Here is a 115,343-nt window from a genome sequence, read left to right as displayed (position 1 = left end):
CGATAGAAATGCCTTTTCCTTGAACTTTTTCTTTTACTGTTGTAAATAAGTTGCTCACGAATAAACCCTCCTACATATGTTAAAAAAACTCTATCTTTAAGAATACTGCTTTTCTTCTATATTTTAAACTTATAGCTCCCAAAAAATAGATAAAATAAAAATGATTATATTTTCATAAAATTCAGCCGTTAAATTCACCTTGCTTAAACACTTAAATGTGACAATTTTATGCGCCAAGGTTTTATATAGATGATTTTAAAACTATATATGCTATAGTTAACGTGTAAAACTATCATTAACTGAGGTGAATAGAATGAGTGAAGCAACAACAACGTTAGATGGCTGGTATTGTTTACATGATTTACGTTCTATTGATTGGGCTGCATGGAAAACATTATCTAGCGACGAACGCGGACAAGCAGTGTCTGAATTTTTAAATGTCGTTGAAAAATGGAACGAAGTAGCTACTGCGAAAAAAGGTAGTCACGCAATGTATACAGTTGTTGGCCAAAAAGCTGATATTATGCTTATGATTTTACGTCCAACAATGGAAGAGTTAAATGAAATTGAGACAGAATTGAATAAAACAACTTTAGCTGAATATATGGTTCCTGCATATTCTTACGTATCTGTTGTTGAATTAAGCAACTATCTTCCAGCTGATGAGGATCCATACCAAAACCCGCAAATTTTAGCTCGCTTATATCCTGAATTGCCGAAAGCAAATCATATTTGCTTCTATCCAATGGATAAGCGTCGCCAAGGTGATGACAACTGGTACATGCTTCCTATGGAAGAGCGTAAAAAAATGATGTACAGTCATAGTAAAATTGGCCGTCAATACGCAGGTAAAGTACGCCAAGTGATTTCAGGATCTGTTGGATTCGACGATTTCGAATGGGGCGTAACATTATTCGCTGACGATGTTCTTCAATTTAAAAAACTTATATATGAAATGCGCTTCGATGAAGTAAGTGCTCGTTATGGTGAATTTGGAACATTCTTCGTTGGAAACATTTTACCAGACGAAAAAGTAGAGAAATTTTTACACATATAAATGGTGAAAAGGAACGAAATTCGTTCCTTTTTTTATTCTTCTCTATATTTATCCTCAAAAATCCCCTTTTTTCTGCACTTTTGAAGAAAAACCGACATTTTTTCAAATTTATTGTAAAATTGTAACCTTTTTATATGTAAAGATATGCTAAAATGATACGAGCTATATGCTAAATAACGATGCGAAGGTGATAATCTATATGAAAAAAATTTTGTCTATTTTACTATTGCTTGTATTGTCAATTTCTTCCTTAGGAGTAACAACATCCCATGCGGAAGAAAAAATACATATTGAGGCAGCCGCTGCACTTTTATTTGATGCAGATACAGGAAAAATACTTCACGAGCAAAATCCCGATGAATTGCTAGCTATTGCTAGTATGTCGAAATTAATTGTTGTTTACGCTGTTTTAGAAGCAATTAAAGAAGGGAAAATCACATGGGATACGAAAGTAAATATTTCTGATTACGCTTATGAAGTCTCTCGTAATAATGAATTCTCTAATGTACCGTTCGAAAAAGGACGTCAATATACTGTAAAAGAATTATATCATTCTATTGTTATATTCTCTGCAAATGGATCTAGTATCGCTTTAGCAGAACTTCTTGCAGGAAGTGAGAAAAACTTCTTAAATCTTGCAAATGAACATGCTAAAAAGCTAGGATTAAAGAAATATAAATTTGTAAACGCTACGGGCTTAAATAACGCTGACTTAAAAGGAAAACATCCTGAGGGTACTGATCCAAATGCAGAAAACTCTATGTCAGCTCGTGATATGGGTATGCTTTCAAAAGCAATGATTACAAAGTATCCAGAAATGCTAGAGGATACAAAACAAAGATTTAGAAACTTCCCAGACAATCACCCAAAACCAATTCGTATGGAAAACTGGAATTGGATGTTACCAGGAGCTGCTTTCGCTTATGAAGGTACTGATGGTTTAAAAACTGGAAGTTCTGATACAGCTGGATACGGATTTACTATTACTGCTAAACGTGGTGATGTACGTCTTATCTCGGTTATTATTAAAACAAAATCAATGGATGAACGTTTCACAGAATCTCGTGAATTAATCGAATATGGATTTAATAACTTTGAAAAACAAAAACTAAAAGTTAATAAGAACAATACAATCTCTGTAGTAAAAGGGAAAGAAGACCAAGTAACTGTTGCACCCGAAAAAGAAATAACAGTAATTGCGAAAAAAGGTAGCAAAGAACCTTATAAAATTGGGACTGAATTAGATAAATCTCTTGCTGAAGATGGACATTTAGTTGCTCCTATTAAGAAAGATGCCAAAGTAGGCTCAATTACTTTAGAATCAACTGATAAATATGGTTTCTTAGACGGTAGTAAAAGTATGAAAGTTACTGCAAAAACGACAGAGGAAGTTGAAAAAGCAAATTGGTTTGTGTTAACAATGCGCTCTATTGGTGATTTCTTCTCAAACTTATGGTCTAAAGTTTTTTAACAAAAAAGCTGGCTCACGCTAGCTTTTTTTATTTTCCGCTCTCAATGTAAAACTTCGTTTGGTTGTCATATCTGAGCCCTTTTCCTCATACGTATGAACTAGTAATTGTTACACACTTCATCTAGAGATAAACCTCTTTCCAAAAGGTATTCCAAAAAGAGAGGTGACACATAATGGGAGTTATTGCTTATAACGAAGAAGATGTAAAGTTGTTAGCTAGACTGATGCGTGCTGAAGCCGAAGGAGAAGGACAACAAGGAATGTTAATGGTCGGAAACGTTGGGGTAAATCGTGTCCGCGGAAATTGTTTAGACTTTAAAAGCATTCGTAATTTACGTCAAATGGTTTATCAAAACCCCGGCGGTTTTGAAGCAACGCAAAAAGGATACTTTTATCAACGGGCACGTGAACAAGATATTGCCCTAGCAAGACGGACCATTCAAGGGCAACGTTTTTGGCCTGCCAACTTTGCCTTATGGTTCTTTAGACCTGAAGGGGCATGTCCACCAACTTGGTATAACCAACAAAACTCTGGTCGCTTTAAAAAGCACTGCTTCTTCCAGCCATCTGCTGGAGACTGCCCTAGCGTATATTAAGGAATAAAAATGAGGAGGGATTTTTGAATGGCACAGCAACAAAATCCGTACTATGGAACAGGTTTTTATCAACCATCTGGAACTTATGTACAACCGCAACAAATGACTCAACAACAGCAGCAAGCGATGCAACAACAAACAGCTCAAGCTGCGCAAGCTCAATATGCAATTTCTCAAGGCATGTTACCTCTAGAGCAATCCTATATTGAAAATATCCTTCGTTTAAACAAAGGTAAGCAAGCTACGGTTGTAATGACTTATGAACGTGGCAGTTCCCTTGGTACACAATCTTATACAGGTATTATTGAAGCAGCTGGCCGTGACCATATTGTTATTAGTGAACCGCAATCAGGAAAACGCTATTTACTACTAATGATCTACTTAGATTACGTAGAGTTTCCAGAAGAAATTACGTATTTACCTAGTCAACAAGCAACTTATACTCCAAGACCATAAAAAAAGCTGGCAAATGCCAGCTTTTGTTTTTTTATAATCCTTTTACAACTGCAGTCCCTACTAGAATCCACGCCACAATAAACGCTACACCACCAAGAGGTGTAATTGGACCAAAGAACTTAATGCCTGTCGTACTTAATGCATACAAACTACCTGAGAACATAATAATTCCAGCTACCATTAGCCAACCAGCAGTAGTTAAAAGTGATGATTGAACCTTATCCATCAATAAAGCAACTACGAATAGTCCACCTGCATGAAACATTTGATATGTAACGCCTGTTTTCCAAACTTCTAACATTTTTGCAGAAATTTTATTTTCTAAACCGTGTGCTCCAAAGGCCCCTAACGCAACAGATAGCCCCGCTGCAATACAACCTAGTAAAAAGAAAATTTTCATCTTAATTCCCCTTTTTTACCTTTATCATAAGCAATTTTTGCATATAAGCCAAACGATTTATCTTCTAAAAATCAAATAAAGAATTACCGTTTGCATCACTTTCTTTTATATATACTGGCTCCCCAGAAACAGGTGCAATTGGTTGCATAGTTGTTACTGGTTGTGATCCAATTACTTGCGATTGAATTTTCGGTTCTCTATATGTAGATGTTTCAACTTGTTCATCTAATAATAAGTCACATAAAGCACGCACAACTAATAAATGTTCTTTTGACTTTTGTCCTTCACTACTTTTTGCCTTCGCAATTTCATTCGCCATTTTATTTAAAATCTTGTCGCTAGATATTTGCATTCCTTATCACCTCGTACTTTGTAATTCTTTCTCGAATTGTCCCAATTTTTCTACTGAACCAAATACTATTATCATATCACGTTCTTTCAATTTTTCCTGCCCTGCCGGATTATGTATAATATTACCATTTCTTGAAATCGCTAATATTGTTACATCAAACTGATTCCTTACATTACTCTCTAGTAACGATTTACCAACTAATATTGAATCTTTTCCAACTAGAATTTCTTCAATGACAAATGACTGTTCTACTCCATACAACACTGTATCAATATAATGAACGGTTAATGGATTTGCAATACCTTTTGCGATATGAATACCCGCCATACTAGATGGATTAATAACCTTATTTGCACCAGCACGCCTTAATTTCTCTTCAGTTTCTGGCTTTTCAGATCTCGCCACAATTTTAATCGTATCGTTTAACCCTCTTGCTGTTAATGTAATAAATACATTTTCGGCATCATTTGCAACAATAGCAACTAAACCAGCTGCTTTTAAAATTCCGGCATTATGTAATACTTGATCTTCCGTTGCATCTCCATGTACAAATAAAAGCTTTTCCTGCTCCAATATACTTTCATCTTTATCAACAACGACAAATGGAATATTCTTTTCTTGCAATTCATGTACAACTTGAAGCCCCACTCTACCGCAACCACATACTATAATATGATTTTTCAACTGCGCTATTTGTTTATCCATCTTCTTCCTCCGTACTGCATGAAATAAATTCCCTTCAATAATCATAGCTGCCACTACCCCAATTGCATACGTAACAATACCTACGCCAACAGGAATAATAAGAAGCGCAAATACTTTCCCCGTTTGCGTTACAGGAACGGCATCTCCGTATCCAACAGTCAATACAGTAATCATTGTCATCCAAAATGCTTGAAACAAACTAATCTCTTCAATCGTCATAAATCCTATCGTTCCTAGAATTACAACAAAAGTCATACATATAACTGCTATCCATAATTGCTTACGTGCATTCATACTGTGTTTCAACTCTTTTCTCTATCTACAATCTTTGCCAGTGGAAATAAAATACGTATATACTAGATACGGAATCTATGAAAGAGGTTGATATAATGAAGACATTTCTTTCCGCCTTACAATGGGCACTATTTATTTTAGCTGGAAGCCTTATTGTACCAATTAGTGTCGCAACTAGTTATGGTCTTAATGGTGCTGAAGCCATCGCATTTGTACAAAGAACATTATTTGTTCTAGGTTTTGCTGGTCTCTTGCAAGCTATATTTGGGCATAAACTTCCTATTCAAGAAGGTCCTGCTGGCCTTTGGTGGGGAATTTTCTCCCTTTACGCAAGTTTAGGCGTCGTACTATTTGGATCAAATAATGAGACACTTAAAGTTCTTCAATATGCTTTCTTATTAAGTGGTATTATTTGTATTATTCTTAGCGTTTTTGGACTTATTGATAAACTCGTTCGCTATTTTACACCGACAGTCATTGGAACGTATTTATTTCTTCTTGTCGCGCAGCTTAGTGGCTCCTTCTTAAAGGGAATGTTTGGCCTTGATGGAAAACATACAGAAGTACAACCTAACGTATTTATTCTTTCACTCATTGTTATTTTACTATCCTTTTTCATCATGAAGCTACCTATTATTGGACAATATTCCGTTCTTTTCAGTATCGTATGTGGCTGGATATTATTCGCATGCTTCGGATTATCTAATCCAATAACACCAGTGACAGACATAATCCGTTTTCCATCCTTATTTGTTTTCGGAATGCCTCGTGTTGAATGGAACATGGTAATTACGGTCATTTTCGTTACGCTCTTACTTCTAACAAATATGTTAGCAAGTATTCGCGTTGTACAAAAGGTTGTCTCTAAATATGAAGAAAACGCTGCATCAGATCGTTTTAAACAAGCTGGCATTATAACAGGAATCAACCAATTGCTAGGCGGCCTATTTTCAGCTATTGGGCCTGTCGCTATTTCTGGATCAGCAGGTTTTATTGCAACGACTAATATTTATAAACGTCTCCCGTTTATATTAGGGTCAAGCTTTATTATTGTCGTTAGTATATTTCCAAAGATTACTTCATTCTTTGCAGCAATCCCTGTTGCGGTTGGTTATGCCGCTATTTATCCTGTATTCGCAAGCATGATTGGCCTCGCCTTTCGAGAATACGAAACTGTCCAGGATAAAGAACGATTATTTAAAGTAGCCGGTCTTTCAATCTTTACAGGAGTCGGAGTTATGTTTGTTCCAGCAGGAGCATATTCCACACTTCCACCATTTCTAGCATCGTTTTTAAGTAATGGTCTCGTTCTTGGATCTGTAATGGCAATCTTGCTAGAAATACTATTTTCTCGTTCCACAGCAAAACAAATATCTTAAATTGGAAAACTTCCATTATTGCACTCTACCTTTAGAGTTGTTACGATAAAATCAAACTTTAATCATTGGGGTTTTATTCATCCCCAATGATTATTAACCAATATTATGAGCAACACACTCATAATAATTTATCTACTTCTTTTCAAAGAGGTTTGATGTCTTACTATTATTCCTCAATCTCTTCATGAACATGTATTTTGATTTCAATTAAAGAAAGGAATTTTCTATATGACTTATAAAATGATTGTTTTAGATTTAGATGATACTTTATTACGTGATGACCATACTATTTCACCTCGTACGAAAGAAGCGTTAATGACTGCACAAGAGCAAGGCGTAAAGGTTGTACTTGCTTCTGGACGTCCAACGTTCGGTATGCGCAATGTAGCGAAAGAACTTCGTTTAGAAGAATACGGCAGTTTCATTTTATCTTTTAATGGTGCAAAAATTATTAACTGTAAAACAAACGAAGAAATCTTTAGTAGTACACTATCTCCTGAAATCGTTCACAACCTATTTGAAATTAGTCAAACTGAAGATGTATGGATTCATACTTATATGGGCGATGATATCGTAACGGAAGAAAATAATCCTTATACTGAAATTGAGGGCGATATTACTGGTATGCCAATTGTTGTAGTAGATGACTTTAAAGCTGCAGTTAAAGAGCCCGTAGTAAAAGTATTAATGAATAAAGAAGCTGAACGCCTTGTTGAAGTTGAAAAAAAACTACAAAAACAGCTAGAAGGCCAATTAAGCGTGATGCGTTCGAAACCATTCTTCTTAGAATTTACTGAAGCTGGTGTTACAAAAGGAACGAGCTTAAACAAACTGATCCAAAAGCTTGGCATTAAGCGTGAAGAAGTTATCGCAATGGGCGATAGCTATAACGACCAAGCGATGATTGAATTTGCTGGTCTTGGCGTTGCAATGGGCAATGCACCTGATGATATTAAAGAAATTGCAAACTACGTAACAGATACAAATATGAACGATGGTGTTGCAAAAGTTGTAGAGAAATTCGTTTTAAAAACGGATGTACTTGTTTAATATTTTCATTCACAAAACCTATTTGAAGTCAAATACTTCAAATAGGTTTTTATTTAAATTCTCATGCTTTTGTGACTATATTTTGAACTTTGCACTATTCTCGTAGTGTAAACTTTCTTTTTGTATATAATGAAACAAAATAGACTATTTTATTTTGAAAAAGAATACAAATTTACTATATACAAGCATACGTTAAAGGAGGCTACTTTATGTTATCTACGCCAATCGGACGATTAAGAGCAATTGGACTAGTTGAGGGTATTTCTTTCCTATTACTATTATTTGTAGCAATGCCATTGAAATATTTCGCAGGATTTGCAACAGCTGTTAAAATTACAGGCATGGCTCATGGTGTTCTATTTATTCTATTCATCTTTGCAGTAATTCAAGTAACAATCGTACACCGTAAATCAATTTTATGGGCACTTGGAGCATTTGTTTCATCAGTTATCCCATTTGGCACTTTTGTACTAGATGCAAAATTAAAGAACGAGCAACAATAATAATAAAAAGGTAGTTAACGACTGTTAACTACCTTTTCTATTTATAAATTTGGAATTTCCCAATCAATTTCTCTTTCGCCCATATTAGCTAAAATCGTATTTACTTTAGAATATGGCTTACTACCAAAGAAACCACGTCTTGCCGATAATGGGCTTGGATGTACAGATTCGATAATATGATGATTCGGATTCGTAATTAACTTCTTCTTCGCCTGCGCATGGCGCCCCCACAATATGAAAATAACTGGCTTTTCACGTTCATTCAACAGTTCAATTACACGATCTGTAAAGTGCTCCCATCCTTTTCCCTTATGAGAATTTGCTTCGCCTTGACGAACTGTTAATACGGTATTTAGTAATAATACTCCTTGTTCCGCCCATTTTACTAAATAACCGTTATTCGAGATTTCATAACCATATTCATCTCGAAGTTCTTTATACATATTTAACAATGACGGTGGTGTTTTAACACCAGGTTGCACAGAAAAGCTTAAACCATGCGCTTGATTCGGTCCATGATATGGATCTTGTCCTAAAATAACAACCTTTGTATTTTCATAACTTGTATACTGAAGAGCGTTAAAAATATCTTCTACCTTCGGATAAACAACATGCGTGCTGTATTCTTCTGTCAAAAAACTGGATAGAGTAAGATAATACTCTTTCTCGAATTCTGGTGCCAATAGTGGCTCCCAATCATTCTTTAAAACATTTTCCATACTGTCACTTCCTGTCTAATTAATTCACCATATCCTGTCTTGTAAATACTACGAACGAAATAACAAGAGAAACAACTGCCCAAACAGTTAAATTCATCAAAGAAAATCCCATCGATAGACCTTGTAATGCAGGTAATTTTCCTGATAAATAATCCGTTAATGATAGATTCACACTAAAAATATATTTGGCGCCTTCCCAAGATGTTGCGAACGAGCTTAAAATACCGCCTGCAATTAATGCAGCTAGCATAACGCCCATACCAGCTGGTGTATTACGAATTAAAACAGAGACCATAAATGATATAGTTCCGACAACGATAGCAACAAACCAGGCTAGTCCATACGCCATTAAGATGTATTGCCACTGCGGAATAAGATGCACAAAGTTCGTATTTAACGTTTCCTTATCAATAACGAATCCTGTTAAAACAGGTAAATTCCATCCCGAGTACCCAAATACAAGCCCTGATAATATGTAAGCAAACAAACCTACAAGAAACAGTATGAGCGAAATGAAAAATAACATCGTCACGTATTTACTAAGGAGTATTTTCCAGCGCCGAATTGGCCGCGTAAGTAACATCTTCATCGTCCCATCACTTCGTTCTCCTGAAACGATATCAATGGCTACAATCATTACGAGAAGCGGAATAAATAATGTAATTCCTTGTTCAATAAATGCTCTGACAAAAGTCGGTGCACCCGGTGCCATCGGATTAATATCATGATCTAAATAATATTGTTGTTGCTCAACTCTTACCTTTAACCAATCACGCCATTCTTCTGGCAACCTAGAATTGTTCAACCGGTTCTGAGAATCAACAATTTGCTGTTGCAATGAAACCTTCCAATCAGTTGTACCGAGTCTTTTTTGTGTCGTTTCTATTTCACGATACTGCGCATACACAAAAAGCGGGATCAAGATTGCTAAAATAAGCATGACAACAAAAATACGTTTCTTGCGGTAAATCTTTTCTGATTCATTTAAAACTAGATTCGCAAATTCACGCATGCTGCTCACCCCTTGTGAGTTCAATAAATAAATCTTCTAGCGTAAATACAAGCTCCTTAACGCTATGTACATCTATTTCATTTTCGACAAAGTGTTTATTCCAACTACTTATAGATGCAATATCCATGCGGCATAGTAATCGCTCGCCTTCTACACTCACTTCCCTTACTTCTTCGGCCGCTTCTAGCATATCTTTCGCCTTAGAAATCGGTGTAACAATCCATTCTACACGATCACTTGCTGTTTTAATTAATTCTTCAACCTTGGCAACTGTTATCATCTTTCCTTTATGAATAATAGCAACGCGATCGCATATCATTTGCACTTCACTTAGCAAGTGACTTGAAATAAACACGCTCATATTTTCTTCTTTTACAAGCTTATGTATAAATTCCCTAAGTTCTCTAATCCCTGCTGGATCTAAACCATTCGTTGGCTCATCTAATATGAGCAATTTTGGATTCCCAAGGAGCGCCTGCGCAATTCCAAGGCGTTGTTTCATACCAAGTGAGTACGTTTTTACCTTGTCATGAATTCTTTCATCTAAATGAACCATTTCAGCAATTTCAATAATACGTTCATCTGATATATCACCTAACATACGAGCAAATTGCTTTAAATTTTCCCATCCCGTTAAATATGTATACAACTCTGGGTTTTCAACGATACTCCCAATTTGACGCATCGCTTCTCTGAAATTTTCCTTAATCGAATAACCACCAATAGAAATCGTACCTTCTGTCGCCTTAATCAATCCGACTAACATTCGAATGGTAGTCGTCTTTCCAGCACCATTTGGTCCTAAGAACCCGAACACTTCTCCTTGCTTTACATCAAAGGAAATATTCTCTACAAGAGTCTTCTTTCCAATTACCTTCTTCAAATCTCGTACGGAAAGTATCGTCGTCATTTTACCCCTCCTTGTTCTAGTTTTAATTTACTTACAACATTTTGAACTAAACGTTCTGCCATATACGTATAACCTACTTCGTTCGGATGAAAATGATCAGAGTATAATAAATCTTTCCCGCGGTTTTGGAATAAATCAAATGTCGGTGTAATATATACATTTTTATCGTTTAGCGCTAACTTCTCTAAAGATGCATTCCAGTCCACAACAATGTTTGAAGACCCTTTTAAATCTTCTACATCTTCAAAAGGATTGTATAAACCAAGCCAAAAAATCGGACTATCTGTATTTAATTTACGAATTTCTTCTATAATTTTCTTTGCTTCATTTTGAAACGTTTCTGTGTCAGGACGATACGTCTCTAAATCTATTTTCCCAAGCGATTCCCAGCCTGGGAACAAATCATTCCCACCAATCGTTAACACGATTACATCTGCTTGCTTAATTGAATATTGAGCGCCATTACTTTCAATTTGTTTTAATAAATCGGGCATTTTTGCACCACTAACTGCTAAATTTGTTAATGCAATTTTTTGCTTATAATCTTTTTGTAAATCCTCTTTCATTCGCCCAACATAGCCAATTCCTTCTTTATCACCAACGCCACGCGTTAATGAATCACCTAAACTAACGATTTGTAACGTTCCCGTTTTCTTTTTCTCTTTTGCCACTACATCGGTCTTTTTAATTAAATTTGAAGCTTTCGGATTTAATACATCATTTACACCTGAAACAAAGCCATATGCAAATAAACAGAAAGATGCAATTGTAATGAGTAGAATTACTTTTACTACTTTTGATCTCATATCAAAACCCCTTTTAGCCCTCATAGATTGTCCATAATTATACCAAACGAAATTTTGAAAAGCGATTTTCACACCTTCGCAATTACGTCGTTTCTCTATTTACTAACTCTGGTAATAACTCTATATGCTTCACATCTAATTTCTCTTCATTAATCTTTTCATATAATAATTCAAACGCTTTTACTCCAACGTTTTTACTAGAATGCGAAATCGTCGTTATACCCAATATATCTGCCACCTCTTGATCATCACACCCGATAATCGTAATATCCTCTGGAATACGAATTCCTTGTTTTTTTGCTTCTGTAACCATCCCCGCTGCAATATGGTTACAAGATACAAGGAACGCCGTCGGTTTTACTGACATATGAGCCCATTCTCTAATTACATTGCGTCCATCTTCCACTGTAAAACAACCCTCAAATTTCCAGGTCTCTAACGGTGTTACGATACTCTGTTGAAGCGAATCTTCATATGCCTTCTTTCGTCTTTGGCTATTAACACTATTACTTCTTCCAATACAATATCCAATATGTGTATGACCGGCATCTATTAAGCTTTTCATCCCAAGTGAAAATACTTTGTAGTAATCGATATGGACACTTGAAATGCATTTTGAATCTATTTCTTCACACATAACAATCGGGCCGAATTTTGTATATTCTTCAAGCTTCTCCTTACTATTTGCCCGAGAACAAATAATAACCCCATCAAGCTTTTTCATTTTTAACATATTTAAAATTTCTAGTTCTCTTTCTTCGCTATAATTCGTCTGGCAAAGCATCATATTATAATTATTCTTTGCTGTCTCTTTTGATATCCCCTCGATAATAGCGCTATAATATTGATCATTTACGTGTGGCAATAAAACGCCAATTACATTCGTTTTTCCTTTCACTAAATGAATTGCATTCACATTTTGCGTGTAATTTAATTCTTCTATAATCGCTAAAATTTCTTTTCGTTTCTGTTCATTTACGTACGGATGATTATTTAGTACACGTGAAACAGTTGAAACAGATACTCCAGCAAGTTCAGCAATCTTTCTTATATTTGTCATCTCATTTTCCCCTTCTCACAAAAATTCTCCCTTGACCTGGTAAGCTTTCCACAATATATCCTTTCCTAGCAAATACATTTAGAAAGGATATACAACTATGCTTCGATTCAAATTAGAATATATATTTTTCATTGGCGGTTTACTCATTCTTGCCATCGGTATTAATATGATGACGACAATTACTTCCTTTGGACTTAGCCCTTATGATTCCTTCTTTATTGCACTATATCAAAATTTTGGCATAAGTATTGGTTTTTGGATTTTCATGATTAACTTTGCTTTTACACTTATCGTACTCTTTTGGAATAAAAAACAAATTACAATCGGTACAATTGTAACGATGGTTCTTATTTCTCTTTTTGTTGATTGGATTGGTTCCATTACAACTATTATGGACGCTATCCGCTCTCTTCCAAAATATATAACACTTATTTGCGGAAATCTATTCGTTGGAGCTGGAATTGGTCTTTACGTCTCTACAAACCTTTGCGCAGCGCCTCAAGAAGCTTTCGTTTTAACGGTTGCTGAGAAGAAAAAATGGACGTTTAGAAGAACAGAGATTTCATTAGCCTTTTTATTTTTAACGTTAAGCTTTTTATTAGACGGACCTATCTATTTTGGAACAATCATCTTATCCTTTACAACAGGCTGGATTATCCAAGCATTTATTCAAGTTGGTACGCAGATTTTAAATAGAAAAGAGCCTATTAAGCAAGCTGCTTAATAGGCTCTTTCTGTTTTATGGTAAGGATACTACTTAGCATCCCCTTCAATTCGATAGTTCGCTTTCAAACAATCTATTTCTTCATACCCTTGCAACGTATGTAGAATATAATCATAATCAGCAAGAGACGCACGATGCGTTACAATTACAATTTCAGCCTTTCCTTTCTCTTCAAGCGGCATTTGAATAATTTTCTCAAAGCTAACTCCGCGCTCAGAGAACAATGAAGTAATTTTTGCAAATACACCAATTTCGTCTTTTACATGCAGTCTTAAAAACTTTTTCACGACAATTTCGTCTGGCTCTTTTAATACTTTTTGATATTGTGGGACTACAGCACTATTTCCTGTTACCCCTAATCTAATATTTTGCATTACAGCAACTAAATCCGAAACAACAGCTGTCGCTGTTGGTAAACTTCCTGCGCCTGGTCCATAAAACATCGTTTCCCCAACTGCTTCACCATACACATACACAGCGTTATATTCATTTTGTACTGCCGCAAGAGGATGTGTATTTGGAAGTAAAGTTGGTTCAACTGTAACCTCCAATTTTTCACCATCTCGTTTTGCAAGACCGATTAATTTAATTGTATAACCTAAGCTCTTACTATATTCAATATCTTCCTCTGTAATAGAGGTAATCCCTTTTACTTTCACGTCTCCAAGCTCTACATTTGTAGAGAAACCGAGAGTAGCTAAAATCGTCATTTTTCTTGCTGCATCTAAACCTTCTACATCTGATGTTGGATCTGCTTCTGCAAATCCAAGTTGTTGGGCTTCTTTTAACACGTCGTTATATGCTCTCCCTTCGTCTGACATTTTCGTCAAAATAAAATTTGTCGTTCCATTTACAATTCCCATTACTTTCGTAATAAGATCTGAGGAAAGTCCTTCTACGATACTGCGTAAAATTGGAATTCCCCCTGCCACACTCGCCTCATAGAATAAATCAGCCTTATTATCTTTTGCTGTCGCTAATAATTCAGCTCCATGTAATGCCATTAAGTCTTTATTTGCAGTTACAATATGCTTTCCGCTTTTTAAAGCTTGTAAAATATATGATTTTGCATCATCAATGCCACCCATCACTTCAATGACAACATCAATATTTGGATTATCTAAAATTTCATTTGCATCTTGTGTTAATAGAGTAGAAGGTACCTCTACCTCTCTCTCTTTCTCAATGTTTTGCACTAATACTTTCGTTACCTTCACTGGACAACCTACTTGGTGTATGAGTCGTTCTTGATGATCCGTAATAATACGAACCACACCACTGCCAACTGTCCCAAGACCTAATAACCCAACTTGAATTTCTTTCATAGTACTGTCCACCCCTCAAAAATTGTGTTTAGATGAAATTATATGAGTAAAAAATCTGAAAAACAATGTATTTTGAACATTCGGAAAAATAAAGGTTAATCTTTACAAGGAAAACGTTGCCACGTGTTACACAATCCTTCTTTACAATATATAAGGGGTTTCTTGATACACGTAATAATTCAACCAATTAGAAAACAATAAATTACCATGACTCCTCCACCTAACAAGCGGCTTTTCATCTGGATTATTATGTTTAAAATAGTTTTTTGGCACATCAATATTTAATCCCTTGTCACGATCTCGTTCGTATTCTTGTTTTAACGTCTCACAACTATATTCGCTATGTCCAAGGGCAAACACTTGCCTTCCTTCTGGCCCAATAACAAGGTGAACACCTGCTTCTTCAGAGTTTGCTAACAATGTTAAGTCTTTCACTCCTCTAATATCATTCTCTCGTACTTCTGTATGACGAGAATGCGGAGCAAAAAACAATTCATCAAATCCTTGTAACAATTTCACATGTTGCTCGCAAACTTCATGTTCAAATACACCGAACATTTTTTCCTTAAGGGGATACTTTGGAACACCATAATGATAGTACAAGCCAGCCTGTGCTCCCCAGCAAATATGGAGCGTAGATGTTACATTCGTTTTTGAATACTCCATAATATGTTTAAGCTCTTCCCAATAATCTACCTCTTCAAAAGCAAGGGTCTCCACTGGCGCTCCTGTAATAATGAGCCCATCAAACTTTTCATTTTCAATATCACGAAACGTTTTATAAAAGCTTGTTAAATGTTCTTGCGTTACATTACGAGATAGATGTGATTCCATATGAAGCAAATGAACATCTAATTGTAACGGTGTGTTTCCAATTAAGCGAAGTAATTGTGCCTCTGTGTCTTGCTTCGTTGGCATTAAATTTAATATAGCAATTTTCAAAGCGCGTATATCTTGTGTTTCCGCTCGCTCCTTCGTCATTACAAAAATATTTTCTTTTTGTAACACTTTGCGAGCCGGTAAATCTTTATCAATTATGATCGGCATGTGTTTTGCCCCCAACTAGAGCTGCTTCCAAATCTGCAATAATATCAGAAACATCTTCTATACCAACTGATAAACGAATTAAATCAGATGTAACACCAGCTAAACGCTGATCTTCAGCATTTAATTGTCTATGCGTCGTACTAGCAGGATGTATAACACAAGTTCGTGCATCAGCTACGTGTGTTACAAGAGTTGCTAGTTTTACATTTGCGATAAATTCTTTTGCTGCTTCTAATCCGCCTTTAATACCGAAAGTTAAAACACCACTAGCACCTTTTTTCAAGTACTGTTGTGCCAATGAGTAATTTTCATTACTATCTAAGCCCGGATAATTCACCCATTCAATACGTTCATGATTAGCAAGCCACTTAGCAACTGCAAGAGCATTTTCACTATGACGTTCCATTCGTAAATGCAATGTTTCTAAGCCAATATTGCTAATATATGCATTGAATGGGCTCATACAATTTCCATAATCTCTTAATAGCTGAACACGTGCTTTCACAATATACGCTGCTGCACCAAAGTTTTGAACGTAACTTACACCGTGATAACTTGGATCTGGTTCAACAAGTTCAGGATACTTTCCATTTGTCCAATCAAAGTTTCCACCGTCAATTACAATACCGCCTAAGGAGCTCGCATGCCCATCGATATACTTCGTCGTAGAATGAACAATAATATTTGCCCCATGTTCAAACGCCTGGCATAAATAAGGAGTTGCTAATGTATTATCAACGATAAAAGGTACCTCTAATTCTTTAGCAGCAGCTGAAAATTCTTTAAAATTTAAAACATTCATCGCTGGATTTCCTAACGATTCTGCATAGATAAGTTTCGTCTTGTCATTAGCAAGCGCCGTAATTTCATCTGCCGTTAAATTTGGATTAAAGAACGTAACATCAATGCCCAGTTTACGCAAACTCACTCCAAATAAATTAAACGTTCCCCCGTAAACCGTTGAAGAACAAAGTAAATGATCCCCACTACTACAAATATTTAAAACTGCGAGCATAATAGCTGCTTGCCCAGAAGCCGTTGCAACAGCTCCTACACCGCCTTCTAAATCTGATAACTTCTGCTCAAATGCGGCTAGAGTAGGGTTTCCAATACGTGTATAAATATATCCTTCTGCCTCTAAGTTAAATAGGGCTGCTAAATCATCTGAAGTATCGTATTTATATGTTGTACTTTGATAAAGTGGTAAAACACGTGGTTCACCATTTTTTGGCGTATAGCCACCTTGCACACAAATTGTTCCTTTTCCCCATGATTCTCCCATCTCTCATTCTCCTTTCTTTTATACAAAATAAAAAACTGCCCCTTTCCTGAAAACAAGAAAGGAGCAGTTTGAAAACACGCTCTAAAGGCTCTTTCTTATCTCTCAGGATTACTACCTGCAGGATTTGGCACAATTCCGTTATACGGCTGTTGCCAAGGTTTCATCGGGCCTGTCCCTCCACCTTTTCTTGATAAGACTATGCAATTACCGTTGATTTTATAGCAATAATTTCCTAATGTCAAACGGTTTTTCTGAATGTTCTAAAATAAATGTTAACAGTTTCATATAAAGCAACAAAAGAAATATATTCTAGTCTATTTCAAAAAAGACCTTTAAAAACCTCAAATCAGTCTATAAAATTAAATAAGTAATTTAACCTATAAATTCAAATTCCCCTAAAGTTAGCCTATATGTTGAATAGGCCATCTTCTCAAAAAGATACTATATATATTCAATCCATTTTTCACTAGTATATTTCACTTTTTTACCTACTAAGATTTACATAACGGAGGTATAACATGACAAATAAAAAAGATATGCAGTACATACTTGCTCTATATGGCATTCTTCTAGGATCTATAGTAGGAGCTACAGTCTGGTTATTTTTAGTCACAATAAATATTGGAATCCACTTTATTTGGGGATACTTGCCTGAAGTTCTCTCTTTTCCCTCTTATTACACCCTTTGCGTAACAATAATTGGCGGGGTCCTTGTTGGTCTATCACAAAAACATTTCGGTACATACCCACGCCTTATGCCTGAAGTGATGGCTGAATATAAAAAAACTGGTCGAATCGAATATCGCTTTGTCCATCAGGCTACTTTAACAGCGATTATTGTTTTAATTTTCGGTGCTAGTCTTGGTCCAGAAGCCGCACTAGTTGGAATTATAGGCGGACTGTGCACATGGGTAGGGGATCGCTTTAAATTTGCCTTAAAGGGTATGAATGAGCTAACCGAGATCGGAATTGGAGCTACTTTAAGTGTCATTTTTAACGCACCATTATTCGGTTATTTAGCACCAAATGAAAATGAGGGGGAACAAATTGCTGCTTTTTCTAAAGGAAAAAAGGCGATTGTATACTTAGCTACTACTTTCGCAGGTTTTTCTGTTTATTTACTACTGAGTAAACTCGATAATCGTGGATCCTTTATTGTTGATTTCGGGGAAGGTGCACTTTCTTTCAATGAATGGATCGCATTTCTTCCACTTGCTAGTATCGGTGCTATAGTTGGTTTCTTTTATTTCAAGTTAGAATTCACATTAGAGAAGTTAATTCACCCTTTTAGGGAATACAAACTGACACTCGGAATTATCGGTGGTATTTTATTAGGAATTGCGGGAACTTTTCTTCCGTACACATTATTTTCAGGGGAACATCAATTAAAAGAATTAGTTGTTGAATGGAGCCATTTATCTTTTTGGATACTACTTCTTTCAGGGATTTTAAAGTTGTGCATTACTGCCGTTTGTTTGAACACAGGGTGGCGAGGTGGACATATCTTCCCAATTATATTTTCCGGGTCAAGTATCGGATACGCTGTAGCATCTATTCTTCCTATAGATCCAGTAGCATCTGTTGCCATCGTAACGACAGCAATTTCAAGCTATGCGTTACGAAAGCCAATAGCTATAACATTACTATTACTTATGTTTTTCCCGCTTAATTTACTATTGCCCATGCTTGGTGCAGCTGCTATCGGGAATGCCTTTCCGCTGCCAAAACATAACGAAAATAAAAATTAATAAAAATAGGCAGTGGGGATGAAAGCTCCACTGCCTATTTTTTTATTACACATGCTGCTTTAATAACGCTTCTAACTCCTCAAAATTATGCACTTCATATGTCGGTATAATCCCACAATCATTTAATTTCCTTTCTGGATTAAACCAACAAGTATCAATTCCCGCTACATATCCACCTTTAATATCCGCGCTTAATGAATCTCCAATAATCAGCCCTTCTTCAGGTGCAAAGTTAGGAATCCGTTCAAAAACATAATCAAAATACTCTTTCATCGGCTTTTGAAAACCTGTATCTTCCGAAACAAAAACATCTTTAAACAATGAATGTAACCCTGCATTACGCAAACGTTTATCTTGCGTCTTAGAAACACCATTTGTCACTATATACAACTCATACTCCCCTTGAATTTGATTTATAAATTTAAACGCACCTTGCATGAGTTGATTTCCTTCTTCTAAGTAGTTACGGTAATTATTTTCGAATAATATTCCGTCTACTTCTTCTCCATACTCTTTAAACAACAGAGAGAATCGTGTATTTACAACTTCATTGCGTGATAGTTCACCTTTTTCAAAAGCATCCCAAAGACCTTTATTTATTTTTTTATAACGAGCCTCTATCTCGTCTGTTAAAGGGATTCCCTTCTCTTCAAAAAGCACCCGTAAAGCCACTTTTTCAGCCTTTTGGAAATCTAATAATGTATCATCTACATCAAATAGCAATGTTTTATATTTTTTCATAAACTCATCACACTCTCTTTTCTACAAAAACAAATTTACATAAATCGTATCATTCCTTCTTGTAAAGATAATAGGAGATATCTCATACTATACATAGGGGTGAAAATATGAAAATCAGCAAAAATGAGGAAGAAATTTATCAATACATGCAAATCCATCAATTCCATACCCTATTTTCATTTCATGTCTTGCCATATGTAGAGCTACATTCTTTTCAAACGAAAGAGATGATATGTAGCGAAGGAAATACTCTCCCTTATCTCTATTACTTAATTTCTGGGAAGGCAAAAATATATATGAGTCATAAAAACGGGAAGGTTTCATTAATTAATTTTATTCAAGCACCATCTTTTATCGGGGAATTAGGATTAATAGGAGTAGAAAATATTACTAAGTCCGTTGAAGTACTAGAAGATTGTGTGTGTTTGGCACTTCCTCTTAAAGATTGTCAGCAACTTTTATTACAAGATGCAACGTTTTTACAGCACTTATGTAAATTTATTGGAGAAAAGACAATTACTCGCACTGAAAATTACGCAAAAAACTATAGTTATCCTTTTGAAAATCGATTAGCTGCTTTTATTTTATTAACAGAGCAAAATAATTGTTATATAGAAAAGCATACCGAGGCCTCGGAATATTTAAATGTCAGCTACCGTCATCTTTTATATGTATTAAATCAGTTTTGCCAACAAAATTATTTAAGAAAAGAAGGCCGAACATATTATATACAAGATCGAAATACATTAGAAAAACTTGCTGATGAACTAAAAATATAAAAAAACAGCATTAACGTTTACATGTTAATGCTGTTTTTTCGAGTGACGATTATACTTTTAATTAAAATTTACTTGCTACTTTAGCTGCTTCTTCAAGACCTGCAGCAATGATTTCTTCTGCTTTATCTGGGAATTGGTTATGCCCTTCAATAACTACTGTTTCCATGTTTGTTGCGCCGAAGAAGCCCATCATACTTGCTACATATTTAACAGCCATTTCTACCTCAGCTGCTGGACCTTCTGAATATACGCCGCCTCTTGCATTTAATAATGCAATCTTCTTATCTCCGATTAGGCCAACTGGACCCTCTGGCGTATATTTGAACGTTTTACCAGCACGGTTTAAATAATCAATATATGTGTGCAATACTGCTGGAATCGTTAAGTTCCATAATGGGAAGCCGAAAACAACTTTATCAGCTTCTAGGAATTGATTTAAATACTTATCAGCAACTGCTACTGCTTTTGCCTCTTCTTCTGTTAAATCAAATCCTTTACCTACCTTGAATGTACCATTAATCATATCTACGCCTACATATGGTAATTCTTCTTTATATAAATCAAGTTCTACTACTGTATCATTTGGGTGTGCTTCTTTATAGTTTGCTAAAAATGCCTCATATAATTTTACACTAACTGCTTGTTCCGCTGGACGGTTATTTGCTTTAACGAATAAAACTGTTGCCATTATTTATTCCTCCTAGTACTCACTCTTATGTTGTTATATGCTTTCAAAAAAGGTATCCCTTGTAATTGTTGTTTTGTTGCTTACAAACATATTTTATCTTTATATAATGACAATTTCGTCCTCACATAGACGTATTTTTCCATAAAAAAAGTCCACCTTCCAAAGGCGAACTTGGTCTTACGACTTTCGTCTTATACAATTCCATTTTTCACTGCATATAATGCCGCTTGCGTACGATCAGATAAATTCAACTTACTCAAAATGCTACTTACATGCGCCTTAACCGTCTTTTCTGTAATAACTAAAACAGATGCAACTTCCTTATTGCTCATCCCTTTCGCTAATAGCTGCAATACTTCATTTTCTCTCGCTGTTAGCACATCCACTTGAATAGAAGGTTCTTCTTCCTTTTCTTCTACAGGTAATGTTTGAGAGAGAAGAGCATTTGCTATATCCGGATGTAATTGAATATTACCTTTATATGCGCTTCGAATAGCCTCAACAAGCTGATCTGGTTCTACATCTTTTAAAATATACCCACTTGCTCCAGCCCTTAATGCAGGTAACACATGCGCCTGATCAGAAAAGCTAGTTAATACAATTACTTTCACATTTGGATACTCTTTTTTAATATATGCCGTCGCCTCAACACCATCCATTTCAGGCATGTATAAATCCATTAATATAACATCGGGAGTTGTTTCTCCTACTTTCACTAACGCTTCTTTCCCATTATTCGCTTCTCCAACTAACTCTAAATCTTCCTGTGTACTTAAGAAAAATGCTAATCCTTTTAAAACGACTGTATGATCATCAACTAACAATACTTTTATTTTCACAAACTTCCCTCATTTTCACATCATAATGGTACATTTACTTTTACGCTCGTTCGTTTATTACTACTTACAATTTTAATTGTTCCACCAACTAATTCTACTCTTTCACGCATCGTAATCATACCTAGTGATTTCTTTTCTTTTATATTCTTTTCCACAAATCCCTTTCCTTGATCAACTATTTCTAATGATACATTTTTCTCATTCACTGTAAAATAAATCGTCGCTTCTTTTATACCTGCATGCTTACTTACATTGTTCAGTGCTTCTTGGCCTATGCGCCACAAAGCTTCTTCTACTACACGAGGTAAATCACGAACACCCGTAACTTGCTCCCTAATTTTCAGTCCCAAATTTTCACCGTACTGCTTTAGAGCTGGCAATAATCCTTTTTCTAATCCCGCCGGACGAAGCTGCCAAATTAATGTCCTCATTTCTTTCAAAGCTCCTTGCGCAAGTTCACGCATCTCATGCAAAGATTGATCTACCTTTTCATTTTTACCTTTTAAAACTGCCTCGGCGCCTTTTGTCATGAAGGTTAATGAAAATAATTTTTGCGAAACAGAATCATGTAAATCTCTTGCTAACCGATTTCTTTCTTCCATTCGCACAAGTTCACGGCGCTGCTCATTTAACCTCAAATTCTCTATTATTAACGAAACATGGTTCGATAATGCTTGAATTACGTCTATTGTATTAGCATCAAACTCTCCATTATTCAGGCTAACACATAAAACACCAAATATATGGTTTTGAATATGTATTGGTGTAGCAATAACAGCTCGATTTAGATGTACATTATGTCCTATTTGATGTTTTATTAGAACTGGTTCATCTTGTTCTAACGCCCTCTTGGCCGCCTCTTTTATATCCTCTTTTAACTCTTCCTGAACGTAAGACGCTCGCAGAGATAATTCTTTTTCCTCCCTAATAAAAAGCGCTACTTGATTCCATTGAAATACTTCACCTACGTGATTTACCACTTTTTCAGGTAGTACATTAAACTTATGAATCGTTTTTAAATCTTGAATGAAACGCTCTAATTTCACATAATAATGTGCTCTTCTCTTTTCATTTTCATATAATTTTGTTCGCTTTAAAGCCGTACCAATTTGGAAGGCAACCGATTGGAGTAATACTAATTCTTCTTCTGAAAAATGTGTTTTACCCGGACTTGCAACATTTAACAACCCAAATTTTTCTCCCCCAGCTTTTAAAGGAACCGTAGCATGATGAAGAATGCCCTCCGTATCCCCCCAATTATATTCAATTGCATTATTAATTCTTTTACATTCAATAATATTAACGGCTCTCTCTAATTTTCCATCTACAAAACCTCGTAAACACCAACATTCACCTTCGCACATCGGGCGTTTATTTTCATATGTAAGTGCCTCTGGTAATTGATAATCAATTAACTTCGTATACTTCCCATTTTCATCCGCAAGAAAAATCCATCCTGTCGTTAAACCTGTTACACTTAGTAATTTCTCTAGGACAGCTTGCAATACATGATATGTATCATTTGATGTATTTAATGTTTCTGCAATTTCCTTTAATATAACTAATTCATTTGTACGATTATCTCGAAACATACTCAGTCTCCTGCATACAAGATTTTAAATAGCTCTTAAAATAAATCATCTACTTTTCACTTTGTACTTATTCGTAACATTGATATAATGGTGAGAACATAGTTTTCATTATATCACTCGAGGGGGCTTTCATAATGACATTAAATAAAGCACTTACTATCGCTGGTTCTGACACAAGTGGCGGTGCTGGTATACAAGCAGATTTAAAAACATTCCAAGAACTGGGCGTATACGGAATGACATCTCTTACAACAATCGTAACGATGGATCCACATAACGGTTGGGCACATAACGTATTTCCAATCCCAGCTTCTACATTAAAACCACAATTAGAAACAACAATTGAAGGTGTTGGCGTAGACGCTTTAAAAACAGGTATGCTTGGATCAGTAGAAATTATTGAAATGGTTGCAGAAACAATCGAAAAGCACAATTTCAAAAATGTAGTAGTTGACCCTGTTATGGTATGTAAAGGTGCTGATGAAGCATTACATCCTGAAACGAATGATTGCTTACGTGACGTTCTTGTTCCAAAGGCATTAGTTGTAACACCAAACTTATTTGAAGCTTACCAATTAAGTGGCGTAAAGATTAATTCTCTTGAAGACATGAAAGAAGCAGCGAAAAAGATCCATGCTTTAGGTGCGAAATACGTCCTAATTAAAGGCGGTAGCAAACTTGGTACGGAAACTGCAATCGACGTCCTATATGATGGAGAAACATTCGACCTTCTAGAATCAGAAAAAATTGATACGACAAATACACACGGCGCAGGTTGCACATATTCTGCTGCAATTACAGCAGAACTTGCAAAAGGAAAACCTGTGAAAGAAGCAGTAAAAACTGCTAAAGAATTCATCACAGCTGCTATTCGTTACTCATTCAAAATTAACGAATACGTAGGTCCAACTCACCATGGTGCATATCGTAAATTTGTTGTATCAAAAGAACTTGTCTAATATATAAATAAAAAACACTCACAAAGTTCATACATTGCCTCTGTGAGTGTTTTTTATAAGCTTTATGTCTTCTGGTCATCTTATCTTTAAGATACAGAGCTGACCTTATTTCTACCATTTCGTTTCGAGTAGTATAACGCATCATCTGCCGCTTGAATAAATTGCTCCGGTGATCCTTCATATTCTGAAACCCCCACCGAAACTGTAATTTTTATTTTCGTTTCATCTAACAATTGAAATGAGTGACTTTCAACAGCTGTACGAATTTGCTCGCCCGTAAGAATTCCGTAAGCTAATCCCTTATTCGGTATCAAAAGCGCAAACTCCTCTCCACCCTTTCGAAAAGCCAAATCTGGAAATTGTGAAGTTTCTCGTAAAATACATCCTACTTGTTTTAGCACTTCGTCCCCTGCAGGATGCCCGTACGTATCATTTACATACTTAAAGTGGTCAATATCTATAAGTAGTAAACAAAACGAATCATTTTTCATGTTCTTATTACTAATATGACGATTCATCTCTAAATCAAACTGTCTTACGTTTCCTAAACCTGTCAATGCATCTATCGTTGCGTATTGTTTCATCTTTTGAAATAACTCATTGGATTGTAAAACATAATTTGCACTTATGAATGTTATGTAACCTGTAATAATACTAGAAATTAAATATAATCCCACTATGTGGATCTCTTTAATTAACCATATATATAACGCTGGGATTAGAATAGATAAAATATATGTGTGTAACCATACCCACTTTCCCCCTAAAGAAAGCTTCATGCGCGAAATAAAGATACTCCCTATTCCTATCGCAATGATTGTATAAAAAGCCACTTGAGAAGCTAATGAATAATCCATAAACAACAGCCTAGTTACTAAAATCATACCAATTGTTATGGTACTCGCTATCGGTCCTCCAATAATAACAGCTAGAATAACAGCTAAGTAGCGTAAATCCAATAGAATGGTACCAACACGAACACTGAAATACATTAATACTATACCTAGTATCCCAGTAAAAATGCCTACTACACATTTCTGCCCAAAAGAGAATCCTTCTTTTAACGGCTTATCCCTTAAAAGCTGACCTCCAATAAAAATAAAGGAAAGAATAATTGTTGTATTTACAAATAAGTCCCTTAACATAAAATAATCTCCCTACTTTTCCATCTATCCCCTTCCTCACCTTATTGTATACGAAATACCTTTAATTCCCAAATATTTTGTTTATTTTTGCTGTTCCACGTGAAACAGCAAAAAAATAAAAAGGGCGAAAACTCGCCCTTTTTCATTAACAACAGCGTGATATTTTTCCACCCTTTGCATTAAATCTTGCTTCTTGTGCCTCAGCAAAAAATTGCTTTTGACATACAACCTCTTCTTCAGGATGATGCTTTTTCATATGCTCCACATATACTTCATAACTTGGTACCCCAACGAGCAAACTAATAAAGCGTTTTCTTTCACCCCATACTTGCCACAACTTTTTAAGCATAGTTCCTCGACTCACTTTCATCTCTAGGAATATATGGTGCCTCTTTTAACGGCATTGGCTTATTTCTTAATACTTGGATCCAAATTCGAAGTGCTGAAATTAACACAGCGATTACAACTATCATAAAAATTCCGCAAAGCGCTGCATCGATATAATCATTGAAAATAATTTGCTTCATTTGAGCAACATTTTTTGCTGGCGCTAACACTTTTCCCTCATCTAATGCTCCCTGAAATACCTTTGCATGCGATAGAAATCCAATTTTAGGATTTTCATGAAATAGCTTTTGATATCCCGCCGTCATCGTTACAATCAGCAACCCGACAGTTGGAATCAGTGTTACCCAAACGTACGCCTTTTTTCCCATTTTGAACAAAATTGTCGTTCCAAGTAATAATGCAATACCTGCTAGCATTTGATTTGCAATACCGAAAAGTGGCCATAATGTATTAATTCCACCGAGCGGATCTATTACCCCTTGGTATAAGAAATATCCCCACCCTAATACACATAATGTTGTAGCGATTACATTCGCTAATGTAGAATCCGTTTTCCCAAATGGCTTATATACATGCCCTAAAATATCTTGAATCATAAATCGGCCGACACGCGTTCCGGCATCAATTGTTGTTAAAATGAATAGAGCTTCAAAGAGAATCGCAAAATGATACCAAAATGCCATCATGGCCGTTCCACCTATTACTTGTGAGAAAATATATGCCATACCTATCGCTAATGTTGGCGCACCACCTGTACGTGATAAAATTGTTTGCTCTCCAACATTTACAGCGAGATCTTTTAGTTCATTTGGTGTAATAGCAAATCCCCATGAGGAAATAACTTGAGCTGCCTGCGAAACATCTGTACCGATAAGTGCTGCGGGACTATTAATTGCAAAATACGTTCCCGGTGTTAATACACAAGCCGCAATCATCGCCATCGCTGCTACAAACGACTCCATTAACATTGCTCCATAACCGATTGCCTGTGCGTGTCCCTCTTGCTCGATCATCTTCGGCGTCGTACCTGATGAAACGAGAGCATGGAATCCAGACACTGCACCACAAGCAATAGTAATAAATAAGAACGGGAATAAGTTTCCAGAAAACACAGGACCAGTTCCATCAATAAATTTCGAAACTGCTGGCATTTGTAAATCTGGTGCTACAATTAAGATACCGATTGCTAACCCTACAATTGTTCCGACTTTTAAAAATGTACTTAAATAATCACGTGGTGCTAAAAGCATCCAAACTGGTAATGCCGATGCGATAAATCCATATACAATAAGCATAATAGCAATTGTTTCACCACTAAATGTGAACATACTTGCAAGTGTTGGATTTTCTGCTACATACTGTCCTCCAACAAGAGATAAAATAAGTAGGATAATACCAATTACTGATCCTTCTCCAACACGACCAGGCCTAATATAGCGCATATAAACTCCCATTAAAATAGCGATAGGAATCGTTGCTGCTATCGTAAACATTCCCCAAGGACTTCCGATTAGTGCCTTTACTACGACTAACGCTAATACTGCTAATAAAATAATCATAATTCCTAAAATACCTATCATTGCAATTAGTCCTGTAACAGGTCCAATCTCATCCTTAATCATTTCTCCTAACGATTTACCATTACGTCTCATCGAAGCAAATAAAATGACAAAATCTTGGACAGCCCCCGCAACAACTACCCCAACAATAATCCAAATGGTTCCTGGTAAATATCCCATTTGTGCTGCTAAAATCGGTCCTACTAAAGGTCCCGCCCCAGCAATCGCTGCAAAGTGATGTCCAAACAATACCCACTTATTTGTTGGAACATAGTCTTTCCCATCGTTTAATGTATGGGCTGGTGTTTGCCGATTATCATCTAAATTAAAAACCTTTCTCGCTATAAATCTACTATAAAAGCGATAAGCAACTGCATATACACATACGGCAGCTACTAAGAGCCATACAGCATTAATGGTTTCACCTTGTGATAAAGCTACTACCCCAAAAGCGCCTGCTCCTACTGCTGTAATAATGCCCCAAAGTAAGATCGATTTCAATGTCTTCACATACAATTCCCCCAATACTATTTCTTAGTGGAGATTGTACTAAATTTTCTGAATATTTAACTTGAATCCTCCCTATCATGAAGGATTTTCAGTTTATCATGTTAAAATACTCTCATTACCTACTATAATTCAATGTTATTTCGAAGGCGTTTTACATAATTACGACTGACTGGAATCGGTTGCTCATCATACCTATCTAAATATAAATTATACGTGCCATTATAATAAGGTTTCAGTTCTTTTACATATGACATATTAATTAAATAGCTTTTATGTACACGTAAAAAATCATATGCATTTAGCTTATTTTCTAATTCCTGAAGTGTATATGTTGAAATATACTGATTATTCGTTGTGTAAATTGAAACAGTTTTATTTTCTTTATTTTTACTTACATATACAATATCTTCTGGGAGAATATATCGTATACCCTCTTGACTTTCTATCGGTAGTTTCCGCAAATAACTCTTTGCTTTCTCACCTTGTTCTTTATCTATTTTATATAAAAGAAATTGTAAATCTTCTTCACGAAATGGTCGCAATAAATAATAAAATGCTTGGAAACGAAAAGCTGTAATAGATTCTTCTATGTTTTCACCTACAAAAATAAATTTTGTATAGCAATTTATTTCTCGTAATAAACTTGCATATTCAAAACCAGTACCATCTAGTAATTTGGAACTTAAAAAAACAAAGTCTGGTATATGTTTTTTCATCATAAATAAAGATTCTGTTCCTGTCTTTGCTTCAAAACATTCTACATTTCTCATATTTTCAGTGAAATTTTCAGCTAACTCTCTTCTCTCTTCTGCCTCTTCCATAATCAGTAAAATTTTCATTTCTTCAACCACCTAATTCTTTGTCCATATGTCCTGTTGTATACATTCGCTTTTATAAGAAATAATCCCTTTTTCTTACTATACCATTATTTATCTAAAAAAACAGAAAAAAGGAAACCACTTCGGTTTCCTCTCCCCTTTTATCCCGCACTAACTGCCTATAAAGATCCGAGTAGTGTAGGATAATAAACGGTCAGGGATACGTTCAAATTTTCACTTTATACTAATTCTCGTTGCTTCGTTTCCTGTCCAAGTATTATTACAGCGAATACACCAATTAAAATTGATCCACAAAAAATCGTAAATATTAATGATAGTGAAGCTTCTGAGGCAACTAAATATCCCACTAATAGTGGCCCAAGAATACCACCAATACGACCAAATGCCGCTGCCATTCCTGCACCTGTACCACGAATAACCGTTGGATACTGCTCAGGTGTATAGGCGTATAATGCTCCCCAAGCACCTAAGTTAAAGAAGGATAGTAACATACCTGCCACGATTAATACTGTTAATGAATCCGCAACCCCAAACAAATAAGCACTGCAAGCTGTCCCGATTAAATACGTAACCAAAACAAATTTACGACCGAGACGTTCAATAAACCAAGCAGCTGTGAAATATCCTGGAAGTTGAGCTAATGTCATAATAAGTACGTATTGGAAACTTTTTATTAAACTAAATCCTTTTAGCACCATTACACTCGGTAACCAAAGGAACATTCCATAATAGGAAAAAACAACACAAAACCATAGAATCCATAGCATAATTGTTGCTTTACGATATTCCCCAGACCAAACTGATTTTATATTTTCAATAACAGATGGCCTTTTTTCAACTTTTTGGAACCTTGGGGAATCCGGTAAATTCCATCTTAAATATAAAGCATATAATGCTGGAACTGCACTCAATACCATCGCAACTTCCCAACCATATTTAGGAATAACAAAATACGAGATAAGAGCTGCAATTAGCCATCCACCTGCCCAAAAACTTTCTAATAACACAACAATTTTCCCACGTTCATGCGCTTCAACACTCTCTGATACTAGTGTAGAGGCAACCGGAAGCTCTCCGCCAAGCCCCATACCAATTAAAAAGCGTAAAACGAGAAACATCGCAAGTGTTGTTGTTAATGCAGTTAAACCACTACCGATAGAAAATAATAATAATGTAATAATAAAGACTGATTTTCGCCCTATTTTATCTGATAGTATCCCAAAAATAAGCGCTCCTACTGCCATACCGATTGAGTTAATACTGCCTATCCAGCCCATTTCTTGCGTACTTAATCCCCAATCCTTTTGCAAGGCTACCATTACAAATGAAAGCATTCCAACATCCATTGCATCAAATAGCCATCCAAGCCCAGCTATACCTAGTAGTTTGCGCTTCGAAATTTCTTTAACCTTGCCCACTAGAAGTCCTCCTCACACAGGTGTCTTTACACATCATTTTACATGTGTGAATTGTATAAGTAAAATACTTTTGTGTAAAAAATTCTCCTTCATCATTCCCAAAAAGTAAAACGTCTATCCCGATTGGTGAGAGCTAATAATCTGTGGGGATGCCTCACTGATTAAAGTTTCAATTTATTAAAAATGAACAAATAAAAAAAGCAGCGATATTTCGCTACTTTTTCGAACGCATTACTTCTTTTAAAAATTCCGCTAATACTAACTGACGACGCCAGCGTGTTGGATTACTGCATAATCTATAAAACCACTCTAAATGAATCGCTTGAATCCATTTTGGTGCACGTTTTACCTCTCCAGCCCATACGTCTAAACTTCCACCTACTCCAACAGCCATTTTCGTTTCTAAACGATGCTTATTGTTTTGGATAAAGTTCTCTTGTCTCGGGAAACCAAGTGCAACAAGTAATAAATCTGGTTTTGCTTCTTGAATGCGAGAAATAATATTCTCTTCGTCTTCTTGTTTAAAATAACCATCTTGTATACCGGCGATGGATACAGCTGAATATGTCTTTGTTAAATGATCTGCTGCAGCTTGTACAACATGCGGCTTTGCACCTAATAAGAAAACAGATACCGGCTTACTATCTTCTGATAACTTCGCAAGTAAATTACACATTAAATCAAAACCTGCTACACGTTCTTTTAAAGGTGTACCAAGCATCCCGCTTGCCTTTACAACCCCAATACCATCAGGTGTAATTAAATCTGTATTCAATAATGTTTGATAGAACTTTTCATCCTTTTTTGCGCACATAACAATTTCAGGGTTTGCTGTTACTACCTGAAACGTATGAGTTCGCTCCGCTTCTAGTTGTTCTTTTAAATATTGGACCGTTTCATCCATTGTCATTGTAGAAAAAGGAACGCCTAGAATATCAACTGTTTGTACTGCCATAGTTAACTATCCTCTCTATCATTACAAGTTTTTCGCTATTAATTGCTTATATGTTTCCTTTGTATCTTCATATAGTTTTTGAAGTGAGAAGTTCATAGTAGCATGCTCATAAATATGTTTACCCATTGCTGCTAACTCTCCAGTTTTCCACTTATCATACGCTTCTTCTAAAGCTAATGCTAATGCCTTTCCATCACCTGTTGGCACAATCCATCCGTAAGTTTCATCTACGATTAATGGTTCAATTTCTCCAGCCCTAGTCACAATTGATGGTACGCGTTGATTTGCCGCTTCTAATAAAACTAGTGGGAACCCTTCACTATGGGAAGTTAATAAATTTATATGTGACGACGCAAATAATTGTTTTACATCTTGACGATGTCCTAAAAACTCTACTTTATCGTTAATCCCTTTTTCAGTAGCTAATGACTTTAGATTTTCTTCTAATGGGCCATCGCCAACTAATAATACTTTAATTTTCTCTAATTTTGTTTGTTGTAACGCATCGAATAAAACTTCATGTCCTTTGACAGGATGTAATCGTGCTACTTGGATTGCCGTAAATACATCTTCATCAATATTGAACATTTCTTTTTTATTATAGCCTTCTGCTTTTTCCTTATCGTATTCAATTCCATTATAAATAACATGCATCTTTTCATTTGAAATACCTAATGCTGCCAGGCTTTTTTTCAATCTATTTGTTACAACGAAAAATAAGTCTATATTTTTTAAGGCTTTCAAATTTAATTTCGTAAAAATCCAACCTTTTAAGCCCTGTTTAGTAAAGTCTTGAAATGGATCACTATGAATAGTCGTTACCCATTTTGCCTTTATTCTCTTTTTCATTAAAGAAACATAGAAATTAGCCCTAGGGCCATGTGTATGGACTACATCAAATTTTTCTTTATTAATAAATTCACTTATATTCTTTAAAATGGATAAATCATAGCGCGATTTTTGTGAAAACACATGGACTTTTATCCCTAACTCCCTTGCTTCCTTCGCAACAATTCCATCTTCAAATACTGCTAATTCTACTTCACCAGTTGGAAACTGATCGAGAAGTGAAATAATATGTGTTTTCCCTCCTCCATCTTCTGCTCCTGCATTCATATGCAATATTTTCATATTTTTTCCTCCTTTAAATCCTCGCTACGTTTCCATCTATTTTTATTTTACTGTACTAAAAAATAAAAGCTAACAAAAGTTAGCTTTTATTTTTATCATTCAATTTCTAGGTCTACTATTAGATAAGCTAACACCACTACAAAGTAAATCCCAACTCCTGGTGCTGTTAAAATATGTCCTGCAATATAAGCAATACCTAACGCTAACAATAAGCTTGCTGAAATCATTCCATATTTTATATTAAATATGTCCTTAAATCTCGTAGCAAATGCTAGTAGAATTCTTAGCCCGTAATAAATAAATGGAATCATTAGTAATACAAAGCCAATAATCCCGAAATCATAAAACCAATCATGGAAGTCCATTTCAATTAGTTTTGGATCTGGCTGCTTTTGTTCATTGTATTTAAAGTTACCTGCATAACCCATTCCTAATAACTTTTGTGACATTGGCGCTTCTTTAAAGAACTGTTTATGTCTTTCTTCATATACTTGACGTCCACTGAAAATAAGATTTTCTTGATTTTCTTTCTTTTGCTCTTTCTCAAGCTCTTTCTTAACTTCCTCTTCTATCTTCGCCTTTTCTTCTGGCTTTTCAACTTTATGATGATTTTCTTCTTTTGCTTTAAGTTCTTGCTCTTTTTTCAGCTTCTCTTTAATTTCTTTTTCTTTTTGACCTTGCTGCGCCACATTTTGCTCTGATAAATAATTATTGTGAATACCCATATTTTGTGCTAATGGCGTTTGTTTAAACGTTCCGACTACACCAGCTAATAGGACAATAGCAATTACTGCATTAAGTGCAAGGGATTTTTTGTTCGGATTTTTTCTATCAAATAATAATTGTAGTAAAATAATCCCGATTGCTGCCACTAACGTAGCACCAATTGAGCCCATTCCTACTTTTGTACCAACTTGAATTAGCGAATAAATCATTAAAAGTGATGGAATCCAATATAGAATGTGTTTCCAGCTCTTTGTTTTTTGAATAGAATATAGTACTACAATAGGGAAAATAATAGCTAAGATTGAACCTAGTTCATTCCCTGCATAGAACCAACCTCGAGAACCAACCTTCATCCATTCATAACTACCAAAGTCAGTAGATGTTGAAATAGAAATAACCATAATTGCGTTAATGATTAATGTAGAATATACAATACTATTTCGAACCTTATCACTAATATTAACTGTCTTTTTCAATGATTTTAAAGCTAAAATGTATGATCCCAGCATGATATATATATATAATGCTTTCGCAACGAATTTAACCTCTTCACTAAGTACAATAGGATCCTTAACTAGTTTGTTATTAATAAATCCTATCCCTAAAACTCCGGCTAACAATATAAGATAAATTAAAAACTTTCTATTTTCCTTCTCTTTTGCCTGAATTAAAATGTAAATACCACCAACAGCCATAATAAGGAATCTTACTAAAATTCCAACGGTAGCATTTGACTTTAATAAAGTGATGCTAAGAGACGTTAATAAATCTAAAACAGGCTGTAAAATAATAAAAAAGAGCAAAAAATGCTCAAATCTAACCCTAGCTTGATTTGCTAACATTCCAAGACCTCCATACAAAATCTTAACATTATCTTTTAATCATAATTTTTTATCATTCAAACACACCTAGCAATTATAACATAACTCATATTCAAATCGAGAACTATTTTTCCAGCTAAAACTAGCCAGGACAAGTATTAATCAGTAATAGAAATTATCGTCCTTTAGCTATACTCCCCTATTTTTATAAAATCTATCTAACAACCACCCCCTTATTTTTGTCAGTATATAAATATTTTTTTATCATTTTATACAAATATAAATAACCTACCTATAATTGTAATGTTTTAACAAATAAACAACATCAAAAAATGTAAAATTAATCTTTTCATATCTTTTTCAAATTACTTTATGGCTATTTTCCAAACATTTTCAAACGCTTTCTTTATGAATTTTATCCGTTTTTCTACATGTAGCGAAAAGTAATTGTTATTTCCAATACTTTAGTGTATATTTTTTCTCTGGAACATCTTTAAGAGGAAGGGATTAAGGCCATGTTATTAATCGATATATTTACGTTTCTTGGCATTATCGCCGCTGCCATTTCTGGTACATTAGTTGGTTTAAAAAAAGATTTAGATTTATTTGGTGTCCTTTGTTTAGCTGTAGCTACTGCGCTCGGCGGCGGTATTATTCGTGATATCATGATTGGTAACCTGCCCCCTGTCGCATTTGTAAAACCCATTTACTTTTTCGTAAGTGTATTATCAGCATTATTTACTTGTATGTTTTTTGAGCGCATCAATAAACTTCAAGTCGTTATTATGCTTTCTGATGCTGTTGGCTTAGGTGTTTTTACAGCTATTGGTGCAAATGCGGCAATGTCACATCATGTTGACGCCTCATTTCTAGTTGTTTCAATGGGAGTCATTACAGGTATTGGAGGCGGTATTTTGCGTGACATTTGTGCTCAAGATATCCCTTACGTATTCCGAAAAGAGATTTACGCAATCGCTTCTATCTTAGGAGCAATTAGCTTCCTAATCACACACGCTATGGGGGCGCACGTGTTAGCTTTCTATGTTTGTTTATTAGTAACATTCATTATTCGTGTCGTCACTGTAATATATAATGTTCATTTCCCTGTTTTCTTTAAAACACATGCTAAAATTAATAAAGGCCATTAAGAGAATTCTAGATAGAATTCTCTTAATTTATATACTATTCAACGAACTAATATAGAGTAATTATATATAAGCATATATAATTACTCTATATTAGTTTTAAAATTGAAAACGTTTTATATACAGGGGGAAGAATGATGCTTGGGGTTTTCAAAAAAAATATTAATAAAACAAATGCCAGTATAATCGAATTAAGTAAGGACCAACAAATAACTTTTAATGTCCCTACTAATTCTGAATTAAAAATTCAAATGGATATGCTACATATTTCAAAAGAAGATTTACAAGTTGTAAAAGTACTACAGCCTTTTATTTATGCAGAAATTGATTGGATTACTGAAAAATTCTATGCCAACATTACAAAACAACCTAATTTAATTACTATTATTGAACGTTACAGCTCTATTCCAAAACTAAAACAAACTTTAAAAACACATATTAAAGAATTATTCAGCGGCAATATGCATGAAGATTTTATTGAACAGCGTGTTAGGATTGCCAAAAGGCATGTACAAATTGGTTTACATCGAAAATGGTATACTGCTGCTTATCAAGAATTGTTCCGCTCTATCATGAAGATTTTGCAAACAAAAATAACAACAATCGATGATTTTTCCTATTCTATAAATGTTATAAATAAATTATTTACTCTTGAACAAGAACTTGTTCTTGCAGCTTATGAATCTGAATATGAAAGAATGCAAAAAGAGCATGAGAAAGAAAAAGAACTAACTGCTATGACAATTACGCATATCGCAACAGAACTAGCTGCTGTATCTGAAAAAACAAGCTCTTCTATTCAAAAACTAACCGCCAAATCTGAAACTATTGTAGAGATTGCTAAAACAGGTACATCATTAGCTACAACATCTGAAGAAAAAGCCAATAAAGGGAAAGAACAATTAAACCAGCAAAACAAACGAATGGGATCTATTCAAATGAATATGGAAACGATTATTACAGATACTCATGAACTCCTTAATATTTCTAACAAAATTAATGAAATCATAGATATTGTTAAATCGATTGCGGAGCAAACCAATTTACTCGCACTAAATGCAGCTATCGAGTCTGCACGTGCTGGAGAATTTGGGAAGGGGTTTTCTGTTGTTGCTGGTGAAATTCGAAAATTATCAGAGCAAACGAAAGAATCTATATTTAACGTTACAAAGCTCGTTGAAAAAACAAATGAACAAATTACCCGTGTCTCGTCTTCCGTGAAACAAATTAGCTCTCTCGTATCGGAAGGAACGGATAGTATGTCAGCAACAGATCGATACTTCCAAGAAATTGTAAAAGATATGTCTAACTCAAAAGAACAGAATAAGAAAATTGAACACGAGCTACAAGCTATTTCACAAGTAATGAAAGGAATTCAAGATGATTCCTCACAAATGGCTCTAACAGCCGATAATTTACAACTAGAACTAAATCGATAAGATAAAGTGAAACTTTAATCAACGGGGGTTTTGTTCATCCCCCGTTGATTATCAGCCCTCACCAATCGGGCTTTTACGGGCAGCCCGCCCCCCACCTAACTTCTTTGCTTTCGCTGATTTTGAGGTGGGGGTCTTACTGCCTGGAAAATAGCGGGATCAAATTCAAGTCAGGCATACTTTTCATCTGCACTGACTACTAAATTTCATCTTCCATCAAAAAAAGAATCCAGAATGGATTCTTTTTATTTTCTGAAAAATATTTTTTGACAATACACATAACTCATATAAACACCAAAGCTCTGCAAAATGAACAATGCCGGCATAATTACATTGTAATATGCCATATCTACTTGAAAGAGCTTTAACAATACGTAGCCACTAATTAAAAATAAGAACAACATATATCCCTCATTTTGTTGTTTCTTAATAAGGAAGTGTAATAGAGCTATAGTCATAAACAATGTTACGGCTATATATATCAGTTTTTCACATTTGAAAAGAATAGAATTTACCCCTTCATCTGAAAACTGATTTATCATCGGCTCTAAAAGTTTAAATCTTTCTCCCTCAATCTCTTTTAACTTTTGATCAATATGCTCTGTTACACTTTGATTTTTCGATATTTTTTCTTCATGTTGCGTCTTTCCAATTAAAACAGATTGAACATACGTCTCATTTGAAATCGTATATTGTGACAATCCCATTGCCTTAATTCCATAATTCACACTAAAATGGGCACTATAAAATAGAATAAGTATCCCTATCATTTTTAGTAACACCTTTTGTTTCGTTGCTGATTGAAATACTTCGATTAATAATACATATACCGTAATAAAAATAGGAAGAAATAATCCCATTGGGAAAACCATATTACTAAATGCAAATAAAATCGCTGAAAACACCCACATATAAGGATGATCTAATCCTTTATATAAAAGTATGTAACAAGCAAAATAAAATAAAAATATTGCAAGTGATTCAGGAGTTAATACGGAACTCATGAATATATTTGGAATATACAGAGCATAAAAGATAGAAGCAATACGACCGCATTCTTCTCCAAAAACCATTCCCGCAATACGATAAATAAATAATGCTGTTCCTGTGCAAAATAGCACATTAAATAGTTGTAAAGCGAATAATGAATCACCAAATATACGAATAATTACCGACTCATATATAATAAAAGGTAAATGAGTTACAGTCCCTATATTATTACCAATTGCAATCTGCTTTGCAGACTCATACATCACTTTCATATCACCAATTATTGGAGCATCTACAAATAACAGCATACTAACCCTCACAACTATAGATATACTTATAAGAAAAATAAGAAATTGTTTATCTGTAAAACGATATTGTAGAATTGATGCCACTAACAAAATAAGTATGACGAAAATTGCTAATATGATTGTTACACTTGTTGTACTTCCTCCAAAAAATTGCTTACTTGTCTCAAATGCTGCCCAACAACTATAAACAAAAAATGCGAGCATCGCACCGATTGTAATTTTATTGAAGAAAGATGAAAAATTTGTTTGTATATGATTCATATGTCCATTGCACCTCTATTTCCATTCATAACAAAACGATTCTATCATGAATGGGGACACGGCTGATAGGGAATTTCTATGACAAATACATAGTCATTACTTTTTACTTGCAATGTAAGCGAATCCTCTTTTACACTACATTTTAGATAAAATAAATTTTCTTTCAGTTACATGAATACAAATACAGAAGTTTAAATAATCCTCTTTTGGAATACACTTTACTTCATTAAATATCTAATATGAGTAATCTGCTTACACATATTATTCTGATTGAAAACAGACTATAGGGGCTGAATATATGGAAAAGAAATTCATGCGAGAATCTAAAGCAATTAAGACAACACGTGTTTTTCCTAACGATTTAAATAATCACCAAACACTTTTTGGAGGGAAATTATTAGCAGAAATTGATAGTATTGCTTCAATTGCGGCTGCAAGACATAGTCGTAAACATTGCGTAACAGCATCTATTGATTCAGTTGATTTTTTAACTCCAATTCACCAAGCTGATTCTGTTTGTTATGAAGCATTTGTATGTTATACAGGGAAATCTTCAATGGAAGTTTTCGTAAAAGTAATCGCAGAAAACTTATTAGCAGGCGAGCGTAGAATTGCTGCTACTTGCTTCATTACATTTGTGGCAATAAAAGATGGAAAACCTTCATCCGTACCACAAGTACTTCCTGAAACTGAAGAAGAACATTGGTTACACACAACCGGTTTAGAACGCGCGGAAAACCGAAAAAAGGGACGTTTAAAAAGTAAAGAGATGGCTGAAGTTTTAACTTTAAGTAAGCCATGGAATATATAATACGATACTCTCACTTCATACATGCACAGGTTTATTTCATCCTTGCATGTATTTTTTATTGTAAAAAATTCCACCTCTTATCTTTTATTTACTGTTTGTCTCCTAAAATAATCCACCAGTTTTTCCTTTATTTTGCTATACTATTAATGGTATATTAGATAAGGTTCGTTTAAAAATAACTATAATATAATTAAGTATATAAGGGATGGTGCGATAATGTCTATTGAGGTACCAATTTCAATACCAAAAACGTTAATTATTATTCCTGCGTATAACGAGGAAGAAGCAATTGCAGATACATTAACAAGATTATTAAAACTAAAACAGCATTTTACAGAATTAAGCATTTGCGTTATTAATGATGGATCACATGATAAAACAGCTCAAATCGTAAATGATTTTCCTGTTCACCTTGTGAACTTACCATATAACCTAGGTATTGGCTCAGCTGTACAAACTGGTTATAAATACGCTTATGAGAATGGATATGATATTGCGATTCAGTTCGATGCTGATGGGCAACATAATCCTGATGATTTGTACAAAATTATAAAACCTATTGCTGAAGACCAATGCGATATGGTGCTAGGTTCACGTTTTACAGAGAAAACAGCCTATAAAGGTAGTATTTCTAGAAGAATTGGTATTTTTTATTTTACTGCTCTACTGAAAGTACTAACAAAACAAACCTTTATGGATCCAACTTCTGGGTATCGTGCTATCAATAGAGAAGTAATTAAGATTTTTGCACATAATTATCCAAAAGATTATCCAGAACCAGAAGTCCTTATTCATTTAAAAAAGAAAAAATTACGCATTAATGAAATATCCGTAAATATGCAAGAGCGTCAAGGGGGACAATCTTCTATCACACCTCTTAAATCTGCATATTACATGATTAAAGTAAGCCTTGCTATATTGATGCAAAAAATTGTGAAAGGTTGATAATAAATGCCTATAATTACCTTTTCATTTATCTTCATTCTATTATTATTTTTATTAATTATTAATTCCATTCGTCGTGGAGCTTTAGAAACTAAATATGCTATTTTATGGATTTTCGTTTGTGTTGCAATGGCTATTTTAAGTTCTACTGAAAAAATTATAAATTGGATTGGCCAACTATTACACGTAGAATATCCTCCATCTGTTTTATTCTTATTTGGACTATTATTCTGTTTCATATTAATTTTTGACTTAACAAGAAAAATTTCTAAATTACATCATCAACTTGTAACGTTAACGCAAGATTATGCGTTATTAAAGCAAAAATTAAAAGTAACGCAACCTGAAACCGATAAAGAATAGTTTTCTATTTAAATATGAATATATACAAAAAAACATCTTAATTTTTTAAAAAAATTAAGATGTTTTTTATTGCAAACTATTTTTTTCTAATTAATAATTTACTAATTTTCATAACAGTTGCCACGGTCCCAACTCCAATTATAATAAATAAGAATGGTATTAACGGTAATGCATATCGTTCATATGCAACATAAAAACATGTTAAAGCTGTTTGCAATAAAAGGATTGACCATAAAAATGTAGTCTCTCTCCACCTTTTTAAAAGGAAAATAAATGAAAGTACTGTACATATTAAAAACGTCGTCTTAATAAAATTATATATTTCATTCATATCCTTTGCAGAAACATTGAATACTTCAATATTATGCTCTATAGAATAATACGGTTTTTTCCAAAGAATTTCTGGCTTCAAAACTAAATAACTCTCTATCATAGATTCCTTATCAGTTTTCCACCATTCCTTCATTTTATCAATCGCTATTTTTTCTTCTAATTCCATAAATTCATGTGCTTCAAGATTAGGGTATTTTGCATGTAACTCTATTTCAAGTTCCCCCATATCCTTACCTTCTGGGTAACCTTTCCCTTGATACGTTCCAAGTAATAACGGATTCCCTGCCCCAGCAGTTAGTGGGATAAATTTATCAAATTGAATGTAATTGCGAGCCCACCATGGTCCAAGTACGATAAGTCCTATTCCTATGCTTATAATCGCTTGCTTCATCATAATACGGAATGGGTAGCGTTTCATTAAAAGATACCCAAATAGTAAGATTGGATATAAGGCAATTTGTACACGGAGGTACAGTGCTAAAAAGTAGAAAATTAATACAATCAGAAGATGTTTCGTTTTATGAGTATCAGCTAATTTTAAACTCCAATATACTAATCCTAATGAAAGGAATAGAAACGGTCCTTCTGTTAAAGTTAAGTTTTCCATAACAATCTCTGGAGGATACACAGCTAATAAGAAAGCACCTATTAATCCTGCAGCAGAATTCAATAAATAAGTACCAATCTTATAAGTTAGCAAAATACTAAGTACCCCTAATAGGATAATAATTAATTTTGCTACAAAAAGACCTTCACTGCCATTTCCAAAAAAATAAAATACAACAGCTAATAAAGCTGGAAAACCCGGCATAATATGAATCGTTGGTTTATCTGGTTCATGATATGTTAACATCCCTGTTTCCAATAAAATATTTGCCGTTTTTTGATAACCTATATCATCGCTAGCTATAGATAGATCTGCACCATGTGTTTGTAAAGTTGCAAAACGAAGTGCAAAACCGACTATCATAATAATCCCTAAAAGGATTATATTAGATTTGCGAGTAAATCGCCCTAACATCTCATCTTCTCCCTTCAGATACATAATTTTCAAAATATATTTCTATATTTTTACAACACAATACGTTCTATAATAAATACTTTTTATACAAAGTACAACAATAGAAAGTTGATTTACAAAGTTTATATGCGTTAAACTTATACAGATGTTCTTGTAATCTTCTTCCTTCCAAAAGGCTTGTATATATGATGCAAGACATAAAAAACTTGAGGAGATAAAAATTCTATGATGGAACAAAAGCAACTTGTTTCTGTTGTCATACCCCTGTATAACACGGAAAAATATATTGAAGAAACGATGCAGTCAATACTAGATCAAACATATAAAAACATTGAAATTGTAATTGTAGATGATGGAAGTAAAGATCAATCACCTTCTATTGTGAAAAACCTTGCTGAAAAATACCCAGGGCAAGTAAAATACGTTCATCAAAAAAACCAAGGTGTTTCGGTAGCCCGTAATACAGGTATCGAAAATGCTAGCGGAGAATATATCGCTTTCCTTGATAGTGACGACTTATGGCATCCAACTAAAATTGAGAAACAAATCGAGAGTATGCATAAAAACAACATGGACGCGTGCTATTGTGGTTATATGAATTTCTACGAAGAAACAGGCGAAAAGCTTGAGCATACAACAAACTTTATTAAAGGTGATATGGCAAAAGCATTCCTAACACATCAAGTTGTTGCTCAAACAAGTACTTGGATTTTCAAACGATCCATCGTAATGGATCATAACATTCGTTTTACACCAGGATGTAGTTGGGGAGAAGATTTAGAGTTTTTATTTAAACTTATGAGTTTGACAAATGTATGTTATGTCGATGAATACTTAACTTATTATAGAATCTTATCAGAAGGAAATCTTTCTTCTAAGTATAAAGATTATGAATTAAAAACAACAAAAGAGCTAGAAGTATTCAATCGTATGAAAGATTGGGTACATAATAAATCTCAAGACTTCATTACGAAAGACCCTCAGTCACTGATTGAGATTCTTGAGACTTATTTATTCCCTTATACAGTCATCAATAACGCTTGTATATATATTAAAGAAAACTCTCGATTAGATAAATCACAAGTTCAATTAATCAAAAAAGATATAAGGAAATATTGCCGTAAAATCTATTCAAAGAATGGAAAGCGTAGTAAAAAACTATATGCAATGCTTTGGTTTGTACGAATTAAATTTCTGTTTTCTTAAACTGAAAATATAACGATACTCTCTCTTTCTGTGAACAAATTAAATTTACAAATAGGACAAACTAACCGGGTCCTAAAGAATAGAAAGGTCTTTTCTCATGAAAACAAATAAAATTCTAAAAAACGCATCCTACCTCTTTGTAGGAAACATTACTGTCCGCTTTGTACTGGCTATTGCAACAATTTTCTTTGCAAGATATGTTTCTCCAAGTGATTACGGTATGTTTACAACTGCGTTAGCAGTTTCAGCTGTTATTTGTTACTTTACAGATGCAGGTTTAACACATACGTTTATGCGTGAAGGAACGAGAAGCGATGCTAATATTAGTGTGCTAATAAGTAGTTATTTACGTATTCGTTTAATATTAGCTATCGTAATTTCTGTACTTTTCGCTATTTTTGCCCAGTTCTTCTATCCCGATGCTTACTTACGTGCGATGGTATATTGGGTTGTCCTACCAACAATGTTCGGAGCAACCTTACAAGGTGTTGGTATGGCTTACTTCCAAGTAACAGAACGCATGCAATTTACAGCTATTATTTCTGTACTACAAGGTGTAACAGCTGCTGCTGCCCTATTACTAGGGATGTCTTTCCAATGGTCACTTATGATGGTTGCTGCCATGTACGGGGTATCTAGTCTTGTAACAGGTGTTATCGCCTTTATAATGACAATACGTTACACGAAAGTCCATAAGGGTTGGGATAAAGGCATTTTAGATCAACTACTTATTTTCACGATCAACGGAATCATTATTATGCTCTTACCACAATTGGGCCCTATTATATTAGAAAAGGTTTCAACATATAAGCAAGTTGGATTCTTTGGTGCTGCATCTAAAATACCTGCTGTACTATATCAAATACCTGGAGTAATTGCAGCTGCTTTTTATCCAAGACTTTTTGCTTTTGGTAATGAGAAAAATATTGAAGAACATAGAAAATTATCAAGTTTTGAATTAAAACTTATGTCTTTTTTAGGAATGGGAATTTCTATCCCCTTTATTGCTGATCCAAGTTTCTGGATTGTTAGTTTATTAGGAGAAAAATACGCTCCCGCTGGTGACGCTCTTGCTATTCTAGCGTTTATGGTTATTTTACAATCAATTAACTATCCACTAGCCGATAATTTAACAACGATTGGCCAGCAATGGAAACGTGCAACAACAATGACTATTGGATTAGTTGTTGCCATCATAGGTTATATTGTATTAGGTAGTAAATATGGAATGATGGGGGCAGCTGCCGCAGCCATCATTACCGAAATTACACTATTAATTGGATTTACCCTCTTTATTCGTAAAGGCATGCAATTATTAGTTAAAGGAATTATATTTAATTCCTTAGCCTTTATTATTAGTTACGGTATATACCGAATTGCATTAATCAACTTACCACCATTAGTTGCTTTAACTCTTACTGGTATACTATACGGTATAATCGGAATTGTAATTGATCCTCAAATACGTGGATTCGTTTTAGGATTTATAAAACAAAAGCTTATTCGCAAACATGCTTAAAAGCAAAAAGCTTTTCCTATTTAAAAATGGAAAAGCTTTTTGCTTTTTTATATACCATCATTTTTCTTCAGTAAAAAAATGCTATATATTCCAGCTCAAATTGACTTACTTTCTGAAAATGCCTTATACTAAATTACATGTAAACTATGAACTTCAACGCTTGTAAAAATATATATGCTTCAACAAAAATATATATTTTCTCATGTTAAAACTAAAGAACACACCTTTAAAAATTGGTGTGTTTTTATATGCTACCTAAAAACTAGTTGCTACATGTAACGACTTTCAAAGGAGGATTATCAATTTTTATGAGCATAAAGCCGAATAATAAATTCTTTTCCAAGAAAACAATAATAATTATGCCAATATTATTATTGTGCGCTTTTGCTTTTCATTATTTCTTTTTAACATCTAATCAAGCCTTTTCTGGTACAGGGGATGCGTTACGTCAATTTGGTTTTTTTACGTTTCTTCTACAACATGCCTTTAAAGATGGCAACCTTTTTTGGTCTTTTGATTATGGATTAGGTGGAGATTTATTTGGAGAGTTTAGTTATTATTACAGCACATCACCGTTTTTCTGGATTACACTGTTACTACCTAAACTAAGTCTTGAGCAAGTATATGACGTGAAATTATACATGAGTATTTTAAAAAACTTTTTAGCTATGGTATTCATGTATGGTTCTTTACGTTACCATAATAAAACAGCATTCTCATCTTTTGTTGCTGCTATTATATATGGTGGTTGTATTACTTTCATCCGCCACTCTTTACTATGGGATTTCATGGCTGATGCCATTGTATTTTTACCATTAGTAATATGGGGACTTGATAAATATATTATTGAAAAGAAGCGCGGACTTTTCCTAATCGCTGCTACTTTAATGTTAGCATCAAACTTTTATTTTGCTTTTATCACAAGTATTTTCATATTTATTTATGCATTATTCCAATACTTTGCGACACAACAAAATAAAACGATTGTCTCTTTTCTAACTTATTATATTAGAATCGGTTTATTGTATGGATTATCACTCGGTTTAGCCGCCGTTTGCTTCCTCCCATCAGTTAATGCCGTATTTAGTGCTGATCGACTATCAAAAAAGTTTGAGATACCATTATTATTTGAAGATAAATTTTATAAAGATTTAATGGAAAATATTTTCTTCATGTATAATGCTGAAAATCATCAATTAGCTTTACCAGCTTTAATTTTATTCTTAATCGTATTTGGAATGTTTATACGTGATAAACTCGTTAAAAATAAAGTATTCTTTACGTTATTCATGTTCATTCTGTTTATGCTTCCATATACATATTCTGTGTTTAATGGTTTTTCAGCAATGCAATCTAGATGGTTCTATTTATTTGTATTTGTAATTGCCCAAACAATTGCATACATTCTAGATTGGATGATTATTCATAAGAAAGACTACAAATTACCTTATTTAATAAGTTTATTAGTGTCTATTGGATTATTCATTTATGCATTTTATAGAAAAGCAAATATAAATGTAACTGATAAACCTTTACAAGACGTTGATAACATTTTACTCGGAACTGTCGTTCTTTCTGTTATTACAGTATGTTTATGGCGTTATATTTCCAAACCTTTCATACAATTTTTAGTTGTATTGAATGTACTCGTTAGCACAATTTCTATGAATTATATGTATGCGAATAATATACTTAGCACCGTTTACGGACAGAGCCAGATTTCAACTGAAAAGTTACACGAACCAGGCTATGATAATAAAGAAGAAATTGCTGCAATTCGCTACATACAAGAAAATGATAAAGACTTTTATCGTATTCTTAATCCATATAGCGAATATAACACACCGATGCTACAAGGATATCATGGCGTAAGTACGTATCAAAGCTTAGTTAATTATTATGTCCATGACTTTATGAAAAATAAATATGGTGTATTCCAAATGTACGATACACCTTCAATGTTTTATCAAGCTGATAGTCGACTACTACTCGAAAATATGCTTGGTATAAAATATCGCGTATTAAGTGCTGATACAGATTCAAAGAATGTACCTTATGGATATAAACTATTACAGCAAGTAGGACCATATAATATTTACAAAAATGACTATGCTTTACCGTTAGGATATGTATATGATTCGGCTATAAGTGAAGAAGAATTTTCTAAATTAAACTTCGCTCAGCGTGATCAATTATTATTACATGCTGTTGTCGTTAATAATACAAAAGAATTTTCATTAAACCATTTTAATAAACAAGACCTCAAATCAAAGGCAGTATCTATTAAAACGGAAAAAGCAAAATTCGAAAACATGGAAAAACAAGAAAATAAACTAATTGTTCATGGCTTTGGAAATATGATTGTACCTATCAATTATCCTGATACACCTGGTGATCTACTGATAGAATTAAAATTAAAAAATGCAGGCACATTCAATGCAACTGTTAATGGAAAAACGATAGGAAAAGGGGACGATGCTGGTGCATACTCTTATCCGTTAGAAAGGTTTGTTTACAATTTGGGCAATGAGCGTCCAGAAAACCTAACTATCTCTATTGATATGGCAGGTGAGTATGAATTAGGTGACTTGCAAGCAAATATTGTAAACTATGAAAGTGTACAAAAAGAAACAAAAAAACTAACTGAAAATAGGCTTGAAAATATTTATTATAAGAACAATTATTTAAAAGGGGATATCAAATCAAATAAAGACGGGCTCTTATATTTATCTGTCCCATATAGTAAAGGCTGGACTATAAAAATTGATGGAAAAGAAACAGAATTTACGAAAGCGAATTCTGCCTTTATCGGTGTTCCCATTACAAAAGGTTCACATGTAATCGAAATGACTTACGTTACACCTTACTTCAAATTAGGTATGATTATATCAATCATCTCACTAATTATCTGTATAGCTTTACTAATTTTCAAAAATCCAAAAGCACGACGAAAATTTTCTTTTAAAAAGCAATAATAAGCAATCAATGAATCATGAATCTATCCAATTGGATAGATTCATATAAAAACGCATAACATTGTTTTAACCCACTACAAACAAGGAGTGTCAAAAATGACTCTTTCAATCGTTGTACCATGCTACAATGAAGAAAAGGTGCTTCGAGCCTTTTATTCAGAGACTTCTCTTGAAATTCATAAATTAACTACCGATTATGAATTTGTTTTTGTTAATGATGGTAGTAAAGATGATACTTTAAATATTTTACGTGATTTAGCTAGTTCAGATTCGTCAGTACACTACATATCATTTAGTCGAAACTTCGGAAAAGAAGCTGCAATGTTAGCTGGTTTAAAATATGCTACAGGCGATGCAATTGTTATTATGGATGCTGACTTACAACACCCTCCTACGTTAATAAAAGAACTGTTAGAAGGATATAACGACGGCTACGACCAAGTCATTGCAAAAAGAACAAGAACTGGTGATTCACCCGTTCGCTCTTTCGTCTCTCGTCTTTACTATAAAGTGATGAATAAATTTGTAGATATTGAATTAGTAGACGGTATTGGTGACTTTAGACTTTTAAGTCGAAGAGCAGTAGATTCTTTATTATCTTTAAGTGAATACAACCGATTTTCAAAAGGCTTATTTTCTTGGATCGGTTATAACGAATTAATCATTGAATATGAAAATGTATTACGTTCTGATGGAGAAAGTAAATGGACCTTCTCGAAATTATTAAATTACGGAATTGATGGTGTAATTTCATTTAATAATAAACCGTTACGTCTATCTATATATCTCGGATTACTAACAACCATTTTAGGACTTTTATACGTAATCACTACGTTCGTTCAAATCATCCTTGGTGGTGTGGAAGTTCCTGGTTACTTTACTCTCATTTCCGCTATACTATTTATTGGCGGTATTCAACTCATATTCCTAGGTGTTATTGGTGAATATATCGGTCGTATTTATTATGAAACAAAACGTAGACCGCATTTTATTGTAGCTGAAAAGAAAGTTAGTGAAGTTAAACAAAAGGCATAACCAAAAAGTTACTTCTGTAGGTAGAAGTAACTTTTTTATATACTAACATTTACAAACACTTCTTTTGAAAAAATATACATTTTGAAATGATGGCATTATATGAAAGAATTTAGTATCATGATTCAAGGTACTATTTCAAGTTGGACGGAGGATACTATGAGCTTATTAACAGTTGAAAAATTAGGACATACATTTGGTGATCGTACATTATTTAAAGATGTATCTATGCGATTATTAGCAGGTGAGCACGTTGGATTAGTTGGTGCAAACGGTGTTGGTAAATCAACATTCATGAATATCATTACTGGTCAGCTTATTCATGACCAAGGTCGTGTAGAATGGACACCGGGCACACATTACGGCTACTTAGATCAGCATACTGTTTTAACGCCTGGACGTACGATCCGTGACGTACTAGCGGATGCATTTTTACCGTTATTCGAAAAGGAAAAAGCTTTAAATGAAGTTACAGAAAAAATGGGAACTGCTACACCAGAAGAACTAGAAGAACTTCTTGAACAAATGGCTGAAATACAAGATGCACTTGAAGCAGGTGGTTTCTATTTACTAGATATGAAAATTGAAGAGGCTGCACGTGGTCTTGGAATTGATGCTATTGGTTTAGATCGTGATGTTTCAGCACTAAGTGGTGGACAACGTACAAAGGTATTGCTTGCAAAGCTATTACTTGAACAGCCAGAAGTATTATTGCTTGATGAACCTACTAACTATTTAGACGTTGAACATATTCATTGGTTAACAAATTATTTAAAAGAATACCCACATGCATTCTTATTAATTTCTCATGATACAGAATTTATGAACAAATGTGTTGATGTTATTTTCCATCTAGAATTCACAAAAATGACACGCTATACAGCGACATATGAAAAATTCCTAGAACTAGCAGAAATCAATAAAAACCAACATATAAACGCTTATGAAAAGCAGCGCGAGTTTATCAAAAAGCAAGAAGACTTCATTGCAAAAAACAAGGCTCGTTATTCAACGACAGGTCGTGCAAAGAGTCGTCAAAAGCAACTTGATCGCATGGAACTTATTGATCGCCCAGAAACAGCAATTAAACCTGAATTCTCATTTAAAGAAAGTCGCGCAAGTAGTCGCTTCGTCTTTGAAGGTGAAAATGTAGAAATCGGATATACACATCCGCTACTACCAAAGCTATCAATGACGATCGAACGTGGTGAAAAAATTGCTATTGTTGGATGTAACGGTGTTGGTAAATCAACGTTACTAAAAACAATCTTAGGTAAAATTAAGCCTTTAAGCGGTAAAACAAGCCTTGGTGACTTCTTAGAGCCTGCATACTTTGAGCAAGAAGTTAAAGCTGACAATATAACACCAATTGATGATGTATGGAATACATTCCCTGGTTTAGACCAGCATCAAATTCGTGCGATGTTAGCAAAATGCGGATTAAAAAATGAACATATTTCTCGCCCATTAAGTCAATTAAGTGGTGGAGAACAAGCAAAAGTTCGTTTATGTAAGCTAATGGGTGAGGAAAGTAACTGGCTACTATTTGATGAGCCGACAAACCATCTTGATGTTACAGCAAAAGCGGAACTTAAGAAGGCTATGAAAGCATATAAAGGAACAATCCTCCTTGTATGTCACGAACCGGACTTCTATGAAGATTGGATTACAAAAGTTTGGGATGTTGAAGAATGGTCTCAAAATAGTAAATAGTCTTTAAGAAAAAACTCCTTGTGTAGACAAGGAGTTTTTTACTTATTTTTATTAAGAATTTTTTATATTGTAGTATCCTATAAGTCGTAATCGAAATTCTTTTAATTCCGGATACGCCTCTAAATTTGCTAACATACCTCTAATTACTGGAATTCTTGGATTAAGCAATCGTATTTCCGCCTCTAAAACATCTAACGTTACTAACAACTCATCATCCTCTAATTGATCAGCTAAACTACGCTTAAATACAATAATTTCTTTTAAAAAATGCTCTTTAACTTGTTCCTTAATAAGCTCTGATTTACAAAGGAATTCTCCAAGCTTTTCTTCATGTAAAATAGGTTCTTCCGAAGATTCTACCAAACCATCTACTAAATGATCTACTCTTTTTAAAATAAAAGCAGCGACATACGATAAATCAATTTCTGGTGCTTGTAAAATAATTAATTCTAAATAACCACGGCATATGCCTTCTACTATAATTACTAAATCCAATAAATATGGCATAACCTTTTCACCATAAATGGACAATAAACTATTCCGATAAAATGCATGAGACTCTAACTTCATCCGCATCATAAATTCTTCTACTTCTTTATTAAACGGAATTGCATTTTCTCTCGCATGCATAATAATAAATTCTTTATGCTTTTGTATATCATTAAACTGACAATGTAATTGTTTTGCAAATTTTTCACGCGGTAATAAAGACTCTTGTTCAATATCCAGCATTTTCTTTTGGATTTTGTCATAATAATATCGAAGTGTCGCTAATAAAAGCTCATCTTTCGATTTAAAATATAAGTAAAAAGCTCCCTTAGATATACCACTAGCTGTCACAATTTCCTGCACTGATGTCGCATTTACACCCTTAGTAGCAAATAACTTCATAGCCGATTCTATAATCAAACGCTCTTTTTCTTTCATATCTTCTCTCCTAAATTTAATCTCGCATCTTATTATAAATGTATTATACCATCTCTTTTTATTGACGATTGACCGAACGGTCAGTTATATTATGTATTAGACTGACCAGTTGGTCAATATAATAAAAAGGGAGCGCAAACATGAACAAAATCATCAATTTCTCGTTAAAAAATAAGTTCGCAGTTTGGCTACTAACCATTATTGTTACTATTGCCGGGATCTACTCTGGACTCAATATGAAGCTGGAAACAATTCCTGATATTACAACACCGATTGTGACAGTAACTACGGTCTATCCTGGTGCTACACCAGAAGAAGTAGCTGATAAAGTTTCAAAGCCGATGGAAGAACAACTACAAAATTTAAGTGGTGTTAACGTTGTGAGCTCATCATCTTTTCAAAACGCATCTTCTATTCAAGTAGAATACGATTTTGATAAAAATATGGAAAAAGCAGAGTCAGAAATTAAAGAAGCTCTCACAAATGTAAAGCTCCCAGAAGGTGTTAAAGATCCTAAAGTTTCACGAGTAAACTTCAATGCCTTTCCTGTTATTTCGTTAAGCGTAGCAAGCAAGAATGAATCTTTAGCTACCTTAACTGAAAATGTAGAAAAGAATGTTGTACCAGGATTAAAAGGACTTGATGGTGTTGCATCTGTCCAAATTGCTGGCCAACAAGTAGATGAAGTACAGCTTGTCTTCAAGAAAGATAAAATGAAAGAACTAGGACTAAGTGAAGATACTGTAAAAAATGTTATTAAGGGATCGGATGTATCTTTACCACTTGGCTTATACACATTTAAAGACACGGAAAAATCAGTTGTTGTAGATGGCAATATTACAACGATTAAAGCATTAAAAGAACTTAAAATCCCAGCTATACCTTCCTCACCTAACGGTCAAGGTAGTCAAAATGCTGGCGCTGGTGCACAAACGCCGCAAATGAATCCAGCTGCTATGAACGGGATTCCAACAGTTACATTAGAAGAAATTGCTGACATTAAAGAAGTTGGGAAAGCAGAATCTATTTCTCGAACAAATGGAAAAGAAGCAATTGGAATTCAAATTGTGAAGGCCTCTGATGCAAATACAGTTGATGTTGTAAATGCAGTAAAAGATAAAGTAAAAGATCTTGAGAAAAAATATAAAGATTTAGAGATCATTTCAACATTCGACCAAGGTGCACCTATTGAAAAATCAGTTGAAACAATGCTAAGCAAAGCAATTTTCGGTGCTATCTTTGCGATCGTTATTATTATGCTGTTCCTACGAAATATTCGAACAACGTTAATCTCTGTCGTTTCCATACCACTTTCTTTATTAATTGCTGTTTTAGTCATAAAGCAAATGGATATTACGCTTAACATTATGACACTTGGAGCAATGACCGTTGCTATAGGCCGCGTTGTCGATGACTCAATTGTTGTTATTGAAAATATTTACCGACGTATGTCATTATCAGAAGAGAAATTGCGCGGAAAAGATTTAATTCGTGAAGCTACGAAAGAAATGTTTATCCCAATTATGTCTTCTACCATCGTAACAATTGCTGTATTTTTACCACTTGGACTAGTAAAAGGTATGATTGGTGAAATGTTCTTACCATTCGCCTTAACTATCGTCTTCGCTTTATTAGCATCATTACTAGTAGCAGTTACAATCGTACCGATGCTAGCTCATTCCTTATTTAAGAAAGAGAGCATGAGGGAAAAAGAAGTACATCATGAAGAAAAACCAAGTAAATTAGCAAATGGGTATAAACGCATACTTGCATGGGCTTTAAATCACAAAATTATTACATCAAGTATCGCTGTCCTTCTATTAGTTGGTAGTCTTGCACTTGTACCAGTTATCGGTGTAAGTTTCTTACCTTCTGAAGAAGAAAAAATGATTATCGCAACATACAACCCTGAACCAGGTCAAACGTTAGAAGACGTTGAAAAAATTGCAACAAAAGCTGAGAAGCACTTCCAAAATAATAAAGACGTCAAAACAATTCAATTCTCATTAGGTGGCGAAAACCCAATGAGTCCTGGTCGATCAAACCAAGCAATGTTCTTCGTGCAATATGATAACGACACGAAAAACTTTGAAAAAGAGAAAGAACAAGTCGTTAAAGATTTACAGAAGATGTCTGGCAAAGGCGAATGGAAAAACCAAGACTTCGGAGCAAGTGGCGGTAGTAACGAAATTAAACTATACGTTTACGGAGATAGCTCAGAAGACATTAAGCCTGTCGTAAAAGATATTCAAAATATCATGAAGAAAAATAAAGACTTAAAGGATATTGACTCTAGTATTGCAAAAACGTATGCAGAGTACACTTTAGTCGCAGATCAGGAAAAGCTGAGTAAAATGGGCTTAACGGCTGCTCAAATTGGAATGGGACTTTCTAATCAACATGATCGCCCTGTTCTGACAACAATTAAAAAAGACGGTAAAGATATCAATGTATATGTAGAAGCTGAAAAACAAAATTATGAAACAATCGATGACTTAACAAATCGTAAAATTACAACACCACTTGGTACTGAAGTGGCTGTGAAAGATGTTATGACTGTAAAAGAAGGTGAAACTTCGAATACAGTGAAACACCGCGATGGCCGTGTTTATGCAGAAGTAAGTGCAAAACTAACATCTGATGACGTTTCAAAAGCATCTGCCGCTGTTCAAAAAGAAGTAGATAAAATGGATCTTCCTTCTGGCGTAGATGTTTCTATGGGCGGCGTTACAAAAGATATTGAAGAATCATTTAAGCAACTTGGCTTAGCGATGTTAGCTGCGATTGCCATTGTATACTTCGTTCTTGTCGTTACATTTGGCGGTGCCCTTGCACCATTCGCAATTTTATTCTCGCTACCATTTACGATTATCGGAGCTCTTGTTGCCTTATTAATCTCCGGTGAAACATTAAGTGTGTCTGCAATGATTGGGGCGCTTATGTTAATCGGTATCGTTGTAACAAACGCAATCGTGCTTATCGACCGCGTTATTCATAAAGAAAATGAAGGACTATCAACACGTGAAGCTTTATTAGAAGCTGGTGCAACACGCCTTCGTCCAATTTTAATGACTGCAATTGCAACAATTGGTGCTCTTATCCCGCTTGCATTAGGATTTGAAGGTAGTGGCTTAATTTCTAAAGGACTTGGTGTAACGGTAATTGGTGGATTAACAAGTTCAACGTTATTAACACTTCTTATTGTTCCAATCGTTTATGAAGTATTAAGCAAATTTAAAAAGAAAAAAACAAAATAACAAAAAATAACCTCGCTAACTGCGAGGTTATTTTTTATTTCCAAACAAGACTAGAAAATCACCATAGCCTTCTTTCTCTAATTCCTCTTTTGGAATAAATCGAAGGGCTGCAGAATTAATGCAGTAACGAAGGCCATTTGGTCCTGGACCGTCTGGAAATACATGCCCAAGATGTGAATCTCCTTCCTTACTTCTCACTTCTGTACGCGTCATATTATGACTCACATCCATCTTTTCTTTCACACTTGCTGACATAACTGGTTTTGTAAAACTAGGCCATCCACATCCACTATCAAATTTGTCTAGAGAAGTAAATAGCGGCTCACCTGAAACGATGTCTACATAAAGACCTTCCTCTTTATGGTTCCAATACTCATTTCGAAATGGTGGTTCTGTACCATTTTCCTGCGTTACATAAAACTGCATCTCATTGAGTTTTTCTTTTAAATGAGCATTATCCTTTGGCCAATGTTGCTTAATAAAAGCATCTCGTCCTGAGCCTTTACGATATAACTCATAGCGGAATGTGTTTTTCTTATGATATCCTTGGTGATATTCTTCAGCTGGATAAAATGTAGCTGCTGGTAGTATTTTTGTCGCAATTGGTTTTGAAAAGCGCCCACTCTGCTCAAGTTCTTCTTTTGAGGCTTCTGCTTTTTTATGTTGTTCTTCATTATGATAAAAAATCACTGTTTCATAAGACTGTCCGCGGTCGTGGAATTGTCCTCCAATATCGGTCGGATCAATTTGTCTCCAATATATATTTAACAATTCCTCATACGACATTTTATTTGCATCAAATGTAATTTGTACCGCTTCATAATGTCCTGTTGTTTCTGAGCACACTTCTTTATACGTTGGGTCCTCTTTATGACCGCCTGTATAACCTGAAATAACCTGTATAATGCCCTCCATCTCTTCAAATGGAGAAACCATACACCAGAAACACCCTCCAGCAAATGTAGCTAACTCTACCTTTTCATTTACAGCCATTACTTCACCCCTATTCTATATTCTCCTTACAGTATGGCATAAGAAACATAATGTTATAAAAGAAAAAGCATCGAACATCGATGCTTTTTCTTACTTCACTTTATTTTTTCCAACATCCTTCTCCATTTCATCACTTGTCACGTCTAAAACATCTAGTAAGAAAATGAAGATTGGAATACCGATAATCAGTCCCCATACACCTAAGAAGTGCTCTGAGAAAATTAATACCATAAAAGTATAGAAAATCGGTAAATTTGTTTTTTGCGACATAAACTTCGGATTTAATACGTAACTTTCAAGCGCATGAATCACTGTTACGATAACTAAAATATAAACAACGTACATAATACCGCCAATATTGTAAGCAATCATACAAAGTGGGAATAACGAAATGATAACCCCCGCTACTGGAATTAATCCAAGCAAGAAAATCATTAATGCTAAACCTAATAATTGCGGGAATCCTAATATCCATAATGCGATAACTGAAAGAACACAGTTAACAACAGCAATTAAAAATTGTGCTTCGATTACCTTTCCAAATGAACGTGCAAATTTCTTTCCGAAGTACTCAATTTCAGTATAGAAAATTGCAAGCCTGCTTTCTTTAAACTTTGCAGTAAAACCAACAATACGAGATTTTTCTAATAAGAAAAACAAACTCAAAATTAAAGAAAGTAAAACCTGAAGGCCAAATTTACCAACATTCGTAATCGATTTATACAAAATGTCTACGCCTTGTCCTACATATTTAGAAAGCTCCATATGATTGACAGCATTAACTGCATACTTAATTAGTTCACTATCTGGTGGGTTTCTTAAAAATACATTGAATTGGTAAATCAGTTGTGAAATTTGTATCGTCAATACTGGTAAATATTTAAATAGCGTAATAGCAATTCCACCAATTAACATTACATATAGAAATGCTATAATAATTTTTCGATTAATAGGCATGAAATGATCTAATTTGCGGGAAATAAACTTTTGGAATCGATCCATTAAATACGTGAGAATAAACGTAATTAATATTAAATTCAACATACTTTGCAGCCCGTATAACACGAGAGCAAGTATTACTAATACGAGTAACCTCTGAAATCCTTTACTTTGAAACAGGTTTTTTATTTGCATAATCGACGAATACTCTCTCCTGTCCTATAAACTAAAACGTTAATAAGTAGATTTCTCTCTCTTTTCTACTTTTAATTATTCATTCATATTAAGATTTTTATAAACTCATTATATGCCTACCTTAACAGGTATATAGTAGCTTACTTCTTATTTTACAATACAATGACCTAATTCAAAACGTATTCTACATAGTATTAATGAAGATTTAAGGAAACTTATATTTTTTTAAATAGGTCTTACCACTACTGTAACATAAAAAGCAAGCTATCAGTAGAAATCTGTCCTACAAATAGCTTGCTTTTCTTGTTTTTTAAGTAAGTTTTACTATCCAATGAATGGTATGAACATTGGGATGACAACTACTGTTACAACCCCAACTACTGTTACAGCAATACTTGCCATCGCTGCCTCTACCTCACCCATTTCAATTCCTACCGCAACTCCTAATGCATGACCCGCTGTTCCAAGTGCTAAACCTTTTGCAATCGGATGTTTCACTCTAAATGTTTTTAAGAATAATGCTCCTAATGCGTATACGATAACTGCGTTGAAAATAACTGCAAACGATGTAATTGCTGGAATACCACCAATACTTTCTGAAATTGGTAACGCAATTGCTGTTGTTGCTGCTTGTGGTAGCATTGAATTCATTACTGCTGTATCTAAACCGATTGCTTTTGCAACAATGAACACGACAATTACTGAGCAAATAGATCCAACCACGATAGCTGATAAAATTTGCCACCAATATTTTTTCAACTTATCAACTTGTTTATAGAGTGGGATAGCAAATGCAATTGTTGCTGGCTCTAAGAAGAAACTAATCATTTTTCCGCCAGTATTATATTCTTCAAAAGTAAAGTTACCTACCTTTAGAAAGACAATCCCTAATACCATCGCTACGAATAATGGTGTAAATAGGAAGAACCCTTTTGAATGCTTGAATAATAATGTTCCGATTCCGTATGCGATTAATGAAACGACGATTCCGAAATATGGAGTCATTGTGCTTGCCATGTTCATTACCTCCTAACAATATATAAATGCAATGGTTACGCAACCTTTCCGTGCTTGCGTCCTTTATTTACTACTTTCAATTCTTTTGTATCTTCTGTTTCTTTTTCATCTTTTCCTAAAATAAATTGTGCAAATAACCCTGTTACAGCAAGTAAAATAACTGTTGCTACAACAATTACAGTTAAAATTTGTACAAAGTATTGCCCCATTACACCAAGAGAATTAATAACTGAAATACCTGATGGGACGAATAAGAATCCAATAATACCTGTTAAAGCTGTTCCGAGTGATTCAACTTGCTCCAATTTAATAACTTTTAAACATAATAGACTAAATAAAATAACTAACCCGATTACCGATGAAGGCATTGGAATTGGTAAATGTGTTGCAATAATATTAGAAATTAACATAATAGCTGAGAATATGAATGCTTGTGATAAGAAACTATATACTTTTTTCGTACTCATTTTGGCCACCTCTTTCGATTTGGTACCTTTATTGTATAGGATACAAACGTATAAGTAAGCGTTTACATAACAGAACGTCAAATATACAGAATCAGTTACAAATATAAAAGGATGAAATACAAAAGCTGCTTCTTAAATACGAAGCAGCTTCTTGAGTTCTTTTGCATATGTACGGCTAACAGGTACTTTCGATCCTTCTTTCATGATTAAATTATAAGTAGAATTAAACCATGGCTGAATTTCAGTAATATGATTAATATTCGCAATAAAGCTACGGTGTACGCGCATGAAGCTTGCTTGTGGTAACTTCTTCTCTAAAATTACAAGTGTATCATGTGTTACATACGTTTCCCTCGTTGTTTTTACTGTTACTTTCCCATCTACAAGCCCTACATATATAATATCTTCAATATTCACAAGTACGATTGATTCTTCAATTGGTAATGCTAATTTATGCATCTCTGCTGTTACATCTGTCCCCTTTATTTCGTGCTTCGTTTCTATTTGCGCTTGTTTTTGTTTTTTATACTTCTTTAATGTCTGCACAATACGCTCTTCATCAAATGGTTTTAAAATGTAGTCTAACGCATCTACTTCAAATGCTTGCAGCGCATATTGATCATAGGCAGTAGCAAATACAATTGCAGGTGGATTTTTCATCTTCTTTAATATATTCGCGATTTCAAATCCGTTATCATCGGATAATTGAATATCTAAAAACACAATATCTGGTCTACTTTGCATTAGTTCTTCTAATGCGTCTTCCACACAATCAGCCTCACCAATTATCTCAACTTCTTTCGTTCTCTCTAATAAATACTTTAGTTCATCACGTGCTAACATTTCATCGTCAACTACTAATACTTTTAACACCCGGCTCTTCCTCCCCTACTTTTTTTGGAATAATAAAGGTAATCTCCGTCCCTTTATTTAATTCACTTTCAATATGAAGCATCGTTTCTTTCCCAAATAACCCAATAAGACGTTCATTAATATTATATAAAGCTGTTCCAGTCCCTTTCTTTGACGAAACTACCATCTTTCCTAATTGTTCTAAACGTTCTTCCTCAATTCCCTGTCCATTATCTTTTACTTCAAAGTGAACCATACCCTCTTTTTCAAAAACATGCACTTCCACTTCGCATACTGGTTGCTTCTTCGGAAAAGCATGTCGCAATGCATTTTCAACCAATAGTTGAAGAACAAATGGTGGTACTAAAGTTGTCTTTAGCTCATCTTCAATATACATCTTTACCTCATACTTATTTGGGAACCTTGCTTGTTCTAGTGATAAGTATGCCTGTACATGGTTTAATTCTTGTTCTAGTGGAATCAATAACTGACGTGCCCCTTGCAAATTACAACGGAAATATACGCTAAGCTGTAATAATAACTTCCTTGCTTTTTCTACATCTGTTCGACATAAAGCTGATACTGTATTAATCGCATTAAATAAAAAGTGTGGGTTAATTTGCGCTTGTAATGCTTTTATCTCCGCATCTTGAAGTAATTTACTTTGCAACTCAGCTTCTCCTAACTCTAACTGCGTGGAGAATATTTTTGCTAACCCTTCTGCTAATTCCTCTTCCACACGACTTAACTGGTTAGGATTTTTGAAATAGAGTTTTAATGTCCCTATCGTATTTCCATGCGAAGTTAGTGGAATTACAATCGCCGCTTGCAAAGGGCACCCTTCATGTTGACAATTAATAACCTCACGTGATTTCGCTTTCATTATTTTCCCTGTGTTTAACACTTCTTTCGACAAACCGGTTATTAAACTATGTGAAGGAATATGGTGATCTGATGCTAATCCAACATGAGCTAATATTTTCTCTGTATCTGTTAAGGATACCGCATCTGTTCCTGTAAAACGGTGAATAATTTGTGCCACATGCTTACATGATTCTTCTGTTAAGCCTTGGCGGAAATACGGTAACGTTTTATCTGCAATACGTAATACTTTATGGGTCTGAAGTGCCTTTGCATTCTCCTCCTGACGCAAAATAGCTTGTATCATAGAAAGTAAAATAAAACTTCCAAAACTATTTACAAGAATCATTGGTATCGCTATTGTTTTCACAACGCTAATTCCATCCTCTATAATTAATAAAATCATTAGCATTTCTAAAGATACGATAAAAACACTTAAAACTGCTGAAAACTTAGGAGTAATTGTACGATTATATTTTTTGAAAATATATCCAATATAACCAGTTATAATCCCCGCTAAAATAGAAGAGATTGCGCAGCTTAGCGCTGTCGTACCACCAAGCATATAACGATGAATACCAGCAATAAATCCTACTCCAACCCCTACGATAGGGCCACCAAGTAAGCCGCTAATACCGACACCCATAATACGCGTATTCGCAATTGTACTTGACGAAGAAACACCTTGTAACCAGTTTTCATTCATAATCGTATTTCCTGCTATTTCAATCCCAGTGTAATTGCTTACAATTGTAAATACCGAAAAAATACAAATAAGCTTCAGCTTATCTACATAGCCATCCTGTTTATGAAGGAGGCGTCTGAAAGTTTTAATATGAGAGAGTAAAAATCCTAAAATAACTATAAGTCCGACTCGTTCAATCATCATGAGTACTAAATTTAGCATCTTTGATTCATTCCTTTTTATTTAGTTAGTTTTATTATGGGAAAATAATGAAGTCGGCGTCAAGAAGAACGAAATATTTTTTGAAATATTTTACACATAATAACTTCCTCTTTATTTGACAATACAATAGAAGAGTGCTAAAAATAAAGTAATATAATACAGTCCTTTAACCCAACCCCGTGAGGTTGAGAAGGAAGTCGGAATATAATATACGTATGTTCTTTTTGGGGGATACGTATGCTTTTTTGGCCTTCTCATCATATCAGGTGAGAAGGCCTTTTGTTATTCTTCCATAGCGACTGTAGAAAATAAGGAGGAGTAATAATGAACGTCACTACTGATGTACAACAAACAACAGAGGAGACGAAAGCGAAAAGATATAAAACATTATTTGGTTCTGCGCTAGGATATGCAGCAGAAGGTTTAGATATGTTGCTATTATCTTTCGTACTTGTCTATATTTTAAAAGAGTTTCACTTAAGTCCTGTTGAAGGTGGAAACTTAACATTAGCTACCACAATAGGGATGTTAATTGGTTCTTATTTATTTGGATTTATTGCTGATTTATTTGGCCGTATTCGTACAATGGCCTTCACAATCTTACTGTTTTCACTAGCAACCGCACTCATTTATTTCGCAACAGACTACTGGCAATTATTAATTCTGCGCTTTTTAGTTGGAATGGGAGTTGGTGGTGAATTCGGAATCGGAATGGCCATCGTAACAGAAACCTGGTTTAAAGAAATGCGAGCTAAAGCGCCATCCGTTGTTGCACTTGGATGGCAATTTGGTGTACTGATTGCTTCACTCCTTCCAGCATTTATTGTCCCACACTTTGGATGGAGAGCCGTTTTCTTATTTGGATTAATTCCAGCTTTACTAGCTGTCTATGTCCGTAAAAGTTTAAGTGAACCGAAAATATGGGAGCAAAAACAACGCTACAAAAAGGAACTGTTGCAAAAAGAAGCTACAGGTAAATTAACAACTACTGAAGCAGAACAACTAAAACATATAAAAAAATTCCCACTTCGAAAGTTATTTGCCAATAAAAAAGTAACAATTACAACAATTGGTCTTATTATTATGTCGTTTATCCAAAACTTCGGATATTACGGAATCTTCACATGGATGCCCACTATTTTAGCAAATAAATATAACTATACATTAGCAAAAGCAAGTGGCTGGATGTTCATTTCTACCATCGGTATGCTAATTGGAATTGCAATCTTTGGTATTCTAGCTGATAAAATTGGTCGCCGTAAAACTTTTGCAATCTATTATATTGGCGGTACAGTATACTGTCTCATTTACTTCTTCTTATTCACAGATTCAACATTATTATTATGGGGAAGTGCATTGCTTGGATTCTTTGCAAATGGAATGATGGGAGGATTTGGGGCAATTTTAGCTGAAAACTATCCTGCTGAAGCTCGCTCTACCGCTGAAAACTTTATTTTCGGTACAGGACGTGGGTTAGCTGGATTTGGGCCTGTTATTATTGGCTTACTCGCTACAGGTGGCAACCTACTTGGAGCATTGTCCTTGATTTTTATCATCTACCCAATCGGGTTAATTACAATGCTACTATGTGTACCAGAAACAAAGGGAAAAGTATTAGATTAAACGTAAAAGAGGAAGCATCTCATTTAAGATGCTTCCTCTTTTACGTTTTTATTTATTTTGATTTACTAGCCTTCTGAAATAAGAATGCAGTTTTATCTTCTTCTTTTACAATACCTTGTTTTAATGCTAATTCTCCCGCAACTTTAGGCGCTAACCATAGCATTGGGAATAACAAAATTGATACCGGAACTGCCGTCACCACGATAAACGATTGTAGCGCATTAATACTTCCTTCACCCATATATAAAAGAATTGCTGCAACTGCGCCCATAATAAGCGACCAAAAAATTCGCAAACTAATTCTAGGATCTCCGTCTCCAGTCACTGCCATTGAAATGGAATACGCCATTGAATCCCCTGTTGTCACTACAAATAAAATTGTTAATAAAAGAAATGCTGGTCCAATAATATTAGAAAGTGGCAATTGTCCTGTAATTGCAATCATAGCTGCCGGCATACCAGATTCACTTAATGCGTCCGAGATAGACCCAGGATTCATCAACTCATAAAACACGCCTGATCCACCTAATATAGTAAACCAAAACGTTGTAATAATAGGTGCGATAATTCCAATTGCAACGATGATTTCTCGAATCGTTCTCCCTCTTGAAATTCGACTCACTAAAATTGCCATCATTGGTCCGTATCCAATAAACCATCCCCAGAAAAAGATTGTCCAAGATCCTAACCAACTTGCATCACCACGATATGTGCTCATCGGTATAAATTCATTTACATAAAATCCAAACGAAGAAACAAACGAATCAATAATAAATCCACCTGGCCCAAATAGTAATATGAATGCCATTAATACAATTGCTAATCTAACATTTAAATTACTTATAATTTGAATCCCTTTATCAATACCTGTTACTGCCGATATGGTAGACACGGCCACCACACAAACAATAATTGCTAATTGAGTAGTAAACACATCAGAAATTCCAAATAATTCTTGTAATCCATAACTTGCTTGTAAACCTAAAAATCCAATTGGGCCAATTGTACCTGCAGCTACTGCAATAATTGCAGCTGCATCAATTATCGTTCCAAGCAGGCTCTTTCTTAATTTTTCCCCAAAAATAGGATATAAAAGCGTTCGAGGTTTTAGCGGCATATCTTTATGATAATGTCCATACATCATAACTACCGCACTAATTGTACCTAAAATCGTCCATGCTAAAAATCCCCAATGCATATAACTTTGTGCTAAAGCAGGCATGACTGCTTCTTTCGTTCCAGCAGATATACCATCATGTATTGGTGGCACCGTCATCAAATGATACATTGGCTCTGCTGCTGCCCAAAAAACGCCACCTCCGGCAAGTAATGTAGACATAATAATAGCAAGCCATTTTGCCGTACTAATCTCAGGTTTTTCTAATCCTCCAAGCTTAACTCTCCCATATTTGGAGAACGCCATACACATCGCAACAATAAATGTACCTAATAATAAAATTTGCCAGAAGGCACCGAAATATTTAATTGAAAAAGCGAAACTTTTATTAATCGCACTCTCTACATAATCCTTGTTCAAAAAAACTGCAATTACAAATAATAAAAGTGAACCACCACTAATAATAAATACAGGCCAATCAGTTTTTCGACTCTTCATCCTCATTTACACTTCCTCCTTCCTCAGCAATCTAAAAAAACAACTTTATTATGTTTTATTGTTTAAAACCAAAACACAATAATTATATATGCATAACATTTTATCGACTTCCCACATACTTATGTTGTCCCTAAAAATATGCCAAATCCCTTATTAAAAAGAAAGAATCTCTTCCTCTTACATAAAAAAGCAAAACAAAAGACCTTATATTTCTATAAGGTCTTCGAAACAGAAATTTGATTATAACATAAGGAACTCCTTGGTTCAAAAAGCCTCTTCCAAAAATAACCGAGAGTAAAGGCTTCCATTTGCTACATAACAGTAATTTTAAAAAATTATATTTCACAGAAAAAACCTACACTAAATATCATTTATGAAAGAAATTTGGCTTCAAAATTTCATTCGGATACGGTTTATGATAAATGTGGGTGGTAGCTGGAGATAATGGTGGAATAAGCCATACCCAATTACCTGTTACAACACGACCACAAGCAGCTTCTTGCTTCTCAAATTGCTGAAATTGTTGTGCAGCAGTATGGTGATCAACAATACTAACTCCTTGTTTTTTAAAGGAGTGTAGTACGGCAATATTTAACTCAATTAGCGCCTTATCTTTCCATAAGGTACCGTTTCTCGATGTATCTAAATCCATCATCTCCGCAACAGCCGGAAGTAAATTATAACGATCATGATCTGCTAAGTTGCGCGCCCCAATTTCTGTTCCCATATACCATCCATTGAACGGAGCGGCTGTATAAGAAATACCGCCAATTTCTAAACGCATATCTGAAATCATTGGAACACCATACCATTTTACTCCAAGTGATGAAATAGGGTATTCCGGGTGTTCAATTGGCACTTCTTTTACTTCTTCTCTCGGAATTTCTTTATATATAGGCGCTTTTCCATCTATAGAAAACACAAGTGGCAATACATCGTAATTCGTACCTTCTCCTTGCCAACCAAGCTCCTGACAAAAGTCCGTAAATGTAGCGGAATGAGAATCACCAATCACTCCCGTTTCTGTTTTATATCCTGCATATCGAATCAATTGGTGATTATAAATTCTTATATTATTTTCTTCACCTTGATATTGCTTAAAAATCGTAATGGTTGGTTTAACTTTTCCGTCGTTCGTTGCATATTTAATATGATGAATTAATGCATTATATACACCCTCTTCATCATTTACTTCGCGCGCATCTAATATGTGCATCTTACTCCAAAATAGTCTTCCAATACATCTATTACTGTTACGCCATGCCATTCGTGAACCATGAACAAGTTCTTCAAATGTATGCTCATATGTCCCTGTCTTCTCTATCTCAATTTGAATTTCTTTTATACGTTCTTCTATCAATTGTTCTTTATGAAGCTCCTTATAACAAATCGTAATAAAATTACTTGCTTCCTCTATTAATTGTTTCGTTTTACTCATAAACAATCTCCTTCTATTTCAACAAAACCCTGCTACTTTACAGTATAAGCAAAAAGGATAGGAGTCACAAATGAAAGTGAGAGTGTTACTTTTATTGTAATATTTTTCAGAAAATTAATGGAATTACTATTGACTTATATGGAAAACGGGTGTATTTTTGACTCAGGTAAAGTATTTTTACCTAGACCAACTTTTTAAGTCGAAAGGAGGGAATGTTATGTCTTCATTTCAATTGCCAAAGCTTTCATATGACTATGATGAACTAGAGCCACATATTGATAGCAATACACTTGCCATTCATCATGGAAAGCACCATGCGACATACGTAAACAATTTAAATGCTACTTTAGAAAATTATACTGAATTACATAATAAATCTTTAGAAGAATTGCTATGTAATTTAGATGCTTTACCGAAGGAAATTGTTACAGCTGTACGAAATAACGGTGGTGGTCACTATTGTCATAGTCTTTTTTGGGAAGTGATGAGCCCACGAGGTGGCGGTGAGCCTAATGGAGACGTTGCAAAAGTAATTGATTATTATTTCAATACCTTTGACAACTTAAAAGATCAACTTTCCAAAGCAGCTATTAGTCGTTTTGGAAGTGGCTATGGATGGCTTGTTCTTGACGGTGAGGAACTCTCTGTTATGAGTACACCAAATCAAGATACACCTTTGCAAGAAGGGAAAATCCCCTTACTCGTAATTGATGTATGGGAACATGCTTATTATTTAAAGTATCAAAATAGGCGCCCAGAGTTTGTTACCAACTGGTGGCATACAGTAAACTGGGACCAAGTAAACGAGAAGTATTTACAAGCAATTCAATCACAAAAACATTAGTCGTACGTATAAGGTAAATTTGGTAATGTAAAATCAGTATTGTCGAAATCCTCCAGAATCCCCCGGATTGCCACCGGGGGATTTATGATTACTTCATTGTATTTATATAATGTTTTAAAATATTTTTTATTTCTAGTTTCAGCTCTCGGAACAAAAATCCGAATTCACGAGCCTTTCCATTATGTAACGTACAGTTAGTTACCTCATTATAAGGAGCTATATTTCCCCCAGCTTTCTGAATGAGTGCTTTTATTCCTGTCTTCTCTTCTATGAAATGAATAATTTCTTCCATAGAAACTACTCCGTTACTACAGGCGTTAATTGGTCCTCTCACATTTGCCATTTCGCACCAAGCTAGAAACTCTCCTGCCTCTTTTTCATGTATAAATGACAAAGTTCCATCTACATGATCCACAACGATAGGTTTTTGGTTCACAATACATTCAACGTAAAATTGTAACCTTTTCGTATAATCATTTTCTCCAATAACAACTGGAAAACGCACTGCAACGACTGGGAATGTTGTATGTTGAAATACAACGGCTTCAGCTAATCTCTTTCCTTCACCATAATTGAAGTCATTCCTATCTCCATACGCGATTGCATACTCGTACGGATTAAAGTCTTCTTCTGATAAGCTTAGGGCAGGTTCATAGACGGCCATTGAAGATGTCATAACATATTTCTTCGTTTTCCCTCGTAACACTTCACATATTACCTTCGCTGCATTCGAGCTATAGCATAAATTATCGTATACAATATCATAACTTTTATCTCCTAGACGCTCTGCTAGTTGTTTTTCATCTTCCCTATCTACAATAAGTCTTTTTACTCTACTGCCAAAAGAATCTTCCGTAATTCCTCTCGTCGCAATCGTTACATCGTGCCCCTCTTGCAAAAGTGCTTCTACTAAATGTTTACCAAAAAATCTTGTTCCCCCTAGCACCAATACTTTTTTCAACTTCATCATCCCCACTTTAGCAAATTGTAAAATACTACCTCTCTATTATAAGTGCTAACATATAAAAAGCATGGAATTCGTTTAACGATTCCATGCCTTTATACAGATAATATATTAACGTACTCGATATTTATAAATACAATAACAGAAGTATAAAATAGAAATTACAGATACATAAACCCATAATTCATATACGAATCCCTCTCCCCACACTCCCATAAAATAAAAGAGTGAAGGTAAAGTCAATGTTACCCATGATTGTACGAAGGCAATCCTTCCAAGATATTGATTAATGTTCTTCTTTTGTGTATTTAATACAAAGAATAAATACCAAAGTAACGCCCACATAAACCACGTTAACGCATTAACAACATCATGGAATTGAACAAATGAAACAACCATATAGAATAAGGCTATAATTGCTACCCAAATACAAAACCATCCTAGACCACTACTATCCATTCCTTTTATAAAAGTAACACCTACATATAAATAAGTTAATCCAAATAAGAAAGTAGCCGCATATGAATACACTGTCCAATTGCTTTGGTCAGAAATCATAATCAAATAAAACGGAATAATAATTTGTAGTGCACCCACAAATAAATTAAAAACACCCGCACTTTTCATCTCTGCTTTCCCTAATATAACAAGACTATTTAAAAATAAAGCTGCCCCTGAAAGTAATAATCCTACATAACCCATATATATTCGTGTGAAAATCTTTACCTTTCACACTTTTAACCTCCCCACACTATAAAATGATACTTATATTATTTTTCTTCCCATTTAAAACTACATACATAATTTTTCACCTAAATAAGTCAGACCTCCTACCTCAAAAAAAGGAGTGAATTTAAAACGCTTTCAATAATAAATACTCCTATCAAAACATGAACTAGGATTCCTTGATTATAAACGTACTCTAGCAATGATACAAGTGTTGGAATACATTTCAATAATACGCTTTCAATTCCCATAAAAAATTAATAAAATAATACATTACTCTATCTCATTCTACTACCTTCTAGCATAAGATATTGTAAAATCATATCATTTAAAACAGCGAACGTTCTTTTCTAGGTTCGCTAATAAACTTAGTAGAAAATGAATATAAAAAATGACCTCTTGCTTTTATGCAAAGGTCATTTTTTATATTCATCATTAAACTTCTAAATAGCCATTTTTATTATTTGATTGCCATTTCCAAGAGTCAGCACACATTTCTTCTAATCCGCGTGTTGCCTCCCAGCCTAATTCACGCTTTGCTTTCGATGCATCAGCAAAACATACTGCCACATCACCTGGGCGACGCTCTGTAATTTTATAAGGAACTTTCTTGCCCGAAACTTTTTCAAACGCTTCAACCATCTCTAGTACACTATAGCCCATGCCTGTGCCCAGGTTATAAGCATCTACTCCTGTTGTACTCAGTACTTTCTCAAGCGCCTTTACGTGACCATTTGCTAAGTCCACAACATGGATGTAATCACGGACTCCTGTTCCATCTTTCGTTGGATAGTCATTTCCGAATACGCTTAATTCTTTTAACTTACCTACCGCTACTTGCGTTACATATGGCATTAAGTTATTTGGGATTCCATTTGGATCTTCTCCGATACGCCCACTTTCGTGTGCACCAAATGGATTGAAATAGCGAAGTAATGCGATACTCCATTCTGCATCTGCAAATGCTACATCACGCATAATTTGCTCAATCATTAATTTCGTTTGACCATATGGATTTGTTGCACTTAATGGAAACTCCTCCGTAATCGGTGACGTTTCCGGGATACCATATACAGTTGCAGATGAACTAAAGATTATCTTCTTTACATTATGTTTCTGCATTACTTCACATAGCACTAACGTGCTTGTAATGTTGTTATGATAATATGTTAATGGAATCGCTACTGACTCCCCTACAGCTTTAAATCCTGCAAAGTGAATAACTGCTTCAATTGAATTTTCTTCAAAAATTGCGTCAAGCGCTTCGCGATTTAAAACATCTTCTTTATAAAACTTAAATTGTTTTCCTGTTATTTCTTTTACTCGATTTATAGATTCTACCGAGCTATTCGAAAGATTATCCACTACTATAACTTCGTAACCGCTATTTAGTAATTCTACACATGTATGACTACCAATATATCCTGCTCCACCTGTTACAAGTATTGCCATAATTATAGTCCTCCATATTTCATTCATTATAAACTTCTCAAAGTATATCACATATTTCTTATCCTATGTTTAACATGCGAACACAGAAACTTACATTTTATCCCATAATAATTTTATAACATATACGATTCTAATCAGGTAATAAAAAAATGCCACATAATAAAAATTATGTGACGTTTTTTTATTAAATTACGTAACAATATACACTTAGAAAATGCGCAAGACTACCTAATAATACAAAAACATGAAAAATTTCATGATGCCCCATGTATTTAAACTCTAACCATTTTGGCTTTGTTCCATAAATAAATCCACCAATTGTATAAAAAATGCCCCCAAGTACTAAGAAAATAATGCCTCCTGTACTTAAATTCTCAGCTAACGGTGCAAAGAATAAAACAATTAACCAACCCATCGTAATATAAATTGCTGTCGATAACCACCTTGGACAATTAAACCAAAACATTTTAAATACAATGCCACAAATCGCAGTTGCATAGACTAAACAAAATAATAGCAAACCACTTGCTGAATTTAATGTAATTAAGCAAAAGGGTGCATATGTACCTGCAATTAATATAAAAATCATAGAATGATCTAGCTTCCTAAAGAAGTATATAACACGTTCATTGGCCACAACACTATGATATACAGCTGACGCCGTATAAAGGACCATCATTCCAATACCAAACAAAATAACAGCTGTAATTGCAGCAAATGATGGCATCTTGATAGAAACTTTCACAAGCATAGCTAATAACGCAATAAATGATAATATCGCTCCACCTAAGTGAGTAAATGCATTAACTGGTTCCCTTACATAAGTATTCATAATAACACCCCTCATATAATTACATGTAGTTTCAATAACTACATGTAATTATATACATATTTCTTTTTAAGGTCAACATTTACAATTCATTTGTTTCGTAATACCATATTTAAAGATATATTAAACATTAAGTTCCACTAAGTTATAAAAGTGAGGGATTCTACGTGGAAAATATAAATGAATTACTTAAGACATTACATTTAGAAAAAAACATTAAACTTGAGGATATTCCAAATGTTGACTTATATGTAGACCAAGTTGTCCAACTATTTGAGAATACTTATGCAGATACAACGAGAACTGATGATGAAAAAGTATTAACAAAAACGATGATTAATAATTACGCAAAAGGGAAACTATTCATCCCTATCAAAAATAAAAAGTATTCAAAAGAGCATATGATTTTAATTAGCCTAATTTATCAATTAAAGGGAGCTCTCTCCATTAACGACATAAAAAGTTCATTAGAAACTATAAATGACTCCTTATTAAATGATGATTCATTCGAATTAAATACGTTATACAAAAATTATCTTGCTCTTACTGAAAGCAATGTCGAAAGCTTTAAACAAGACGTAAATAACCGTGTTACAGAAGTAAATGAGATTTCTTCCTTAGAAGATACAAAGCTAGAAAAATTTCTACTACTAACATCCTTCGTCACTATGAGTAATATGTATAGACGTTTAGCGGAGCAACTAGTGGATGATTTAAAAGAATCATAAATAAAAAACTATCCACCTATTAAAGTGGATAGTTTTTTATTTACTTAATTGCTTCATGAACTTTTAGTTGTTTCCCTTTAATCGTTGTAGTCTTCATGACTTTCAAGACAAGTGGTCCTTTTCCATTTAATATTTCAACGTAAGAAACATTATCTTGTATCGTAATAATACCTATATCTTCTGCTGTAACACCTTTAATTTTAGCAATTGTACCGACGAAATCTACCGCCCTAATTTTCTTTTTCTTCCCGCCATTAAAGTACAGCTTCATAATGCCTTTGTTGATATCTGCATTTTTATCTTTCTTTATAATTGGTTTAGCATGTATCTTTTCTTCAAATGCAGCTTTCTCTTTCATAACTTCTTCTTTTGAAGGTCCAATTGCCTTTGGAATTTCAAATCCAATATACTCCTCAATCTCTTCTAAAAATCTATTTTCATATGGTGTTATAAATGTAATAGCTTTTCCACTATTTCCAGCTCGTCCCGTTCTTCCAGTACGATGTACGTAGCTTTCTTTTTCAAGTGGAATATCATAATTAATAACATGTGTAATATTATCAATATCAATTCCTCTCGCAGCTACATCTGTTGCTACTAAATAACGGAATTTTCCTTTTCTAAAATCATCCATGACTTCAAAACGATCTTCTTGTACCATACCACCATGTATTTTGTCACAAGGATAGTTAGCTCGTTTTAATTGTCTATATACATGATCTACATTTTCTTGTGTACGACAGAAAATAATACAGCTATCAGGATTCTCAATCGTTGTTACATCTTTAAGTAGTGAAAGCTTCTCGTCTTCTATCACCTCAAAAAGAGTATGTTCAATTTTATCCGTCGTAATCCCAGCTGCTTTAATTTCAATATGAATTGGTGAATTCATATATGTACGAGACAATTTCTCAACATCTTCTGGAAGTGTTGCTGAAAATAACATCGTCATTCTTTTTGTAGGTAATTCATCAATAATTGCCTCCACTTGATCGATAAAGCCCATATTTAGCATCTCATCTGCTTCATCAATAACTAAATACTTCAAACACTCTAAAGAAAGGGTACCCTTCTCAATATGATCCAACACACGACCAGGAGTACCAACTACAATATGTGTCTTTTGCTTTAATTCTAATTTTTGACGTGCAAATGGAGATTTCCCATAAACTGCCGCAGCCTTAATCCTTTTGAATCGACCTATATTTGTAATATCTTCTTTTACCTGTACCGCAAGCTCTCTCGTTGGTGTTAAAACTAATGCTTGTGGTTTATTCTCTTCCCACTCCACCATTTCACAAAGTGGAATACCAAATGAAGCTGTTTTTCCACTTCCAGTCTGGGACTTCACAACAAGATCCTTCTTTTCTAATGCAACTGGAATAACCTCACCTTGTACTTCTGTTGGATGATTATATCCTAACCCAGTAAGTGCCCTTACGATTTCCGTACTTAGTTTATAATCAGAAAAACTTTTTTTACTCATATATTAACCTCATTTTATTTTGTATTATTTTCTTTTTTATCTTTTGTATACATTACTATCACCCTACTTATTATACTTGAAACCTCACATAAAAAGGTGGATCATGCCAGATTCATCTTTTTATATAGAAATAAACCTTATCATTTCATATAATGTTCAACTACTTGATAACATCTTTTGCTCGTATTGTTAGCATTAACCTTTTCATAGTATCCTACATCCACTCAAAAAAGATAAAAAGAATACATACAACCTTGTATAATTATCTTAATTTTTCAACCCTTCTCATAAACGAACAATACAAATGAAAAAACGTTTTAAATTCGTTTTTAACGTTCTTTTTCAGATATAAAATCTACTTTTTCAAAAAACGTTAAGAAATCCTTTGACTTCTTAATAAAAATAATGTAAATTATCCTATGGACGAACATTTTTGATTAATAAAAATAAAATATTCGTATTTTAGGGGTGTAAATGATGGAAAACGTATTCGACTATGAAGATATTCAATTAATTCCTGCAAAATGTATTGTAAATAGCCGCTCTGAATGTGATACAACTGTCACTTTAGGAAAACATAAATTTAAATTACCTGTCGTACCTGCAAATATGCAAACGATTATTGATGAAAGAATTGCAACTTATTTAGCTGAGAACAACTACTTTTATATCATGCATCGTTTCCAACCAGAGAAACGAATCTCATTCATTAGAGATATGCAATCACGTGGATTAATCGCTTCTATCAGCGTTGGTGTAAAAGAGGACGAATATGAATTCGTACAACAATTAGCTGCTGAGCAACTGACACCTGAATATATCACGATTGATATCGCACACGGTCATTCTAATGCTGTGATCAACATGATTCAACATATTAAAAAACATTTACCAGAGAGCTTCGTTATCGCTGGAAACGTTGGAACTCCAGAAGCGGTAAGAGAATTAGAAAATGCTGGTGCCGATGCAACAAAAGTTGGTATTGGACCTGGTAAAGTTTGTATTACTAAAATTAAAACAGGCTTCGGAACTGGTGGTTGGCAGCTAGCTGCACTTCGCTGGTGTGCAAAAGCTGCAAGTAAGCCAATTATCGCTGATGGTGGTATTCGTACACACGGCGACGTAGCTAAATCTATACGATTTGGGGCAACTATGGTCATGATCGGTTCTCTATTCGCTGGTCACGAAGAGTCTCCAGGGGAAACAATTGAAAGAGATGGCAAACTTTATAAAGAATACTTCGGTTCTGCTTCTGAATTCCAAAAGGGTGAGAAGAAAAACGTTGAAGGTAAGAAAATGTTCGTTGAGCATAAAGGTTCTTTAGAAGATACGTTAATCGAAATGGAACAAGATCTTCAATCTTCTATCTCTTACGCTGGTGGAACAAAATTAGATGCTATTCGTACTGTAGATTATGTTGTCGTGAAAAACTCGATTTTCAATGGTGACAAAGTATATTAATTCTTAAATTAACTTGAAGGACAAGCATTTTCATGCTTGTCCTTCTTTTTTGTATATAAAAATGAAAAATATTTTAATTTAACCGAATTTTCTATTATTATATTTTTAGATAGTCTTAATAAGGAGGATATACGACTTGAAAAATGTAATAGAAAATCGTCTTAATTGCGCAGAGGTACCTGCTGAACTAACATGGGATTTATCCGATTTGTATAATTCTGATGCCGAATAGCATACTGCATTAAACGCATTGGAAAATGATATACAGAAACTTGATTCATTTAAAGGACATTTACATACTAGCTCCCACACTTTATTAAATTGCCTACTTTTAGAAGAAGAACTTTTAATGACGTTAACAAAACTGTACTCATATGCAAATTTAAAAGAATCTACTGATCGTACAAATCCAAGTATTCAAGCGAACTCTTCCAAAATTTCTGCTTTATGGACGAAAGTACATACTGCACTATCCTTTATTCATAATGAAATCCTCATATTCGGCGAAGGAACAATTGAAAAATATTTAACTGAAGAAACAAAACTTGAACCTTTCCGTAAATCGTTACTAGAAATACTACAAAAAAGGCAGCACACACTGCATCCACTGCAGTAGCTCAAATGATTAAAGAGGAAGGACAACCTGCTATTGATCGCTGGTGGTACAATGAAACATGCCGGAGTAGATATGTCAAAACCAGACGCAATCCGTAAAGCTGTTTCTTACGTTGGTTCATTAATTGATAAATTAGAGCATTCTTATCAAGTATAAAAAATAAGCCCTCGCTTTATGAGGGCTTATTTCATATTTACTTCCCAAACCGTTTGCGATATCCACATTTCCTGCAAAGTTCTTCAACCGCAACTCTTTTCGAAAATCCATCGACAATGTTTGTTGCTCTTTCACCTTCGATAATGTTAGAAAATGAATCATTATTAATATTCCCAAGGTTAATAATCCCTTCACCATCTAAACAACAAGGAATAACTGTTCCATTCGCTAAAATACCCGCTTGATTACGAAGTCCATGACAGAATCCTTTCCCATCATCCTCTTCTTCATGTAATGCTGGCCACTGGAATTCATAGTCTTGATTAATAAAGACACGTTCTGCAATTTTTATACCTTTTCCTGGTGTAAGCTTCTCTTCAATTTGATAAGATAGATCAAATTCATTTTCAATTATAGATAATAACTCTCTATTTTTCTGGATTTCAGCATTCGTTTTATTATCCTGAGTTAAATTCCATAACCTTAACGATACAATTAAATCTGATTGACTTGTCGCTTCCCTAATGAAGGAAAGTATACTCCTTACATAGCCCTCTTTATCTTGCGAACCTGGATGTCCATCAAAACTATGCAGTGAAAAATTCATTTGTCTTAACGCAGGCTTATTTAACAGCCTATGTCTTCTCTTATTAATTAACGTTCCGTTCGTTGTAATATTAACTTTAAACCCTTTTTCATGACTTAAGTCTAATAGTTGATCTATTTTCGGGTGGAGCAACGGCTCACCCTTCACGTGCAAATAAATGTAGTCTGTGTGAGGTTTAATTTGGTCTAATCTTTTAGCAAAATCCTCCACAGAAATGAATTGCTTCTGCCTTTCCGTCGGCGGACAAAAGCTACACGCAAGATTACATACACTCGTAATCTCCAAGTAAAACTTCTTAAACTTCTTCACCTTTAATTCCTCACTTCTCTAACTACTTATACTTTTTCCTCTTCATATTACAGCATATTTTTATGGAAATAGAAACATACTTATTTTAGGAAATCTACATACCATCTAATAATATTTAAAAGACCATCGGTAATTTTTGTCCAATGGTCTTTTTATCCTTTTATATGCAAAGAATAAATTTATTTATGATACGGTTCATCGTAACTATTCTAAATAAGGTTATTTTTTATTATTTTCATAATTAAATTTAACAAAAAAGGTAGTGCCTTCCGATCCTGTTTGAATTTCTATTTTTGCATTATGGCGGGCAGCAATGGCATAACATACACCTAACCCCAATCCAGTTCCATTATCTTTGGTCGTGTAAAACGGCGTACCCAGTTTCTCTAATACTTCAGGCCTGATACCTTTTCCTTGATCCCGCACTGCAAGCACCACACAATTTTGACCTTCCTTGTAAGTGCTAATGGTTAGAGCTTTCCCTGTATTCATCGCTTCTAAGCCATTACGATATAGATTCATTAATAATTGCCGTATTTCATTACGATTTAAAAGTAATTCTGGAATGTCATTTGTATCGACTTGAATATATTTATTTTGATTGTACGTATCAATCTTTATTAAAGGAATAATATCGCGGATAATTGAATTTAAATCTAACATCTGCAAATCCGATTTCCTTGTATTACCCATTGAGAGAAATTCAGTAATAATAGAATTGGCACGGTTAAGTTCTTCAATCATTAAATGAAAGTACTTATTATGTTTCTCATAGGTATTCTCTTCTTTTAATAACTGTAAAAATCCTAGTACTGTTGTCATTGGATTTCTAATTTCATGGCTGATACCTGCTGCCATTTGCCCTATTAAATCTATGTTGGATAATCTTTTCAATTCCTGTTCATATTTCTTTTTTTCCGTTATGTTTTTAAAAATACAACAAATACCATCATCATACGGGTATGCAATAACTTCGTGCCAATATTCATCTGCAGTAGAAAGAAATTCGAAATGAACTGTAGTTCGCTCTGACATCGCACGATGAAATTCCTTATACATAACTGTGTCGATTTCACTCGGGAAAACATCCCATATATTCTTTCCTAATACATCTTTTGCTGTTTTTCTTTGCGGAAAATATTGGTGCTTATTTACGTACGTAAATTCCCATTTATTATTTAAAATAAAAAATCCATCCGTAATACATTCAATCACACTTGTAACTTTTTCATTAGCAGCAGCTAGCTCTCTCGTTCGCTCTTCCACTATGCTTTCTAGTTGATCCATATATGACAAATTCGAAAACGTAGGGGCTGTGGCATCAACGATAGATTTTGCTAGTTGAAGTTGAGAATGATCATAATTGTGAGCTTTTCCTTCTTTGCCAACGACGATTACCCCTAATACTTCTCCAATTGAAACCAATGGAATCATCAATAGACCCTTACTATCTATATTTTTTGTTTGAATAACTTCTTGAATCTTGGCTTCATAGCTTTTCTCTGTCCAATCCGCTTCTGTCCAATGACAGCCCTTACTTAATTTCGTTGTTTTAATTGTTGTTTTATCTAGCGGATCTAGAAGATGAGCAGTCATATTTTTACTCTCTAAAATCTGTTCTAGGTAAAAAAAGCATTTATCAAAACTCTCCTGTATCGAGGAACACATTGATAAATCACGTGTAACATTTAGTAACAGCTGCTTCTCAGCAATAAGGTTTTCCTTTTGTTTTAAATTATTTGTGTTTTGAATTGCAACCGCAACCATATTTACATAAGCTTCAACACTTTGAATTTCTGAATCTGTTAAGTTCATCGGAATTCCATAATCAAATAAAAAAACTAGACCAAATAACTCTTGCCCAAATGAGATAGGCAAAGCTAATAAGGACTTAATTTTGAATGCATTAACCGGTCTCGGATCTGGTCGATGATCCTTTGAGGTATCAGGAATATAGATGGTTTTTTTCGTTTCAATAACCTCTTTTGCCAGTAAGTCTATTTCAGGATCAATTACTTGAGTATCGAGCGTTACGCCATTTATAGTCTCTGGTTTTCCTGCAAACCCTCTAAATGTTCCATCTTCCTGGGGTAAATAAATTCCAACAGCATCGCACCTAACAATTTCCTCTGATATCGCCATTGTCACACGCTGCAATACGTCACGTAGTTCTAATTTCGTATTTATTATTTTTGTTATATTTGCGAGTCTAGAATATCTCGTCTGATCACTTACCATTCACATAGCCTCCAATTATAGGCATAATAAAATAAATATGATAATATCAGTGTTTTACATAGAATACATTACTTATGATACGGTTCTCCACGATTAATCCGAAACGCTCTATACACTTGCTCAAGCAACACTAATCGCATTAATTGGTGTGGTAATGTCATCTTTGAAAAAGAAAGTGATTCATTTGAACGCTTCATCACTCCTGAGCTTAGTCCAAGTGATCCACCAATTACAAATGCGACTTTACTCTTTCCGTATGTAGCAAGGCGATCTAGACTTACCGCAAATTCTTCTGATGACTTTTGCTTTCCTTCTATAGCTAATGCAATCACATGCGTGTCATCAGAAATTTTATCGAGTATACGTATACCTTCTTTTTCCTTTACAATTAACATTTCTGCTTCACTTAAATTTTCTGGCGCCTTTTCATCAGGTAATTCAATTACTTCTACTTTTGCGTATGCAGATAATCGTTTTAAGTATTCTGCTATACCTTGTTTCAAATATTTTTCTTTTAATTTCCCAATTGAAATAATCGAGATATTCACACGTATCCTCCACCTTACAAACATGTTATCCACAAAACTTATCCACATATCCACAAATACTACCCACATATTGTGTGGGAATCTGTGTTCGATACAACATATGTCGCCTCATTTTGACAAAATTCACATGTTTTTTTCTCTTTTCCCGAGTTATCCACATTGTTGATAACTGGTGCAACTTCACACTCATCCACAATAATATCTAACGCTAATTCAACATGTTCTAAACAACAAGGTAAATTCATTTTCTACACCTCACTTTTCTACAATAGAAAACAGGAGGTAGGCCCTCCTGTTTTTAATACTTTTGAATGCCTAATTTCACTGTTGTTGTTACTCTTTTTGTACCACGATAAAACGTAAGGGTCATTTTATCATTAATTTCCTTATCATATAAGGCCGTACGGAATCCAATAATATCGCGAATCGGTTTTCCATCTACTGCCACAATAACATCATGTTCTCTTAAACCAGCATCCGCACCTGGCGAAGGACTTTTCACATCCAAAATACAAACGCCCTCTGTTACAGTACCTGGTAAATGTAATGTTTTTGACCAATAATAGTTTGGGATTTCATTTAATGACCTAAGTTCAATCCCAACATACGGTCTTCTTACTTTTCCATACTTCTCAAGTTCATTCATAATCGGAACAGCTCTAGTCACCGGAATAGCAAGGCCGATTCCTTCTACTTCTTTTGCAGCAATTTTCATTGAATTAATACCAATTAATTGTCCTGCTGCATTTACAAGCGCACCACCACTATTCCCCGGATTAATCGCTGCATCTGTTTGTAACACTTCTACTTGCCAATCATAATGTCCATCTTGATCTAAATCTACAGGGACAATACGTTCATTAGCTGAAATAATACCTTGTGTAACTGTTCCAGAAAATTGCAGTCCAAGTGGGTTTCCAATCGCAATAACTGGTTCTCCTCTGCGAACAGTATTAGAATCGCCAATTTCAATTATTTTTTTCACATGCTTTGCATCTATTTCTAATACAGCTAAATCTGTGACTACATCGGTTCCTAATACTTTTCCAGGAACCTTCTTACCATCACTTAGACTTACTTCAATACGATTCGCTCCAGCTACAACATGATTATTCGTTACAATATAAGCTTGACCATCTGTCTTTTTATAAATTACTCCTGATCCTGTACCGGCCTCTGAATCTGCCTCTGAAAAATTATCTCGTTGAATGTTAATAACACCCACAACAGCTTCAGATGCACGATCAACAGCATCTACAAAGCTAATCTGTTTAATCCCTTGAGCTTCAGCCATATTACTTCCGCTTGCTTCAGCTTGCGGAAGCGTATCAGCAGAATTCGAAAATAAAGGCGCTCCAAACGCAAATAAAGAAGCTCCTACAATTGTTCCCGCTATACTCGAAAGAACTATACCTTTGTGCTTCTTTTTTCCTGCACGTTTCATACGATAACTTTCTTCATCAATAAAGGACATATTTGTTCACCTATCTTCCTGAAAACAACTATATTCACCTTTATTGTTTACTAAAATGAAGAATTATACGTATTGAATTTTTGTAGGCATTTTTGGATCTGTATCGTGAATTTCAAAGGATTCACCCACTCCAAATCCTTTTTCCTCTAGTACTTGTGATACTGACATACGCGCTAGTTCTTTCATGTTATTATCTAAGCTTAAATGGGCTAAATAAATATGCTTTGTCTCATCTGTAATTACATCTGCCATCGCTAATGCAGCATCCTCATTACAAACATGCCCAACGTCACTTAAAATACGTCGTTTAATGCTCCATGGATAACGTCCCATACGAAGCATTTCTACATCATGATTACTTTCAAATACAAAAGCATTAGCTCCCTTAATAACGCCCTTCATACGGTCACTTACGTATCCCGTATCTGTAATAAGCGCTAATTTCCTATTATTGTTATGGAAAGCATAAAACATCGGTTCTGCCGCATCATGAGAAACTCCAAATGACTCGACTTCAATATCACCAAATGTTTTCACATCACCAACTGAGAAAATAAACTTTTGTTCAGTTGGGATATTTCCTATTAAATGTTCCATTGCATTCCATGTTTTCTCATTCGCATAAACAGGTAAATCATATTTACGTGCCAATACACCTAATCCTTTAATATGATCACTATGCTCATGCGTTACAAGAATACCTGATACATCATTTATATTTAGTTCTGCTTGTTTAAATAAAGCCTCTGTTGCTTTACCACTTAAACCTGCGTCGACTAGTAATTTTTTTTCATCGGTTCCTACGTATAGCATATTTCCTGTACTTCCACTTGCAAGTACGCTAAAATGCAACCCCATTCTTTCTCACTCCAGTATGTTCATCAACCACTTGATTTTCCTTTTCTCCTAATTCCATAACTTGTCCTTCAATTGCATTCACAAAGAAGTCCTGCTTCTGCTCCGTTTTTAAATTCCACGTTGGAGCAAGTACTTGGTTATTAGAAGTAGATGCGGTAAGAGTGGCATAACCAATTTGCGCTTCTTTAACATGCGTATTTCCATGAATTTTATTTTTTAAATACAAATTTTCTAAAGCTGTTTGAGCCGTAATAATTTCTTGCTCTTTCGTTTTTTCACCTTCGCCCATTTCCTTTAAATCAGTTAGCATTGTCTGCGTATATGAAACAAGTTCATTTTTTTCATTTAATTCCACAACAATCATCGCCTGATTATTATAGAAAATAGGCTTATCTTTATATTTTTGGAAGAAATAAATTTTAGAGTCTTTCACCGCTCCAAATTCATACTTTTGTCCATCCAATACATAGTTCTTCAAAAATTCATTATACTTATCTTTTGATAATGATTTCGTATTTAAAAAAGGCTCTTTTAGCTTACTTTCTATCTTGTACATATTTTGTATATGCACCGTTTGATTTTTCAAAGACTGTATATCTTCTTCTTTAAAGGCTTTATTTTCCGCTCTAATAAATGACTCTTTTTTCGGTTCTTTAGGGATATTTCCCATCGTAATTTTATTTGCTTTTAATTCTTGATCTATCTTTGTTTCTGCAATAAGCTCCAATTGATTACTATCTTGCTTTTGAATGAATTGGAAAATGAGAAAGAGGTCCAAAACAAAAAAGGTCACAATAAATATGGTTTTAATCCGATCCCAATCCATTTAGTCCTCCCTCACTCCACTCATAGATTTTCTGTTTACCTGTTTCATCTTCAACAAGCTTTACATACCAAATTGGTTGTAGTCGAACCACTTGCCCATCTAGTGATAACTTGTATCCAATGCCAATATCCTTAATTAATTGTTTCTTTATCTCTGGATTATTTTCTAGGGATGCTATTACAACATGCCCTGACGGAAGAGTAACCTTCTGTTCTATACCTTTAGTATTTAAAGACAGCAACGGTCTTTCATATTCCATTACTTCTTCTGATCCCCATACTTGTCTTAATTCCGCTAATCCATCTGCATTGAATACTGAATATCCATCTTCATTTAAGCGAAATACTGTCTCTCCTTTATTCATATAGTCCAAACGATATGAATCCAAACTCCCACTGTGACCACTTACAAATTCAAAGCTTTTTTGTAAAAGCATTAAATTATCTATCGTTTTCTCAGTTAAAACAGAAGAGTTTTTATACTTTAGCATGTGACGATCGTTTTCAATTTCCATGGATCTAATACCATCTGTAAATGTTTCTTTCGACATCTCGGTAATCGGACTTAAATAACGAGGATCACTAAACAGAGTATTCTTAAACGTATCAACTGCTAAATTAGATGAAATATATGTTATATTGCTTAACTCTGTCGTTCCATCTGGTAAAAATAATTTTTTCATATCATTAAGTTGATAATCAAAATAAGGTTTTGCTGATACTATAAATTGATTTTGGGCATTTACAATATCTTTTAAATACAAGCCACTTAATTTTGCCTCGTATATTTTAAAGTTATCACCATCAGAAACAAAGTTAATTTTAATTTCTTGATCCTTACTTCTAGAAGGATCAAGGAGAATACGATTAAAATGTTTAGGCTTATCTGTACTTTTCTCTTTCATGTTGAACATGGATTTAACTGCATCAAATGGGATATCGGTAGGGAAAACAAGTTCAACTTTCCCTTCACCATGCACATATGAAAGGAAATCCCCCTTAGTGATTGATATCTCTCTAAAACCATGTAGTTCCCCTACTTCTAGAGGCTTATAGATTGATTCTATATCTGCCTCTCTTCTGCTCCCATAATGATTTTTATCTTTATGCACGATGATAGAAGTAGGACGGACAACATCGGAAATTTTAGTTTGGTTCATTCCTTCATTCCCCTGTACAAATTTCGCGTTTTGCATGGATGTAGAATCTGGCACATACGTCCATAGATTAAAAGTAAGAAATAGGCTAATTACAACTAGGTTAATTAAAACTATTGTTTTAAAGTTTTCCATACTCATTCCCAATCGTCCTCTTCATCTGCTGCCATTGGTAACGTGAAATAAATAGTTGTCCCTTTTCCTTCTTCACTCTTCGCCCAAATAGAGCCACCATGTGCCTCAATCATTTCTTTTGCAATTGCTAATCCAAGTCCCGTACCACCCATTTGTCTTGAACGAGCTTTATCTACGCGATAAAAACGTTCAAAGATTTTATCAACGTTTTCTTTTGGAATACCCATTCCTTGGTCACTTACACTAATTTCTAATAAATCACCGCGATCACGTAAACGATATGTTACTGTTCCACCTTCTGGTGAATACTTTAATGCGTTAGAAATAATGTTATACAGCACTTGAGTAATTTTGTCAGTATCCATATCAATAAATCTAGATTTCTTAGAGAAAGATCGTTTGAAACTTACATTTTGCTCTTTAGACATTTCAAAGCGATCAATAATATTATTAAAGAAATCAGTAAAGTCGACCCATTCTTTCATTAAACGATGCTCTGTACTATCCAGTTTAGATAGCTGTAACAACGCATTTACAAGTCTAATCATTCTTTCTGTTTCTTCTTGTGTAACCGTTAAAAATTGTGGTGCAATATTTGGATCCTGCCATGCTCCATCTGTAAGTGCCTCTAAATAACTGCGCATCGTCGTTAATGGCGTCCTTAATTCATGAGAGACATTTGCCACAAACTCACGGCGTTCCCGTTCTATACGTTCCTGCTCTGTTACATCATATAGTACAGCAATTAAGCCGTTTGCCTTCCCTGTTTCTTTTTGAATAACAGAGAAACTAGCACGTAAAATATATGGTTCGTTTCTCGTACTAAAATCTAATAAAACAGAATCTGGCTCTTCATATAAATGATCGAGCGTAAATTCTTCCTGTATCCCTAATACCTCTAAAACAGATTGATCGAGCGCTGTTTCACGAGAAACATTTAACATCTTTTCCGCAGGGTCATTTAGTAAAATAATATCCCCTTTTCGATCAGTAGCAATTACTCCATCTGTCATATGTGATAAAACAGATGATAATTTACGCCTTTCACTTTCTGTAGAAGAACGAGCTTGTTGTAATTTTTTCGATAAATTATTGAAGGATAATGCCAGTTGTCCAATTTCATCATGGCTATGCACTTTTACTTTTCTGGAATAATTTCCTTTTGCCATTTCGATTGCTTGTCTCCGCATATCTGAAATTGGTCTTGTAATTGTTTGAGCCAATAAAATCCCAAGTACGGCCGTTACTAATAAAGCAATTACTGTTCCCGTAGCAAAAATTTGATTTATATCCTTCATTTGTTTATATACATCTTCCATAGATGCCACAATGTAAATAACACCAAGCGCATCCTTACCGTTATCATCTAGAATCGGAGTAAGCATAACTTGAACACGATGACCTGTACTACCATCCTTCTCAATTTTCACTTCCGGCTTTTTTTGTACTAATACTCGCTGAACAGCTATATCAGTTGATGTTCGATTCACCTTATTCTGCTTTGATTCATCTGAAATAGCCAGTAACTTTCTGTGCGAATCAAATACACTTACCTCTTGTATAACTTTCTTCTGATCAGAGGCAAATTTTCGAATTGAAGTTTTAATCGTTTCATCTGTTGACTCTGTTTCTGCTTTTGTATAACTTTTTTTAAACTCTTGCTTCAAATTATATGATAATAAGTTTGTTTGCTGCGTTAAAGAATCCCTAAAACCTTGTACTAAGCTCTTCTCTAATTCCCTTACGAAATATACTCCAATAACTTGCATCGCTATTAATATTAATAGCATATATATAAGCACAAATTTTAAATGAATAGATTGAAAAAAACCAACTTTCTTCATATACTATTCCTGCTCTGGGTCACGCAAGTAATACCCTACTCCACGTCTAGTTACAATTAAAGTAGGATGGCTTGGATTATCTTCAATTTTTTCACGCAAACGACGTACTGTAACGTCTACTGTGCGCACATCTCCAAAATAGTCATAACCCCAAACTGTTTGTAATAAATGTTCGCGTGTCATAACTTGTCCTAAATGTTTCGCTAAATAATGTAGCAACTCAAATTCACGATGTGTAAGCTCGATATTTTCCTCGCGCTTCGTTACACTATATGCATTTGGATTAATCACAATTGGTCCAATAACCATTTCTGTATTTTCTTCTTTTTCCGCAGCACCACCTTGTTGATGGCGGCGTAAATTCGCCTTCACACGAGCAAGTAATTCCCTTGTACTAAATGGCTTCGTTACATAATCATCTGCCCCAAGCTCAAGCCCTAATACTTTATCAATCTCAGAGTCCTTTGCTGTAAGCATAATAATCGGCATTTCTGAGCTTTTACGTATTTCACGGCAAACCTCTAAGCCGTCTTTACCTGGTAGCATAATATCTAATAAAACCATATCTGGTTGCTCTTCATTAGCCTTTTCAATTGCTTCATCACCATCATGCGCCATTACTATTTCAAAACCTTCTTTTTCTAAGTTAAACTTCAAAATATCTGCAATCGGCTTTTCATCATCAACTACTAAAATTTTCTTTCCCATCATCGTCTATTTCCTCCTTATAAAAATATGGTCAATAATCCCTAAACATATTGATGTTTACATAGTATGTCCTATATGACCGCATCCTTTGTTTAAGTATTTTCTCCTCTATTCTCATAGACTCATGTATGATCCACTTTTACACGGCATCTTATACGATCTATAGAAAAACCTCTAGCTTCAACTGCTAGAGGCTCCTCGTTCTATTTTAAAATAACTACTCAGTTTTGTAAAATTACATAAATAAAAAGGATATTAAGTGGGCCCACTTAATATCCTGAGAGTGGCTCGGGACGGAATCGAACCGCCGACACGAGGATTTTCAGTCCTCTGCTCTACCGACTGAGCTACCGAGCCAAAACTATATATAAAACCACTAATGGTGGTATAAACAAAAGTGGCGGTCCCGACCGGGGTCGAACCGGCGATCTCCTGCGTGACAGGCAGGCATGTTAACCACTACACCACGGGACCAAAAATACGCAAAAAAAAACATGACCCGTACGGGATTCGAACCCGTGTTACCGCCGTGAAAGGGCGGTGTCTTAACCACTTGACCAACGGGCCACGAAAAATAAAATGGTGAGCCATGAAGGACTCGAACCTTCGACCCTCTGATTAAAAGTCAGATGCTCTACCAACTGAGCTAATGGCTCATACTCACCAACGTCATATTTTCGTGACGACAAGATGTATCATAACATGTATTCTGTATTTATTGCAATACTTTTTTCGTTTTTTTATAAAAGAATAAGAAAAAACTCATGCGGACATGAGTTTTTTCTAAACACTATTAATTAAGCTTCGTATACGTTACGAACAATATTTGTTTGGTTACGATCTGGTCCAACTGAGAACATAGATATTTGAATTCCTGTTAACTCAGAAACACGTTCTACGTATTTTCGTGCATTTTCAGGAAGTTCATCTAATGATTTTACACCAGTAATATCTTCTTCCCAACCTGGAAGCTCTTCATATACAGGCTCACATTTTGCTAAAATGTTTAAGTTAGCTGGAACTTCATCAATAACTTCACCATTGTATTTGTAAGCAACACAAATTTTAAGAGTTGGAATACCTGTTAAAACGTCGATAGAATTTAATGATAGATCCGTTAAACCACTAACACGACGTGCATGTCTTACAACAACGCTATCGAACCAACCTACGCGGCGTGGACGACCAGTTGTCGTTCCATACTCGCGACCAACTTCACGAATTTGATGACCAATTTCATCATGAAGCTCAGTAGGGAATGGACCATCACCAACGCGGCTTGTATATGCTTTACATACACCTACAACGCGAGTAACTTTCGCAGGACCAACTCCAGTTCCAACTGTTACACCACCAGCAATTGGGTTAGAAGATGTAACGAACGGGTACGTACCGTGGTCAATATCAAGCATAACACCTTGCGCACCTTCAAATAATACACGGTGATTATTATCTAATGCATCATTTAATACAACAGATGTATCACATACATATTGCGCGATTTGTTGCCCGTACTCGAAGTACTCTTCGAAAATTTCTTCTACAGTGAAACCTTCTGTATCGTACATTTTTTCAAATAAACGATTTTTTTCTACTAAATTGCGCTCAAGCTTCTCTTTAAATGCTTCACGGTCTAAAAGATCAGCCATACGAATACCAATACGAGCAGCTTTATCCATATATGCAGGACCGATACCTTTTTTCGTTGTACCGATTTTGTTATCACCTTTACTTGCTTCTTCTAACTCATCTTGCTTTAAGTGGTAAGGTAAAATAACATGTGCACGGTTACTTACACGTAAATTATCAGTACTTACACCACGATCGTGTAAGTATTTTAACTCTTCAAGTAATGCTTTTGGATCTACTACTAATCCGTTTCCGATTACACAAATTTTCTCTTTATAGAAAATACCAGATGGAATTAAGTGTAATTTATATTTAACTCCGCCGAAAACAATTGTATGTCCCGCGTTATTTCCACCTTGATATCTTGCAACTACTTCCGCATGCTCAGAAAGAAAATCAGTGATTTTACCTTTTCCTTCATCGCCCCATTGTGTTCCTACAACTACTACTGAAGACATTATTAAAGCACCTCCGCAATTTTCAAACGATCTATTCAAACAATATAATTGTACCAAAACCGAAAGAGAAGTCAACCGAAAAGCGAACATTTTTTCACAAAAAAACATTTTCGTTCGTAAGAATTATATATTTAACTTATGAAAGCCTTATCTTTCTTATAAAAAAAAAGAAACACATCTTATTATAAGAAATGTGTTTCTTTTTTATACTGCCTTTATGCCGGTGGAGCATGTCCATCCTCAAAACGACGTTCTAAGTTAACGAACTTATTGAACTCTTTGACGAATGCAAGTTCCACTGAACCTACTGGACCGTTACGTTGTTTTGCAATAATAATTTCAATTGTATTTTTGTTTTCCGTTTCTCGATCATAGTAGTCTTCACGATATAGGAAAGCTACAATATCAGCATCCTGCTCAATACTTCCAGATTCACGAATATCAGACATCATCGGGCGTTTATCTTGACGAGATTCTACACCACGAGATAACTGTGATAAAGCAATAACAGGCACTTGCAATTCACGTGCAATCCCTTTTAAGGTACGAGAAATCTCAGATACTTCCTGCTGACGGTTTTCTCCTGATTTCCCACTTCCTTGAATAAGCTGCAAATAGTCAATCAAAATCATACCAAGACCTTGTTCTTGCTTTAATCTACGACATTTTGCTCGAATCTCATTTACTTTAATACCTGGCGTATCATCAATATATATACCAGCATTTGAGAGACTCCCCATTGCCATTGTTAATTTTGCCCAATCATCGGAAGTTAATGAACCAGTACGAAGTCTTTGTGCATCAATATTCCCTTCTGCACAAAGCATACGCATAACAAGCTGATCAGCACCCATCTCCAAACTAAAAATCGCTACATTTTCATCCGTTTTCGTCGCTACGTTTTGTGCAATATTTAATGAAAATGCCGTTTTCCCTACTGATGGACGTGCTGCCACGATAATTAAATCATTTCGTTGGAAACCTGCTGTCATCTTATCTAATTCAGTAAACCCAGTTGGTATCCCAGTAACTTCACCCTTTTGATTATGCAAAAGTTCAATTTTGTCATAAGCATCTACAAGAACATCTTTAATGTTTTGGAATGCTTTTGCATTCGTTTGATGGGATACTTCTAATATTTTTTTCTCAGCCTCATTTAAAAGACCATCCACATCATCTTCTCTCTCGTATCCATCCGATACAATATGAGTCGCCGTGCGAATTAAACGACGTAAAAGCGCCTTTTCAGCGATGATGCGTGCGTAATATTCTACGTTAGCTGCAGTTGGCACAACTTCTGCTAACTCTGCTAAGTAAGAAACCCCACCAACTTCTTCTAGTAATCCTTGATCAGCCATTGCTGATGTCATCATTACTAAGTCGATCGGCTCTCCCTTATCAGATAGCCCAAGCATGACTTCAAAAATCTTTTGATGTTTCGTTCGATAGAACGAATCAGGTACCAATAACTCTGATGCTGAAGTTAACGCATCTTGATCAATCAATATGGCCCCTAAAACCGCCTGCTCAGCCTCTATATTATGCGGAGGGGTACGATCAGCAAGTACATCACTCATACGCAATCCTCCTTGCTTAATTTATTTTTATTGTTCACTAACATGAACTTTTACTGTTGCTGTTACTTGTGGATGCAATTTCACAGTAACGTTTGTATAACCTAACGCGCGGATTGCATCGTCCATTTCAAATTTACGTTTATCAAGCTTAATCTTGTGTGATTTTTGCATTGCATCTACGATTTGTTTGCTTGTGATAGAACCAAATAAACGGCCACCTTCTCCAGATTTCGCCTTTAATTCTACAGTTAATTTCTCTAAAGTCTCTTTTAACTCTTTTGCATTTTCAAGCTCTGCTGCTGCATCTTTTTCTTCTTTACGCTTTTGAGCTTCTAAAGTTTTCATACTGCTATTTGTTGCTTCAGCAGCTAATCCTTGTTTTAATAAGAAGTTATTTGCATAGCCATCTGGTACGTTTTTTACTTCTCCTTTTTTACCTTTACCTTTTACGTCTTTTAGAAAAATTACTTTCATGATTGTGTGCCTCCCTGTAAATAGTCATCAATAACAAATCGAAGCTTCTCCTCAGCTTCATCTACTGTAACATTTTTCATCTGTGTGGCTGCATTCGTCAAATGCCCGCCCCCGCCTAAGTTTTCCATAATTAGCTGCACATTCACTTCACCTAAAGACCTGCTGCTAATTCCAATGAGATTCTCGCCACGTTTCGCAACAACAAATGATGCAATAATCCCTGTCATCGTTAATAACGTGTCTGCCGATTGCGCAATAAGCACTTGATCGTAGTAATCATCACTATCAACTTTAGCAATCGCAATTCCATTTTTATAAATGTACGCATTTTTTATAGCTTTTGCAACCCGTAAATACTGATCCATATCTTCCTTTAAAAGTTCTTGTACAAGTACAGTATCTGCACCATGTGAGCGTAAATAAGAAGCAGCATCAAATGTACGAGCCCCTGTCCGGAATGTGAAACTTTTCGTGTCGACAATAATACCCGCTAACAATGCCGTCGCTTCTAACATTGTCATCTTTAAATTTTTAGGTTGATACTCAAGTAATTCTGTAACCAATTCTGCTGTTGAAGAAGCATATGGTTCCATATAAACTAGCAATGGATCTTCAATAAAATCTTCTCCACGGCGATGATGATCAATAACTACTACATTTTCAATTTTATGTAACAGTTTTTGCTCCATCACCATAGAAGGTTTATGCGTATCGACAACAACAAGTAACGACTCATCATTTGCAAATTCCATCGCTTGCTCTGGAGTAATAAAACGAGACCATAACTCCTCATTTTGTTTCACTTTGTCCATCAAACGCTTAATTCCTTTATCGGAATCATTTTCATCTAACACAATATATCCTTTACGCTCATTTAATTGAGCCACTTTTAAAATACCAATCGCAGCACCAATTGCGTCCATATCGGGAGCCCTATGCCCCATAATAATGACATTACTACTTTCTAATACTAAATCCTTTAACGCATGCGAAATGACCCTAGCGCGTACACGGGTACGTTTTTCAACCGGATTTGTCTTACCTCCATAGAACTTAACTTTACCTGTCGCTTGTTTAATAGCTACTTGGTCTCCCCCACGCCCAAGCGCAAGATCTAAACCAGATTGAGCCATTGCTCCAAGCTCTGATAAAGGTAAATCACCTGATCCGACACCCACACTTAATGTAAGTGGTATATTCCTTTTAGATGTTTCTTCACGCACCTGATCTAAAATGCTAAATTTCCCTTTTTCCATCTGCGTCAAAATACTTTCATTTAGCACAACGAAGAATCTTTCTGAAGATGCACGTTTTAAATACGCCCCATACTTAAGTGCCCATTCATTTAGTCGCGATGTCACAAGACTTGTTATATTCGTACGTAATTGATCATCTAATCCTTGTGTAACTTCATCATAATTATCCAAATAGATGACAGCTAAAACAGTCCTTTGATCCTCGTACATCTTTTCGATTTCTGTTTGTTCCGTTACATCAAAGAAATAAATTAACTTTTCTTCTTTCCTTACAAAAACGCGAAACTTTCGATTATTTAAAGAGACTATATCATCAGAAGTTTCTCCTTTAATGAAAAGAAGTAATGTTTCTGATACATCGTAAAGGTGCCATCCAGCTAATGCATGCTGTCCCAGACATGAAGATAAATAAGGATTTGCCCAATCAATCCCATAATCCTTATTGTATAACAAAATACCAATCGGCATTTGGTTAAATGCTTCATTACTTACTTTCTTTACTCTTGTAATCATATCTGTCGTATGCTTTTCGAAATTCCTTTGAAAATTAAGTTCAAATCGTATAACGATAAAGAATACGATACAAAAAATGACAAAAGCAGCTATCCCCATAATTAAATGAAAATAACAGAGAATTGAAATGAGCACAAACACAAAAAATGCCAATACATAAACAGGATATAAAAACCACTGTTTCTTATCAAATTCAGGCATGTATACAACTCCTATAAAGTAAAACTAACTCACCTTCCAGTTAGTTAAACAGATTAAAATAGTATAAGGAATATTATTTTATCCCCCTATTTTAGAACGCAATGAAATCCCTAAGTCAATTATACCTAAGATTGTCACAAGAGGAAACAGCATCGGAATAAACATGCATGCAATAAAACTAATAATAGGAACCCCTTTAGTAAAACCTTTTCTATACGCTAAAAAGGCGATAAATGTCAGACCTTGCAGTACAAGCAATAGTGCAAATATGACATTTAGGTTAGAAAATACCATATGTAAATATGATGTTGGTTCTACTTTTATAAAAGTTGCTAACAAAATAAATATAACGTAATACCAAATGATACTCTTTGGTAATTGTATATCTTTAAATTTAGGCCAAGATATAACGTCATGTTTTAACTTTTTCAAAACACTACCTGATATTATCACTGTAATCCAAGAAAAACATACTGAAACTAGCACAAGTATACTCGGAAGTAACGATTGTAATATATCATTCATTTGTGCAAGTAACTCTTTTTGTTCCTTACTAATCGGCATACCTGTAGCACTTACTATCTTTTCGCTTTTCGCCATACTTTCACTAAATATACTTTGCATTTGCTTCATTATATCTATGTTGAAAAACTTTATACTCGCAACATAAATAAGTACAAAACCAATTAAGTATGCAAGCGTCCCAGCTATTAAGATTTCCACTGGCTTTTTTCTTGTTTTATACATATATCCTAAAACAATCCCTATCAATCCAAACATAATTGTCTTCACTAAATTCATCGGTTGACTCACAATAACAGTAACAAAAAGTGCCGCTACAAAAACCACGAGCACATTAGATAGTTTATGTCTTATCATTAATAGTATAAATGGTAACGGCAACGCAAAAGTTACAACTGTACCCAAAATCGGAACATACATAGATATAAGCAATAACATTGCATATATAGCCAACAACGCGGCGCCTTCAGTAATAAATCTTGCTTGTTTCACATTTTAACCTCTCTTTCAAAAAAGAAAAGCATAGCAAAATGCACAGTAGAGTCCGACTCTACTGTGCATTTCATACGCTATTATTCACCAACATATGGTAAAAGTGCCATTTGACGAGCACGTTTAATTGCAACTGTAAGTTTGCGTTGGTATTTCGCGCTTGTTCCTGTTACACGACGAGGTAAAATTTTACCACGCTCAGAAACGAAACGTTTTAATAAATCAACATCTTTATAGTCAATGCGAGTGATGCCGTTAGCTGTGAAGAAACACACCTTACGACGTTTCGCACGTCCACCTTTGCGTCCTGCCATGTCTATTTCCCTCCATTCTTTGTTAAAACTAACAAATTTACTGTATTAGAACGGTAAATCGTCGTCGGAAATGTCGATCGGTTGACCTACATTTGAAAATGGATCGTCATTCTTCGTAAATCCAGAGTTACCTTGGTTACCTGAATTACTAGATTGACCAAATGGGTTAGAGCCTTGGTTACCGAAACCAGCTCCTGATGGTTGCTGATTAAATGAACCACGTTGCTCCCCACCGCCATTACGCGGCTCTAAAAATTGCACGCTTTCCGCAAGAACTTCTGTTACGTATACACGTTTACCATCTTGTCCCTCGTAATTACGAGTTTGAAGACGTCCATCTACGCCTGCTAAGCTACCTTTTTTCAAATAATTTGCTACGTTTTCTGCTTGTTTACGCCATATTACACAATTAATAAAGTCAGCTTCACGCTCACCTTGTTGATTGGCAAATGCGCGATTCACAGCTAACGTAAAAGTAGCTACTGCAACACCATTGGGCGTGTAACGTAAGTCAGGGTCCTTAGTTAAACGACCAACGAGGATAACACGATTCATCAATCGAACCACTCTCCCTTATATATCAATTATTTTTCTTCTTCTTTAACAACGATATGACGAAGGATGTCTTCGTTGATCTTAGCTAAACGGTCGAATTCGTTAATCGCTTCTGCGTTAGATTTCACGTTTAAGATCATGTAGAAACCTTCACGTAAGTCGTTGATTTCGTAAGCTAAACGACGCTTACCCCACTCTTTCGTGTTAATGATTTCTGCACCATTGTTTGTTAAAACACCTGCAAAACGTTCAACTAAAGCTTTTTGAGCTTCTTCTTCAACGCCAGGACGAATGATGTACATAATTTCGTACTTTCTCATTACACTTTCACCTCCTTTTGGTCTAAACGGCCCGTAATGGGCAAGGAGCAATTAATTTATAGTAATTACTCACGAGTTTAGATTATATCATAGTAAGTTATATGAATCAACTCACCAATACATAAAAAACTTGGCAAACATATAATATATTTGCCAAGCTCATATCTTTATTTTTCCTAGGAAATATTAAATTAAACGTTAAAACGGAAGTGCATAACATCTCCGTCTTTTACGATATATTCTTTTCCTTCTAAACGTACTTTTCCAGCTTCTTTTGCAGCTGTCATAGAACCGTTTGTCATTAAGTCATCGTAAGAAACTGTTTCTGCACGAATAAATCCACGCTCAAAGTCTGTATGAATAACACCAGCACATTGCGGTGCCTTCATTCCTTGTTTAAATGTCCAAGCACGTACTTCTTGAACGCCAGCTGTAAAGTAAGTAGCAAGTCCTAATAGGTCATATGCTGCACGAATTAATTGATCTAAACCAGACTCTTCAATTCCTAATTCTTCAAGGAATACTTTTTTCTCTTCTTCGTCTAATTCAGCGATTTCTGATTCGATTTTTGCACATACAACGATTACTTGAGAATTTTCATTTGCTGCAAATTCTTTTACCATTTGTACGTATTTATTTTCCGAAGGATCGATAACATCGTCTTCACTTACATTCGCTACGTATAACATTTCTTTTGTTGTAAGTAAATGAAGGCCTTTAACAACCTTCATCTGCTCTTCTGTAAATTCAACAGTACGAGCTGGTTTTCCCTCTTCAAAAGCTTCTTTTAAACGAACTAAAATTTCATGCTCATATACCGCTTCTTTATCTTTTTGTCTTGCTAATTTCGCAACACGCTCGATACGCTTATCAACAGACTCTAAGTCCGCTAAAATTAGCTCTAAATTGATTGTTTCAATATCATCAATTGGATCTACTTTCCCTGAAACGTGCGTAATATTTTCGTCTTCAAAACAACGAACAACTTGGCAAATTGCATCTACTTGACGAATGTGAGATAAGAATTTATTTCCTAAACCTTCACCTTTACTAGCACCTTTTACAATACCTGCAATATCAGTAAACTCGAATACAGTCGGAACAGTCTTTTTCGGTTCTACTAATTCCGTTAATTTATTTAAACGCTCATCTGGTACTTCTACAATCCCTACGTTTGGATCAATTGTACAGAATGGATAGTTCGCAGATTCTGCTCCTGCTTGTGTAATTGCATTAAATAAAGTGGACTTCCCTACGTTAGGTAATCCAACAATCCCAGCCGTTAATCCCATATTTTTCACTCCTATGTCTCAATCTTTCATCATTATAGATAGTAACGAAAAAAATGACAAGTTTCCGCCAAACGAAAAAAAGTAACAGTTACCTACTGTAACTGTTACTCTCCCTCTATTCTTCGTGCTTCACAAGTATTTTTTTCACCTTACGATCAAACTCTCTTCGAGGAATCATTACTGAATGGTCACACCCCTCGCACTTAATGCGGATATCCATTCCCATACGAATAATTTTCCAACGATTCTCGCCACATGGATGGGCTTTCTTCATTTCCACAACATCATACAAGTTATATTCCTTTTGCTCCACTCTCCAAACTCCTCTCCATACTAAATTGCTTTTCCACTAACTAATTCTTCACGATTATATAAAACCATACGTGGATATGGAATTTCAATTCCATGTAAATCAAGACGATTTTTAATCTCTTTACGAAGTGCCCTTGCAATAACTGCATGTTGCATCGGTTCTACTTCAGCAATAACACGTAATATAACTTCTGATGCAGCTAATGTTTGCACACCTAATAATTGAGGTGTTGTTACCATTTTTTCGTACTTTGAAGGTAATTCTACTAATAAATCTTCAATAACTTGCTCTGCTTTCGCAATATCAGCCTCATATGAAATAGATACATCAACAAACGCTACACTATTACTAACTGAGTAGTTAGTAACTTGAACAATACTTCCATTTGGTAAAGTATGAATTTCACCTGTCCAACTCTTTACTTTCGTTGTACGAAGTCCAATTTCTAAAACGACTCCTTCAAATTGACCGATTTTAACATAATCGCCAACCGAAAACTGATCTTCTAACAAAATAAATAAACCTGTAATAACATCTTTCACTAAACTTTGAGCACCAAATCCGACTGCTAAACCAATTACCCCAGCACCCGCTAATAAACCTGATGCATTAATATCAAACACACCTAAAATCGCAATTAGCATAATGAACATAACAACGTACGCTACAATATTTTCAAGTAATTTCGCTACTGTAACTGTACGACGTTCTGAAATTTGAATTGGAGAACGACTTCCCATGCGAAACGCATTTCGTACAACCGCTCTTGCAATTCGCACAACAACTGCACCAATTGTTAAAATAATACATATTTTTAATGTCGCAACTCCAATATGAGCCCAACGATCAGCATCTAATAAATACTGTTTCATAGAATTAAACCACTTCGCTAATAAATCCATGTACCTCTACCTCTCTAGCTAAAATTTCTTTTTAGTTACCCTTATTATTGTATCAGAAGTCCCCTAATTGCTGAAAAAATTTTATGATTTTAATCCTATTTTATCCCCGACATCCAGGTATAAAATGGAACGAATATATATATACTAGTACTATTATTTCCGTTTTCATTCACATTTTGCAAAAATTACGCACTTATAACTTTCCATTTTCCTCACCATATAACATATATTGAAAATTTATTAAAAGGATGGGTGCTTCATGAATATTGGAAGTTTTCGCTTACCATTTTTTGAGAAAGAAACTCAAAACGTTATGCACCAAGATCTAGAAGCCTCCGAGATAATCAGTAATTTCTTACTTACCCATATTCCTATTAAAACTAATATACCACTCATTCTCGTTTGTATCGGCACAGATCGCTCTACAGGTGACGCACTCGGCCCATTAGTTGGTACAAAACTTGAACAAATAGACATCCAAAACCTCCAAGTATTCGGTACACTAGATGAGCCAGTACATGCGCTAAATTTAGAAGAGAAAATTCAGAATATACAGAAAGAATATCCTACTGCATTTATAATTGCTGTTGATGCATGTTTAGGAAAGTCCCAAAATATCGGATCAATCACTACTGGAAAGGGACCTAGTAAACCTGGAGCTGCTATGAATAAGAAATTACCTGCAGTTGGTGATTTGCACATACACGGTATCGTCAATCTAAATGGGTTTATGGAGTTTTTTGTTCTTCAAAATACAAGATTAAGTTTAGTCATGAAAATGGCTGATGTAATCGCACAAAGTATAAAAGAGACGGATCAAAAATTATCCGCATTAAAAAAAGCAAACCATCTATAAATAATAAGATGGTTTGCTTTTTAATTTTTCTGTGCTAATAGTTCTAAAATACGATTTAAATCTTCTTTATTAAAAAATTCAATTTCGATTTTACCTTTTTCTTTTTTCGTCTCTTTAATTTTCACATCTGTGCCAAACTTTTCTCTTAAGAACGTTTCACGTTCTACGAAAAATATATTTCGCTCTTTTTTCACTTTTTTTGTTTCACGTGAAACGTGTTGATTAATCTCTTGGACGATTTTCTCTAATTGACGAACATTTAATCCTTCTTTTTCAATGCGTTTCAATAAGGACTTCAATTGTTCTTCATCTTTTATCGTAAGTAAAGTTCTCCCATGAGCCATTGAAAGTTGACCATTTGCAATCATATCTTGTACGAAAGAAGGTAGGCTTAATAACCTAGTATAATTTGCAATGTAAGGTCTGCTTTTACCAAGACGTTTCGCTAATTGTTCTTGCGTTACATTTAGCTCATTCATTAACATCTGGTATGCCATTGCCTCTTCCATAGGATTTAAATCTTCTCGTTGTAAGTTTTCTAACAAAGCAAATTCCATCATTTGCTGTTCATTTAATTGTCTTACAACCGCAGGTACTTTTTCTAAACCAGCCTCTTTCGCAGCACGAAATCGTCTTTCACCTGCAACAATTTCATATCCTTTAATGCTCTTCCTAGCAATTAATGGTTGTAGAATACCGTGTTCCTTAATCGAAATTGCTAATTCCTGAATCGCCTCTTTATTAAAGTGTTTACGCGGTTGATATGGATTCGGCCTTAATTCAGTTACAAGAATCTCCTGAATTGTTTCCTCTTCTTTCACATCTAAATCAGGAAAAAACACATTAATTCCTCTTCCTAATCCTTTAGCCACCTGCAATCACTTCCTCTGCTAAATCTATATATACTTCTGCTCCTCTTGATTTAGCGTCATACTGCATAATAGGTTTCCCATGACTTGGAGCCTCGCTCAAGCGTACATTACGCGGAATAATCGAGCGATATACTTTATCCCTAAAATACTTTTTCACTTCATCTATAACTTGGATTCCTAAATTTGTACGGGCATCCAACATTGTTAACAATACACCTTGAATTGCTAAATTTTTATTTAAATGTTTTTGTACAAGTCGAACTGTATTTAATAGCTGACTTAACCCTTCTAGTGCGTAATATTCACACTGTACAGGAATAATAACAGAATCTGCTGCTGTTAATGCATTAATCGTTAATAACCCTAAAGATGGGGGACAGTCGATAATAATATAGTCATATTCATCACGAACTGGCTGTAATGCTCTTTGCAAACGTACTTCCCGGGAAATAGTCGGTACCAATTCAATTTCAGCACCAGCTAATTGAATTGTAGCGGGTAGAACATCTAAGTTTTCAGTTGCGGTTTTCTGTATAACCCCTTGAACATCTGCATCTTCCACAAGAACGTTGTAAATACATTGATCTAATTCAGATTTTTCAATTCCCACACCAGTCGTTGCATTTCCTTGAGCATCAATATCTACAAGAAGGACTTTTTTACCTACTTGCGCCAATCCAGCCCCTAAATTAACAGATGTTGTTGTTTTTCCAACACCGCCTTTTTGATTAGCAATAGCAATGATTTTTCCCATGATGTCACCTACTTTCAACCTTTCTATCTTATTCTAGTAACAATTACGTTTATTGTAACATGAAATAAAACTTTTTCTTTTACGTCCTTTATTAAACTTCAAAATTTATTTCTAAACTCCTTCTTCATTTAACAAGAAAATATAGTAAAAGAGACCTCTCCAATAGGATAAGGTCTCTAGCACGTCATTATTATTTTTTCTTTGGAATTTTAATTGTAATTTGATAGTACTCATCAAATTCTTCTTCCTCAGAATTAACATTCAAACCACTTTCAGTAACCATTTGTAAAGATTGTCTAATTGTATTCATAGCAATCCTCGTATCTCGACTTACTGCTTTTTGCTTTGCCTTACGCTTCGGTTTCGCTTCCTCTAGTAACTTCGCAATTCGTTCTTCTGTTTGCTTTACATTTAGTTGTTTCTCCACAATTTCCTGTAAAACTTTCAGTTGTAATTCCTCATTTTTTAAAGGAATGAGAGCGCGGGCATGACGTTCTGTAATGCTTTTTTCTAATAATGCACTTTTTATTTCTTCAGGCAACTTTAACAATCGCAACTTATTTGCGATTGTAGATTGTCCTTTTCCAAGTCGTTGTGCCAATGCTTCTTGTGTTAAATTATGTAACTCAATCAGCTTTTGATATGCCACAGCTTCCTCGATTGCCGTTAGTTCCTCACGTTGCAAGTTTTCAATTAAAGCTACAGAAGCTGTCTCTGTATCATTTAAGTTCTTTATAATTGCAGGAACCTTTTCCCAACCTAACTTTGTTGCCGCGCGAAAACGTCTTTCTCCAGCAATAATCTCGTACTTATCATCCTCATATTGCCTTACAACAATCGGCTGAATAAGTCCATGTGTACGAATTGTTAATGCTAGCTCATCAATACGCGCATCATCAAAAACTGTTCTTGGTTGATAACGGTTAGGGGTAATATTTACTATCGGAATTTCTTGTATTTCTTCATATACCTTTTTATCTATCTCTTCATGGCTTTCGTCTTGTAATTCGAATTCGCTCTCTTTATCTCCAAAGCCAAATAAACGAGAAAACGTATTTTTCATACATATTCCACCACCTTTTAGGCCTATTGACTATTCTCCATAAAATGTTTCCTATGAAACATTTACGTTTTCATTTATATAATTTAATCTTACGTCTAATAAGATTTATTTTTCAATAGGTAATTTATTGGGTGTTCCCGGTTTGCGTGGATATTTCTTTGGTGTCTTGCGCTTTTTCTCGATTAATAAAATATTACGTTCACTCTCTTCAAACGGTAATTGGAACGTAGACATCTCTTTTAACTCTCCGCCTAGCACCTCTAAAGCATACTTGCCATTTTCAATTTCTTCGTTTGCTGCTGCACCTTTCATTGCAATGAATGTTCCTCCAACTTTTACAAGCGGTAAACATAGCTCACTTAATACAGAAAGACGCGCAACTGCACGTGCCATTACAATATCGTATGATTCACGTACACCTTCTTTTTTCCCAAACGTTTCAGCACGATCGTGACAAAATGCAACATCACTTAATTCTAACTTTTGTGCTAAGTGATTTAAGAAATTAATACGTTTTTGCAACGAATCTACAATTGTTACTTTTAAATGCGGGAAACAAATTTTTAAAGGAATACTTGGGAATCCAGCCCCTGCACCAACATCGCAAATTGAGAATGGTTTTGAAAAATCATAATAAAAAGCAGCTGTAATGGAATCAAAAAAGTGTTTTAAATATACTTCTTCTTTTTCTGTAATAGCCGTTAAGTTCATTTTTTCATTCCACTCTACTAATGTTTCAAAGTAGATTTTGAACTGCTCTAACTGTCTAGAAGAGAGGGTGATTCCCTTCTCTTCTAGCATAGATTGAAATTGTTCTATGTTCATCTAGCAATATCTCCTTACTATTTATTGGTTCGATACGCGTGCAATTTTTCCTTGTTCTATATACACAAGTAAAATGGAAATATCCGCTGGATTTACGCCAGAAATACGTGAAGCCTGCCCCATTGAAAGTGGACGAACATCTTTCAATTTCTGTCTAGCTTCTGAAGCAATGCTAGAAATCGCATCATAATCAATATCTACAGGGATTTTTTTATTCTCCATTTTCTTCATACGCTCTACTTGCTGTAAAGATTTTTCAATATATCCTTCATACTTAATCTGAATTTCAACTTGTTCTTTAACTTCATCACTTAATTCTACTTCACTTGGTACTAAAAGATGAATATGCTCATATGTCATCTCTGGACGACGTAATAAGTCACTTGCACGTATTCCATCTTTCAATTCACTTCCGCCAATATTGCGAATTAATTCTTGAACTTCAGGACGTGGTTTAATAATAATGCTGCTTAAACGTTCCTTTTCCTGTTCAATTTGTAATTTTTTATTTGTAAATCGCTCATAGCGCTCTTCTTTAATTAATCCAATTTTACGACCAACTTCAGTTAAACGAAGATCAGCATTATCGTGGCGTAATAATAGACGGTATTCTGCACGAGACGTTAATAAACGATATGGTTCATTTGTACCTTTCGTTACAAGATCATCAATTAAGACGCCAATATAAGCATCCTCGCGACCTAAAACAACTTCTTCTTTACCTAAAGAACGGCATGCTGCATTAATTCCAGCCATAAGCCCTTGTCCGGCCGCCTCTTCGTAACCAGAAGTTCCATTAATTTGTCCTGCTGTATATAAATTTTTAATCTTTTTCGTTTCAAGTGTTGGCCATAGTTGTGTTGGCACAATTGCATCATATTCAATTGCATAACCTGTACGCATCATTTCAACATTTTCTAGGCCTGGAATTGTTCTAAGCATGTCACGTTGTACATCTTCTGGTAAGCTTGTGGATAAACCTTGTACATATACTTCTTGTGTATTACGCCCTTCTGGCTCTAAGAAAATTTGATGACGTGGTTTATCATTAAATCTTACTACTTTGTCTTCAATAGAAGGACAGTATCTAGGACCTGTTCCTTTAATCATACCAGAATACATAGCTGAACGATGTAAATTTTCATCTATTAAACGGTGTGTTTCTGTACTTGTATATGTCAACCAACATGGAATTTGATCCATAATAAATTTCGTTGTTTCAAAAGAGAATGCACGTGGCTTATCATCACCTGGTTGAATTTCTGTTTTACTGTAGTCAATTGTATTACTGTTTACACGAGGAGGTGTCCCTGTTTTAAATCTCACAAGATCAAATCCAAGCTCCTCTAAATGCTCAGATAATGTAATAGACGGTTGCTGGTTATTTGGACCACTTGAATATTTTAAGTCGCCCATGATAATCTCGCCGCGTAAAAATGTTCCAGTTGTAATTACAACTGTTTTTGCTGTATATTCTGCACCAGCTTGTGTAACTACCCCTTTACATACACCTTCTTCAACGATTAAACGCTCTACCATTCCTTGGAACAACGTTAAGTTTGGTGTTTCTTCAATTGTTTTCTTTAATTCATGTTGGTAAGAGAATTTATCAGCTTGCGCTCGAAGTGCACGTACGGCTGGTCCCTTACCTGTATTTAGCATACGCATTTGAATATGAGTTTTATCAATATTACGTCCCATTTCTCCGCCTAATGCATCAATTTCACGAACAACAATCCCTTTTGCTGGTCCACCAACAGAAGGGTTACATGGCATGAATGCTACCATATCCAAGTTAATTGTTAACATTAATGTTTTTGAGCCCATTCGTGCTGCCGCAAGACCAGCTTCACATCCTGCATGACCTGCACCGATTACTATGACATCGTATGAACCGGCATTGTATCCCATTGTTTATTCCTCCTAATAATCTCTATCTTTCTACAACTTCACTATATTATTTTCCTAAACAAAATTGAGAGAACAACTGGTCAATTAAGCTTTCATGCACTGTGTCCCCAGTAATTTCACCAAGTATTTCCCACGTTCTTGTTAAATCAATTTGTACCATATCAATTGGTACACCATTTTCAATCGCCTCAACTGCATCACCGATTGTTTTTCCTGCTTGTGTTAATAATCCAATATGTCTCGCATTAGAAACATATGTCATATCTGCAGAATCGATTGTTCCTTCAAAGAATAAATCAGCTATTGCCTTTTCGAGTTCATCTATTCCTTGTTCCTCAATTAAGGATGTTGTAATAACACGATTTCCCGCGGCTAACTCTGTAACACGTTCCATATCAATCGCTTGCGGTAAATCAGTCTTATTCACAATAACAATAAAGTCTTTTCCTTGTACCGCACGGAATAGATCTTCATCCTCATTTGTTAAAGCCTCGCTATAGTTGACAACAACTAATACTAAATCCGCTTGGCTCATCATTTCTTTTGAACGTTCCACACCAATTCGTTCAACAACATCTTCTGTCTCCCGAATACCGGCTGTATCTATAAGTTTAAGAGGTACACCACGCACGTTAACGTACTCTTCAATAACATCACGAGTTGTTCCTGCAATATCAGTTACAATTGCCTTTTTCTCCTGAACAAGACTATTTAATAACGATGATTTCCCAACGTTGGGTCTACCGATAATTGCTGTAGCAATACCCTCACGTAAAATTTTCCCTTGTTTTGATGTTTCTAATATTTTTTCGATTTCCGAACGAACATGCGTCGCTTTCTCAATTAAAATATTATGTGTCATCTCTTCTACATCATCGTATTCTGGATAATCTATATTTACCTCAACATGAGCTAATGTTTCTAATATTTCTTGACGCAAAAGACCAATTAATTTAGATAATCGCCCTTCCATTTGATTAATTGCTACATTCATCGCACGATCTGTTTTTGCTCGAATCAAATCCATAACAGCTTCTGCTTGTGATAAATCGATACGTCCATTTAAAAAAGCACGTTTTGTAAATTCGCCCGGTTCTGCCAATCGTACTCCTTGTGCTAGAATAAGTTGCAATACTTTATTTACTGAAACAAGTCCACCGTGACAGTTAATTTCCACTATATTTTCACGTGTAAAAGTCCTTGGTGCGCGCATAATAGACACCATAACTTCTTCAATAACTTGATTTGTATCTAAATCAACAATATGACCATAATGAATAGTGTGAGAAGGAACCTCTGTTAAATCCTTCCCCTTAAAAATACGATTAACTTTCTCAACCGCATCATCCCCACTTACTCGAACAATGGCAATTGCACCCTCTCCAAGCGCTGTGGAAATCGCAGCAATTGTATCAAATTCCATGTCCTTTCACCTCACTTGCTTATTTATCTCTATTTCAACATGATTATTTCTTTCACTAAATTATTAGGATACCATAACGAACCTATCTACAAAAGAAGAATAACTCATTTTATTATATCCCCATGTAAAAAACACTAAACTTATTCACAGTGGATAAGTTTAGTGTTTTTTAGTTATCCACATCTATTTTCCGCTCAAAAAAACCGGCACTCATTTGAGCAACCGGTCATTTAGGAGATATTACAACATGCCGATGTGGTTCATTTCCTTCAGAAGTTGTATTGATACCTTGATGATTTGATAATGCCTGATGAATAATTTTTCGTTCAAAAGATGGCATCGGTTCTAAAATAACTCTTTTTTTCGTATTAAATACTTGTTTCGCTAATCGATAAGAAAGTGATTCTAACGTACTTTTTCTTTTACTACGATAATTTTCAGCATCTAGTGTAATACCGATATACTGCTTCGTGTTACGATTCGCGACAAGTTTTGTTAAATACTGTAAAGAGTTCAATGTATTACCTCTTTTCCCAATTAAAACACCTACATTATCACCAGAAATTGTAAATTCAATTTCGCGTCCTTTTACAATTTTACTAATCTCAACTTCCACACCCATATCGTGAATAACATTTCTTAAATATTCTTCACATTCTTGAATTGGATCTTTCTTCAATACAACTTCTACTACTGCAGGACGATTCCCAAATAAACCTAAGAATCCTCTTTTACCCTCATCGACAATATTTATATCTACTCGATCTTTTGATGTATTTAATTGCCTTAAAGCATCCTCTACTGCCAGCTCGACTGTTTGTCCTTTAGCAGTAATTACACTCACTTGCTTGAGCCTCCAGCTTTGCTAGCCTTAATTTCTGGCCCTTTGATAAAGTACATTTGAGCAATACCAAAGATATTACCAACAACCCAGTAAAGTGATAATGCGGCTGGGAAGTTAATTGCAAAGATTAAAATCATAATCGGCATAAGCCAAAGCATCATTGCCATTTGCGGATTTTGACCAGCTGTTCCTGCCATTGCAAGCTTTTGCTGAATAAATGTCGTAATTGCTGCAACGACCGGTAAGATATAGAACGGGTCTGCATGTCCTAAATCGAACCATAAGAAACTATGTTGTTTAATTTCAGCTGTTCTCATAATTGCATGATAAAAAGCGAACAGAATTGGCATTTGAATAAAGATTGGTAAACAACCAGCTAATGGATTTACACCATTTTTTTGATATAACTGCATCATTTCTTGCTGCAGTTTTTGCTGTGTCGCTTGATCTTTAGAGCTATATTTCTCTTTTAACTTCACCATTTCCGGTTGTAACGCTTGCATCGCTTTCGTACTCTTCGTTTGTTTAATCATTAGTGGTAATAATGCAAAACGAATGATAAGAGTTGTAATAACAATTGCTAAACCGTAATTACTGTTAAATAAGTCGGCAAAATACGTGATTAACTGAGAAAGCGGATATACGAAATATTCATTCCAAATCCCAGTACTTTTCGATGTAATCGGCTGACCCGTTTCACTACAACCGGTGGCAATCGCCATTAATGCAACGACCATGGCTAGTAAACCTAATTTCTTTTTCAAAGCCTACTCCTCCTTGTATCGGTATGTATATAGTGTAATTCATTTCCTTACGCTACTTTTTTATTCTTTTCATACCAGAGCGTTTAAAGACATGAATTAAGCTTTTCTTTACTTCTTCATATGTCATCTCTGCACAAGGCTTCCTTGCTATTATAACAAAATCTTTCCCAGAATCTATCTCATCTTTTAACTCTGTAATAGCCTGACGGACCATGCGCTTAATTCGATTACGAACTACTGCATTTCCAATTTTCTTGCTAACAGAAAGGCCGATGCGAAAGTTTGGCTGTTCTTCTTTATCTAATTGGTATACAACAAACTGACGATTCGCATTTGATTTTCCTTTTTGAAAAACCGCCTGGAATTCATCATTCTTCTTTATACGATGTTTTTTCTTCATATCAATTGACACTCCTGTATTTCATCAGCGGAAATTCACTATTATTAGAAAAAAAGACCACTGAACGATCAGTGGTCTACGCAGATAATACTTTTCTTCCTTTACGACGACGAGCTGCTAGCACTTTACGTCCGTTCGCTGTGCTCATACGGCTGCGGAAACCATGTACTTTGCTGCGCTTACGTTTATTTGGTTGGTAAGTTCTTTTCATTATATGACACCTCCCTGAGGAATATCTGTTAAAGACAGTCCTATAAATTATAGTTAATCAACTAGGAAAATGTCAATGGTTCTAGAAATTTTCATCAAATATTCATTTTGAACCTATTCACATACTTTTACACAGCATCTATATTTCCTTGTGGATAAATGTTTTTTCACGTTTTTTATATCCACAAACTTTTTTCGCACTTTTACACAGTATATCGTGTTGTGGACAAGTTTATTCCACAAGGTATTGATTTTGTGGATAACTTTCTTAAATTCATTGCTATAGCCACTTTTTTTTGATATTATAGTTGTGTTTTCACTTTGAATAAGTTTTCCACACCTTTATTTTATCCACAGTTTGTGTATAACATGTGGACAGTTTTAATCACATGTGGGTAAATAGTTGTCCACATTTGCTTTTTTTGTCGAAAACCCTATCTCATATACAAACGACGTTTTTAGGTTTTAAAATACGTTTCGTATAAATATACATTTTATATTTATTGGGTTGTACATTTGTTGCGCAACCTTATTCTTTTACCATCTTAGTAAAGGAGGGACACCTTTGGAAAATATCTCTGATTTATGGAATAGTGCCTTAAAAGAATTAGAAAAAAAGGTAAGCAAGCCTAGTTATGAGACATGGTTAAAATCAACAACGGCTCATAACTTGAAGAAAGACGTATTAACGATTACAGCTCCAAATGAATTTGCTCGTGACTGGCTAGAATCTCATTACTCCGAACTAATTTCAGAAACACTATACGATTTAACAGGGGCAAAATTAGCAATTCGCTTTATTATTCCTCAAAGTCAAGCTGAAGAGGATATTGATCTGCCTCCAGTTAAGCCGAATCCAGCACAAGATGATTCAGCTCATTTACCACAGAGCATGTTAAATCCAAAATATACATTTGATACATTTGTTATCGGCTCTGGTAACCGTTTTGCCCATGCAGCTTCATTAGCTGTAGCCGAGGCGCCAGCTAAAGCGTATAACCCACTCTTTATTTACGGGGGAGTTGGGCTTGGAAAGACGCATTTAATGCACGCAATTGGTCATTATGTAATTGAACATAATCCAAATGCAAAAGTTGTATATTTATCATCAGAAAAATTTACAAATGAATTTATTAACTCTATTCGTGATAATAAGGCTGTTGATTTTCGTAATAAATATCGCAACGTAGATGTTTTATTGATAGATGATATTCAATTTCTTGCTGGAAAAGAACAAACTCAAGAAGAGTTTTTCCATACATTTAATGCATTACACGAAGAAAGTAAACAAATTGTAATTTCTAGTGATCGACCACCAAAAGAAATTCCGACTTTAGAAGATCGTCTTCGTTCCCGCTTTGAATGGGGGCTTATTACAGATATTACGCCGCCAGATTTAGAGACACGAATTGCGATTTTACGCAAAAAAGCAAAAGCTGAAGGGCTTGATATACCAAATGAAGTTATGCTTTATATCGCAAATCAAATTGATTCAAATATTCGTGAATTAGAAGGTGCACTTATCCGAGTTGTAGCTTATTCATCTTTAATTAATAAAGATATTAATGCTGATTTAGCAGCTGAAGCACTTAAAGATATTATTCCAAATTCTAAGCCAAAAATTATCTCTATTTATGATATTCAAAAAGCTGTCGGGGATGTTTATCAAGTGAAATTAGAAGATTTTAAAGCGAAAAAACGTACCAAATCAGTTGCGTTTCCTCGCCAAATTGCAATGTATTTATCGCGCGAGCTTACAGATTCCTCTTTACCAAAAATAGGTGAAGAATTTGGTGGACGTGATCATACAACAGTTATCCATGCCCATGAAAAAATCTCTAAACTACTAAAAACCGATACGCAATTACAAAAGCAAGTTGAAGAAATTAATGGTATTTTAAAGTAGTAGCTGAATAGTGTGAATAACTTACCTTGTTTTACGCACAGTCTATCCACATGTAGATAGACTGTTTTTACATCCTTTATAGGGGTTATCCACATATCCACAAGCCCTATTACTATTACTACTATTTTTTTATCTTTATTAATTAAATAAAATCTTATACTTACCGGAGGTTTTTCTTTATGCGTTTTACAATACAAAAAGACTATCTTGTAAGAGGTGTACAAGATGTAATGAAGGCAGTTTCTTCTCGTACAACAATCCCCATCCTTACGGGAATTAAAGTTGTAGCTACTGAAGAAGGGGTTACATTAACAGGAAGCGATGCTGATATTTCTATTGAATCGTTTATTCCAGTCGAAGAAGATGGAAAAGAAATCGTAGAAATTGCTCAATCAGGAAGCATTGTTTTACAGGCAAAATATTTTAGTGAGATTGTAAAAAAACTACCTAAAGACACTGTCGAAATTTCTGTAGAAAATCATTTTATGACAAAAATAAAATCTGGAAAATCAGAGTTTAACTTAAATGGTTTAGATTCTGCAGAATATCCGTTATTGCCACAGATTGAAGAACATCATGTATTTAAGATACCAACAGATTTACTTAAGCATATGATCAGACAAACTGTATTTGCAGTTTCTACTTCTGAAACAAGACCGATCTTGACAGGTGTAAACTGGAAGGTATATAACAGCGAGTTAACTTGTATTGCAACAGATAGTCATAGACTGGCACTTCGAAAAGCAAAAATTGAAGGACATAACATTGCAGATGAATTCCAAGCTAATGTTGTTATTCCAGGTAAGAGCTTAAATGAATTAAGTAAAATTTTAGATGAGTCTGAAGAAATGGTAGATATCGTTATTACGGAGTATCAAGTATTATTCCGTACAAAACATTTATTATTCTTCTCAAGATTGTTAGAAGGAAATTATCCTGATACGACACGTTTAATTCCAGCAGAGAGTAAAACGGATATTTTTGTAAATACAAAAGAATTCCTACAAGCAATTGATCGTGCTTCACTATTAGCAAGAGATGGCCGCAATAACGTTGTTAAATTATCAACTTTAGAGCAAGAAATGCTAGAGATTTCTTCGAATTCACCAGAAATCGGAAAAGTTGTCGAAGAAGTACAATGCGAAAAAGTAGATGGAGAAGAGTTAAAAATATCTTTTAGTGCAAAATATATGATGGATGCATTAAAAGCTTTGGATAGTACAGAGATTAAAGTTAGCTTTACTGGAGCAATGAGACCGTTCTTAATTCGTACAGTAAATGATGATTCAATTATTCAATTAATTTTACCGGTTCGTACTTACTAGGTAAGGAATAAGGGTTGCTAGTTTAAAGATGCTAGTGGCCCTTATTTGATTTTTGGGTATTACTTTCCTAATGCTAGTTTATTTAGTACAATGAAAGAATGAACACTTTCAGAAAGTGAGCGATTTTATGAAACGTATTAAAATTTCAACAGAGTATATTACACTAGGACAATTTTTAAAGTTAGCTGATGTAATTGATACAGGTGGCGCTGTAAAATGGTTTTTACAAGAATATGAAGTGTACGTGAACAACGAACTTGAAAATAGAAGAGGTCGCAAACTATATGCGAATGATGTTATTGAAATTCCAGGAAGCGGAACTTTCCAAGTTCAGGCATAAAGGGGGAGCCCTTTGTTTATTTCAGAAATACAATTAAAAAACTATCGCAATTATGAAAAATTAGAGCTTTCCTTTGAAGATAAGGTAAATGTAATTATCGGCGAAAATGCACAAGGGAAAACAAATTTGATGGAAGCTATTTATGTTTTAGCGATGGCGAAATCTCATAGAACCTCTAATGATCGCGAACTTATCCGCTGGGATGAAGATTTTGGTCAAATAAAGGGGAAATTACAAAAAAGAAACAGTTCTTTGTCTTTGGAATTAAATATTTCGAAAAAAGGTAAAAAGGCAAAATTAAATCAACTTGAACAACAAAAGTTAAGTCAATATATTGGCGTGATGAACGTTGTCATGTTTGCCCCAGAAGATTTAAATCTTGTAAAAGGAAGCCCTCAAGTAAGAAGACGCTTTTTAGATATGGAATTAGGACAAATAGCTCCTGTATATTTGTATGAATTAAGTCAATATCAAAAGGTGCTCACGCAACGAAATCACTTGTTGAAAAAAATGCAAGGGAATAGTAAGAATGAGGAAACGATGTTGGATGTATTTACACTTCAACTAATTGAGCATGGTGCGAAAATACTGCAAAAACGTTTTGAATTTTTGCATTTGCTACAGGAATGGGCAGCTCCAATTCATCGAGGTATAAGCCGTGGATTAGAAGAGTTAGAAATTGTCTATAAACCAAGTGTAGATGTATCAGAATCAATGGATTTGTCGAAAATAAAAGAAGTATACTATGAAAGTTTTCAATCTGTGAAACAACGTGAAATTTTCCGTGGTACGACTTTAATTGGTCCTCATCGTGACGATTTACAATTCTTCGTTAATAGTAAAAATGTTCAAGTCTTTGGTTCGCAAGGACAACAACGAACGACCGCACTATCCCTAAAATTAGCTGAAATTGAATTGATTTATTCAGAGGTTAAAGAATATCCAATCCTTTTGTTGGATGATGTTTTATCAGAATTAGATGATTATCGTCAATCACATCTTTTAAATACAATTCAAGGAAAAGTGCAAACATTTGTTACAACGACGAGTGTCGACGGAATTGAACACGAAACATTAAAAGAAGCGAAAACAATTCATGTAACGAACGGCACTGTAGATTGTGAAATAGATAGGGAATAACCCCTGTTTAAATGGAAAAGTAGGTGATCTTTGTGTCAATGGAACAAAAGCAAATGCAAGAAAATGCATATGATGAAAGTCAGATACAGGTGCTTGAAGGACTAGAGGCAGTTCGGAAACGCCCTGGTATGTATATTGGATCTACAAGTGGAAAAGGGCTTCACCATCTTGTGTGGGAAATCGTAGATAATAGTATTGATGAAGCACTTGCAGGTTATTGTGATGAAATTAATGTTAGTATCGAAGAAGATAATAGTATTCGTGTAACGGATAATGGGCGTGGTATTCCGGTTGGTATACAAGAAAAAATGGGACGTCCAGCTGTAGAAGTTATTATGACTGTTCTCCACGCCGGTGGTAAATTTGGCGGTGGCGGTTATAAAGTTTCTGGTGGTTTACATGGTGTTGGGGCATCGGTTGTAAATGCTCTATCAACAGAATTAGAAGTATTTGTACATCGTGAAGGTAAAATCCATTACCAAAAATACGAAAGAGGTATTCCGGTTGCGGATTTAAAAGTCATTGGTGACACAGATCAAACAGGAACAATAACTCGATTTAAACCAGATCCGGAAATTTTCCAAGAAACAACAGTATACGATTTTGATACACTAGCAACTCGTATGCGTGAATTAGCGTTTTTAAATCGTAATATTAAATTAACAATTGAAGATAAACGTGAACATAAGCAAAAGAAAGAATTCCATTACGAAGGTGGAATTAAATCATACGTTGAGCATTTAAATCGCTCAAAACAACCGATTCATGAAGAGCCTGTGTACGTAGAAGGTTCAAAAGATGGTATTCAGGTTGAGGTTTCTCTTCAATATAACGAGGGATACACAAATAATATTTACTCATTTACGAATAACATCCATACGTATGAAGGTGGTACACATGAGGTAGGTTTTAAAACAGCTTTAACTCGTGTAATCAACGACTATGGTCGTAAAAATAGCATTTTAAAAGATGCGGACAGTAATTTAACTGGTGAGGATGTTCGTGAAGGTTTAACAGCAATTGTATCAATCAAGCATCCAAATCCACAATTTGAAGGACAAACGAAGACAAAACTTGGGAATAGTGAAGCGAGAACAATTACAGAGTCTGTATTCTCAGAGGCGTTTGAAAAGTTCTTACTAGAAAATCCTAATGTAGCGCGAAAAATTGTAGAAAAAGGTACGATGGCTGCACGTGCACGTGTAGCTGCGAAAAAAGCGCGTGAATTGACACGTCGAAAGAGTGCGTTAGAAGTTTCAAGTTTACCTGGTAAATTAGCTGATTGCTCTTCGAAAGATCCAGCAATTAGTGAAATTTACATCGTAGAGGGTGACTCTGCGGGTGGATCTGCAAAACAAGGACGCGATCGTCATTTCCAAGCAATTTTACCGCTGAAGGGTAAAATTATTAATGTGGAAAAGGCACGCTTAGATAAGATTTTATCAAATGATGAAGTTCGTACAATTATTACGGCGATTGGTACAAATATTGGTGGAGACTTCGATATTGAAAAAGCACGCTATCATAAGGTTATTATTATGACCGATGCCGATGTTGATGGTGCACATATTCGTACCCTATTATTAACGTTCTTCTATCGTTATATGCGTCAAATAATTGAGTGTGGTTATATCTATATTGCACAGCCGCCGTTGTTTAAAATACAACAAGGTAAAAAAATTCAATATGCTTACAACGATAAGGAACTTGAAAAAATCTTAGCAGAATTACCGGCCCAACCTAAGCCAGGGATTCAGCGTTATAAAGGTCTAGGGGAAATGAATCCAACTCAGCTATGGGAGACGACAATGGATCCAGAAGTACGTTCATTACTTCAAGTTTCCCTTCAAGATGCAATTGAAGCAGACGAAACATTTGAAATTTTAATGGGAGATAAAGTAGAGCCACGTCGTAACTTTATCCAAGAGAATGCAAAATACGTGAAGAACCTTGATATTTAAATGAGTAATGACAGGAATCTAAGTATTCCTGTCTTCTACATATAAATCAATGTATGTGTAACGGAAATGTAAGAGGAGGTGCTCGTTGATGTCAGACAATCAACAACAAGCACGAATTCGAGAAATTAATATTAGTCATGAAATGCGTACCTCATTTTTAGATTACGCAATGAGTGTTATCGTATCTCGTGCATTACCAGATGTTCGTGATGGATTAAAACCTGTGCATCGTAGGGTTTTATATGCGATGAATGATTTAGGAATTACAGCTGATAAAGCGTATAAGAAATCAGCACGTATTGTCGGTGAAGTAATCGGTAAGTATCACCCTCATGGTGATTCAGCCGTTTATGAAACAATGGTACGTATGGCGCAAGATTTTAGTCAACGTTATATGCTTGTAGATGGGCATGGTAACTTCGGTTCTGTAGATGGAGATTCAGCAGCTGCAATGCGTTATACAGAGGCAAGAATGTCTAAGATTTCTATGGAATTAATACGTGATATTTCAAAAAATACAATTGATTATCAAGATAACTATGATGGTTCCGAAAGAGAACCGATAGTACTACCAGCGCGTTTCCCTAATTTATTAGTAAACGGTACAACAGGTATTGCTGTTGGTATGGCAACAAATATACCGCCGCATCAGCTTGGCGAAGTAATTGATGGTGTGCTGGCATTAAGTCATAATCCTGATATTACTATCGCGGAATTAATGGAATACATTCCCGGTCCAGACTTTCCGACGGCAGGTTTAATTTTAGGAAGAAGTGGAATTCGAAGAGCTTATGAAACAGGTCGCGGTTCCATTATGCTTCGTGCTAAGGTTGAAATTGAAGAGAAGTCAAACGGTAAACAATCTATTATCGTAACTGAACTACCTTATCAAGTTAATAAGGCACGATTAATTGAAAAAATCGCAGAATTAGTTCGCGATAAGAAAATTGAAGGTATTACAGATTTACGTGATGAATCAGATCGTAATGGTATGCGTATTGTCATGGAAGTACGTCGTGATGCTAATGCAAACGTACTATTAAACAATCTATATAAACATACAGCGCTTCAAACAAGTTTCGGTATTAATATGTTGTCTCTTGTAAATGGGGAGCCACAAGTACTAAATTTAAAACAAAATCTATATCATTATTTAGAGCATCAGAAGGTAGTAATTCGTAGACGTACTGCTTATGAATTAGAAAAAGCAGAAGCACGTGCTCATATTTTAGAAGGATTACGAATTGCTTTAGATCATCTTGATGAAGTTATTACGTTAATTCGTAGTTCAAAAACGGCAGATATTGCCAAGCAAGGCTTAATGGAACGTTTTGGTTTAAGTGAGAAACAAGCGCAAGCGATTTTAGATATGCGTCTGCAACGCTTAACTGGATTAGAACGTGAAAAAATTGAGCAAGAATATCAAGACTTAATGAAGTTAATTGCTGAATTAAAAGCGATTTTAGCAGATGAAGAAAAAGTTCTTGAGATTATTCGTGAAGAATTAACAGAAGTAAAAGAGCGTTTCAATGATAAGAGACGAACAGAAATTACAATTGGCGGTATGGAATTTATTGAAGATGAAGATTTAATTCCTGAACAAAACATTGCGATTACGTTAACTCATAACGGTTATATTAAGAGGTTACCAGCTTCTACGTACAAAACACAGAACCGTGGGGGACGTGGTGTGCAAGGAATGGGTACGAATGATGATGACTTTGTTGAACATTTATTAACAACGTCTACTCATGATCATATTTTATTCTTTACAAACAAGGGTAAAGTATACCGTACGAAAGGATATGAAATTCCAGAGTATAGTCGTACTGCAAAAGGACTACCAATTATTAACCTATTAGGGGTAGATAAGGGTGAGTGGATTAACGCTATTATTCCGATTCGTGAATTTGGTGACGATCAGTTCTTATTCTTTACGACAAAACAAGGGGTTTCTAAGAGAACGCCACTTTCATCATTTGCAAATATACGTACAAATGGTTTAATTGCAATTTCTCTTCGTGAAGAGGATGAGGTAATATCTGTACGTTTAACATCGGGTGATAAGGATATTATTGTCGGGACAAGTAACGGTATGCTAATTCGTTTCAATGAACAAGATGTTCGTTCTATGGGACGTAATGCTGCAGGTGTTAAAGCTATTACGTTGGGCGATGAAGACCAAGTTGTAGGTATGGAAATTGTCGAAGAGGATGTAAATGTTCTAATTGTAACGAAAAATGGTTACGGAAAGCGTACACCGATTGATGAATACCGTCTGCAAAGCCGCGGTGGTAAAGGTCTGAAAACTTGTAACATTACAGATAAGAACGGTAAATTAGTAGCTGTTAAATCTGTTACAGGTGAAGAAGATATTATGTTAATTACAGCGGCAGGCGTTATTATTCGTATGCCAGTTGATCAAATCTCTCAAATGGGACGTAATACACAAGGTGTTCGTCTAATTCGATTAGAGGAAGACCAAGAGGTAGCGACGGTAGCAAAAGCACAAAAAGATGAAGAGGAAGAAACGAGTGAAGAGGTTTCTTCAGAAGAATAAGAGAGGGGATTTTCCCTCTCTTTATTTTTTTATAATAATACTTGCATAGGGAAGAGAAAGCCTATATAATAGGCAGAGTCAGCAAATGAGAGATACAACTTATCGAAAAAACTTGTTGACGAAAATAATATACTATGATATATTATAAAAGTCGCTGAAACGCGATATTGAACTTTGAAAACTAAACGAAACAAACAACGTGAAACGTCAATTTTTATTTTAGATGCTAGACAAACTAACTTTATTGGAGAGTTTGATCCTGGCTCAGGATGAACGCTGGCGGCGTGCCTAATACATGCAAGTCGAGCGAA

Annotated in this window: 105 protein-coding genes, 4 tRNA genes, 1 rRNA gene, 2 pseudogenes and 1 riboswitch (1 of these 113 running past the window's edge); of the genes and pseudogenes, 37 read left to right on the top strand and 75 right to left on the bottom strand. The window is 34.8% G+C overall.

Annotated features, from left to right (window positions below; genetic code table 11):
• Positions 1-58: the start of a phosphate acetyltransferase gene (gene pta, locus D1166_RS17160; protein ID WP_000067225.1), read on the bottom strand. The gene continues 914 nt to the left of window position 1, outside the view; 58 of the gene's 972 nt are visible here — the first part of the coding sequence; its start codon is at positions 56-58; its stop codon lies off the left edge, out of view.
• A 255-nt stretch (positions 59-313) separates the two neighbouring features.
• Between pta and hemQ the strand changes: the two genes are divergently transcribed.
• From hemQ to gerQ, 4 genes are all read left to right on the top strand, one after another.
• Positions 314-1,057, top strand: coding sequence for a hydrogen peroxide-dependent heme synthase (hemQ, locus tag D1166_RS17155; RefSeq protein WP_001287595.1), 744 nt, complete (start codon positions 314-316; stop codon positions 1,055-1,057).
• 199 nt (positions 1,058-1,256) lie between these two features.
• The gene (locus D1166_RS17150; protein ID WP_000722867.1) at positions 1,257-2,528 is read left to right on the top strand and encodes a serine hydrolase; all 1,272 of its coding nucleotides are present in this window, start codon (positions 1,257-1,259) and stop codon (positions 2,526-2,528) included.
• Between the two features lie 173 nt (positions 2,529-2,701).
• Entirely contained in the window at positions 2,702-3,124 is a 423-nt protein-coding gene (cwlJ, locus tag D1166_RS17145; protein WP_000538167.1) for a cell wall hydrolase CwlJ, read from the top strand.
• Between the two features lie 27 nt (positions 3,125-3,151).
• Positions 3,152-3,580, top strand: a complete 429-nt coding sequence (gene gerQ, locus D1166_RS17140) for a spore coat protein GerQ (protein WP_000068652.1) — start codon at positions 3,152-3,154, stop codon at positions 3,578-3,580.
• A gap of 31 nt (positions 3,581-3,611) precedes the next feature.
• Here gerQ and D1166_RS17135 read toward each other — a convergent pair whose 3' ends face one another.
• The 3 genes from D1166_RS17135 to D1166_RS17125 form a co-directional block, all read right to left on the bottom strand.
• Entirely contained in the window at positions 3,612-3,980 is a 369-nt protein-coding gene (locus D1166_RS17135) for a DUF423 domain-containing protein (RefSeq protein ID WP_000688315.1), read from the bottom strand.
• Positions 3,981-4,044: 64 nt separating this feature from the next.
• The gene (locus D1166_RS17130; RefSeq protein WP_001167349.1) at positions 4,045-4,332 is read right to left on the bottom strand and encodes a YwdI family protein; all 288 of its coding nucleotides are present in this window, start codon (positions 4,330-4,332) and stop codon (positions 4,045-4,047) included.
• Positions 4,333-4,338: 6 nt separating this feature from the next.
• Entirely contained in the window at positions 4,339-5,331 is a 993-nt protein-coding gene (locus D1166_RS17125; RefSeq protein ID WP_000993988.1) for a potassium channel family protein, read from the bottom strand.
• Between the two features lie 95 nt (positions 5,332-5,426).
• Between D1166_RS17125 and D1166_RS17120 the strand changes: the two genes are divergently transcribed.
• The 3 genes from D1166_RS17120 (at position 5,427) to D1166_RS17110 (ending at position 8,263) form a co-directional block, all read left to right on the top strand.
• Positions 5,427-6,710, top strand: a complete 1,284-nt coding sequence (locus tag D1166_RS17120; protein WP_000847044.1) for a purine/pyrimidine permease — start codon at positions 5,427-5,429, stop codon at positions 6,708-6,710.
• Positions 6,711-6,938: 228 nt separating this feature from the next.
• Complete coding sequence (locus D1166_RS17115) at positions 6,939-7,760, top strand: Cof-type HAD-IIB family hydrolase (RefSeq protein ID WP_000221395.1); 822 nt, start codon at positions 6,939-6,941, stop codon at positions 7,758-7,760.
• Between the two features lie 209 nt (positions 7,761-7,969).
• A complete protein-coding gene (locus D1166_RS17110) occupies positions 7,970-8,263 on the top strand; it encodes a DUF3817 domain-containing protein (protein ID WP_000953396.1) in 294 nt (97 codons plus the stop codon).
• Positions 8,264-8,304: 41 nt separating this feature from the next.
• Here the strand turns inward: D1166_RS17110 and D1166_RS17105 are convergent, their stop codons facing one another.
• The 5 genes from D1166_RS17105 to D1166_RS17085 are packed head-to-tail and all read right to left on the bottom strand — an operon-like array spanning position 8,305 to position 12,770.
• Positions 8,305-8,982, bottom strand: a complete 678-nt coding sequence (locus D1166_RS17105; protein ID WP_097855691.1) for a uracil-DNA glycosylase — start codon at positions 8,980-8,982, stop codon at positions 8,305-8,307.
• Positions 8,983-9,001: 19 nt separating this feature from the next.
• On the bottom strand, positions 9,002-9,994 hold the full coding sequence (locus D1166_RS17100) for an ABC transporter permease subunit (protein ID WP_001206477.1): 993 nt from the start codon (positions 9,992-9,994) through the stop codon (positions 9,002-9,004).
• Complete coding sequence (locus D1166_RS17095) at positions 9,987-10,904, bottom strand: ABC transporter ATP-binding protein (protein ID WP_000207720.1); 918 nt, start codon at positions 10,902-10,904, stop codon at positions 9,987-9,989. Before D1166_RS17095 ends, D1166_RS17100 begins: the two co-directional genes overlap by 8 nt.
• Positions 10,901-11,782 (bottom strand): SGNH/GDSL hydrolase family protein, encoded by an 882-nt coding sequence (locus tag D1166_RS17090; protein ID WP_002022849.1) that lies wholly within the window; start codon positions 11,780-11,782, stop codon positions 10,901-10,903. Before D1166_RS17090 ends, D1166_RS17095 begins: the two co-directional genes overlap by 4 nt.
• A gap of 10 nt (positions 11,783-11,792) precedes the next feature.
• Positions 11,793-12,770, bottom strand: a complete 978-nt coding sequence (locus tag D1166_RS17085; RefSeq protein ID WP_000181959.1) for a LacI family DNA-binding transcriptional regulator — start codon at positions 12,768-12,770, stop codon at positions 11,793-11,795.
• A gap of 97 nt (positions 12,771-12,867) precedes the next feature.
• On the opposite strand from D1166_RS17085, the gene D1166_RS17080 reads away from it, so the two are divergent.
• Complete coding sequence (locus D1166_RS17080) at positions 12,868-13,494, top strand: YczE/YyaS/YitT family protein (protein ID WP_000943411.1); 627 nt, start codon at positions 12,868-12,870, stop codon at positions 13,492-13,494.
• Between the two features lie 29 nt (positions 13,495-13,523).
• Here the strand turns inward: D1166_RS17080 and D1166_RS17075 are convergent, their stop codons facing one another.
• The 3 genes from D1166_RS17075 to D1166_RS17065 all read right to left on the bottom strand — a co-directional run bounded on the left by D1166_RS17075 (position 13,524) and on the right by D1166_RS17065 (position 17,148).
• The gene (locus tag D1166_RS17075) at positions 13,524-14,819 is read right to left on the bottom strand and encodes a homoserine dehydrogenase (protein ID WP_000659107.1); all 1,296 of its coding nucleotides are present in this window, start codon (positions 14,817-14,819) and stop codon (positions 13,524-13,526) included.
• A 141-nt stretch (positions 14,820-14,960) separates the two neighbouring features.
• Positions 14,961-15,866, bottom strand: coding sequence for a homoserine O-acetyltransferase MetA (gene metA / locus D1166_RS17070; protein ID WP_001121538.1), 906 nt, complete (start codon positions 15,864-15,866; stop codon positions 14,961-14,963).
• On the bottom strand, positions 15,850-17,148 hold the full coding sequence (locus D1166_RS17065; protein WP_000504780.1) for a bifunctional O-acetylhomoserine aminocarboxypropyltransferase/cysteine synthase: 1,299 nt from the start codon (positions 17,146-17,148) through the stop codon (positions 15,850-15,852). Before D1166_RS17065 ends, metA begins: the two co-directional genes overlap by 17 nt.
• A gap of 92 nt (positions 17,149-17,240) precedes the next feature.
• Positions 17,241-17,345: riboswitch (SAM riboswitch) on the bottom strand.
• Positions 17,346-17,666: 321 nt separating this feature from the next.
• Between D1166_RS17065 and D1166_RS17060 the strand changes: the two genes are divergently transcribed.
• Positions 17,667-18,896, top strand: coding sequence for a chloride channel protein (locus D1166_RS17060; RefSeq protein WP_000182464.1), 1,230 nt, complete (start codon positions 17,667-17,669; stop codon positions 18,894-18,896).
• A 45-nt stretch (positions 18,897-18,941) separates the two neighbouring features.
• Here the strand turns inward: D1166_RS17060 and D1166_RS17055 are convergent, their stop codons facing one another.
• Positions 18,942-19,637, bottom strand: a complete 696-nt coding sequence (locus D1166_RS17055; protein WP_097855692.1) for a YjjG family noncanonical pyrimidine nucleotidase — start codon at positions 19,635-19,637, stop codon at positions 18,942-18,944.
• A gap of 107 nt (positions 19,638-19,744) precedes the next feature.
• On the opposite strand from D1166_RS17055, the gene D1166_RS17050 reads away from it, so the two are divergent.
• Complete coding sequence (locus tag D1166_RS17050; protein ID WP_000703312.1) at positions 19,745-20,416, top strand: transcriptional regulator YeiL; 672 nt, start codon at positions 19,745-19,747, stop codon at positions 20,414-20,416.
• A 61-nt stretch (positions 20,417-20,477) separates the two neighbouring features.
• On the opposite strand, the gene D1166_RS17045 is transcribed toward D1166_RS17050, so the two are convergent.
• The 3 genes from D1166_RS17045 to D1166_RS17035 form a co-directional block, all read right to left on the bottom strand.
• Positions 20,478-21,104: an FMN-dependent NADH-azoreductase gene (locus D1166_RS17045; protein ID WP_000246735.1), complete on the bottom strand. Its 627-nt coding sequence runs from the start codon at positions 21,102-21,104 to the stop codon at positions 20,478-20,480.
• 191 nt (positions 21,105-21,295) lie between these two features.
• Complete coding sequence (locus tag D1166_RS17040; RefSeq protein WP_000695813.1) at positions 21,296-21,943, bottom strand: response regulator; 648 nt, start codon at positions 21,941-21,943, stop codon at positions 21,296-21,298.
• A 20-nt stretch (positions 21,944-21,963) separates the two neighbouring features.
• The gene (locus D1166_RS17035) at positions 21,964-23,535 is read right to left on the bottom strand and encodes a GAF domain-containing sensor histidine kinase (RefSeq protein WP_000488129.1); all 1,572 of its coding nucleotides are present in this window, start codon (positions 23,533-23,535) and stop codon (positions 21,964-21,966) included.
• Between the two features lie 134 nt (positions 23,536-23,669).
• On the opposite strand from D1166_RS17035, the gene pdxK reads away from it, so the two are divergent.
• Positions 23,670-24,494: a pyridoxine/pyridoxal/pyridoxamine kinase gene (pdxK, locus tag D1166_RS17030; protein WP_000174252.1), complete on the top strand. Its 825-nt coding sequence runs from the start codon at positions 23,670-23,672 to the stop codon at positions 24,492-24,494.
• Between the two features lie 86 nt (positions 24,495-24,580).
• Here pdxK and D1166_RS17025 read toward each other — a convergent pair whose 3' ends face one another.
• The 8 genes from D1166_RS17025 to D1166_RS16985 all read right to left on the bottom strand — a co-directional run bounded on the left by D1166_RS17025 (position 24,581) and on the right by D1166_RS16985 (position 33,967).
• Positions 24,581-25,639, bottom strand: a complete 1,059-nt coding sequence (locus D1166_RS17025; protein WP_000942901.1) for a GGDEF domain-containing protein — start codon at positions 25,637-25,639, stop codon at positions 24,581-24,583.
• 145 nt (positions 25,640-25,784) lie between these two features.
• Positions 25,785-25,988, bottom strand: a complete 204-nt coding sequence (locus D1166_RS17020) for a YbdD/YjiX family protein (RefSeq protein ID WP_000914504.1) — start codon at positions 25,986-25,988, stop codon at positions 25,785-25,787.
• The gene (gene cstA, locus D1166_RS17015; protein ID WP_097855693.1) at positions 25,981-28,056 is read right to left on the bottom strand and encodes a carbon starvation protein CstA; all 2,076 of its coding nucleotides are present in this window, start codon (positions 28,054-28,056) and stop codon (positions 25,981-25,983) included. Before cstA ends, D1166_RS17020 begins: the two co-directional genes overlap by 8 nt.
• Before the next feature lie 122 nt (positions 28,057-28,178).
• Positions 28,179-28,895 carry a LytR/AlgR family response regulator transcription factor gene (locus D1166_RS17010; protein ID WP_097855694.1) on the bottom strand — a complete coding sequence of 239 codons (717 nt, stop codon included), beginning with the start codon at positions 28,893-28,895 and terminating at the stop codon, positions 28,179-28,181.
• 218 nt (positions 28,896-29,113) lie between these two features.
• Positions 29,114-30,313 (bottom strand): MFS transporter, encoded by a 1,200-nt coding sequence (locus D1166_RS17005; RefSeq protein WP_000521077.1) that lies wholly within the window; start codon positions 30,311-30,313, stop codon positions 29,114-29,116.
• Positions 30,314-30,527: 214 nt separating this feature from the next.
• On the bottom strand, positions 30,528-31,268 hold the full coding sequence (locus D1166_RS16995) for a WecB/TagA/CpsF family glycosyltransferase (protein WP_000290748.1): 741 nt from the start codon (positions 31,266-31,268) through the stop codon (positions 30,528-30,530).
• A 21-nt stretch (positions 31,269-31,289) separates the two neighbouring features.
• Positions 31,290-32,399 carry a glycosyltransferase family 4 protein gene (locus tag D1166_RS16990; protein WP_061655692.1) on the bottom strand — a complete coding sequence of 370 codons (1,110 nt, stop codon included), beginning with the start codon at positions 32,397-32,399 and terminating at the stop codon, positions 31,290-31,292.
• Between the two features lie 95 nt (positions 32,400-32,494).
• Positions 32,495-33,967: an O-antigen ligase family protein gene (locus D1166_RS16985; protein WP_061655693.1), complete on the bottom strand. Its 1,473-nt coding sequence runs from the start codon at positions 33,965-33,967 to the stop codon at positions 32,495-32,497.
• Positions 33,968-34,461: 494 nt separating this feature from the next.
• Here D1166_RS16985 and D1166_RS16980 point away from each other — a divergent pair, with 494 nt between their 5' ends.
• From D1166_RS16980 to D1166_RS32370, 3 genes and pseudogenes are all read left to right on the top strand, one after another.
• On the top strand, positions 34,462-35,094 hold the full coding sequence (locus tag D1166_RS16980) for a trimeric intracellular cation channel family protein (RefSeq protein WP_000924369.1): 633 nt from the start codon (positions 34,462-34,464) through the stop codon (positions 35,092-35,094).
• 131 nt (positions 35,095-35,225) lie between these two features.
• Positions 35,226-35,774: pseudogene (locus D1166_RS32375) on the top strand (protoglobin family protein); the annotation flags it as partial.
• A 15-nt stretch (positions 35,775-35,789) separates the two neighbouring features.
• Positions 35,790-36,530: a methyl-accepting chemotaxis protein gene (locus D1166_RS32370; RefSeq protein WP_370512974.1), complete on the top strand. Its 741-nt coding sequence runs from the start codon at positions 35,790-35,792 to the stop codon at positions 36,528-36,530.
• 242 nt (positions 36,531-36,772) lie between these two features.
• On the opposite strand, the gene D1166_RS16970 is transcribed toward D1166_RS32370, so the two are convergent.
• Positions 36,773-38,086: an ArnT family glycosyltransferase gene (locus D1166_RS16970; RefSeq protein ID WP_061655694.1), complete on the bottom strand. Its 1,314-nt coding sequence runs from the start codon at positions 38,084-38,086 to the stop codon at positions 36,773-36,775.
• Positions 38,087-38,384: 298 nt separating this feature from the next.
• On the opposite strand from D1166_RS16970, the gene D1166_RS16965 reads away from it, so the two are divergent.
• The 3 genes from D1166_RS16965 (at position 38,385) to D1166_RS16955 (ending at position 40,205) form a co-directional block, all read left to right on the top strand.
• A complete protein-coding gene (locus D1166_RS16965) occupies positions 38,385-38,897 on the top strand; it encodes an acyl-CoA thioesterase (protein ID WP_000412120.1) in 513 nt (170 codons plus the stop codon).
• 216 nt (positions 38,898-39,113) lie between these two features.
• Positions 39,114-39,842, top strand: coding sequence for a glycosyltransferase family 2 protein (locus D1166_RS16960; RefSeq protein ID WP_000021476.1), 729 nt, complete (start codon positions 39,114-39,116; stop codon positions 39,840-39,842).
• A gap of 6 nt (positions 39,843-39,848) precedes the next feature.
• Positions 39,849-40,205 carry a DUF2304 domain-containing protein gene (locus tag D1166_RS16955; RefSeq protein WP_001121767.1) on the top strand — a complete coding sequence of 119 codons (357 nt, stop codon included), beginning with the start codon at positions 39,849-39,851 and terminating at the stop codon, positions 40,203-40,205.
• Positions 40,206-40,281: 76 nt separating this feature from the next.
• On the opposite strand, the gene D1166_RS16950 is transcribed toward D1166_RS16955, so the two are convergent.
• Entirely contained in the window at positions 40,282-41,559 is a 1,278-nt protein-coding gene (locus D1166_RS16950) for a glycosyltransferase family 39 protein (RefSeq protein ID WP_000901470.1), read from the bottom strand.
• Between the two features lie 225 nt (positions 41,560-41,784).
• Between D1166_RS16950 and D1166_RS16945 the strand changes: the two genes are divergently transcribed.
• From D1166_RS16945 to D1166_RS16925, 5 genes are all read left to right on the top strand, one after another.
• Positions 41,785-42,765: a glycosyltransferase family 2 protein gene (locus D1166_RS16945; protein ID WP_000970519.1), complete on the top strand. Its 981-nt coding sequence runs from the start codon at positions 41,785-41,787 to the stop codon at positions 42,763-42,765.
• Between the two features lie 97 nt (positions 42,766-42,862).
• Positions 42,863-44,284, top strand: coding sequence for an oligosaccharide flippase family protein (locus tag D1166_RS16940; protein ID WP_000856129.1), 1,422 nt, complete (start codon positions 42,863-42,865; stop codon positions 44,282-44,284).
• Between the two features lie 308 nt (positions 44,285-44,592).
• A complete protein-coding gene (locus D1166_RS16935) occupies positions 44,593-47,259 on the top strand; it encodes a YfhO family protein (RefSeq protein ID WP_053513758.1) in 2,667 nt (888 codons plus the stop codon).
• 96 nt (positions 47,260-47,355) lie between these two features.
• Complete coding sequence (locus D1166_RS16930) at positions 47,356-48,294, top strand: glycosyltransferase family 2 protein (protein ID WP_000175827.1); 939 nt, start codon at positions 47,356-47,358, stop codon at positions 48,292-48,294.
• 156 nt (positions 48,295-48,450) lie between these two features.
• Complete coding sequence (locus D1166_RS16925) at positions 48,451-50,004, top strand: ABC-F family ATP-binding cassette domain-containing protein (protein ID WP_000055410.1); 1,554 nt, start codon at positions 48,451-48,453, stop codon at positions 50,002-50,004.
• Between the two features lie 51 nt (positions 50,005-50,055).
• Here D1166_RS16925 and D1166_RS16920 read toward each other — a convergent pair whose 3' ends face one another.
• Positions 50,056-50,931 (bottom strand): TetR/AcrR family transcriptional regulator, encoded by an 876-nt coding sequence (locus D1166_RS16920; RefSeq protein WP_000659645.1) that lies wholly within the window; start codon positions 50,929-50,931, stop codon positions 50,056-50,058.
• 140 nt (positions 50,932-51,071) lie between these two features.
• Here D1166_RS16920 and D1166_RS16915 point away from each other — a divergent pair, with 140 nt between their 5' ends.
• Entirely contained in the window at positions 51,072-54,188 is a 3,117-nt protein-coding gene (locus D1166_RS16915) for an efflux RND transporter permease subunit (protein ID WP_097855695.1), read from the top strand.
• A gap of 27 nt (positions 54,189-54,215) precedes the next feature.
• Here D1166_RS16915 and msrB read toward each other — a convergent pair whose 3' ends face one another.
• The 6 genes from msrB to lytS form a co-directional block, all read right to left on the bottom strand.
• On the bottom strand, positions 54,216-55,181 hold the full coding sequence (msrB, locus tag D1166_RS16910) for a peptide-methionine (R)-S-oxide reductase MsrB (RefSeq protein WP_000290175.1): 966 nt from the start codon (positions 55,179-55,181) through the stop codon (positions 54,216-54,218).
• A gap of 90 nt (positions 55,182-55,271) precedes the next feature.
• On the bottom strand, positions 55,272-56,315 hold the full coding sequence (locus D1166_RS16905) for an AI-2E family transporter (RefSeq protein ID WP_001166010.1): 1,044 nt from the start codon (positions 56,313-56,315) through the stop codon (positions 55,272-55,274).
• Positions 56,316-56,639: 324 nt separating this feature from the next.
• Positions 56,640-57,332 (bottom strand): antiholin-like protein LrgB, encoded by a 693-nt coding sequence (lrgB, locus tag D1166_RS16900; protein WP_000168868.1) that lies wholly within the window; start codon positions 57,330-57,332, stop codon positions 56,640-56,642.
• Positions 57,333-57,367: 35 nt separating this feature from the next.
• Positions 57,368-57,799: an antiholin-like murein hydrolase modulator LrgA gene (gene lrgA / locus D1166_RS16895; protein ID WP_000104901.1), complete on the bottom strand. Its 432-nt coding sequence runs from the start codon at positions 57,797-57,799 to the stop codon at positions 57,368-57,370.
• Positions 57,800-57,931: 132 nt separating this feature from the next.
• Positions 57,932-58,672 carry a LytR/AlgR family response regulator transcription factor gene (locus tag D1166_RS16890; protein ID WP_000921841.1) on the bottom strand — a complete coding sequence of 247 codons (741 nt, stop codon included), beginning with the start codon at positions 58,670-58,672 and terminating at the stop codon, positions 57,932-57,934.
• Entirely contained in the window at positions 58,650-60,419 is a 1,770-nt protein-coding gene (gene lytS / locus D1166_RS16885; RefSeq protein WP_000933590.1) for a two-component system sensor histidine kinase LytS, read from the bottom strand. The genes D1166_RS16890 and lytS overlap by 23 nt, the downstream gene beginning before the upstream one ends.
• Positions 60,420-60,743: 324 nt before the next feature.
• Between lytS and D1166_RS16880 the strand changes: the two genes are divergently transcribed.
• Positions 60,744-62,042, top strand: a complete 1,299-nt coding sequence (locus D1166_RS16880; RefSeq protein WP_118043360.1) for an MFS transporter — start codon at positions 60,744-60,746, stop codon at positions 62,040-62,042.
• 52 nt (positions 62,043-62,094) lie between these two features.
• Here the strand turns inward: D1166_RS16880 and D1166_RS16875 are convergent, their stop codons facing one another.
• Positions 62,095-63,663, bottom strand: coding sequence for a BCCT family transporter (locus tag D1166_RS16875; RefSeq protein ID WP_001242440.1), 1,569 nt, complete (start codon positions 63,661-63,663; stop codon positions 62,095-62,097).
• Positions 63,664-64,024: 361 nt separating this feature from the next.
• Positions 64,025-65,095 (bottom strand): nitric oxide synthase oxygenase, encoded by a 1,071-nt coding sequence (locus tag D1166_RS16870; RefSeq protein WP_000047625.1) that lies wholly within the window; start codon positions 65,093-65,095, stop codon positions 64,025-64,027.
• 217 nt (positions 65,096-65,312) lie between these two features.
• On the opposite strand from D1166_RS16870, the gene sodA reads away from it, so the two are divergent.
• Positions 65,313-65,939, top strand: coding sequence for a superoxide dismutase [Mn] (gene sodA / locus D1166_RS16860; RefSeq protein WP_000094035.1), 627 nt, complete (start codon positions 65,313-65,315; stop codon positions 65,937-65,939).
• An 88-nt stretch (positions 65,940-66,027) separates the two neighbouring features.
• Here sodA and D1166_RS16855 read toward each other — a convergent pair whose 3' ends face one another.
• The 4 genes from D1166_RS16855 to trhA all read right to left on the bottom strand — a co-directional run bounded on the left by D1166_RS16855 (position 66,028) and on the right by trhA (position 69,913).
• Positions 66,028-66,909, bottom strand: coding sequence for an NAD-dependent epimerase/dehydratase family protein (locus tag D1166_RS16855; protein WP_097862086.1), 882 nt, complete (start codon positions 66,907-66,909; stop codon positions 66,028-66,030).
• Between the two features lie 105 nt (positions 66,910-67,014).
• Entirely contained in the window at positions 67,015-67,605 is a 591-nt protein-coding gene (locus D1166_RS16850) for an AmiS/UreI family transporter (RefSeq protein ID WP_000542569.1), read from the bottom strand.
• A gap of 459 nt (positions 67,606-68,064) precedes the next feature.
• Positions 68,065-69,081: a UDP-glucose 4-epimerase GalE gene (gene galE, locus D1166_RS16840; RefSeq protein WP_000996548.1), complete on the bottom strand. Its 1,017-nt coding sequence runs from the start codon at positions 69,079-69,081 to the stop codon at positions 68,065-68,067.
• 184 nt (positions 69,082-69,265) lie between these two features.
• Complete coding sequence (gene trhA, locus D1166_RS16835) at positions 69,266-69,913, bottom strand: PAQR family membrane homeostasis protein TrhA (RefSeq protein WP_001099728.1); 648 nt, start codon at positions 69,911-69,913, stop codon at positions 69,266-69,268.
• 164 nt (positions 69,914-70,077) lie between these two features.
• Between trhA and D1166_RS16830 the strand changes: the two genes are divergently transcribed.
• Positions 70,078-70,638: a DUF1836 domain-containing protein gene (locus D1166_RS16830; RefSeq protein WP_000427884.1), complete on the top strand. Its 561-nt coding sequence runs from the start codon at positions 70,078-70,080 to the stop codon at positions 70,636-70,638.
• 40 nt (positions 70,639-70,678) lie between these two features.
• Here the strand turns inward: D1166_RS16830 and D1166_RS16825 are convergent, their stop codons facing one another.
• Complete coding sequence (locus D1166_RS16825) at positions 70,679-72,124, bottom strand: DEAD/DEAH box helicase (RefSeq protein WP_000039354.1); 1,446 nt, start codon at positions 72,122-72,124, stop codon at positions 70,679-70,681.
• A gap of 477 nt (positions 72,125-72,601) precedes the next feature.
• Here D1166_RS16825 and guaC point away from each other — a divergent pair, with 477 nt between their 5' ends.
• From guaC to D1166_RS16810, 3 genes and pseudogenes are all read left to right on the top strand, one after another.
• Positions 72,602-73,585 (top strand): GMP reductase, encoded by a 984-nt coding sequence (gene guaC, locus D1166_RS16820; protein ID WP_000432447.1) that lies wholly within the window; start codon positions 72,602-72,604, stop codon positions 73,583-73,585.
• Positions 73,586-73,721: 136 nt separating this feature from the next.
• Positions 73,722-74,192, top strand: a pseudogene (locus D1166_RS16815) (oligoendopeptidase F); the annotation flags it as partial.
• A 60-nt stretch (positions 74,193-74,252) separates the two neighbouring features.
• The gene (locus D1166_RS16810) at positions 74,253-74,357 is read left to right on the top strand and encodes an oligoendopeptidase F (protein ID WP_009327392.1); all 105 of its coding nucleotides are present in this window, start codon (positions 74,253-74,255) and stop codon (positions 74,355-74,357) included.
• 37 nt (positions 74,358-74,394) lie between these two features.
• Here the strand turns inward: D1166_RS16810 and D1166_RS16805 are convergent, their stop codons facing one another.
• The 25 genes from D1166_RS16805 to D1166_RS16685 all read right to left on the bottom strand — a co-directional run bounded on the left by D1166_RS16805 (position 74,395) and on the right by D1166_RS16685 (position 95,878).
• A complete protein-coding gene (locus D1166_RS16805; protein WP_000713633.1) occupies positions 74,395-75,273 on the bottom strand; it encodes a radical SAM/SPASM domain-containing protein in 879 nt (292 codons plus the stop codon).
• Positions 75,274-75,492: 219 nt separating this feature from the next.
• Positions 75,493-77,511, bottom strand: coding sequence for a GAF domain-containing sensor histidine kinase (locus tag D1166_RS16800; protein WP_097856128.1), 2,019 nt, complete (start codon positions 77,509-77,511; stop codon positions 75,493-75,495).
• Between the two features lie 68 nt (positions 77,512-77,579).
• Positions 77,580-78,059 carry a 23S rRNA (pseudouridine(1915)-N(3))-methyltransferase RlmH gene (rlmH, locus tag D1166_RS16795; protein WP_065702722.1) on the bottom strand — a complete coding sequence of 160 codons (480 nt, stop codon included), beginning with the start codon at positions 78,057-78,059 and terminating at the stop codon, positions 77,580-77,582.
• 59 nt (positions 78,060-78,118) lie between these two features.
• Positions 78,119-78,304 (bottom strand): CxxH/CxxC protein, encoded by a 186-nt coding sequence (locus D1166_RS16790; RefSeq protein WP_001052831.1) that lies wholly within the window; start codon positions 78,302-78,304, stop codon positions 78,119-78,121.
• 53 nt (positions 78,305-78,357) lie between these two features.
• Positions 78,358-79,533 carry a S1C family serine protease gene (locus D1166_RS16785; RefSeq protein ID WP_000008042.1) on the bottom strand — a complete coding sequence of 392 codons (1,176 nt, stop codon included), beginning with the start codon at positions 79,531-79,533 and terminating at the stop codon, positions 78,358-78,360.
• A 63-nt stretch (positions 79,534-79,596) separates the two neighbouring features.
• Positions 79,597-80,391 (bottom strand): MBL fold metallo-hydrolase, encoded by a 795-nt coding sequence (locus D1166_RS16780; RefSeq protein WP_000522837.1) that lies wholly within the window; start codon positions 80,389-80,391, stop codon positions 79,597-79,599.
• Complete coding sequence (locus D1166_RS16775) at positions 80,375-81,217, bottom strand: two-component system regulatory protein YycI (protein ID WP_000383740.1); 843 nt, start codon at positions 81,215-81,217, stop codon at positions 80,375-80,377. The genes D1166_RS16780 and D1166_RS16775 overlap by 17 nt, the downstream gene beginning before the upstream one ends.
• Positions 81,198-82,514: a YycH family regulatory protein gene (locus tag D1166_RS16770; protein WP_097856127.1), complete on the bottom strand. Its 1,317-nt coding sequence runs from the start codon at positions 82,512-82,514 to the stop codon at positions 81,198-81,200. The genes D1166_RS16775 and D1166_RS16770 overlap by 20 nt, the downstream gene beginning before the upstream one ends.
• Positions 82,511-84,352 carry a cell wall metabolism sensor histidine kinase WalK gene (gene walK, locus D1166_RS16765; RefSeq protein ID WP_000755367.1) on the bottom strand — a complete coding sequence of 614 codons (1,842 nt, stop codon included), beginning with the start codon at positions 84,350-84,352 and terminating at the stop codon, positions 82,511-82,513. The genes D1166_RS16770 and walK overlap by 4 nt, the downstream gene beginning before the upstream one ends.
• Before the next feature lie 3 nt (positions 84,353-84,355).
• The gene (gene walR, locus D1166_RS16760) at positions 84,356-85,063 is read right to left on the bottom strand and encodes a cell wall metabolism DNA-binding response regulator WalR (RefSeq protein ID WP_000971865.1); all 708 of its coding nucleotides are present in this window, start codon (positions 85,061-85,063) and stop codon (positions 84,356-84,358) included.
• Positions 85,064-85,344: 281 nt separating this feature from the next.
• Positions 85,345-85,417 (bottom strand) — tRNA-Phe (locus D1166_RS16755).
• A gap of 41 nt (positions 85,418-85,458) precedes the next feature.
• Positions 85,459-85,534 (bottom strand) — tRNA-Asp (locus tag D1166_RS16750).
• Between the two features lie 21 nt (positions 85,535-85,555).
• Positions 85,556-85,627: transfer RNA gene (locus D1166_RS16745), tRNA-Glu, on the bottom strand.
• Positions 85,628-85,640: 13 nt separating this feature from the next.
• Positions 85,641-85,716 (bottom strand) — tRNA-Lys (locus D1166_RS16740).
• 141 nt (positions 85,717-85,857) lie between these two features.
• Entirely contained in the window at positions 85,858-87,147 is a 1,290-nt protein-coding gene (locus D1166_RS16735) for an adenylosuccinate synthase (protein WP_000100238.1), read from the bottom strand.
• 215 nt (positions 87,148-87,362) lie between these two features.
• Entirely contained in the window at positions 87,363-88,724 is a 1,362-nt protein-coding gene (dnaB, locus tag D1166_RS16730) for a replicative DNA helicase (protein WP_001286148.1), read from the bottom strand.
• Positions 88,725-88,751: 27 nt separating this feature from the next.
• The gene (gene rplI, locus D1166_RS16725) at positions 88,752-89,198 is read right to left on the bottom strand and encodes a 50S ribosomal protein L9 (protein WP_000864228.1); all 447 of its coding nucleotides are present in this window, start codon (positions 89,196-89,198) and stop codon (positions 88,752-88,754) included.
• The gene (locus D1166_RS16720) at positions 89,195-91,168 is read right to left on the bottom strand and encodes a DHH family phosphoesterase (RefSeq protein ID WP_001113788.1); all 1,974 of its coding nucleotides are present in this window, start codon (positions 91,166-91,168) and stop codon (positions 89,195-89,197) included. The genes rplI and D1166_RS16720 overlap by 4 nt, the downstream gene beginning before the upstream one ends.
• A 78-nt stretch (positions 91,169-91,246) precedes the next feature.
• Entirely contained in the window at positions 91,247-92,182 is a 936-nt protein-coding gene (locus tag D1166_RS16715; protein WP_000806422.1) for a YybS family protein, read from the bottom strand.
• Between the two features lie 80 nt (positions 92,183-92,262).
• Complete coding sequence (gene rpsR, locus D1166_RS16710) at positions 92,263-92,496, bottom strand: 30S ribosomal protein S18 (RefSeq protein ID WP_000918873.1); 234 nt, start codon at positions 92,494-92,496, stop codon at positions 92,263-92,265.
• Positions 92,497-92,541: 45 nt separating this feature from the next.
• Positions 92,542-93,054, bottom strand: coding sequence for a single-stranded DNA-binding protein (gene ssb, locus D1166_RS16705; RefSeq protein WP_000981966.1), 513 nt, complete (start codon positions 93,052-93,054; stop codon positions 92,542-92,544).
• A 26-nt stretch (positions 93,055-93,080) separates the two neighbouring features.
• Positions 93,081-93,371, bottom strand: coding sequence for a 30S ribosomal protein S6 (gene rpsF, locus D1166_RS16700; RefSeq protein ID WP_001233778.1), 291 nt, complete (start codon positions 93,369-93,371; stop codon positions 93,081-93,083).
• Between the two features lie 191 nt (positions 93,372-93,562).
• Positions 93,563-94,663, bottom strand: a complete 1,101-nt coding sequence (gene ychF / locus D1166_RS16695; protein ID WP_000524672.1) for a redox-regulated ATPase YchF — start codon at positions 94,661-94,663, stop codon at positions 93,563-93,565.
• 115 nt (positions 94,664-94,778) lie between these two features.
• The gene (locus D1166_RS16690) at positions 94,779-94,976 is read right to left on the bottom strand and encodes a DUF951 domain-containing protein (RefSeq protein ID WP_000435485.1); all 198 of its coding nucleotides are present in this window, start codon (positions 94,974-94,976) and stop codon (positions 94,779-94,781) included.
• Between the two features lie 20 nt (positions 94,977-94,996).
• Positions 94,997-95,878: a mechanosensitive ion channel family protein gene (locus D1166_RS16685; RefSeq protein ID WP_000364815.1), complete on the bottom strand. Its 882-nt coding sequence runs from the start codon at positions 95,876-95,878 to the stop codon at positions 94,997-94,999.
• 259 nt (positions 95,879-96,137) lie between these two features.
• Between D1166_RS16685 and yyaC the strand changes: the two genes are divergently transcribed.
• A complete protein-coding gene (gene yyaC / locus D1166_RS16680) occupies positions 96,138-96,734 on the top strand; it encodes a spore protease YyaC (RefSeq protein WP_001020715.1) in 597 nt (198 codons plus the stop codon).
• A 20-nt stretch (positions 96,735-96,754) separates the two neighbouring features.
• On the opposite strand, the gene spo0J is transcribed toward yyaC, so the two are convergent.
• The 10 genes from spo0J to rpmH all read right to left on the bottom strand — a co-directional run bounded on the left by spo0J (position 96,755) and on the right by rpmH (position 105,801).
• A complete protein-coding gene (gene spo0J / locus D1166_RS16675) occupies positions 96,755-97,606 on the bottom strand; it encodes a stage 0 sporulation protein Spo0J (protein WP_001051829.1) in 852 nt (283 codons plus the stop codon).
• Positions 97,599-98,360 carry a sporulation initiation inhibitor protein Soj gene (gene soj, locus D1166_RS16670; RefSeq protein ID WP_000516114.1) on the bottom strand — a complete coding sequence of 254 codons (762 nt, stop codon included), beginning with the start codon at positions 98,358-98,360 and terminating at the stop codon, positions 97,599-97,601. Before soj ends, spo0J begins: the two co-directional genes overlap by 8 nt.
• 190 nt (positions 98,361-98,550) lie before the next feature.
• Positions 98,551-99,423 carry a nucleoid occlusion protein gene (gene noc / locus D1166_RS16665; RefSeq protein WP_000799016.1) on the bottom strand — a complete coding sequence of 291 codons (873 nt, stop codon included), beginning with the start codon at positions 99,421-99,423 and terminating at the stop codon, positions 98,551-98,553.
• Positions 99,424-99,528: 105 nt separating this feature from the next.
• Positions 99,529-100,248: a 16S rRNA (guanine(527)-N(7))-methyltransferase RsmG gene (gene rsmG / locus D1166_RS16660; protein WP_001019628.1), complete on the bottom strand. Its 720-nt coding sequence runs from the start codon at positions 100,246-100,248 to the stop codon at positions 99,529-99,531.
• Between the two features lie 21 nt (positions 100,249-100,269).
• Positions 100,270-102,159, bottom strand: coding sequence for a tRNA uridine-5-carboxymethylaminomethyl(34) synthesis enzyme MnmG (gene mnmG, locus D1166_RS16655; RefSeq protein ID WP_000541055.1), 1,890 nt, complete (start codon positions 102,157-102,159; stop codon positions 100,270-100,272).
• Between the two features lie 46 nt (positions 102,160-102,205).
• Positions 102,206-103,582: a tRNA uridine-5-carboxymethylaminomethyl(34) synthesis GTPase MnmE gene (gene mnmE, locus D1166_RS16650; RefSeq protein ID WP_000393769.1), complete on the bottom strand. Its 1,377-nt coding sequence runs from the start codon at positions 103,580-103,582 to the stop codon at positions 102,206-102,208.
• A gap of 226 nt (positions 103,583-103,808) precedes the next feature.
• The gene (gene jag, locus D1166_RS16645) at positions 103,809-104,426 is read right to left on the bottom strand and encodes an RNA-binding cell elongation regulator Jag/EloR (protein ID WP_000111516.1); all 618 of its coding nucleotides are present in this window, start codon (positions 104,424-104,426) and stop codon (positions 103,809-103,811) included.
• Positions 104,423-105,190 (bottom strand): YidC family membrane integrase SpoIIIJ, encoded by a 768-nt coding sequence (spoIIIJ, locus tag D1166_RS16640; protein ID WP_000727737.1) that lies wholly within the window; start codon positions 105,188-105,190, stop codon positions 104,423-104,425. Before spoIIIJ ends, jag begins: the two co-directional genes overlap by 4 nt.
• A gap of 52 nt (positions 105,191-105,242) precedes the next feature.
• Complete coding sequence (gene rnpA, locus D1166_RS16635; RefSeq protein ID WP_000726621.1) at positions 105,243-105,590, bottom strand: ribonuclease P protein component; 348 nt, start codon at positions 105,588-105,590, stop codon at positions 105,243-105,245.
• Between the two features lie 76 nt (positions 105,591-105,666).
• A complete protein-coding gene (gene rpmH / locus D1166_RS16630; RefSeq protein WP_000831901.1) occupies positions 105,667-105,801 on the bottom strand; it encodes a 50S ribosomal protein L34 in 135 nt (44 codons plus the stop codon).
• A gap of 564 nt (positions 105,802-106,365) precedes the next feature.
• Between rpmH and dnaA the strand changes: the two genes are divergently transcribed.
• The 7 genes from dnaA to D1166_RS16595 form a co-directional block, all read left to right on the top strand.
• Positions 106,366-107,706 (top strand): chromosomal replication initiator protein DnaA, encoded by a 1,341-nt coding sequence (gene dnaA, locus D1166_RS16625; RefSeq protein WP_000428017.1) that lies wholly within the window; start codon positions 106,366-106,368, stop codon positions 107,704-107,706.
• Positions 107,707-107,885: 179 nt separating this feature from the next.
• Entirely contained in the window at positions 107,886-109,031 is a 1,146-nt protein-coding gene (gene dnaN / locus D1166_RS16620) for a DNA polymerase III subunit beta (protein WP_001212884.1), read from the top strand.
• A 127-nt stretch (positions 109,032-109,158) separates the two neighbouring features.
• Positions 109,159-109,371: a S4 domain-containing protein YaaA gene (gene yaaA / locus D1166_RS16615; RefSeq protein WP_000821364.1), complete on the top strand. Its 213-nt coding sequence runs from the start codon at positions 109,159-109,161 to the stop codon at positions 109,369-109,371.
• Positions 109,372-109,383: 12 nt separating this feature from the next.
• Entirely contained in the window at positions 109,384-110,511 is a 1,128-nt protein-coding gene (recF, locus tag D1166_RS16610; RefSeq protein ID WP_000470745.1) for a DNA replication/repair protein RecF, read from the top strand.
• A gap of 38 nt (positions 110,512-110,549) precedes the next feature.
• Positions 110,550-112,472 carry a DNA topoisomerase (ATP-hydrolyzing) subunit B gene (gyrB, locus tag D1166_RS16605; protein WP_000435982.1) on the top strand — a complete coding sequence of 641 codons (1,923 nt, stop codon included), beginning with the start codon at positions 110,550-110,552 and terminating at the stop codon, positions 112,470-112,472.
• Between the two features lie 88 nt (positions 112,473-112,560).
• The gene (gene gyrA, locus D1166_RS16600; RefSeq protein ID WP_001282864.1) at positions 112,561-115,032 is read left to right on the top strand and encodes a DNA gyrase subunit A; all 2,472 of its coding nucleotides are present in this window, start codon (positions 112,561-112,563) and stop codon (positions 115,030-115,032) included.
• 241 nt (positions 115,033-115,273) lie between these two features.
• Positions 115,274-115,343 (top strand): 16S ribosomal RNA (locus D1166_RS16595); the annotation flags it as partial.

Origin of the sequence: Bacillus sp. ISO11 (genome assembly GCF_003458115.1) — a bacterium.
Taxonomy (GTDB): domain Bacteria; phylum Bacillota; class Bacilli; order Bacillales; family Bacillaceae_G; genus Bacillus_A; species Bacillus_A cereus.
Note: the sequence above shows the minus strand (reverse complement) of the source record. Positions and strands in the feature narration are given on the sequence as shown.

Bases quoted from the DNA above. Each gene is read 5' to 3' on its own strand.
- yyaC (WP_001020715.1), top strand. From the start codon at position 96,138: ATGAATATTGGAAGTTTTCGCTTACCATTTTTTGAGAAAGAAACTCAA.
- lytS (WP_000933590.1), bottom strand. From the start codon at position 60,419: ATGCTAAATTTAGTACTCATGATGATTGAACGAGTCGGACTTATAGTT.
- D1166_RS16915 (WP_097855695.1), top strand. From the start codon at position 51,072: ATGAACAAAATCATCAATTTCTCGTTAAAAAATAAGTTCGCAGTTTGG.
- D1166_RS16960 (WP_000021476.1), top strand. From the start codon at position 39,114: ATGTCTATTGAGGTACCAATTTCAATACCAAAAACGTTAATTATTATT.
- rpsF (WP_001233778.1), bottom strand. From the start codon at position 93,371: ATGAGAAAGTACGAAATTATGTACATCATTCGTCCTGGCGTTGAAGAA.
- D1166_RS17035 (WP_000488129.1), bottom strand. From the start codon at position 23,535: ATGTTTCGAGATAATCGTACAAATGAATTAGTTATATTAAAGGAAATT.
- D1166_RS17120 (WP_000847044.1), top strand. From the start codon at position 5,427: ATGAAGACATTTCTTTCCGCCTTACAATGGGCACTATTTATTTTAGCT.
- D1166_RS17025 (WP_000942901.1), bottom strand. From the start codon at position 25,639: ATGTTAAGGGACTTATTTGTAAATACAACAATTATTCTTTCCTTTATT.
- D1166_RS16950 (WP_000901470.1), bottom strand. From the start codon at position 41,559: ATGTTAGGGCGATTTACTCGCAAATCTAATATAATCCTTTTAGGGATT.
- D1166_RS16735 (WP_000100238.1), bottom strand. From the start codon at position 87,147: ATGTCTTCAGTAGTAGTTGTAGGAACACAATGGGGCGATGAAGGAAAA.
- D1166_RS16945 (WP_000970519.1), top strand. From the start codon at position 41,785: ATGATGGAACAAAAGCAACTTGTTTCTGTTGTCATACCCCTGTATAAC.
- D1166_RS32370 (WP_370512974.1), top strand. From the start codon at position 35,790: ATGCAAAAAGAGCATGAGAAAGAAAAAGAACTAACTGCTATGACAATT.
- D1166_RS17045 (WP_000246735.1), bottom strand. From the start codon at position 21,104: ATGGCAACAGTTTTATTCGTTAAAGCAAATAACCGTCCAGCGGAACAA.
- D1166_RS16935 (WP_053513758.1), top strand. From the start codon at position 44,593: ATGAGCATAAAGCCGAATAATAAATTCTTTTCCAAGAAAACAATAATA.
- D1166_RS17060 (WP_000182464.1), top strand. From the start codon at position 17,667: ATGACAAATAAAAAAGATATGCAGTACATACTTGCTCTATATGGCATT.
- D1166_RS17125 (WP_000993988.1), bottom strand. From the start codon at position 5,331: ATGAATGCACGTAAGCAATTATGGATAGCAGTTATATGTATGACTTTT.
- D1166_RS17150 (WP_000722867.1), top strand. From the start codon at position 1,257: ATGAAAAAAATTTTGTCTATTTTACTATTGCTTGTATTGTCAATTTCT.
- D1166_RS16825 (WP_000039354.1), bottom strand. From the start codon at position 72,124: ATGAGTAAAAAAAGTTTTTCTGATTATAAACTAAGTACGGAAATCGTA.
- D1166_RS16880 (WP_118043360.1), top strand. From the start codon at position 60,744: ATGAACGTCACTACTGATGTACAACAAACAACAGAGGAGACGAAAGCG.
- lrgA (WP_000104901.1), bottom strand. From the start codon at position 57,799: ATGAGTACGAAAAAAGTATATAGTTTCTTATCACAAGCATTCATATTC.
- msrB (WP_000290175.1), bottom strand. From the start codon at position 55,181: ATGGCTGTAAATGAAAAGGTAGAGTTAGCTACATTTGCTGGAGGGTGT.
- dnaN (WP_001212884.1), top strand. From the start codon at position 107,886: ATGCGTTTTACAATACAAAAAGACTATCTTGTAAGAGGTGTACAAGAT.
- D1166_RS16995 (WP_000290748.1), bottom strand. From the start codon at position 31,268: ATGGCAGTACAAACAGTTGATATTCTAGGCGTTCCTTTTTCTACAATG.
- D1166_RS16810 (WP_009327392.1), top strand. From the start codon at position 74,253: ATGAAACATGCCGGAGTAGATATGTCAAAACCAGACGCAATCCGTAAA.
- sodA (WP_000094035.1), top strand. From the start codon at position 65,313: ATGTCTTCATTTCAATTGCCAAAGCTTTCATATGACTATGATGAACTA.
- D1166_RS17055 (WP_097855692.1), bottom strand. From the start codon at position 19,637: ATGAAAAAATATAAAACATTGCTATTTGATGTAGATGATACATTATTA.
- D1166_RS17080 (WP_000943411.1), top strand. From the start codon at position 12,868: ATGCTTCGATTCAAATTAGAATATATATTTTTCATTGGCGGTTTACTC.
- D1166_RS16800 (WP_097856128.1), bottom strand. From the start codon at position 77,511: ATGGTAAGTGATCAGACGAGATATTCTAGACTCGCAAATATAACAAAA.
- D1166_RS17095 (WP_000207720.1), bottom strand. From the start codon at position 10,904: ATGACGACGATACTTTCCGTACGAGATTTGAAGAAGGTAATTGGAAAG.
- D1166_RS17020 (WP_000914504.1), bottom strand. From the start codon at position 25,988: ATGCTTAAAAAGTTGTGGCAAGTATGGGGTGAAAGAAAACGCTTTATT.
- D1166_RS16775 (WP_000383740.1), bottom strand. From the start codon at position 81,217: ATGGATTGGGATCGGATTAAAACCATATTTATTGTGACCTTTTTTGTT.
- D1166_RS16850 (WP_000542569.1), bottom strand. From the start codon at position 67,605: ATGGGTTATGTAGGATTATTACTTTCAGGGGCAGCTTTATTTTTAAAT.
- D1166_RS16965 (WP_000412120.1), top strand. From the start codon at position 38,385: ATGGAAAAGAAATTCATGCGAGAATCTAAAGCAATTAAGACAACACGT.
- gyrB (WP_000435982.1), top strand. From the start codon at position 110,550: ATGGAACAAAAGCAAATGCAAGAAAATGCATATGATGAAAGTCAGATA.
- D1166_RS16790 (WP_001052831.1), bottom strand. From the start codon at position 78,304: ATGAATTTACCTTGTTGTTTAGAACATGTTGAATTAGCGTTAGATATT.
- rplI (WP_000864228.1), bottom strand. From the start codon at position 89,198: ATGAAAGTAATTTTTCTAAAAGACGTAAAAGGTAAAGGTAAAAAAGGA.
- dnaB (WP_001286148.1), bottom strand. From the start codon at position 88,724: ATGAGTGATGTACTTGCTGATCGTACCCCTCCGCATAATATAGAGGCT.
- D1166_RS16905 (WP_001166010.1), bottom strand. From the start codon at position 56,315: ATGCAAATAAAAAACCTGTTTCAAAGTAAAGGATTTCAGAGGTTACTC.
- walK (WP_000755367.1), bottom strand. From the start codon at position 84,352: ATGAAGAAAGTTGGTTTTTTTCAATCTATTCATTTAAAATTTGTGCTT.
- D1166_RS16685 (WP_000364815.1), bottom strand. From the start codon at position 95,878: ATGGATTTATTAGCGAAGTGGTTTAATTCTATGAAACAGTATTTATTA.
- cwlJ (WP_000538167.1), top strand. From the start codon at position 2,702: ATGGGAGTTATTGCTTATAACGAAGAAGATGTAAAGTTGTTAGCTAGA.
- gerQ (WP_000068652.1), top strand. From the start codon at position 3,152: ATGGCACAGCAACAAAATCCGTACTATGGAACAGGTTTTTATCAACCA.
- D1166_RS17050 (WP_000703312.1), top strand. From the start codon at position 19,745: ATGAAAATCAGCAAAAATGAGGAAGAAATTTATCAATACATGCAAATC.
- D1166_RS16875 (WP_001242440.1), bottom strand. From the start codon at position 63,663: ATGAGGATGAAGAGTCGAAAAACTGATTGGCCTGTATTTATTATTAGT.
- noc (WP_000799016.1), bottom strand. From the start codon at position 99,423: ATGAAAAATACGTTTTCTCGTTTATTTGGCTTTGGAGATAAAGAGAGC.
- hemQ (WP_001287595.1), top strand. From the start codon at position 314: ATGAGTGAAGCAACAACAACGTTAGATGGCTGGTATTGTTTACATGAT.
- D1166_RS17100 (WP_001206477.1), bottom strand. From the start codon at position 9,994: ATGCGTGAATTTGCGAATCTAGTTTTAAATGAATCAGAAAAGATTTAC.
- D1166_RS16720 (WP_001113788.1), bottom strand. From the start codon at position 91,168: ATGCCTGAATTTGATAAGAAACAGTGGTTTTTATATCCTGTTTATGTA.
- D1166_RS17085 (WP_000181959.1), bottom strand. From the start codon at position 12,770: ATGACAAATATAAGAAAGATTGCTGAACTTGCTGGAGTATCTGTTTCA.
- mnmG (WP_000541055.1), bottom strand. From the start codon at position 102,159: ATGGGATACAATGCCGGTTCATACGATGTCATAGTAATCGGTGCAGGT.
- D1166_RS17110 (WP_000953396.1), top strand. From the start codon at position 7,970: ATGTTATCTACGCCAATCGGACGATTAAGAGCAATTGGACTAGTTGAG.
- D1166_RS16955 (WP_001121767.1), top strand. From the start codon at position 39,849: ATGCCTATAATTACCTTTTCATTTATCTTCATTCTATTATTATTTTTA.
- guaC (WP_000432447.1), top strand. From the start codon at position 72,602: ATGGAAAACGTATTCGACTATGAAGATATTCAATTAATTCCTGCAAAA.
- D1166_RS16920 (WP_000659645.1), bottom strand. From the start codon at position 50,931: ATGAAAGAAAAAGAGCGTTTGATTATAGAATCGGCTATGAAGTTATTT.
- D1166_RS17135 (WP_000688315.1), bottom strand. From the start codon at position 3,980: ATGAAAATTTTCTTTTTACTAGGTTGTATTGCAGCGGGGCTATCTGTT.
- metA (WP_001121538.1), bottom strand. From the start codon at position 15,866: ATGCCGATCATAATTGATAAAGATTTACCGGCTCGCAAAGTGTTACAA.
- D1166_RS17075 (WP_000659107.1), bottom strand. From the start codon at position 14,819: ATGAAAGAAATTCAAGTTGGGTTATTAGGTCTTGGGACAGTTGGCAGT.
- D1166_RS16870 (WP_000047625.1), bottom strand. From the start codon at position 65,095: ATGAGTAAAACGAAACAATTAATAGAGGAAGCAAGTAATTTTATTACG.
- gyrA (WP_001282864.1), top strand. From the start codon at position 112,561: ATGTCAGACAATCAACAACAAGCACGAATTCGAGAAATTAATATTAGT.
- D1166_RS17115 (WP_000221395.1), top strand. From the start codon at position 6,939: ATGACTTATAAAATGATTGTTTTAGATTTAGATGATACTTTATTACGT.
- trhA (WP_001099728.1), bottom strand. From the start codon at position 69,913: ATGAATACTTATGTAAGGGAACCAGTTAATGCATTTACTCACTTAGGT.
- D1166_RS16980 (WP_000924369.1), top strand. From the start codon at position 34,462: ATGTTATTAATCGATATATTTACGTTTCTTGGCATTATCGCCGCTGCC.
- galE (WP_000996548.1), bottom strand. From the start codon at position 69,081: ATGGCAATACTTGTAACAGGTGGAGCAGGATATATTGGTAGTCATACA.
- D1166_RS16930 (WP_000175827.1), top strand. From the start codon at position 47,356: ATGACTCTTTCAATCGTTGTACCATGCTACAATGAAGAAAAGGTGCTT.
- walR (WP_000971865.1), bottom strand. From the start codon at position 85,063: ATGATGGGAAAGAAAATTTTAGTAGTTGATGATGAAAAGCCGATTGCA.
- D1166_RS16780 (WP_000522837.1), bottom strand. From the start codon at position 80,391: ATGGGGTTGCATTTTAGCGTACTTGCAAGTGGAAGTACAGGAAATATG.
- D1166_RS16970 (WP_061655694.1), bottom strand. From the start codon at position 38,086: ATGAATCATATACAAACAAATTTTTCATCTTTCTTCAATAAAATTACA.
- D1166_RS17065 (WP_000504780.1), bottom strand. From the start codon at position 17,148: ATGGGAGAATCATGGGGAAAAGGAACAATTTGTGTGCAAGGTGGCTAT.
- D1166_RS16925 (WP_000055410.1), top strand. From the start codon at position 48,451: ATGAGCTTATTAACAGTTGAAAAATTAGGACATACATTTGGTGATCGT.
- D1166_RS16855 (WP_097862086.1), bottom strand. From the start codon at position 66,909: ATGATGAAGTTGAAAAAAGTATTGGTGCTAGGGGGAACAAGATTTTTT.
- D1166_RS17105 (WP_097855691.1), bottom strand. From the start codon at position 8,982: ATGGAAAATGTTTTAAAGAATGATTGGGAGCCACTATTGGCACCAGAA.
- D1166_RS17010 (WP_097855694.1), bottom strand. From the start codon at position 28,895: ATGAAAATTTTACTGATTATGGAAGAGGCAGAAGAGAGAAGAGAGTTA.
- mnmE (WP_000393769.1), bottom strand. From the start codon at position 103,582: ATGGAATTTGATACAATTGCTGCGATTTCCACAGCGCTTGGAGAGGGT.
- D1166_RS16990 (WP_061655692.1), bottom strand. From the start codon at position 32,399: ATGAAAATATTGCATATGAATGCAGGAGCAGAAGATGGAGGAGGGAAA.
- rpmH (WP_000831901.1), bottom strand. From the start codon at position 105,801: ATGAAAAGAACTTACCAACCAAATAAACGTAAGCGCAGCAAAGTACAT.
- rnpA (WP_000726621.1), bottom strand. From the start codon at position 105,590: ATGAAGAAAAAACATCGTATAAAGAAGAATGATGAATTCCAGGCGGTT.
- lrgB (WP_000168868.1), bottom strand. From the start codon at position 57,332: ATGGCAAGCACAATGACTCCATATTTCGGAATCGTCGTTTCATTAATC.
- soj (WP_000516114.1), bottom strand. From the start codon at position 98,360: ATGGGAAAAATCATTGCTATTGCTAATCAAAAAGGCGGTGTTGGAAAA.
- rpsR (WP_000918873.1), bottom strand. From the start codon at position 92,496: ATGGCAGGACGCAAAGGTGGACGTGCGAAACGTCGTAAGGTGTGTTTC.
- D1166_RS16770 (WP_097856127.1), bottom strand. From the start codon at position 82,514: ATGAGTATGGAAAACTTTAAAACAATAGTTTTAATTAACCTAGTTGTA.
- yaaA (WP_000821364.1), top strand. From the start codon at position 109,159: ATGAAACGTATTAAAATTTCAACAGAGTATATTACACTAGGACAATTT.
- D1166_RS16985 (WP_061655693.1), bottom strand. From the start codon at position 33,967: ATGTTAGCAAATCAAGCTAGGGTTAGATTTGAGCATTTTTTGCTCTTT.
- pdxK (WP_000174252.1), top strand. From the start codon at position 23,670: ATGACATTAAATAAAGCACTTACTATCGCTGGTTCTGACACAAGTGGC.
- ychF (WP_000524672.1), bottom strand. From the start codon at position 94,663: ATGGGATTAACGGCTGGGATTGTTGGATTACCTAACGTAGGGAAGTCC.
- rsmG (WP_001019628.1), bottom strand. From the start codon at position 100,248: ATGAACATAGAACAATTTCAATCTATGCTAGAAGAGAAGGGAATCACC.
- D1166_RS16785 (WP_000008042.1), bottom strand. From the start codon at position 79,533: ATGTCCTTTATTGATGAAGAAAGTTATCGTATGAAACGTGCAGGAAAA.
- D1166_RS17130 (WP_001167349.1), bottom strand. From the start codon at position 4,332: ATGCAAATATCTAGCGACAAGATTTTAAATAAAATGGCGAATGAAATT.
- D1166_RS16940 (WP_000856129.1), top strand. From the start codon at position 42,863: ATGAAAACAAATAAAATTCTAAAAAACGCATCCTACCTCTTTGTAGGA.